The sequence below is a fragment of the Luethyella okanaganae genome (assembly GCF_042660285.1).
In the GTDB taxonomy this organism is placed as follows: domain Bacteria; phylum Actinomycetota; class Actinomycetes; order Actinomycetales; family Microbacteriaceae; genus Luethyella; species Luethyella okanaganae.
The window spans coordinates 577,509-690,117 of sequence record NZ_JBHSTP010000002.1 but is presented as its reverse complement, the minus strand read 5'-3'; the positions used below and the strand labels follow the sequence as shown (position 1 = coordinate 690,117).

General features: G+C 64.1%; 113 protein-coding genes, 3 tRNA genes and 2 pseudogenes (2 of these 118 only partly in view). 40 read left to right on the top strand and 78 right to left on the bottom strand.

The genetic code is table 11. The features are described from left to right. From ACFQB0_RS10925 to ACFQB0_RS10910, 4 genes and pseudogenes are all read left to right on the top strand, one after another. On the top strand, positions 1-215 hold the 3' portion of the coding sequence (locus ACFQB0_RS10925) for a hypothetical protein (RefSeq protein WP_386731291.1). The gene continues 76 nt to the left of window position 1, outside the view; 215 of the gene's 291 nt are visible here — the last part of the coding sequence; the start codon falls outside the window, past its left edge; the stop codon is at positions 213-215. Between the two features lie 61 nt (positions 216-276). Continuing rightward, positions 277-417: pseudogene (locus ACFQB0_RS10920) on the top strand (ATP-binding protein); the annotation flags it as partial. Positions 418-444: 27 nt separating this feature from the next. After that, the gene (locus ACFQB0_RS10915) at positions 445-1,995 is read left to right on the top strand and encodes a hypothetical protein (protein ID WP_386731569.1); all 1,551 of its coding nucleotides are present in this window, start codon (positions 445-447) and stop codon (positions 1,993-1,995) included. Further along, positions 1,992-3,599 carry a UvrD-helicase domain-containing protein gene (locus ACFQB0_RS10910; protein WP_386731288.1) on the top strand — a complete coding sequence of 536 codons (1,608 nt, stop codon included), beginning with the start codon at positions 1,992-1,994 and terminating at the stop codon, positions 3,597-3,599. The genes ACFQB0_RS10915 and ACFQB0_RS10910 overlap by 4 nt, the downstream gene beginning before the upstream one ends. A gap of 161 nt (positions 3,600-3,760) precedes the next feature. On the opposite strand, the gene ACFQB0_RS10905 is transcribed toward ACFQB0_RS10910, so the two are convergent. The 12 genes from ACFQB0_RS10905 to ACFQB0_RS10850 all read right to left on the bottom strand — a co-directional run bounded on the left by ACFQB0_RS10905 (position 3,761) and on the right by ACFQB0_RS10850 (position 18,726). Further along, positions 3,761-4,930, bottom strand: a complete 1,170-nt coding sequence (locus ACFQB0_RS10905) for a Wadjet anti-phage system protein JetD domain-containing protein (RefSeq protein ID WP_386731285.1) — start codon at positions 4,928-4,930, stop codon at positions 3,761-3,763. Next, on the bottom strand, positions 4,927-8,247 hold the full coding sequence (locus tag ACFQB0_RS10900; protein WP_386731283.1) for an ATP-binding protein: 3,321 nt from the start codon (positions 8,245-8,247) through the stop codon (positions 4,927-4,929). The genes ACFQB0_RS10905 and ACFQB0_RS10900 overlap by 4 nt, the downstream gene beginning before the upstream one ends. After that, positions 8,244-8,918: a DUF4194 domain-containing protein gene (locus tag ACFQB0_RS10895; RefSeq protein WP_386731282.1), complete on the bottom strand. Its 675-nt coding sequence runs from the start codon at positions 8,916-8,918 to the stop codon at positions 8,244-8,246. The genes ACFQB0_RS10900 and ACFQB0_RS10895 overlap by 4 nt, the downstream gene beginning before the upstream one ends. Continuing rightward, positions 8,915-10,390, bottom strand: a complete 1,476-nt coding sequence (locus ACFQB0_RS10890; RefSeq protein ID WP_386731279.1) for a DUF3375 domain-containing protein — start codon at positions 10,388-10,390, stop codon at positions 8,915-8,917. Before ACFQB0_RS10890 ends, ACFQB0_RS10895 begins: the two co-directional genes overlap by 4 nt. A 554-nt stretch (positions 10,391-10,944) precedes the next feature. Next, positions 10,945-11,277 carry a hypothetical protein gene (locus ACFQB0_RS10885; protein WP_386731276.1) on the bottom strand — a complete coding sequence of 111 codons (333 nt, stop codon included), beginning with the start codon at positions 11,275-11,277 and terminating at the stop codon, positions 10,945-10,947. A gap of 250 nt (positions 11,278-11,527) precedes the next feature. Next, on the bottom strand, positions 11,528-12,181 hold the full coding sequence (locus ACFQB0_RS10880; protein ID WP_386731274.1) for a hypothetical protein: 654 nt from the start codon (positions 12,179-12,181) through the stop codon (positions 11,528-11,530). Next, positions 12,178-12,363 (bottom strand): hypothetical protein, encoded by a 186-nt coding sequence (locus ACFQB0_RS10875; RefSeq protein WP_386731271.1) that lies wholly within the window; start codon positions 12,361-12,363, stop codon positions 12,178-12,180. The genes ACFQB0_RS10880 and ACFQB0_RS10875 overlap by 4 nt, the downstream gene beginning before the upstream one ends. 50 nt (positions 12,364-12,413) lie before the next feature. After that, a complete protein-coding gene (locus ACFQB0_RS10870; protein ID WP_386731269.1) occupies positions 12,414-13,289 on the bottom strand; it encodes a hypothetical protein in 876 nt (291 codons plus the stop codon). A gap of 586 nt (positions 13,290-13,875) precedes the next feature. Next, positions 13,876-14,493 carry a hypothetical protein gene (locus ACFQB0_RS10865; RefSeq protein ID WP_386731266.1) on the bottom strand — a complete coding sequence of 206 codons (618 nt, stop codon included), beginning with the start codon at positions 14,491-14,493 and terminating at the stop codon, positions 13,876-13,878. A 440-nt stretch (positions 14,494-14,933) separates the two neighbouring features. Beyond that, positions 14,934-15,803, bottom strand: coding sequence for a TniB family NTP-binding protein (locus tag ACFQB0_RS10860; RefSeq protein WP_386731263.1), 870 nt, complete (start codon positions 15,801-15,803; stop codon positions 14,934-14,936). A gap of 161 nt (positions 15,804-15,964) precedes the next feature. Continuing rightward, complete coding sequence (locus tag ACFQB0_RS10855) at positions 15,965-17,863, bottom strand: hypothetical protein (protein WP_386731260.1); 1,899 nt, start codon at positions 17,861-17,863, stop codon at positions 15,965-15,967. Between the two features lie 101 nt (positions 17,864-17,964). After that, positions 17,965-18,726, bottom strand: coding sequence for a TnsA-like heteromeric transposase endonuclease subunit (locus tag ACFQB0_RS10850; RefSeq protein WP_386731258.1), 762 nt, complete (start codon positions 18,724-18,726; stop codon positions 17,965-17,967). A gap of 480 nt (positions 18,727-19,206) precedes the next feature. On the opposite strand from ACFQB0_RS10850, the gene ACFQB0_RS10845 reads away from it, so the two are divergent. After that, positions 19,207-19,644, top strand: coding sequence for a MarR family winged helix-turn-helix transcriptional regulator (locus ACFQB0_RS10845; RefSeq protein WP_386731256.1), 438 nt, complete (start codon positions 19,207-19,209; stop codon positions 19,642-19,644). A 101-nt stretch (positions 19,645-19,745) separates the two neighbouring features. Here the strand turns inward: ACFQB0_RS10845 and ACFQB0_RS10840 are convergent, their stop codons facing one another. The 14 genes from ACFQB0_RS10840 to ACFQB0_RS10775 form a co-directional block, all read right to left on the bottom strand. After that, positions 19,746-20,630, bottom strand: a complete 885-nt coding sequence (locus tag ACFQB0_RS10840; RefSeq protein WP_386731254.1) for a hypothetical protein — start codon at positions 20,628-20,630, stop codon at positions 19,746-19,748. Between the two features lie 479 nt (positions 20,631-21,109). Next, positions 21,110-21,424, bottom strand: coding sequence for a GNAT family N-acetyltransferase (locus tag ACFQB0_RS10835; RefSeq protein WP_386731251.1), 315 nt, complete (start codon positions 21,422-21,424; stop codon positions 21,110-21,112). Between the two features lie 216 nt (positions 21,425-21,640). Further along, positions 21,641-22,105: an Hsp20/alpha crystallin family protein gene (locus ACFQB0_RS10830; protein ID WP_386731249.1), complete on the bottom strand. Its 465-nt coding sequence runs from the start codon at positions 22,103-22,105 to the stop codon at positions 21,641-21,643. Between the two features lie 129 nt (positions 22,106-22,234). Then, on the bottom strand, positions 22,235-22,957 hold the full coding sequence (locus ACFQB0_RS10825; RefSeq protein WP_386731247.1) for a flavodoxin family protein: 723 nt from the start codon (positions 22,955-22,957) through the stop codon (positions 22,235-22,237). An 89-nt stretch (positions 22,958-23,046) separates the two neighbouring features. Beyond that, entirely contained in the window at positions 23,047-23,400 is a 354-nt protein-coding gene (locus ACFQB0_RS10820; protein ID WP_386731244.1) for an A1S_2505 family phage non-structural protein, read from the bottom strand. Between the two features lie 143 nt (positions 23,401-23,543). Beyond that, positions 23,544-24,329 carry an SDR family NAD(P)-dependent oxidoreductase gene (locus ACFQB0_RS10815; protein ID WP_386731241.1) on the bottom strand — a complete coding sequence of 262 codons (786 nt, stop codon included), beginning with the start codon at positions 24,327-24,329 and terminating at the stop codon, positions 23,544-23,546. Next, positions 24,326-25,504: an amidase gene (locus tag ACFQB0_RS10810; protein WP_386731238.1), complete on the bottom strand. Its 1,179-nt coding sequence runs from the start codon at positions 25,502-25,504 to the stop codon at positions 24,326-24,328. The genes ACFQB0_RS10815 and ACFQB0_RS10810 overlap by 4 nt, the downstream gene beginning before the upstream one ends. Before the next feature lie 15 nt (positions 25,505-25,519). Continuing rightward, a complete protein-coding gene (locus tag ACFQB0_RS10805; protein WP_386731236.1) occupies positions 25,520-26,488 on the bottom strand; it encodes a cyclase family protein in 969 nt (322 codons plus the stop codon). Positions 26,489-26,512: 24 nt separating this feature from the next. Beyond that, the gene (locus ACFQB0_RS10800) at positions 26,513-27,472 is read right to left on the bottom strand and encodes an ABC transporter permease (RefSeq protein WP_386731233.1); all 960 of its coding nucleotides are present in this window, start codon (positions 27,470-27,472) and stop codon (positions 26,513-26,515) included. Further along, positions 27,469-28,452 (bottom strand): ABC transporter permease, encoded by a 984-nt coding sequence (locus ACFQB0_RS10795; RefSeq protein WP_386731544.1) that lies wholly within the window; start codon positions 28,450-28,452, stop codon positions 27,469-27,471. Before ACFQB0_RS10795 ends, ACFQB0_RS10800 begins: the two co-directional genes overlap by 4 nt. 2 nt (positions 28,453-28,454) lie before the next feature. Next, complete coding sequence (locus ACFQB0_RS10790; protein ID WP_386731231.1) at positions 28,455-30,014, bottom strand: sugar ABC transporter ATP-binding protein; 1,560 nt, start codon at positions 30,012-30,014, stop codon at positions 28,455-28,457. 7 nt (positions 30,015-30,021) lie between these two features. Then, complete coding sequence (locus ACFQB0_RS10785; protein ID WP_386731229.1) at positions 30,022-31,068, bottom strand: substrate-binding domain-containing protein; 1,047 nt, start codon at positions 31,066-31,068, stop codon at positions 30,022-30,024. Between the two features lie 51 nt (positions 31,069-31,119). Continuing rightward, positions 31,120-31,860, bottom strand: a complete 741-nt coding sequence (locus tag ACFQB0_RS10780) for an SDR family NAD(P)-dependent oxidoreductase (protein ID WP_386731227.1) — start codon at positions 31,858-31,860, stop codon at positions 31,120-31,122. A 211-nt stretch (positions 31,861-32,071) separates the two neighbouring features. Beyond that, positions 32,072-32,998, bottom strand: a complete 927-nt coding sequence (locus ACFQB0_RS10775) for an AEC family transporter (RefSeq protein ID WP_386731224.1) — start codon at positions 32,996-32,998, stop codon at positions 32,072-32,074. 123 nt (positions 32,999-33,121) lie between these two features. Here ACFQB0_RS10775 and ACFQB0_RS10770 point away from each other — a divergent pair, with 123 nt between their 5' ends. The 7 genes from ACFQB0_RS10770 (at position 33,122) to ACFQB0_RS10740 (ending at position 37,555) form a co-directional block, all read left to right on the top strand. Then, entirely contained in the window at positions 33,122-33,787 is a 666-nt protein-coding gene (locus ACFQB0_RS10770; protein WP_386731221.1) for a GntR family transcriptional regulator, read from the top strand. Between the two features lie 184 nt (positions 33,788-33,971). Next, the gene (locus ACFQB0_RS10765) at positions 33,972-34,226 is read left to right on the top strand and encodes a hypothetical protein (protein ID WP_386731218.1); all 255 of its coding nucleotides are present in this window, start codon (positions 33,972-33,974) and stop codon (positions 34,224-34,226) included. A gap of 1,088 nt (positions 34,227-35,314) precedes the next feature. After that, on the top strand, positions 35,315-35,545 hold the full coding sequence (locus ACFQB0_RS10760) for a hypothetical protein (RefSeq protein WP_386731216.1): 231 nt from the start codon (positions 35,315-35,317) through the stop codon (positions 35,543-35,545). Further along, positions 35,542-35,880 (top strand): hypothetical protein, encoded by a 339-nt coding sequence (locus tag ACFQB0_RS10755; RefSeq protein WP_386731214.1) that lies wholly within the window; start codon positions 35,542-35,544, stop codon positions 35,878-35,880. The genes ACFQB0_RS10760 and ACFQB0_RS10755 overlap by 4 nt, the downstream gene beginning before the upstream one ends. A gap of 179 nt (positions 35,881-36,059) precedes the next feature. After that, positions 36,060-36,683 (top strand): hypothetical protein, encoded by a 624-nt coding sequence (locus ACFQB0_RS10750; RefSeq protein ID WP_386731211.1) that lies wholly within the window; start codon positions 36,060-36,062, stop codon positions 36,681-36,683. A gap of 32 nt (positions 36,684-36,715) precedes the next feature. Next, on the top strand, positions 36,716-36,880 hold the full coding sequence (locus tag ACFQB0_RS10745) for a hypothetical protein (RefSeq protein WP_386731208.1): 165 nt from the start codon (positions 36,716-36,718) through the stop codon (positions 36,878-36,880). A 180-nt stretch (positions 36,881-37,060) separates the two neighbouring features. After that, entirely contained in the window at positions 37,061-37,555 is a 495-nt protein-coding gene (locus ACFQB0_RS10740; protein WP_386731205.1) for a hypothetical protein, read from the top strand. An 83-nt stretch (positions 37,556-37,638) separates the two neighbouring features. Here the strand turns inward: ACFQB0_RS10740 and ACFQB0_RS10735 are convergent. The 3 genes from ACFQB0_RS10735 to ACFQB0_RS10725 form a co-directional block, all read right to left on the bottom strand. Then, a tRNA-Arg gene (locus ACFQB0_RS10735) sits at positions 37,639-37,711 on the bottom strand. 57 nt (positions 37,712-37,768) lie between these two features. Next, positions 37,769-38,155 (bottom strand): MmcQ/YjbR family DNA-binding protein, encoded by a 387-nt coding sequence (locus tag ACFQB0_RS10730; RefSeq protein ID WP_386731203.1) that lies wholly within the window; start codon positions 38,153-38,155, stop codon positions 37,769-37,771. Between the two features lie 64 nt (positions 38,156-38,219). After that, entirely contained in the window at positions 38,220-38,363 is a 144-nt protein-coding gene (locus ACFQB0_RS10725) for a hypothetical protein (RefSeq protein WP_386731200.1), read from the bottom strand. 196 nt (positions 38,364-38,559) lie between these two features. On the opposite strand from ACFQB0_RS10725, the gene ACFQB0_RS10720 reads away from it, so the two are divergent. After that, positions 38,560-38,856, top strand: coding sequence for a DUF6412 domain-containing protein (locus ACFQB0_RS10720; RefSeq protein ID WP_386731197.1), 297 nt, complete (start codon positions 38,560-38,562; stop codon positions 38,854-38,856). A 92-nt stretch (positions 38,857-38,948) separates the two neighbouring features. Then, entirely contained in the window at positions 38,949-39,701 is a 753-nt protein-coding gene (locus ACFQB0_RS10715; RefSeq protein WP_386731194.1) for a YidC/Oxa1 family membrane protein insertase, read from the top strand. 67 nt (positions 39,702-39,768) lie between these two features. On the opposite strand, the gene ACFQB0_RS10710 is transcribed toward ACFQB0_RS10715, so the two are convergent. The 16 genes from ACFQB0_RS10710 to ACFQB0_RS10635 all read right to left on the bottom strand — a co-directional run bounded on the left by ACFQB0_RS10710 (position 39,769) and on the right by ACFQB0_RS10635 (position 52,244). Next, positions 39,769-40,191, bottom strand: a complete 423-nt coding sequence (locus ACFQB0_RS10710) for an NUDIX hydrolase (protein ID WP_386731191.1) — start codon at positions 40,189-40,191, stop codon at positions 39,769-39,771. Between the two features lie 63 nt (positions 40,192-40,254). After that, the gene (locus ACFQB0_RS10705; protein WP_386731188.1) at positions 40,255-40,893 is read right to left on the bottom strand and encodes a ScbR family autoregulator-binding transcription factor; all 639 of its coding nucleotides are present in this window, start codon (positions 40,891-40,893) and stop codon (positions 40,255-40,257) included. A gap of 508 nt (positions 40,894-41,401) precedes the next feature. Further along, complete coding sequence (locus ACFQB0_RS10700; protein WP_386731185.1) at positions 41,402-41,713, bottom strand: hypothetical protein; 312 nt, start codon at positions 41,711-41,713, stop codon at positions 41,402-41,404. Positions 41,714-41,814: 101 nt separating this feature from the next. Further along, positions 41,815-42,759, bottom strand: a complete 945-nt coding sequence (locus ACFQB0_RS10695; protein ID WP_386731182.1) for a sensor histidine kinase — start codon at positions 42,757-42,759, stop codon at positions 41,815-41,817. After that, positions 42,756-43,436, bottom strand: coding sequence for a response regulator transcription factor (locus ACFQB0_RS10690; RefSeq protein WP_386731179.1), 681 nt, complete (start codon positions 43,434-43,436; stop codon positions 42,756-42,758). The genes ACFQB0_RS10695 and ACFQB0_RS10690 overlap by 4 nt, the downstream gene beginning before the upstream one ends. A gap of 27 nt (positions 43,437-43,463) precedes the next feature. After that, positions 43,464-44,036, bottom strand: coding sequence for a hypothetical protein (locus ACFQB0_RS10685; RefSeq protein ID WP_386731176.1), 573 nt, complete (start codon positions 44,034-44,036; stop codon positions 43,464-43,466). Then, on the bottom strand, positions 44,033-45,004 hold the full coding sequence (locus ACFQB0_RS10680) for an ABC transporter permease (RefSeq protein ID WP_386731173.1): 972 nt from the start codon (positions 45,002-45,004) through the stop codon (positions 44,033-44,035). Before ACFQB0_RS10680 ends, ACFQB0_RS10685 begins: the two co-directional genes overlap by 4 nt. Further along, positions 44,997-45,896 (bottom strand): ABC transporter permease, encoded by a 900-nt coding sequence (locus tag ACFQB0_RS10675; protein WP_386731171.1) that lies wholly within the window; start codon positions 45,894-45,896, stop codon positions 44,997-44,999. The genes ACFQB0_RS10680 and ACFQB0_RS10675 overlap by 8 nt, the downstream gene beginning before the upstream one ends. Further along, the gene (locus tag ACFQB0_RS10670) at positions 45,893-46,630 is read right to left on the bottom strand and encodes an ABC transporter ATP-binding protein (RefSeq protein WP_386731168.1); all 738 of its coding nucleotides are present in this window, start codon (positions 46,628-46,630) and stop codon (positions 45,893-45,895) included. The genes ACFQB0_RS10675 and ACFQB0_RS10670 overlap by 4 nt, the downstream gene beginning before the upstream one ends. A 324-nt stretch (positions 46,631-46,954) precedes the next feature. Next, positions 46,955-47,200, bottom strand: a complete 246-nt coding sequence (locus ACFQB0_RS10665) for a PfkB family carbohydrate kinase (RefSeq protein WP_386731166.1) — start codon at positions 47,198-47,200, stop codon at positions 46,955-46,957. Positions 47,201-47,272: 72 nt separating this feature from the next. Continuing rightward, the gene (locus ACFQB0_RS10660) at positions 47,273-47,581 is read right to left on the bottom strand and encodes a PfkB family carbohydrate kinase (protein ID WP_386731163.1); all 309 of its coding nucleotides are present in this window, start codon (positions 47,579-47,581) and stop codon (positions 47,273-47,275) included. A gap of 79 nt (positions 47,582-47,660) precedes the next feature. Further along, a complete protein-coding gene (locus ACFQB0_RS10655) occupies positions 47,661-48,413 on the bottom strand; it encodes a glutamine amidotransferase (protein ID WP_386731160.1) in 753 nt (250 codons plus the stop codon). A gap of 16 nt (positions 48,414-48,429) precedes the next feature. Then, a complete protein-coding gene (locus ACFQB0_RS10650) occupies positions 48,430-49,458 on the bottom strand; it encodes a phosphotriesterase family protein (protein ID WP_386731158.1) in 1,029 nt (342 codons plus the stop codon). Continuing rightward, positions 49,455-50,474, bottom strand: coding sequence for an ABC transporter permease (locus ACFQB0_RS10645; protein WP_386731155.1), 1,020 nt, complete (start codon positions 50,472-50,474; stop codon positions 49,455-49,457). Before ACFQB0_RS10645 ends, ACFQB0_RS10650 begins: the two co-directional genes overlap by 4 nt. Beyond that, positions 50,471-51,226, bottom strand: a complete 756-nt coding sequence (locus ACFQB0_RS10640) for an ATP-binding cassette domain-containing protein (protein WP_386731153.1) — start codon at positions 51,224-51,226, stop codon at positions 50,471-50,473. Before ACFQB0_RS10640 ends, ACFQB0_RS10645 begins: the two co-directional genes overlap by 4 nt. Before the next feature lie 4 nt (positions 51,227-51,230). Next, positions 51,231-52,244 carry a substrate-binding domain-containing protein gene (locus ACFQB0_RS10635; protein WP_386731150.1) on the bottom strand — a complete coding sequence of 338 codons (1,014 nt, stop codon included), beginning with the start codon at positions 52,242-52,244 and terminating at the stop codon, positions 51,231-51,233. 407 nt (positions 52,245-52,651) lie between these two features. Here ACFQB0_RS10635 and ACFQB0_RS10630 point away from each other — a divergent pair, with 407 nt between their 5' ends. Together ACFQB0_RS10630 and ACFQB0_RS10625 are read left to right on the top strand one after the other, a co-directional pair. After that, positions 52,652-53,677 carry a LacI family DNA-binding transcriptional regulator gene (locus tag ACFQB0_RS10630; RefSeq protein WP_386731148.1) on the top strand — a complete coding sequence of 342 codons (1,026 nt, stop codon included), beginning with the start codon at positions 52,652-52,654 and terminating at the stop codon, positions 53,675-53,677. Further along, positions 53,674-54,750 (top strand): M20 family metallopeptidase, encoded by a 1,077-nt coding sequence (locus ACFQB0_RS10625; RefSeq protein ID WP_386731146.1) that lies wholly within the window; start codon positions 53,674-53,676, stop codon positions 54,748-54,750. Before ACFQB0_RS10630 ends, ACFQB0_RS10625 begins: the two co-directional genes overlap by 4 nt. 1,366 nt (positions 54,751-56,116) lie before the next feature. Here the strand turns inward: ACFQB0_RS10625 and ACFQB0_RS10620 are convergent. From ACFQB0_RS10620 to ACFQB0_RS10600, 5 genes are all read right to left on the bottom strand, one after another. Further along, on the bottom strand, positions 56,117-56,731 hold the full coding sequence (locus tag ACFQB0_RS10620; protein ID WP_386731144.1) for a Crp/Fnr family transcriptional regulator: 615 nt from the start codon (positions 56,729-56,731) through the stop codon (positions 56,117-56,119). A 62-nt stretch (positions 56,732-56,793) separates the two neighbouring features. Beyond that, positions 56,794-58,686 (bottom strand): hypothetical protein, encoded by a 1,893-nt coding sequence (locus ACFQB0_RS10615; protein WP_386731141.1) that lies wholly within the window; start codon positions 58,684-58,686, stop codon positions 56,794-56,796. A gap of 187 nt (positions 58,687-58,873) precedes the next feature. Further along, positions 58,874-59,167, bottom strand: a complete 294-nt coding sequence (locus ACFQB0_RS10610) for a hypothetical protein (RefSeq protein WP_386731138.1) — start codon at positions 59,165-59,167, stop codon at positions 58,874-58,876. Further along, positions 59,164-59,334, bottom strand: coding sequence for a hypothetical protein (locus tag ACFQB0_RS10605; RefSeq protein WP_386731137.1), 171 nt, complete (start codon positions 59,332-59,334; stop codon positions 59,164-59,166). The genes ACFQB0_RS10610 and ACFQB0_RS10605 overlap by 4 nt, the downstream gene beginning before the upstream one ends. A gap of 322 nt (positions 59,335-59,656) precedes the next feature. Further along, on the bottom strand, positions 59,657-60,376 hold the full coding sequence (locus ACFQB0_RS10600) for an aquaporin (protein ID WP_386731134.1): 720 nt from the start codon (positions 60,374-60,376) through the stop codon (positions 59,657-59,659). Between the two features lie 54 nt (positions 60,377-60,430). Here ACFQB0_RS10600 and ACFQB0_RS10595 point away from each other — a divergent pair, with 54 nt between their 5' ends. Beyond that, positions 60,431-61,105 carry an arsenate reductase/protein-tyrosine-phosphatase family protein gene (locus tag ACFQB0_RS10595; protein WP_386731132.1) on the top strand — a complete coding sequence of 225 codons (675 nt, stop codon included), beginning with the start codon at positions 60,431-60,433 and terminating at the stop codon, positions 61,103-61,105. Positions 61,106-61,160: 55 nt separating this feature from the next. Here the strand turns inward: ACFQB0_RS10595 and ACFQB0_RS10590 are convergent, their stop codons facing one another. Further along, on the bottom strand, positions 61,161-61,763 hold the full coding sequence (locus ACFQB0_RS10590; protein WP_386731129.1) for a cation transporter: 603 nt from the start codon (positions 61,761-61,763) through the stop codon (positions 61,161-61,163). A 1,025-nt stretch (positions 61,764-62,788) separates the two neighbouring features. On the opposite strand from ACFQB0_RS10590, the gene ACFQB0_RS10585 reads away from it, so the two are divergent. From ACFQB0_RS10585 to ACFQB0_RS10570, 4 genes are all read left to right on the top strand, one after another. Then, positions 62,789-63,211, top strand: a complete 423-nt coding sequence (locus ACFQB0_RS10585; protein WP_386731127.1) for a hypothetical protein — start codon at positions 62,789-62,791, stop codon at positions 63,209-63,211. A gap of 476 nt (positions 63,212-63,687) precedes the next feature. Next, a complete protein-coding gene (locus ACFQB0_RS10580; RefSeq protein WP_386731124.1) occupies positions 63,688-64,581 on the top strand; it encodes a hypothetical protein in 894 nt (297 codons plus the stop codon). Positions 64,582-64,589: 8 nt separating this feature from the next. Further along, a complete protein-coding gene (locus ACFQB0_RS10575; RefSeq protein ID WP_386731121.1) occupies positions 64,590-65,342 on the top strand; it encodes an ATP-binding cassette domain-containing protein in 753 nt (250 codons plus the stop codon). Beyond that, on the top strand, positions 65,339-65,920 hold the full coding sequence (locus ACFQB0_RS10570; protein WP_386731118.1) for a hypothetical protein: 582 nt from the start codon (positions 65,339-65,341) through the stop codon (positions 65,918-65,920). Before ACFQB0_RS10575 ends, ACFQB0_RS10570 begins: the two co-directional genes overlap by 4 nt. Before the next feature lie 599 nt (positions 65,921-66,519). Here ACFQB0_RS10570 and ACFQB0_RS10565 read toward each other — a convergent pair. Continuing rightward, entirely contained in the window at positions 66,520-67,095 is a 576-nt protein-coding gene (locus ACFQB0_RS10565; protein ID WP_386731115.1) for a helix-turn-helix domain-containing protein, read from the bottom strand. 657 nt (positions 67,096-67,752) lie between these two features. Between ACFQB0_RS10565 and ACFQB0_RS10560 the strand changes: the two genes are divergently transcribed. From ACFQB0_RS10560 to ACFQB0_RS10535, 6 genes and pseudogenes are all read left to right on the top strand, one after another. Next, on the top strand, positions 67,753-68,868 hold the full coding sequence (locus ACFQB0_RS10560) for a sensor histidine kinase (protein WP_386731112.1): 1,116 nt from the start codon (positions 67,753-67,755) through the stop codon (positions 68,866-68,868). Positions 68,869-68,888: 20 nt separating this feature from the next. Continuing rightward, positions 68,889-69,554 carry a response regulator transcription factor gene (locus tag ACFQB0_RS10555; RefSeq protein ID WP_386731109.1) on the top strand — a complete coding sequence of 222 codons (666 nt, stop codon included), beginning with the start codon at positions 68,889-68,891 and terminating at the stop codon, positions 69,552-69,554. Between the two features lie 117 nt (positions 69,555-69,671). After that, entirely contained in the window at positions 69,672-70,718 is a 1,047-nt protein-coding gene (locus ACFQB0_RS10550; RefSeq protein ID WP_386731107.1) for an ABC transporter substrate-binding protein, read from the top strand. Positions 70,719-70,733: 15 nt separating this feature from the next. Next, positions 70,734-72,485, top strand: coding sequence for an ABC transporter permease (locus ACFQB0_RS10545; RefSeq protein WP_386731105.1), 1,752 nt, complete (start codon positions 70,734-70,736; stop codon positions 72,483-72,485). Then, a complete protein-coding gene (locus ACFQB0_RS10540) occupies positions 72,463-73,635 on the top strand; it encodes an ABC transporter ATP-binding protein (protein ID WP_386731102.1) in 1,173 nt (390 codons plus the stop codon). Before ACFQB0_RS10545 ends, ACFQB0_RS10540 begins: the two co-directional genes overlap by 23 nt. A gap of 184 nt (positions 73,636-73,819) precedes the next feature. Continuing rightward, positions 73,820-73,972 (top strand): annotated as a pseudogene (locus ACFQB0_RS10535) (transposase); the annotation flags it as partial. 209 nt (positions 73,973-74,181) lie between these two features. On the opposite strand, the gene ACFQB0_RS10530 reads toward ACFQB0_RS10535, so the two are convergent. Beyond that, positions 74,182-74,478, bottom strand: a complete 297-nt coding sequence (locus ACFQB0_RS10530; RefSeq protein ID WP_386731567.1) for a hypothetical protein — start codon at positions 74,476-74,478, stop codon at positions 74,182-74,184. Between the two features lie 60 nt (positions 74,479-74,538). Next, a complete protein-coding gene (locus tag ACFQB0_RS10525; RefSeq protein WP_386731100.1) occupies positions 74,539-75,723 on the bottom strand; it encodes a sensor histidine kinase in 1,185 nt (394 codons plus the stop codon). Positions 75,724-75,979: 256 nt separating this feature from the next. Here ACFQB0_RS10525 and ACFQB0_RS10520 point away from each other — a divergent pair, with 256 nt between their 5' ends. The 7 genes from ACFQB0_RS10520 to ACFQB0_RS10490 all read left to right on the top strand — a co-directional run bounded on the left by ACFQB0_RS10520 (position 75,980) and on the right by ACFQB0_RS10490 (position 81,000). Next, positions 75,980-76,660, top strand: a complete 681-nt coding sequence (locus tag ACFQB0_RS10520) for a response regulator (protein WP_386731098.1) — start codon at positions 75,980-75,982, stop codon at positions 76,658-76,660. Positions 76,661-76,811: 151 nt separating this feature from the next. Beyond that, positions 76,812-76,982 carry a hypothetical protein gene (locus tag ACFQB0_RS10515; RefSeq protein ID WP_386731095.1) on the top strand — a complete coding sequence of 57 codons (171 nt, stop codon included), beginning with the start codon at positions 76,812-76,814 and terminating at the stop codon, positions 76,980-76,982. A gap of 102 nt (positions 76,983-77,084) precedes the next feature. Continuing rightward, the gene (locus tag ACFQB0_RS10510; RefSeq protein ID WP_386731093.1) at positions 77,085-77,594 is read left to right on the top strand and encodes a PH domain-containing protein; all 510 of its coding nucleotides are present in this window, start codon (positions 77,085-77,087) and stop codon (positions 77,592-77,594) included. Then, entirely contained in the window at positions 77,591-79,054 is a 1,464-nt protein-coding gene (locus ACFQB0_RS10505) for a PH domain-containing protein (protein WP_386731091.1), read from the top strand. The genes ACFQB0_RS10510 and ACFQB0_RS10505 overlap by 4 nt, the downstream gene beginning before the upstream one ends. Before the next feature lie 40 nt (positions 79,055-79,094). After that, positions 79,095-79,991 (top strand): ABC transporter ATP-binding protein, encoded by an 897-nt coding sequence (locus ACFQB0_RS10500; RefSeq protein WP_386731088.1) that lies wholly within the window; start codon positions 79,095-79,097, stop codon positions 79,989-79,991. Continuing rightward, positions 79,988-80,770: a hypothetical protein gene (locus ACFQB0_RS10495; protein ID WP_386731085.1), complete on the top strand. Its 783-nt coding sequence runs from the start codon at positions 79,988-79,990 to the stop codon at positions 80,768-80,770. The genes ACFQB0_RS10500 and ACFQB0_RS10495 overlap by 4 nt, the downstream gene beginning before the upstream one ends. A 2-nt stretch (positions 80,771-80,772) precedes the next feature. Next, on the top strand, positions 80,773-81,000 hold the full coding sequence (locus tag ACFQB0_RS10490) for a hypothetical protein (RefSeq protein ID WP_386731083.1): 228 nt from the start codon (positions 80,773-80,775) through the stop codon (positions 80,998-81,000). A gap of 207 nt (positions 81,001-81,207) precedes the next feature. Here the strand turns inward: ACFQB0_RS10490 and ACFQB0_RS10485 are convergent, their stop codons facing one another. Next, complete coding sequence (locus tag ACFQB0_RS10485; RefSeq protein WP_386731080.1) at positions 81,208-81,915, bottom strand: hypothetical protein; 708 nt, start codon at positions 81,913-81,915, stop codon at positions 81,208-81,210. Between the two features lie 110 nt (positions 81,916-82,025). Between ACFQB0_RS10485 and ACFQB0_RS10480 the strand changes: the two genes are divergently transcribed. Continuing rightward, positions 82,026-82,316: a hypothetical protein gene (locus tag ACFQB0_RS10480; RefSeq protein WP_386731077.1), complete on the top strand. Its 291-nt coding sequence runs from the start codon at positions 82,026-82,028 to the stop codon at positions 82,314-82,316. Positions 82,317-82,477: 161 nt separating this feature from the next. Here the strand turns inward: ACFQB0_RS10480 and ACFQB0_RS10475 are convergent, their stop codons facing one another. The 15 genes from ACFQB0_RS10475 to serS form a co-directional block, all read right to left on the bottom strand. Beyond that, entirely contained in the window at positions 82,478-83,869 is a 1,392-nt protein-coding gene (locus ACFQB0_RS10475) for a ThiF family adenylyltransferase (protein ID WP_386731074.1), read from the bottom strand. 125 nt (positions 83,870-83,994) lie between these two features. Next, positions 83,995-84,522: a hypothetical protein gene (locus ACFQB0_RS10470; RefSeq protein WP_386731071.1), complete on the bottom strand. Its 528-nt coding sequence runs from the start codon at positions 84,520-84,522 to the stop codon at positions 83,995-83,997. Further along, on the bottom strand, positions 84,506-85,054 hold the full coding sequence (locus ACFQB0_RS10465; protein ID WP_386731069.1) for a hypothetical protein: 549 nt from the start codon (positions 85,052-85,054) through the stop codon (positions 84,506-84,508). The genes ACFQB0_RS10470 and ACFQB0_RS10465 overlap by 17 nt, the downstream gene beginning before the upstream one ends. Beyond that, positions 85,051-85,419, bottom strand: a complete 369-nt coding sequence (locus ACFQB0_RS10460) for a hypothetical protein (protein ID WP_386731067.1) — start codon at positions 85,417-85,419, stop codon at positions 85,051-85,053. The genes ACFQB0_RS10465 and ACFQB0_RS10460 overlap by 4 nt, the downstream gene beginning before the upstream one ends. A gap of 83 nt (positions 85,420-85,502) precedes the next feature. Then, positions 85,503-86,300: an ImmA/IrrE family metallo-endopeptidase gene (locus tag ACFQB0_RS10455; RefSeq protein WP_386731065.1), complete on the bottom strand. Its 798-nt coding sequence runs from the start codon at positions 86,298-86,300 to the stop codon at positions 85,503-85,505. Between the two features lie 154 nt (positions 86,301-86,454). Continuing rightward, on the bottom strand, positions 86,455-87,363 hold the full coding sequence (locus tag ACFQB0_RS10450; protein WP_386731063.1) for a hypothetical protein: 909 nt from the start codon (positions 87,361-87,363) through the stop codon (positions 86,455-86,457). Positions 87,364-87,383: 20 nt separating this feature from the next. Further along, the gene (locus tag ACFQB0_RS10445) at positions 87,384-88,307 is read right to left on the bottom strand and encodes a hypothetical protein (RefSeq protein ID WP_386731060.1); all 924 of its coding nucleotides are present in this window, start codon (positions 88,305-88,307) and stop codon (positions 87,384-87,386) included. A gap of 11 nt (positions 88,308-88,318) precedes the next feature. Next, positions 88,319-90,700: a S8 family peptidase gene (locus tag ACFQB0_RS10440; protein ID WP_386731057.1), complete on the bottom strand. Its 2,382-nt coding sequence runs from the start codon at positions 90,698-90,700 to the stop codon at positions 88,319-88,321. Further along, positions 90,697-91,824, bottom strand: a complete 1,128-nt coding sequence (locus tag ACFQB0_RS10435; protein WP_386731056.1) for an AAA family ATPase — start codon at positions 91,822-91,824, stop codon at positions 90,697-90,699. The genes ACFQB0_RS10440 and ACFQB0_RS10435 overlap by 4 nt, the downstream gene beginning before the upstream one ends. A 467-nt stretch (positions 91,825-92,291) precedes the next feature. Next, positions 92,292-92,380, bottom strand: a tRNA-Ser gene (locus ACFQB0_RS10430). Between the two features lie 71 nt (positions 92,381-92,451). Continuing rightward, complete coding sequence (locus ACFQB0_RS10425) at positions 92,452-93,681, bottom strand: LCP family protein (protein ID WP_386731054.1); 1,230 nt, start codon at positions 93,679-93,681, stop codon at positions 92,452-92,454. A gap of 75 nt (positions 93,682-93,756) precedes the next feature. Next, positions 93,757-93,841, bottom strand: a tRNA-Ser gene (locus ACFQB0_RS10420). Between the two features lie 131 nt (positions 93,842-93,972). Continuing rightward, positions 93,973-95,094, bottom strand: a complete 1,122-nt coding sequence (locus tag ACFQB0_RS10415; protein WP_386731052.1) for an LCP family protein — start codon at positions 95,092-95,094, stop codon at positions 93,973-93,975. A gap of 89 nt (positions 95,095-95,183) precedes the next feature. Then, a complete protein-coding gene (locus ACFQB0_RS10410; RefSeq protein WP_386731049.1) occupies positions 95,184-96,110 on the bottom strand; it encodes an HAD family hydrolase in 927 nt (308 codons plus the stop codon). Further along, positions 96,110-97,375 carry a serine--tRNA ligase gene (gene serS / locus ACFQB0_RS10405; RefSeq protein ID WP_386731047.1) on the bottom strand — a complete coding sequence of 422 codons (1,266 nt, stop codon included), beginning with the start codon at positions 97,373-97,375 and terminating at the stop codon, positions 96,110-96,112. The genes ACFQB0_RS10410 and serS overlap by 1 nt, the downstream gene beginning before the upstream one ends. A gap of 71 nt (positions 97,376-97,446) precedes the next feature. On the opposite strand from serS, the gene ACFQB0_RS10400 reads away from it, so the two are divergent. Further along, a complete protein-coding gene (locus ACFQB0_RS10400; RefSeq protein ID WP_386731044.1) occupies positions 97,447-98,457 on the top strand; it encodes a diacylglycerol/lipid kinase family protein in 1,011 nt (336 codons plus the stop codon). Between the two features lie 236 nt (positions 98,458-98,693). Here the strand turns inward: ACFQB0_RS10400 and pheA are convergent, their stop codons facing one another. Beyond that, positions 98,694-99,653, bottom strand: a complete 960-nt coding sequence (pheA, locus tag ACFQB0_RS10395; RefSeq protein ID WP_386731042.1) for a prephenate dehydratase — start codon at positions 99,651-99,653, stop codon at positions 98,694-98,696. 87 nt (positions 99,654-99,740) lie between these two features. On the opposite strand from pheA, the gene pgm reads away from it, so the two are divergent. Further along, positions 99,741-101,366 (top strand): phosphoglucomutase (alpha-D-glucose-1,6-bisphosphate-dependent), encoded by a 1,626-nt coding sequence (gene pgm, locus ACFQB0_RS10390; protein WP_386731039.1) that lies wholly within the window; start codon positions 99,741-99,743, stop codon positions 101,364-101,366. Positions 101,367-101,571: 205 nt separating this feature from the next. Here pgm and ACFQB0_RS10385 read toward each other — a convergent pair whose 3' ends face one another. From ACFQB0_RS10385 to ACFQB0_RS10375, 3 genes are all read right to left on the bottom strand, one after another. Then, the gene (locus tag ACFQB0_RS10385) at positions 101,572-102,660 is read right to left on the bottom strand and encodes an amidase domain-containing protein (protein WP_386731037.1); all 1,089 of its coding nucleotides are present in this window, start codon (positions 102,658-102,660) and stop codon (positions 101,572-101,574) included. Positions 102,661-102,790: 130 nt separating this feature from the next. Next, complete coding sequence (locus tag ACFQB0_RS10380) at positions 102,791-104,140, bottom strand: MFS transporter (protein WP_386731034.1); 1,350 nt, start codon at positions 104,138-104,140, stop codon at positions 102,791-102,793. A 3-nt stretch (positions 104,141-104,143) separates the two neighbouring features. Then, the gene (locus ACFQB0_RS10375) at positions 104,144-104,989 is read right to left on the bottom strand and encodes a M15 family metallopeptidase (RefSeq protein WP_386731032.1); all 846 of its coding nucleotides are present in this window, start codon (positions 104,987-104,989) and stop codon (positions 104,144-104,146) included. A 154-nt stretch (positions 104,990-105,143) separates the two neighbouring features. Between ACFQB0_RS10375 and ACFQB0_RS10370 the strand changes: the two genes are divergently transcribed. The 3 genes from ACFQB0_RS10370 to ACFQB0_RS10360 all read left to right on the top strand — a co-directional run bounded on the left by ACFQB0_RS10370 (position 105,144) and on the right by ACFQB0_RS10360 (position 109,597). Further along, positions 105,144-106,937 (top strand): MDR family MFS transporter, encoded by a 1,794-nt coding sequence (locus tag ACFQB0_RS10370; protein WP_386731029.1) that lies wholly within the window; start codon positions 105,144-105,146, stop codon positions 106,935-106,937. A gap of 137 nt (positions 106,938-107,074) precedes the next feature. Continuing rightward, the gene (locus tag ACFQB0_RS10365) at positions 107,075-108,484 is read left to right on the top strand and encodes a GH1 family beta-glucosidase (protein ID WP_386731027.1); all 1,410 of its coding nucleotides are present in this window, start codon (positions 107,075-107,077) and stop codon (positions 108,482-108,484) included. Between the two features lie 84 nt (positions 108,485-108,568). Beyond that, entirely contained in the window at positions 108,569-109,597 is a 1,029-nt protein-coding gene (locus ACFQB0_RS10360; protein WP_386731024.1) for a LacI family DNA-binding transcriptional regulator, read from the top strand. Positions 109,598-109,631: 34 nt separating this feature from the next. Here ACFQB0_RS10360 and ACFQB0_RS10355 read toward each other — a convergent pair whose 3' ends face one another. The 4 genes from ACFQB0_RS10355 to ACFQB0_RS10340 all read right to left on the bottom strand — a co-directional run. After that, on the bottom strand, positions 109,632-110,429 hold the full coding sequence (locus ACFQB0_RS10355) for a DNA-methyltransferase (RefSeq protein WP_386731541.1): 798 nt from the start codon (positions 110,427-110,429) through the stop codon (positions 109,632-109,634). Between the two features lie 154 nt (positions 110,430-110,583). Further along, positions 110,584-110,871 carry a hypothetical protein gene (locus ACFQB0_RS10350; RefSeq protein ID WP_386731022.1) on the bottom strand — a complete coding sequence of 96 codons (288 nt, stop codon included), beginning with the start codon at positions 110,869-110,871 and terminating at the stop codon, positions 110,584-110,586. A 97-nt stretch (positions 110,872-110,968) separates the two neighbouring features. Next, entirely contained in the window at positions 110,969-112,018 is a 1,050-nt protein-coding gene (locus tag ACFQB0_RS10345) for a lipoate--protein ligase family protein (protein ID WP_386731020.1), read from the bottom strand. A 26-nt stretch (positions 112,019-112,044) separates the two neighbouring features. Then, positions 112,045-112,609, bottom strand: partial view of an alpha/beta fold hydrolase gene (locus ACFQB0_RS10340; protein WP_386731017.1) — the 3' portion only. Its footprint extends 326 nt past the window's final position; only the last 565 of its 891 coding nucleotides appear in the window; the start codon falls outside the window, past its right edge; its stop codon occupies positions 112,045-112,047.

The window sequence follows — 112,609 nt, the reverse complement described above, 5'->3', positions numbered from 1 at the left end:
TCCGCCGCGAAGGCATCGCCGCCGAACCGCTTGTGTTCGGCGCCCACCGCAAGCCCGAGGCGGTGATCATCCCGTTCGAGCTTTACGCCTCGCTGCTGCCCCTCATCGAGGACCTTGAGATCGCACAGATCGCGCGCAGCCGGGCCGCCACTGGCCCGGGCACCCCACTCCAGGAGACGGCAGCGAAGATCGGTGTCGACCTTGATTCGATCTAGCTTGCCGGGCCGACCTCAGTGCAATCGATTCAGCGCGAACCGTCAGAGCATTGGCGCTTGAATGCGTATTGCGAGGATTGAGCTCCACCGCTTTCGCGGTTTCGAGTCGTTAGAACTTCACCCAAGCCGGCATGCGCTACTCGTCGGCGAACCCCGGGCGGGTCGATCTACGATCCTCGATGCACTCCGTCGAGTTCTCGATTCAGCTTCTACTCGCGCGCGTCCTTCGTTGTGGGACATCCAGCATCCGCTGGCCGAAGTGAGCGAGGGAGACGAGTACCCGCTCACTTGGGTCGAAGTAGCCCTGATTGATCTTGATGACGATATTCAGCAAGAGTTAGACGACAAGCTCGAGCTGCTCGATCCTGTCGATGGCGCGGTGTCGAGCGACCCACTGACGGCCGAGTTGGGTGCCCGAATCCGATACTGCGTGCAGTACCGTCCTGCCGACGACTCACTTGAGCACTGGGTCGAATACGTGCGAACTGGGGTGCGAGTGCCTCGAGTGCACCGCGAAATGCTGCAAGCGATCATCATCGATCGTGCCGATCCCCTGCAGCTTCGCGTGGAAGGCGCTTTTCGCGCGCTGGCGGCGAGCCAGGATGCGGATCGTCTGATCGACGCGATTGGAAGCTTCGGCGAAGACATCGGCGAAGCGACGGACACTCTCGCGCAAGGTGAGGCCGTCCGATCCGCACTCGAAGCGATGAGCAAGAATGGCGCGACGTTCGCCCTCGGCGTCGATCAGAAGCGGTTCGTTGAAGGAGTAGGTTTCGTTGCGGAGGACGGCTCCATCAGTGGGCTGCTTCGCGCGATTCGGCCAACGCTGGACATTGATGATGCCGGCGCCCTTCCGCTGACATCACACGGCTCAACAACTCCCGCGGTGCTGGCGATCGTCGAAGCCCTGGCGGCCTCTCGCATGGATCACCGCATCGTCATCATCGATGACTTTGGGGACTCGCTCGACAGCGCCTCTACCGATTTCATGGCGCGACTCTTGAGTCGCTCCCGCAATCAGATATGGCTTTCGAGCCGCCGAGCGGAAGCCCTAGGCGCGTTCGAGCCTGAGCATCTCATTCGACTCACGCGACACTCGGGCGCTCTCGCTGTTCACCAACTAGCTCCGACCAACGACAGACGAGAGCGTGTCAGCCGGCGGTACCTTCCGCCAATTCTGTCTGGCGCGATGTCGTCTCGCACTCTGATCCTGGTAGAGGGCCCACATGATCTCGAGGGCTATGCGGCGCTCGACCGCAAGCGGTTGGCCGACGACTCCAAGGTGCCGCTGTCGGCGAGGGGTGCTCAGATTGTGGCCGCGTCCACGACCGGGGGCGACGGAGGCAAGTCTCGGTTGCCAATCTTGGCGCGCTTGGGCGTTTCGCTTGGTTTCGAAGTCCGGGTTGTTGTGGATAGCGACAAGCCCGGTGAGGACGAGGACTTGATCAACGAACTGGTCGATGTGTGCGATCTGGTCATCGTCCTGCCGATGCGCACCGCCGTCGAGCGCGCACTCGTCCGCGGACTTCCGGCTGAGACCCTCCGATCCGTGCTTGATCAGCTCAACGAGGAACACGACCTTGGGCTCGATCTTGAGTCGGTCGATGATGGCGATCTCGAGAAGGTCCTCGTCAAAGCGCTCAAGCAAAAGGGCGGGCTACACCGGCTGTATGTCCCCCTGCTACCCAAGGGTGAGCACCCACCGATCGCCCTCGACGTTCTCAACGCCCTGAAGGCGCCACTTCCGACCACCACGCGGATCGACATCAGCGAGCCGTGATCCTCACAGCGAGCCAACGCGCAATCCTCGACTCCACGGCTCCGGCCCTGGTGGTTCTCGGGGGTGCCGGAACTGGCAAGACGACCACCGCAGCTCACCTGGTGCGTCAAACACTCGAGAGCGCGTCTCGGGACGGCCGCCGAGAGCGGGCGTTGTTTCTGTCGTTCTCTCGAGCCGCGGCAGCGCAAATCATGTCGCGCTCGGGCGACATCCTCGGGCCCTTCGCAGATCGCGTTGAGGTCACCACGTTCCACGCGCTCGCCTGGCGCCTGATTACTCGATGGGGTGGGGTGCTCGGAGTGGACGATCCAGTCCTCTTTAGCCCTGCAGAACGGAAGGTATTCGGGACCTCTGAGGGGCTCGGCTATAGCGACCTGATCCCGCTCGCCCTTCGTCTGCTAGACGTGCCAGCTATCAAGGAGCATGTCGCGGCACGGTGGTCACTCGTGGTCGTCGACGAGTTCCAGGACACCAACGATGAACATTGGGCCCTCGTTCGCGCTCTGAGCGCGAATGCTCGCTTGGTGCTGCTTGGCGACCTCGATCAGTGCATCTACAAAGTGCTCCCTGACAATCCCGGCGTGGGCCCTCAACGGGTTGCCGCGGCGATGAAGCTGAAAGGCGCGATCAAGATCACGTTGCCTGATGTGTCTCATCGTGATCCGTCCTACATCATCCCGGCGGCTGCTAATGCAATCCGAGATCGTGACTTCACATCGCCAGCTATTCGGACGGCGTTAGAGGCCAACATGCTCGAGGTAGTACACGAGAGCGCCGTCTCTGGAGAAGCAGCTGCGGTTGTCTCCCAGGTGAACCAGCTCGTGGAACAAGGCCTGAGCGTGGGCGTCTTTAGCCACCACATCGATTCGACTGCGCAGCTCTCGGATGACCTCAATGCCGCCGGCGTTGCCCACGAGATCGTTGGGCTCCCGGACGCAGTCGATGCGGCGCTGCGTGCCCAATACGCGATGCTGCAGCTCGCCTGCGAGGAAGCCGAGGCGAACGATGTTCTCCGCGCCGTCGCGATATTCGTCGCCAGCGCCGAGCGCGGCGCAGACCCGCCAGCACGCGCGCTCATGATCGCGGGGCTTGCTCCACGCCCCGAGAGCTTGACCAAACGGCTCGACAAGTTGGCTCGAGTTCTTCACCGCGCTACCAGCCTGAAAGCGGCATTCGAGATCGCTTCAGACGCATATGACGCGATCGGTCTGCAGCGCGGCGCCTCGGCTTGGCGCAGTGCAGGTCGCTTGCTCTCCAATGTCCTTGGCCCTCGCGTCCTCGGAGCTGAGGGGCTGCCGCCCGGCGGGCTGAGTCATGCCCGCGAAGCGATCGACCAGCAACACATCGCCCTTCTGACGAACGTCGCGGCTGGGCAGCAGGCTCCAGTACAACTGATGGGGCTCTACCAGACCAAGGGGCGTGAGGTTGATGCGGCCATCGTGCTGTTGCGGTCGAGTGACTGGTACGGTCGCGAGTCCGAACCGATGCCGGACGGATCCAAACTTCTGTACGTGCTGATGACCCGGGCGCGAAAGAAGACGGTAGTGCTGACCATCGGTCGGCCGATGAAGCCGCTCGTAGCTCCGCTTGCCGCGCTGGCATGATTCTGCCCGGTTGAGCAGCCGCTCGAGTAGAGGCCACGGCGTGTAGGGGCAGTCGCCGAACGTCCCGAGGGGGTGCCATGGCGGACAACCCGAACGCGCATGCGGCAAAGCCTTCTCGCGGAGTCCGAATTCGCGCCATCACGTGCGGTGATTCTGGTGCGCTAATGGGGCTCGAGCGCGCCTTTTAGGCGATCGATAGCCCACGCCCAGTCAATCCGTTCTTGCTCGAGTCTGACGTTCCCCTCTCGCCGGAGCAGCGCAAGGGTCTGGGCTTCAGGCGCTGACAAATATGGGTAGTCGCGTTCCGCTGGAATTGGTTCCGCGACCCACAGATCTCGATGCCCGAACAGGGTCTCTTCGTCCATGAGCACGCTGGTGACATCCGGCACAGCAGCTCGCAGCTCGTTGAGGATGGCGAATCCGTGCGAGTCGAGGTCGCCCCAGTACAAGATGCGGGCGCCTTCGATCCATGAGAGTGCCGAGAGTCTGGCACCGACTCCGAAGCCCTTGCCATGAATAGCGACTGTGCCTTGGTAGTCGGGCATCGCCAGCAGCGTTTCGAGATTCTCCACCACGAGCACGCGACTCGGACGAACCTGCAGTTGCGCCAGCTCTCCTACCGGGGCCGCCAGGTCGCCAAGGCCGCCGGGGCGTAGTTCGCGATCGAGGAAGCGGAGCCGGATCAGCTCGGGGGCGGTGGCGAGCCCTAAGGAGTCCTGGCCGGTGACCGCGCGGTGGAAATGCTCGATGAGACCACGGTGGCGTTCGAGCCATTTGGTATCAACTCCGAGGATCGGCAATTGTCGCGCGCGATAACCGAACGCGGGATGGTCGATCAACCATGCAATAACGTCCACTGCGCGCAGGAGTTCCGATTCGGGAAGCTGCAGCAGGTCGTTGCCCCGCGATCGAACCGCTGCAGAGATGTGCTCTGGGCCCTGTCCGGGGAACCGCGCGGCAAGTTGGGTGAGCGCATCCAGCACCGTGGCGGCTCGTGACGCCAGCGTTTTCCAGTCACGGGCGACTGAGCCTCCGACAAAGGAGGCGATGTTGTCGGCTCCCCGCAGCTTCAAGCGCTGGGGTACCCGCTGGGTGCCAACGCGGGGCCATTGCTTGGTGCCCCATTCGACACCCTCGAGGCCTTCCCACCCCTTCACCCAGGCGATCGCTTCTGCCTGATCGGCGAGCACGGCGCGCTCGGTCGGTGGGTGGAGGGCTAGCTGGAATTGCGCGGCGTCGGGAGCGACGGCCCAGGCGCGGAGTTCGCGTTGGAGTCGACTTCGGGCGCGGTCGCGCGCTTGTGAGACGGTGACCGGGGATGGCGGTGTCACGGCTCCCCGTCATCCGACAGGCCGACCTCGTAGTTGACGTTGGCGATCGTGGATTGCTTGCGATCCTCATTGCTGATTGCAGTGACTGCTCCGACATAGGGTTCGATCGTCGCGAGCAGCTTCTGCGGTGTAGCGAGGATCATGTGGAAGCCGAACTCGACGAAGACGTCCATGGCCATCCGGGTGTAGGCGCTGTCTGCTTTGTCGAATGCCTCGTCGAGGATGACGGTGGCATAGCTGGGTAGTTCTCGTTCGTCAGGTGCAAGTTGATATCGAAGTGCCGCGGCTAAGCAAAAGATGACGAGCTTCTGTCTTTGTCCGCCGGAGAGGCCTTCGCTGGAGTCGTGGACTCCTAGGACAGAGCCTGCCGCGTCGATTTCGCGCCCCTGGAAGGTGACGTGTTCGCGGGTGTCGAGGCAGCGATCGCGCCACAGCCGGTCTTTGTGCTCGCTCGAGCCCAGTCTGGCGATGACGCGCGCGAGCACGGCGAATCGTTCCTCGGCGGAGGTGATGTCTTCGTCGGCCCAGGATCCTTCAACGATCCGCTTGAGGTCTTCGAGCAGTTCCCTGACTTCGAGGCCGCGCTGTTCTCTCACGTGGATTTGGAGCCACCGTTCGCGGTCGAATGGTGAGCGGCGGAGGGAGTCGTTGACCGGTTCGATCCGCTCCCGTACCAAGCGGGGCGCATCGAGGAGCTCGGAACGGAGGAAGGCGATGAGCTCCCGCGAGCGGTCTCGTAGGAGGTTGAGGAAGGCCTGCTCGTGGGCGGGGAGTCCGCGAGATTCGATCTCAGCCCGCAATTGTCGATAGCCTCCTCGGTCGGCGATTGACGAGGTCAGGTCCGCGGTGATGGCCGGCCATCGGCGTCGGACATCTCCAACGGCTTCCGTGTATCGCGCGAAAGCTCGATTTGAGCGTTCGGCCGCGGCCGTGTTCAGCTTCAGCAGGTCGTCACGAACATCGTCGCTGACGTCGATGATCGTATGCCGGTCTAGCTTGCGACGGTTGGCGCGGAATCGCTTGGTAAGCGCCTGAGCCGTGCCTTCGTCGACTTCCTGATCCCCGAGTTCCTCGCGAACGCGTGCCGCCTCGGTTTCCAACTGTTCGCGTCGAGACGCGACCTCCGCGAGCTTGATACGCACTTGCGCAGCGGACTCGTTGGCTGTGTGCAACTCCGCCTCAGCCATTCGTGCAAGTTCTCCAGCGTCGGTGAGGTCCGCATTGCCCTGGGTGAGGTCGAGTAAGCGTTGCTGCTGCTTCTGAACGCGGCGCTCTGCCCCCGCTTGGTCGATGGTGGCCCATTCGCGTCGCACGAGTGCCTCGAGCACGGCGAGCCGAGCGGCCTCAGCCTGCCTCCGCTGCTCGTCATCCCGAAGCCGGCCGTCTGCCGAGGAGAGACGCTCCTCGGTGTCGAGCAGTCGTGCACGAAGGAGATCGACCTTGCTGGCGTTGTCGGAGCCGAGAATCCAGCTGCGACGATCCGAGACTGACGTCAGATCGTTCTTCTCGTAGCGTCGGATGGATTTCTTGATGAGACCGTTGATCGTGAGTCCACGATCAACTCCTTGCAGTTCTGTCGCCGAATCGACGCACTCGATGTCGAATTCCCTGGCGAGTCGGCCTTGCAACCAGTCGCGGAACTCGCTGGGAGCAACACGAATCCGATGTAGGAGGGACCGCGCTGTGCGAACTGGCTTGGGTGCTTCGACGGCGGTGCCGACCGTCTCGATTACGAGCCGCGTTTGCAGGTCGTGACTATCAACGAATTGAAGAACGTCCTGCTGGTATCGGTCACGAACCAAGAGGGTCATCGCGAAGGATCGGAGGACTCTCTCGATTGCTCCGGTCCAGTCGACAAACTCGCTCTCCACATCGATGAGCTCTCCGGCGAAGGGCAGAGCGTCGATCGGGATGTTGAGCGCCTCTGAGATCTGCCGCCGGGCGAACAACAGCTTCGGCGGGAGGTTGCTGCGGCGTTGGTTGAGCTCGTTCAGCTCGTCTCGGAGTTGCTGCGCATCGTTGCGGGCGGTGAAGTATCGTTGCGCGTCCTCGTGTTCGTGCGCAGCTGGCCTTGTGCTGCTAGCGGCGCGAGCCGTCGCGATCTCTCCGGCGGCTCGGCTCACGAGAGCTTCAAAGTCCTCACGTGACTGCGGCGTCTCCAGCCCAAGACGGGCGAGTTCCGCTGTGAAGGTGTCCCACGCGTTGGTGACCGCAGTCCGTTCGCGTTCAGCATGCTCGAGTGCCAGCTGGATGAGTTCGACCTCCGAGCCGCCGAGTTCGCGCTCCAGCCGACGTGCCTCGTCTCGTTCGTGCTCAGCGAGCGTCACCGCGGCCTGGGCTTCTCGTAGGGCGGATGTTGCCTGAGCTAGATCGATCGAGAGTGTCTGCTGCTCGTTTTCGATCAGATCGAGAGTGAGGGCCGCGCGGAAGGGTCGGATGCCTTCCATCAGCCGTTGCGAGTCGTCTTGGTCCCGTCCGGCCTCCTCATATGCGGCGATCGCAGGTTCCAGTGCGGAGAGGGCAGTGATCTGCTCCCGCGCCTCCACGACGAGCGCGTGGGCCTGGTTGAGTTCACCGAAGTTCTCCACGGCGGTGTCGGCGGCGGCGAAGGTCGCGGGTTCGTCGAGCATGAAATTGCGGAACAGCTGGTCAAGAGATCCGAGGTTTTTCGCGGACTGCGTGCGGTGCAGAAGGTGGAGGGCGCTCTCGCTGGGCATGCCGAAGACGGTGGCGATACGCGCCCAGTACTGGCCGTGCTTCCCGGTTCCAGTTACCAGCGCTGAGGGGTAGGCGGCCTTGACTCGACGAACATCGATGCCTCCCGCCACGTAGGGCTTGAGGTCCAACAAGTCGATGTCGCCGCGGTCGAGAAAGGCGAGGTCGTGAAGTGCGGAGGTGTCCGAGCTGGTGCCCTTGAGATGGAAGGCACGGACGAGCGTGACTGGGGGGTCAGTCTGGTTCTCGTACCGGAGGAGCACCGCGCTCCATGTCGTGTTGCTCCTTAGATAGCTGTGCCTGGCTCGATCGAACTCTTCGTCGGCTTCCTTTCCCCAGGCACCCCGCACGTAGCTGATGAAGCTCCGGTCGTGTTTGCGGGAACCAGCCTCTTGGGCGGCCGCGTTGAAGCGCAGCCACCGCGGTTGTGTGAGGGCAGTCGCGATTGCGTCGAGCAGGGACGACTTGCCGGAGCCGGACGCTCCGGTGAAGAGATGGCCTCGACGCGCGACGTCGATTCGGGTGTGGCCGTGGAAGGTGCCCCAGTTCACCACCTCGATCCGGGCGAGCCGCCATTGACCGCCCCAGGGCGCCCCAGTCATGCGACACCCGTGCCGTCTTCGCTGGTGTCTTCGTCGTCTTCGACCGCATCGACGATCTCGCTACCGGTGTCGATGATGTGCTGATAGACCTTCGCGATGGCATTGACTTGGTCGGCGTCGACGATGAGTCGCAGCACGGGTGATATCTCCACGCGGTCTTCTTCGTCCATCCGGCCAGCGGAATGGACCACGCGGAGTACGTTGCGCATCTTTACCCACGAGGCGTTGAGCCGCCTGTCGAACTCGTGCTCGTCTCGATCGCTTGTTCGGTAAACCCGGAGTTGGTCGAAGACGTCGTCGCGGCCAACGATGACACGTTCGCCGCTATCGCCCGCGAGGAGCATTTGTCGTAGTGCTAGCAGCATCACCGTGTCGAGGTAGGTGAGGTTGTGCGTGCGAACTGTTGCTGGGGCGTCTAGTTCGCCGGTGTCCGCGTTTCGCACAAATGCAAATCCAGCGATGCGGTCCACCACGAGTTCGAGAAACAGTTCATGTAGTCGGGAAGTGATCGCGGACTCGTCGGCGAGCAGGGCGGACCAGAGTTGAGCGCTCTTCAATGCCGACAGGTACGGTCCTTTGACGAGCTCCAGGAGCGCTCGGCGGGATATCTCCGACAGCTCGCCTCGATCGCCGTCCCACAGCGCGCGGTCTCGTGTGTCGTTGTCGCTCATGCTGCCCGCGCGGAAATCGGGGCTTGGAAGCGATGGACAAGAACGTTGGCCGAGCGACGGACTCCGTCGGTTCCTCTCCAGGCGATCGCCTCGATAGCGTCGTGTTCAACGACTCCATGGCTGGCGGCGAGGGCCAGGAGTCCGATGACACTCGCCACACCCTGGGTGGCAGGGTGAAGTTCCAGTACGTCGGCCACCGTGCAGGGGCCGCGCTCCAGCACGGCGCGGTCGACTGCGTCGACGAGTTCCGCGAAGTCGATCTCGGTTTCCCGCGCCAGCAGCCGCAGCGCCGCGAGGTCAACAACTGTCGGCGCGTTGCTCAGGACCTCTTCGCTTGCATCGAACTCGGAAGGGTCGTGAAGTCGAAGGTTTCCGACGCTATTGATCCCGACTGCAGAGAGCTGGAGGTGAAGACCAGTCTCCGTGTAGGGCTTGACCTTGTCTTTAACGTCCAGAGCCTCTGCGAGTGCGTCCCGCAGCAATTGCCTCAATGCACGGTCCCGCTGGAACTCCTGCGTCTGAACGTATCGACGCAGCCCGCGAGCGAAGTTCGTCATCACCGTGTGGATCTCCACAGCGTGGTCCTTGAGCATGGGGATGAAGCGGCGCAGGAATTGCCGGTCGCCGGCAGAGAGCTGTGCGGAAAACGCCCGGCTGAGAAGTTGGCTCAGGCTGTCGTCGAAGTCGTCGCCCAGGTGCGGATCAAGCACGAGAGCGCTGAATGCCGCGAAGGTGCGGCCCTCGTCGCTTTCCGCAATCAAATCCACTCCTCGGAAAACGTCCTCAAGCACCGGCCGGTGGCTCGCTTCGGAGTCGAGAATCCACTCCCTCAGGCGACGATTGAGGTCATCGAACTCGGCACGCACGCGAGCGAAGTCGCTCGGCATTTCCTGCGCTTGAGCCAGGATGTCCCGGACCCGCTCGAGCGCGCGCTGATCGTCGAGCACGTCGATGTCGCCGGCGCGGACCCGCTCGATCTCCGCTTCGATCCGCGAGCGTTCCAGCTCGAGCTGTGAGAGCCTGCGGCCGAAGTCCGGGTCAGTATCGATAGCCAACCGGCTCAGTTGAGCGGAGACGTTCTGAAGGCGAGATTCGGTGACTGACAGCCGTGGGGCAACCAGCTGTCGCAGAGTGACAATAGCGCTCAGCGCGCCGGGCGACAGCTCCAACGACTCACCTCGCGCGCCCGGCAAAGGCCGACGCACCAGGTACCCAGATGCACGCCAGTCCGCACAATAACCCTGTGCGGTTTTGGGAAGGTCAAGTCCGGTGTCGCGGAGTGCGTCGAGGTCAGCGTCGAGCAGTTCGTAGAGTTCGACGTCCGGCAACCGGCGCCGCTCGTCACCTAGGTGGGTTCCAAGTAGCCCTGCGATCAGCGCGGAGTTGTCTGCCCGGAAGAGGGCCCATCCAATGTCGTCGGCGCGAACGCGCAGCAGTTCTCGAACCGCTCTCGCTCCGCCTATGCTCGCCATGAGTCCGCCTGTCTCGTGACTCAATCATGGCGGTGTCCGCCGACAATTAGTGACTCATCTTCGGGGAGCCTTGCCGGCATGTCCCAGTACTGCGCGCATCTCAAACTTGGTTAGGCAGTCGGCGTGCACCCGTTGCTGGCTCATCCTGCGCCAACGAGGCTTCGTGCGGCGGTGAGTATCGTCGGGCCCGACTGCGATGGTGCCGCCGTCGCGGATTTCCTTTGCGGGCGACTCGGTCCGACGGGACGCCCTGGAGCCATGCTTGGGTGACGGCCCGGCCCTCGCGGTGTTCGCGCCACGCGGTAGGCGAGCCGTAGACGCTCGACAGTCTCAGCCGACGGTCGACGAGTTCCCTCGTCCCATTGGCAAATGGCATTGGTCTCGCGGACGTTGCCGAGGTAGCCGACCAGTTGGGCACCGAGGATTCCGCGGAGGCCTCCGGTGAGCTCGCTTGCGTCACGCCGGGTGGCGTCGTGAAGATGACGAGTTCGAGCTCGCAGCGCAGTTGTCATGACCTCATTGTGGGACACCACCCCCTGCCCGCGTCCTAGGACTCAGGCTGTTGGCTCGGTGTGATCGCGCGCTTCGATTTCCCCGAGTGCAATGCGGACGGCCGACTCGACGGTTTCAGCCCCCGTGGCGGCCAGCAGATGCTGTCGGCCGATGCGCGGGGCTTCCTCGCCGCGCGCGATGGTGCCCTTGATAGTGGGCAGACCGCCTGCTTCTGTCAGGTCGGCGAGGCGCGCGTAGTATTCCTCCTCGCCTTCGCTGAGCATGGCGGCGAGCAACGCTCGGGAGGTTCCCCCCTCGAGGACCTGGGTGTCTGGGCCGAACTCGGGCATCTCCTCGGCCCACTCGCTGCGGGCATCACGATCATTGGCATTCATGGTCGTCCTCGCTTTCCTCGACCATGGGGGCCGAACAGGCGAGCCTAGCCCGGCAACGTCACTTCGGCATACGACCTTCAGTTGCTTGATGCGCTTGCATTCGAGTTGCCTGGGCCCCGTCGACCAGCGGGACACCTGCGCTGCCACCGCCCGCCTTCGGAGGATCAGCTAGCACTGGTCGGGAGAATCGCACTAGCCTGCAGCGGAGGTTCACAAGAGTGCTCCCAACGCAGAGAACACAACGAGTGAGCTACGGCCCGACTGTCCCCATGGGATACCCCTTGTCATGCTCCCTCGGCGTACCGAGTTCCGTTCGCCATAGCACTCGATCGCGGACGTAGTGATAGTTGAAGGCTGGAACGGAAAGGTTCGGAATATCGATCGCTCCTAGCAGCCCGCTGCTCCGGGGCATCGGCCGACGGCGCTCCTCCTCGTCACGATGCTCGGCCTCCCAGATCAGCTTCGACTTGGGCATCTCCAGTAGCACCGTTTGGCCTCCTTCGACGACGTCGAGACTCGCCTCTTCGATCTCGTTGCCTACGGTGATCTGGATCCAGACCTTGTATGCCGATTGCTTGCCTTCATTTCGGACGGCGTACATGCCGGGAGACTTCCAGTCGCAATCCCATGTCACGTCGTGCTGCTCGGTGGCCCGCACTTCACTCGCCCGCGCGATGTCGTTCGCTTCACGTGCGATCGTGTTGGCCTCGGTCGAGAGCGTGTTCGCACCCTTCGCGATGCTGTTAGCGTCCTTTGCGATGAAGTTCGCGCCCGCAGCTGCTTCCTTCGCCTTGTTCGCGTGGTGGAGCCCAACCACCCCCACGACGAACCCGGAGATGCCGAAGAGCGCCGCGACGATGACCCCGGCGACTGTCGCGACGGCCACTACCTCGTCCGGGGTCACTCGAGCATCCGAGACTCGGCGTACGTCAGATCGCGGCGATGGTCATTGGAGCAAACCCATTCATCGAAGGCATAGGGAATCATCGTCGGTCGCTCGTTCTTCGGCAGCGGCGTCCAGCGCTCACGAGGCTTCACAGCCAGCGTCATCGCCTCCCCGCAGACGTTGCAGTCGACCGACATCATGGTCCGTACCTCCCCCAGTTCACACTACCGACGGGCGCCGACACCACGGCTCAGCCGTCGACGACAACTCCATCGACCTTGCTGTCGTAGTCGATGTCCATCGGGATGAAGCTGCCGTGGAAGAACAGGCCGGACTTGCGAGGTTCGGTGGTGCCATCGGGCGGGAGGGTCACTGCTTCCCGGTACCCGAGGGGTCGTCCGCCAATCACCTGCTCGGGGAGTCGTCCGATGGCGAGCGTGGGATACGGGGCTACACCTTCCGGCATCTCATCACCGAAGTGGCGCTTCGCCCGAGCGTGGAACATCGCGGCGTAGACGTTCGCGATCATCCAAGCCTCGGCGAGTACTACTGGCACATCGACCCGCAGTGAGATGGCCTCCAGCCCCTGCTTGGGCCTCACATGCGGGCGACTGAGATACGTCAGCATGGGGCGATCGAAGATCGGCACCGACTTCCCTTCTCCGAACGCACTCACGGGGATCTGCCCAAGTTCGTCCGGCGGCGTGGTTATGAATTCGATGCGGACGTCTCCGCGGGTGCTCACCGCGAGGCCGTGCTTCACCTTGTTGTGCGCCGCGTTTACAGACAACTCGTCGCCGGTCAACAGCGAACTCGCATGGTTCACCCATGCCACGGCGGTCTCTGCTGCGGCGGCCACATTCTCGTCGACGCGCGTCCCAGGCGTGAAGAGGCACCGCAGGAACAGCCCTTGGTCGGCACCCAGGGCCGCGACGGTCTTCTGGACTACGTCAATGAGTGCGTTGGGGCTATCGGCAATCGCCAGCCACGTGCTTGGTGCGTCACCTTCCTTCGGCTTCGCCGCCGTCACGGCGTACATGAACCGGAGCAGCGCCTCGGCAGCCTGGTGGCGCAGACTGAGCGCCTCGACCGCTACCTGGAGCCGACGATCCTGCTCCTCGAACACCAGCAGCTGGTCCGTCTTGGTCAGTCCGAGCGCGTTGAAGAACTCTGGGCTCGTCGGCCGGCGTCGGGACCGCCACACTGCGCTCTGCGGCAAGTAGCGATGAGATCCGCGAGGCGAAGTACGCCGCCGGATGCGAAAGGAAGAACTCGTCATCGAGGGCCTCAGCGTGGCCCTCGCTCAGATGGATGCTATCGGCGTGTAAGTGAAGGTGCATTGGGTTCCCTCCAAGGGCTCCTCACTATTCTGGCCGCGTCGGGCGACACTTCATCGAACGTGCGCACGCTTGCCATTCCGCATCTTGAGCGCATAGCGAAGCCCGATCCCGCTTCTCGCCCGCCCCGGCGTCTCGATCGTTCTCGACGGGGCTCGCCGTCTCTAGCTCGGTCCTTCTACTCAGGCTCGGCGAGGTTTTCAGCTCGACGGTCGATGCCGAGGGTGGCTACGAGGTCTTCGTGGAGTTGGAACCAGACGCGGTGGCACGAATCGAAATTGCAGGCCGGGCGCTGCACCGTTACACCTTGCTTGTGGGGCGCTGCATCGTTACACCTTGCTTGTCGGCCGCGCGGCGGTTTCCGCACCACGGCGGTCACCGCGACGACTCGAGGCTAGGCGCTGGGGAGGGGTCTGCCTCGTACTCAACCGCCGCGAAGGTCTTGGTCCGGGGAGCGGGTCGGCCACGCGGCACCGCGACGACGCTTGGCAAAGCTCGAGTGTCGAGGTGCCGGAGCAGGCAGGCTCGGTGGGTGCGCGCCGCCGCGACAAGGGCACGGTCGAGGGTGGCTGCTCGCGATGTGCGGCGGGTCCCAGTCATCCCGTACGCAGCTGCGACAGCGTCGCGCCCGTGCACGATAACGGTGCGCGCTAGCTTCACGACTTCGAACGGTGCCTCCATTTGCGCGATGCCCGCGGCGGTCGAGAGCAGGAGCTTCGTCTGGTCGATTGACCCCCGCTGTGGGCTCAGGAGGTAGGTGACGAAGTCTGGATTGGTGAGCACCTCGGTAAGTTGGACGATCTCCGGAAACAGAGCGGGGAAGCTGCTTGCCGAGACTTGGGCGGGGAGGACAGGCTCTCGCTCAGCGAAGCTCGCCAATGGACTGCAGGAGGCCCACGTGCTCAGTAGCCGGTAGCTGAGGTCGAGTTCTCCGGTGTGCAGGCCGATCCCTTTCGGGATGAGTCCGCTTCTGAGTGATCGTTCCGCCTTCAAGTACGCGGGTAAGTCCGTGAGGTCGAGATCGAGGTTCTCGCTGCGCCACCGCTTGTGCGACAGACAGATTGGGCCGGCAGCGATCCGAACGGTGGTCTGCGCACCGTCTGCGCATCGACGGCACCCCGTGGACTCCCCTGGTAGGCGGCAGCATTCGACGCATCGCCCATATTTCCAACGGTTGTGAGGGCAGCGGCGTGGGAGAAGGTTCCGGTCTCTGTCGCGTCTGAACCAGCCATGCTCTAGTTGGCCGAGGAGCTCGAGCGGCCCGCGTGCTCGCTCGGGGGCGGGTTTGTATGGCAATGACGGGTCGATTCGACGTGCAAGGGACCAAAGGGCCGAGTCGGAAACGGAGTTGGCACGTGCCAGTCGAGTTAGGTAGCTGTCGGCAGTTTCTCCGTTGACCGCGCGCAGGCCGATGGGAAGATGCCGGATCAGCATCAGGCGGCGCCGACCGTTGTGGCGGATGGGGCACGTACGGCCTTTGGCGGAAGCACCCCTCGGCTTCGGAGGATGTCTTTGCTCAGTCTCTCCTGGCCCGAGGTCATTGCTTCGAGGGAGCACGAGCGGAGAGTGTCTGCGAGCTTGCCGATCGATCCACCAGCGTGGGCGAAGAACTGACCGCTGAATTCAAGAATCGTTCCTGGCGTCTGTTCGATCAGTCCGAGCGTGTCTTCGAAGTCCACGAGGAGGCTCTCCCAGTCGGAGCGCCCCGCAGCCGTCGCGTTGGTGAAGCGGGTGACGTGATGGGTGTCGAATCGGCCCGCGATCTGCTGGCCCCGCAGGCCGGTAAAGAGGCCACTCTGATCAACGTTGATGCCGGCGTAGACGAAGGTGGCCGCGCACTGTTCAGAGAGTTGCTTTAGCGCGTCAGAGGTTTCCATGGATTGCTGACGGCTGAGGTTCAGATTGTGGATTTCGTCGACGATCACGAGTTCGGTTCTGACGGTGCGCATCACCGCTGCAACCGAGCTCATCATCTCGGTACGAGAGATGCGATGCCCATGGGGTAGGCCCAGAAAGTCGGCGAACTGCACCAGCATGTCCTTCGGGCCGCACGCAGGCGGGACCGTCACGTAGATCACGGGGAGCATTCCCGCGGCGCCGGATGGGTGACCTTGGAGTCTGCGGCGCCGCTCGTGCTCGCGCCCGATCCGGATCACGGTTGTTGTCTTGCCCAGCATTGGTTCGCCGCTGACGATGAGGCCGTTGCGGGCGTATCTCTTGAATTCGTTGAGGTAGAGCTTGTCGCGGGCTGCCTTCATGATTGACATCAACTGGGGGGTGGCGATGACGGCAATGTCGGTCATGTACCTGAGTCGATCGTGGATGTATCCACGCCGTTCGTCGTCGGAGAGGGCCGACAACTGCTTTGGTGCAAGGCGGATTGGTTTCGAAGGAGTCGATTCGACCAGGCGGGCCCACCCTTCCTTGGTTGACGGCCCCCAGAACAGCTCATCTCTCGCGTCGGTCATAACGAGTCCCAGTCGGTGTCGTCGTCCATGAGCCCGAACCGTGATGGGGTGATGGGCGTCACCGGCGCCACCCGATCCGGTTGGGGAAGCGGGCGTTCCTCGGCATTGGATGGTTCGGAGAGCCGCATCTGATCGGTCTCGACTGCAGCGCTTCGAGCGAGCACGCGGGCCTGCTTCCGATCGGGCTGCGCGCCGCGACTCAAGATGTCGCGCACGTACTCAACCCTTCGGGCCTCTGCCGCGGGCTCACGATGCAGGAAGCCGGTTTTCCTGGTCATCGCCCACACATCTCCGGACATCGGCCCGGTGACATGCGCATTCACCCACTGCAGCGGAAGCCACTCACCGTCAACGGGCAGCCACACGGTTTGGACGTTGTAGGGGTCGTAGTGGATCGGCCACTTCCCGCCCTGCCCGCTGTGCGGGGACTTCATCCGCCGCAAGGAGCTGATCGCGACCGAGTCATAGGTGCGGTTGTCGATCGTGATCCCGTACTGCTGGATCGTCCGCCATTGCACGGGCATCAGGCTCAGGTAGGTCTCAGTGTCGAACGGAACCTCGAGCTCGGGTACGACCTTGCGGTACGCGCGAGCCATCTCGTTCGGCGAGAGCACGACGGAAGGGAACAGCGGATCTCGCAGCCCGTCGTGCGGGCGGTTCTGCCACTCGACAACGATCCATTCGTCCAAGAGTTCCTGCAGTTGCGGCAAGGACAGCAGAGCTCCAGTGTCCACATCTTCACCGCGGAACTCGACCCCGCGGCCGGTGTAGCCGGCGAGGTGCTGGGCGAAGCCAGTGTTAATCGACTGAAACATGCGCTCGACCTTCGCCTTGTCGGTCGGCGTGTAGGGCGCGGACAGGTTCAACGAGATCCCAAGCCGTTGGCAGACGGCACGGAAATGCTCGGAGATGAAGATCCGGCCGCGGTCGGTCGTGATCGTGTCCGGGAAGATGTAGGGCAATCGTCGCCGATAGTCAGCCAGTTCCTCCTCGTCCATCAAAGGTTTGCCCTCGAGCGAGCCGGACACGAGTGCGCGGGTCTCGACTCGACCACCTGGACGGCGGTCATACGGTACGAGCGTCCGGGCCAGCAGGACGACGAGGTCGATGCTCTTGGTGGCGACCGGTCGAACGACCGCGCCAATCACAGACCTGGTCGCGACATCGAGCATGATCGTCAGTTCGGGGCGAGCCCGCACTCCGTCGGGCAGCTGCACGAACACGTCGAGCTTGGTGCTATCGATCTGCACCTGCTCGCCGGGACGGGAGACACCCATCGCCGCGAACGGTCGGTCCGGGCGGTTCGCCAACGATCGTCGAGTTCGGGCTGATCCCGTTACGAACCGGCCGCGATCCATCTCTGCGATCACCCGAAACAGTGTTGCCCGACTTGGCAGCGGAACGACTCCTGTCCCAAACCGTTCATCGAGGAGTTTCCGAACCCCGTCAACGATTCGAGTCCGAGTCCCCGTCGACATGCTCGCTTGGGTCTCCATCACCTCGGCGATGGCAGCCAGGGCGCGCTGGTCGGTTCGACGAGTGGTCTCGTTCGAATCCGTCGCGATCCGCCGATCGATCAGGCCGGCCGCTCCGTGAACTCGGAACGCGGCGAGCTTGCGGCGGAGCGTTCGGGCCTCGACCTGCCTGCCTTGAGCGCGGAGTTCGACCGCGCATTGCCCATAAACCGCACTACGCGGGGTGCCTGCGAGTTCCGCCATGCTGATCGCACGCTCGAGTTCCTCCATACACGTTGCCCAGAACCAGACTTCAGAGCGCTGCGACTCGTCGAGGTGCTGTAAGGCGACCATGTCGTCGCCAGCGGAACTGAGCTCGGCATCGGCGGGGAACCGCAGCGTCGGGATCCTCGTCAACTCTTCGATCAGGATCTCGCGCACCGAATCAACCTCGCGATCCCGTAATGTCACGCTCGTATCCGAAACGGCCACGACTCGAAGCCGCCGATCATCTAGCTGGATGTCCTCGCCAACGCGAACTCTCACTGCCCTATCTCCCTCACTATGCGACCGAGCACCTCGAGCGACAGCGGTTCACCAAGATCGACATCGATCTCGCCGAACCAGATCAGCCGATACGCCCTCGCAAGCCCGACACCGAGCTCGCCTGCACCCAAGACCAGGGCGATCTCTCGGAGGCTCCGAGTCGATGGCGCTCCCATCCGAAGCCACTCGAGGTCAGACGATGCCGAGGCAAAGACGTCGTCGCGGAAGCGCGAGACGAAAAGGAGATTCCGGGTGAGCACCGTGGGCAATGCCGAGATCACCCGATAGCCGAGCCCGATCTCCTCGCACAGCAGGCGCGTCGCCTCGAAGACTCCCGCCGCGTGATCGTCGACCAAGTGCTCCGGGCGGACATCGATCACCACCCCCTCTCCAGACTCCTCCCGCACAAAGAAGTCCGGAGCATGCGAACCACGCCCCGCTTCCTTCGGCCACGTGATCCACATCGGCTGACTCGAGATCCCGACAACACGGGCGTCCCGATCAAGCAGCATCAAGGCTGTCTTCTCAGCGAGCGACTCGAATCCGATGTGACTTCTCGTGGTAGAGGACCAGTAGAGGCCCGAGTAGTTCCGCTTGCCTGGCCAAGCCGGAAAGTTGCGCACCGGCGCGCAGCTCTCGAAAGGTACGGTCGCGGCGTCGCGAGCATCGAGTCTCTGGATCGAGCCATCCCGCTCGAAGGCGATCTGGGCGAAGAAGGCGAGGGAGCCCTCGCGCAATTCAGCGAGTCGCAGCGTCATCGTCAAGCCCACACTGATGCCGAGAACGGAACGCTTGCATGTGCGCTCCTCTCATCCGGTGATCAGTAGACCTGACAATGCAGTCACCATTGCATGAGCCTTCCGCGGAGGCCAGGAGCACACGCCGCTCGCTGGCCAACTCGAGTGAGATTTGGCCTCTCGAATGAGACGCTGGCCAAGTCGGATGAGATTTGGCCAGATCGAATGAGACGGGACAGGACAAACAGAAAACTCGCAGCAAAAATAACGGATTGATAACTAGCGTTCGTTACCTCTTCGTTATATATTCGAAGAGCGTCAGTTGTTTGCTGTGGCGACTGGCGCGAATGTGATTGCAGGACACTCTTGGTGCAAGGGGGAGGGCCGGCCGTTAGCCTCAACGGTCGGCCCTCAATCACGCCTGCCGCACCCATGACCTCGCCCAGTTTGCACGTCCGCCCGGAATACTCCCTATTCTTGGAATCCATGGGGATGAAAGCGATGAGCAATCGTGCCGTAGCCGTTGCCGCCTGGGAATCACTGTTCCGCGCCCAGGTCGCTGTGATGCGTACCCTCGCGAGCGAGTTCCCTTCGCGGGAGATCTCATTGAACGAGTACGACGTGATGTTCAACCTCAGCATTCAGCCGGGTCGCCGGTTGCGCCTGCGCGATCTCAACCAGCACGTGCTTTTGACTCAGCCGAGCGTGAGCCGTCTCGTCGACCGGCTCTGCAGCCGCGGCTACCTGGAGAAGGCCGACGATCCTGACGACGGACGTGGGTCGATCGTGGGTCTGACCGAGGCGGGCTTCGCCCTGTTCCGCAGCGTCGCGATCGAGCACATGGCGTCGATCACTCGGCGGGTCGGCACCGCACTCGACGCCGATGAGCTCGCCCAGCTGATGGCGCTCTGCGACAAACTGCGCCACAACACCGCCTAGTCTCTGCTACGCGCACGCGGGCATGCGCGATCGTCGCAGGTCCGGCGTGGAACTGGTACGCGAGCCACCGGTCGCCCTCAACGAACGAGGAATCGCGTCGGCTACGCAGTCGGGCACAGCGACCAGAGCGAATGGGGGTCGTCTTCGGCGGCCCACTCCATGCCCCGAGGGTCCGATGCGTCGCCGTCGCGCACGCGATCACGGGCCGACGAGAGGTTACGGTATGCACCGAGAAGCTTGCGCAGGCCACCAGGACCGCCCACGAATCGCCTGCGGGTGCGCAGCGCGAGCCGCATTCGTCCACCCCGCGGGCTCTCGGCGACGGCAAGCAGCCACCGGGTCGGAATGTCGGTCTGGTCGAGCTTGAGACGCCAGCGCGCATAACTCTCGGCCGGCAACTGCAACTCCGGGGCATCGCGTTCGAGCGCCACCATGAGCGGGCGAAGCGAGGCGGTGCCGCCGATGCTCACGGCGCGCTCCAGAAGCGACTCGACATCGCCATCCGCCATCGTGCGCACCTGTGCGGTGATCACGTCGAGCGCCCCGGAGACGTCGGACACCCCCGAGAAACGGCCGAGCCCGAACTGCATCGCGACGAGCAGCGAGAACTGCCTATCAAACGCGGGAACGACCACACCGTTCATCGTGATCTCGCACCGACGCTCCCAGATCGCGTCGAAGGCCTGTTCCGGATCGGCGAAGAACCCCGGGATCAGGTAGTGCAGATCGAGCCCGCACCGTCTGGCGGGATGGCGCATCGTGGCCCGGGTGCGCGGCAGCATGCCCGACCGCTGGGACTCCCATTCGACTGACCAGCCTTCGATGAGCAGCATCCGCACGAGATGCGTCGCCGAGGCGGGATCGACGAGGATGGTCGCATTCGGCAGTACGATCGACGGCTTGATGCCGTGGTGCTCGAGCACCGCTCCGCCGCCGGCGAGCACCCGGATATGGGGAGTGGAGGCCAGGGCGGCCACATCGGCCATTACAGAAACCTTGTCGGCGCGTAGTCGTTCCACGTTCGACCTCGACGAGTTGTAACGGTGGGACAGGGGCCCTACCCCCCGCCCCACCGCGGCATTCCCTCGCAGGACTGCCTTTCTCATCCAGGCGACCCGAACATTGCCCGGCGAGACGAAGACACCGCACCATAGGCAGGGAACGGTGTGCGACCACGAGGGCGCAGGCGGCAGCTTGCGCGATCACGCAGGGGACGCCGGTGATCGGGCTGCAGGAGTTCGGGCTCCATAGCCGTTGTGCCTTTCGGGTCGGCGACAAATGGCGACGGTCGCGCGACGGGGAGCGCGACTCGTCTGTTATGAGTGCGGTGAACGGTATCCTGGGTAGGGATAGACGTCATGACAGTCGGGATAGATGTCATGACAATGGTACTGACATACGGACAGCGAGAGACAGCGCCCAAAATGGGGGCTCCGATGCGTCGGGACCCGCGACACGCCCGGAGTCAGGCCGCCCCTCCCGGCCATCGCACGGCAGCCTGGTACTCGGGGCGCTTGCGCAGATAGGCCGCGATGAAGGGGCAGACGGGGACGATCGTCTTTCCTCTGTCGACGACATCATCGAGGGCATCGCGCGCGAGGGCCTGTGCCAGTCCGCGACCGGAGAAGGCCGGGTAGACCTGAGTGTGCGTGAACGTCACTGTCGACGGCGACTCACGGTACTCGGCGAAACCGGCGAGCACGTCACCCAGCCACACCTCGTAGCGATCGGCATCGGAATTGCGCACGATGCGGATCTCGTCGTCGAGGGACTCTTCCACGGGTTCTCCTGACATCCTTGAGATCTGTCTCTGCCAGTAGACACCCGATAGGGCGCCGAGTCCAGCAGGGCGCACCACCCCGACCACGTGGTCGGCGGCCGGACGCGACGAACGGCCCACCGTATCGGCGGGCCGTCGTCGCGACGGGCCGGTTCAGTCGCCACGCGGCCGGCCAAGCCTGTCGCATGGCGCACCGGCTACGCGTGGCGCACCCGGCTAGGAGGCGCCTTTGGCGGGCTGCTCGACCGCCATGACGGTCTCATCAGCGGTGGTATCCCCGCCGATCACCTGGATCTTACGAGGCTTGGCCTTCTCGCTCACCGGTATGGTGACACTGAGCACGCCGTTGAAGTAGCTCGCCGAGATGTCCTCGGTGTCGACGCCCTGGCCGAGGTTGAGCTGGCGCAGGAACGAGGCCGCCTCGCGCTCGCGGGTGATCCACTTGACACCCTCGCGATCGCCGAGGGTGCGCTCGGCGCGGATGGTGAGCAGCTGGCCGTCCACGTCGATGTCGACCGAGCCGGGATCGATGCCCGGCAGGTCGGCGGTCAGCACGTAGTGATCGCCGTCGCGATAGAGATCCATCGGCATACGACGCGGTCCACGTCGCGTGTCCAGCAGCGCCGACGCCATTCGGTCGAGGTCGCGGAATGGGTCGAAGTTCGATGCCACAATCATCATCTCCTTAAGGTTTCTTGCCAGTTTTAAGTAGTTGAGTCGACTTGACTCAACTAAGGCAAATTTAACACTCTTACCCCAGGAGCGCTAGAGAAATGAGTATGCCGCCAGCGAACAGCCACTTAGAAGTGATCAGCGGTACTCAAGGTTCGGCGCGAAAGCTGAGTGGTCGCCGGCGCGCCACTGCGCGATGACGTTGCCGCTCGCCGGAATGCCACCGGACCGCTTGAGCATGCGAGCCGTGTGCAGTAGGTTCCAGGTCATGAACGTCGTGTTGCGATTGGTGAAGTCCGACTCCGGACCACCTGAGCCCGGGTCAAGATAGCTCGGGCCGGGGCCGATAGCGCCGATCCATCCGGCATCCGCGTTGGGGGGAACCGTGTAGCCGATGTGCTGCAGGCTGTAGAGGATGTTCGAGGTGCAGTGCTTGACGCCGTCCTCATTGCCGGTGACGATCGCACCACCGACGCGGCCGTAGTAGACGTACTGCCCGGCATCGTTGGTGAGCCCGCTCATCGCGTAGAGCCGTTCGATGACGCGTTTCGTGACGGAGGAGTTGTCGCCGAGCCAGATCGGCCCAGCTACGACGAGGATGTCGGACTCGATGACGCGCGGCCAGAGCTCAGGCCATTCGTCGCTCGTCCAACCGTGCTCGGTCATGTCGGGGTAGACGCCCGTGGCGATGTCGTGATCGATCGCACGCACGAGATCGGTCGTTACGCCGTGCTCTCCCATGATTCGCCGGCTCAGGTCGATGATGCCCTGGGTGTGGCTCAGTTCCGGCGAGCGTTTGAGAGTGCAGTTGATGAAGAGAGCGCGAAGCTCGGAGAAATCCGTGTCGACGTTGTCAGCCATGAACCCAGTACACACCCGTCAGCGTTCCGAGGGAATGACCGAATCGGCGAGCACGGTCTCGGAGGGCATCCGAGCCGCGATCTGCGGGGTCAGCCGAGCTCGGCGACGAAGCGCTCGGGCAGCACGACGTTCGGCGGAACCTCGACGAAGAGCGGCGCGACCTCGGAGGGCAGGTACCCGGCGATGCCGCATCCGATCGCCGTGACCAAAAAGCGCAGCTCCGGATGCCCCGCCGCGAACCGTAGGAACGCCGCGACCTGTTCGGCCATGGTTGCGAAGCCGCTCATGGTGTCGATGCCGTACGACCGCCCCTGAAGCCCACTCCCCTGGCCCCAGATAGCACCGAAGTTGTCGAAGGCGAAGCGGGCGGCACCTGCGCCGTGCAGTCCATCGGCGTTCGACCCGAAAACGAACACCTCGGCCGGCGCGAGTTCGGTGATCATGGTCGCTCCTCCCACGTACGGCCAGACTACGCCGCAGCTGTGGTGCCGTCGACCGGGCGCCGGACGAACGAGAGCACACGGCGAGGATCGCCCGATCCTCACAACGGGATGCAGGCCAGAGGGAGCATCCGAAGAAGCCGTCGCTAGAAGAAGGTCATTTCGCCACCGGTGAGATTCAGCGCAGCACCTGTCATGAAAGAGGACTCGTCCGATGCCAGCCAGGCGGCGAGCGCTCCGACATCGGCTGCCGTCCCCATGCGCCCGACAGGAATGGAACTGGACTCGTATTCGCCTATCACCTGACGAAGTTCGCGATGACTCGACTCCGCTCGTGCCGTGAATCCCGCGACCATCATGTCAGAGACCATCGTTCCCGGGCAGATCGCATTGGCGGTGATGCCGTCCGCCGCGTGTTCTTTGGCAAGCGCCTGGGTCACTGCGATGACGAACGCCTTCGTGCCCGAGTACACCCCCCAGCCCGCCCAAGCATCCTTCCCCGTCTGCGAAGACATGGTGATCACACGCCCTCCCGCACGCGCTCTGATAGCGGGGATCGCCGCGCGTATGGTGTTCAGGGTTCCGACGATGTTGACGCCGATGATCCGGTTGATGTCGTCGGGATCGGCGTCGACGACCGATGTCGCCGGAATCGCGATGCCCGCGTTCGCCACCAGGATATCGATACCGCCGAACACGGTGACGATCGAGGCGACCGCGTCGGCAACGGCTTCGGCGTTCGTGATATCGACCCGCAGCAGCTGAGGCAGGGGCGTCCCGCTCGCCAGAGGTTCCGTGAACATGAACCCGGGTGCGTCCCTGATGTCGGTTGCTATCACGGTCGCGCCTTCGATCGCGAGACGGTCGACGATGCCGCGTCCCAGCCCCCGCGCGCCTCCGGTCACGAACGCGACCTTGCCCGCGAGACTCATACGCGCGCATTCGGTTGAGCTGCCGCCCACGATTGCTCCAGTGAGCGGGCGATGGCGAGGAGTCTCGCGTCGGAGCCCTGACGCCCGACCAACTGCATGCCGACGGGAAGCCCGCTTGTCGGCGCCGGGAGAACGACGACCGGATGGCCCGTTACTCCGAACGGGCGGGTGAAGACCGTCAGAGCGTCCCGAAAGAGGATGGGGTCGCTTCCCAGAAGCGGGGCCGTCGTGGCGGTGGCGGGCAGCAGTATCGCATCGACGGTTTCCAGCTGCCTTTCGAGGATCTCCTGCAGACGCAAACGTTCGCGCATTGCGCCGAGGTAGTCGACGGCCAGTGTGGTTCGGCCGCGCTGTAGGAGTTCGCGCACATCTTTTCCGATCGTGCCGGCACGATTGAGAAGTTGGTCCTCGTTGCTGGTCGCCGCTTCGGCATAGAGAACCGTCAGGCCTACGTCGATGAATCTATCCATGGGAGGGAGCTCGATGACGGGCAAAGACGAGCCGACGCGGTTCCATGATCTTTCGACTTCCGCTTCCATGTCCACGCCGGCGATCCAGGAATGCGGCGCGGCGAGGGAGAAGGCGCCTGCATCGTGGGTCGCTTCCGTCCCGAGTAGCCCGATGTCGACCATCGCTTCCGCAATGGTGCGCACATCTCTCGCCATAGGCCCGACTGTGTCGAGCGTCGGGCTGAGCGGCCAGACGCCATCAAGGCCGACTGTTCCTCCCGTTGGCCGCCACCCGGCAACGCCGCAGAGGGAGGCCGGAATGCGAATGGAGCCTCCGGTGTCGGTTCCGATTGCAATGTCGCACATGCCCATCCCGACGGCAGCAGCCGAGCCGCCGGAGGATCCCCCGGCGATACGTGTGAAATCGACGGGGTTGCCCACGGCTCCGAAGTGAGGGTTGCCGCTTGTCGGGCCGAGCGCAAGTTCATGGAGGTTCGTCTTGCCGACGACGCCCCACCCCGCTGTTCGGAACGCGGCGACGATGGACGCGTCGGTCTGCGCGACTCGGGGACGCGGTTGCAGCGTCCCGTTCGTCGTCACCATGCCTACGACGTCGACAAGGTCTTTGACAGCGAGAATCGGTCCATCATGCTGGCTCTCCGTGTCGACGGAGATGAAGGCGTTGAGGGCGGCGTGGGCGGAGATCGCCGCTCTGGCCCGGTCCATCGTCGTCATCGTGATCTAGCCCAGACGCAGTGCGAGTGGGCGGATGGGGCTGCCTGTCGCCCCGCGGATCTTCAACGCCGCGCCGATGAAGGCGAACTCGAAGACCTGGTCGGCGGACAACGCCTCGAGATCGGCGATCTCCAGCAGGGGAATCCCCGCTTCGGCGAGCAAGTACGAATGCACGTCGTGGAAGTTGTCGGGATTAGATGACGGACGCACCTCGATGGCCGCGTTGTCTGCACCGATCATTGCGGCGCCCTTCTTGGCGAGGAACACCGCGCCATCCCTGTCGATTCCAGGTTCATCGACGATGTACGATTCCGAATCCGGCCACAACCTCATCCGCCCTGTGCGGATCATCGGGATGTCACCCGGTCGAAGATCGACCCCCTGGTGGGCGAGGGTGCGTTCGAGGAGAGACGCGGTGATGATGTGGCTCGGCGGGAGCACATCGACTCCTTCGAACGCGGCGACGTCGATCAGAACTCCGCGGCTGATGATCGGGGGGTGTTTGTCCGCGCCGCCCTTGGTCCAATATCTGCTGCCGAGATGCTCGTCTTGGCTGAAGTTGTTCCAGATCCGGTGGTTGTAGCCGAAATGGTTGAGCGCGTCCACGTGCGTGCCCGTGTGGGTGTACATGGAGATGCTGTCGCTCGAGTAACCGACCAGAGAGTTCTGCGCCTCACCGACGCCGATGACGTCGTCCACGACATTCCCCTTGGGCGTATGGGTCATCCAGATCTGAAAAGCGGGATCTCCGAATGCCTGCCAGCTCGGCATGCCGATGAAGTAGTCGACGGACAGGTCGTAGGGCACACCGACCACGCGTCGCAACAACTCGTCGCTCGCAACGTCGTCGAGCAGATTGAGCATCCCGATCTCGTCGTCAGGCCCGAAGGGACTCTCGGTCACTTTCTGATAGCTGGCGATTTCGGCGGCGATCTTGTCGCCGAGCGCATGATGGATGGTTGCATCTCCGCACACGGTTCTCTTCTTTCTGTGGGTTGGTCAGCTCGTCGTCCGAAGGCGACGTTCACGACCGTAGAGGACGAGGATCAGAAGGATGGCGATTCCTTGCACGATTTGCCGACCGGCGATGGGCACCGCTGCGGCGCTCAGCACGTCGTCGAGCACGACGAGGGTGATCACTCCGGCGATGGTCCCTGCGTACGAGCCTCGACCGCCGAGAATCGAGGCACCGCCGATCACCACGGCGGCGACGGACATGAGGGTGTACTGCTCGCCGATGCCGTAGGCGCCGGTTCCGGTGTACCCGGCGAGAACGACACCGGCGATGGCGGCAAAGCCACCGGAGATCGCATAGACGCGAACGAGCGTCGTGCCACGTCGGAGTCCGGCGATCTCGGCCGCTTTGGCGTTGGAGCCGAATGCGTAGATGTTCCGTCCGAGTTCCGTGTATCGCAGCAGGACCACGGTGGCCGCCGCGACCGCGATCCACACATAGACGGTGCCGGGAAGCCCGAGGAATCGAGTGGTCATGGCGTCTGATACGAGCGGATGCGGGCTGCCTCCCGATTGGCCATTCGTCACCACGAGGGCAAGGCCGCCGACCACCGCGGCCATCCCTAGGGTCATCACCATGGGGTTGATTCCGAGAAGAGAGATGCCAAGGCCGTTGAGGGCACCGGCGGCGGCGCCCAGAAACACGATGAGGAGTACGACGAGGATCGGCACGTCGTTTCCTCCCGTCCACTGAACGGTCAGGACGTCCGCTGCAGAGATGATCGCTCCAACCGAGAGGTCGATGCCTGCTGCGAGAACCACCACGGTCTGTGCGGCTCCCGCGATTCCCAGTACCGCAGCGATGCCCAAAATGACGCCGACGTGGGGCACGCTGAGGAATCCGGAACTACGCGACTGGGCGATGAGCACAAGTCCGGCGAGGGCGACGAAGGACAGCACGACCGGGGAGGACAGCACGGGCGCTTTTGCGATGAGGGTCTTCATGAGGGAGAGTCCTTCTTGCTTGCGGTCCGGCCGAGCGGAATCCAGCGACCGGTCACGATCCGGGAGAGGGAGAGCGCCAGGATCAGCAGGCTTCCGTCGACGATGCCCTGATAGAAGGATGAGACGCCGGCGAGTTGAACGACGTTGGTGATGAGCGTCAGCGCGAGCGCACCCCCAAGCGCTCCGTGAATGAGACCACGGCCTCCGGCAAAGCTGATTCCGCCCAGGACGGCCGCCGTGATGGCTTTCAGTGTGTACGGCTGGCCCGAAAGCGGATCCCCCGCTGAGGTGATCCCGCTGAGTGCTACACCCGCCACGCCGAGCAGCAACCCGGAGAGGAGGAACACCAGGATCTTGGTGCGAACGAGGGGGATGCCAGACAAGAACGCGCCGAGTTCGTCAGAGCCGAGGCCGTACACCCGTCGCCCAGCAGGGGATCGAGAGAACCATGCGGCGCCCGCTCCGAGCAGTAGGGTCGCGATCATAGGAAGAGAGCTGTTCATCCATTCCCCGAACTCGGCGGGAACGGCGCCCCCAGGGCGCGGAAGGATGAACAAAGCGATGCCGCCCCAAACCGTCGACAGCGCAAGGGTGACGATAATCGACGGCAGACGAACCACCGCGACAAGAGATCCTGAGACGAGTCCGCACCCTACGCCCACGGCTGCCGCGACGACGATCGCCAGGAGAGCGTCTCCTGGCGCCACCGTCGCGATAGTGACGTTGACGAGCGTGAGCACCGCCCCGATGCTCAGATCGATCTCGGCGATCAACATGAGATAGCCGGCTGCGGCTGCAGCGAAAAGGAGCACGAGCGACGTTCCGAAGATGAACTGCAGGTTTGCCAGCTCGAAGAACGACGGCTGCAGTGCGAAGTTGATGGCAACGAGCCCGGCGAGAATCAGCCAGATGAGCAGGTCGCTCAGTTCGATATGCCGAGCTGAAGGCCGGGCCGCCACGGGTGCCGAGACGATGGTCATGGTCACGCTCCGAGCATCGAGGTCAGAATGGCGGCTTCGGTGATCTGGTCTCCGATCAGCTCACGGGCCACGTGGTTGTCGTGAAAGACGAGAACCCGATCGCACAGGCCGACCACTTCGGGAAGCTCGGTTGAGTTGAAGATCACGCCGATGCCTTGAGCCGCGAGCGCCCGAAGAGTCTCATAGATGTCTGCTTTGGCTCCCGGGTCGATCCCGCGCGTCGGATCGTCGAGAAGGATGACGATGGGCCGCACCATGAGGGCACGACCGATGAGCACCTTCTGCTGGTTACCACCGGAGAGCGTGTCGACAGCCACGTTCTGGGAGCGAGCCCGTACAGAGAGCATGTTGATGATCTCGGCCGTCGATGACCGCTCACTGGCAGCGCTGAGAAAGCCCCAGCGCTTCAGGCGGTGGAGGGAGCTCAAGGTGGCGTTCGTACGGACGCTGTGGCCGAGCAGCAGCCCTTCGGTTCCGCGGTCCTCTGGCACATAGCTGACCCCACGACGCACGAGGTTGTGCGTCGACGGATGAGACACGCGTCTTCCTTGAACCGAGATACGCACACCGCGGGTGTGGCCGATCCCGGCGAGGATGCGCATCGCCTCCTTCTGTCCGTGGCCCTGGAGCCCTGCGAACCCGACGATCTCGCCAGCACGGACGGAGACGCCCAGCGCTTTCGCCCCCGCGCCGAGGCCGGGGACGGTGGCATCCAGCACCACTTCCCTCGTGGCTGTGGTCACCGCCGCGGCCAGGCGTTGGAGCGGTTGAAGAGACTTGCCGGCAAGCTGCTCGAGCAGGATGCTCCGCGTCGTCTCGGATGCAGCCCCACTAGCGACGAGCGTGCCGTCCGTGAGCACGCTGATGGTGTCCGCGACGGCGAAAACCTCGTCCATTCGATGTGAGACGAATAGCACGGACCGGCCGGCGCCCGCGATCTCCCGGCTGATCCGGAGAAGATTGTCGGCGTCCGGCTTGTCGAGGGAGGACGTCGCTTCATCGAGGATGAGCAACTTCGGACTCGTGGAGAGTGCCCGAGCGATCTCCACGAGTTGCAGTTCGCTCAGGCTGAGGGTGCGACACGGCGCTGAAAGTGGAAGGACGATGTTGAACCGCTCGAGAACGGCAGCGGCGCGCTTGTGGAGTTCGCCGCGACGAATCGTTCCTAACATCGACGTCGGATAGTTTCCCAGCAGGATGTTCTCGGCAACGGTCAGAGAAGGGAGTATGGACAGTTCTTGGAACACGGTCACGATGCCTGCGCCGCGTGACGCGCGCACGTCGCCACGTTTGATCGCTTCGCCGTTGGCCGAGACGCGTCCGGCCGTCGGAGGGGTTGTGCCCGAAATGATCTTGACCATGCTGCTCTTGCCCGAGCCGTTCTGGCCGAGCAGAGCGTGAACCTCGCCCGGCCGCAGCGAGAGAGTGACCGCCTTGAGGGCGGCTACCGGGCCGTAGCTCTTGGTGACGCCGTCGACGACGAAGGTGACCGGGGCGGTGTCCTGCCGGAAGTGTGAGCTTCCGGCAGGACGCTGCAGCGCGGCCGTATTGTGCGCTGTCATTGTGTCGCTACTTCTCGGTCATGTATTCGGTGTAGAGCTTGTCCTCAGCGACGATCGGAACGTCCACATGAGATCCATCCGGTGTGTTGAGTTCGAGATAGCTGCCGAGAGTGTCGTTCGTGATGAGGTCATGGCTCAGAATCGGCTCACGATCGATCATCTTCCAGCCTTCGCGGATCTTCACCCCTGCCCAGAGCGCGTCCAACACGATCGCGGGTGAGACGACGATTCCAACCGTTTCGTAACCGCGGGCATCTCGTTCGGCAGCCCAGGTCTTGAGGAAGCCGCCGAGTCCGTCACCGACGATCGGGGGAATGGGGACGCCTTCGTCTGTGAACGCACTCGCGATGCTCGGCGCCATGCTCCCTTGCGTCCACACCGCGGCGACGTCAGGAGTATTGGCGAGCACTGTCGCCATCTTCTGCTTTGCGGTCGCTCCATTCCAGTCCGCGTACTCCTTGATGACCTTGATGTCGGGGAACTGCGAGAAGATCCCTTCGGCCAGCTTCTCGCGGGCGTCGCTCAGTGGGGCCCCAGCAGTACCGTTCATCATGACGACGGTGCCTTTTCCGCCGATGAGCTCGGCGAGTTTCTTCGCGGTGTCCGCGGAGATCTTCTGCTCGTCCTGGTACATGTTGATGGATTTCTTGCTGGTGATGGCGTTGTCGAAGGAGACGACCGTCACGCCTTGGTCGATGGCTCGGTCGACTACTCCGTTCAGCGCCGTCGCAGAGGCCGCATCGATGAGGATGAGGTTCGCTCCTTGGTTCACCATGGTTTGGATCTGCTGAGATTGCGTTGGCGCCGTGCCATCGGCGTTCTGGATGATGTACTTGTCGATTTTGCCTGCGGCCTCGAGTTTCTGAGCCTCCGCTTCGAAGTCCTTGAGCATCTGCGGACGCCAGACGGAGTCGACGTTGGAGTTGCTGAGTCCGACGATGATCGGGTCTTTCGCAGACACCTTCGCGCTTCCGGAGGTCGAGCTGCAGCCGGAGAGTATGAGTGCGGCGGCCATACTCAATGCGGCAAGTGTGGTCAGTCCTGATTTCTTCACGATTCGTCGTTCCTATTCTGTGCGTGGTTGAAAGTGACGGTGCGGTGGGAGTCAGTACATGACGTCCCCGCCGGTGACGTTGAGAGTCGATCCGGTGTAATAGCCGCCTGCGGCTGAAGCAAGCAGGACGGCCGTCGGCGCGATCTCGCCGACCTGGCCGAAGCGGCCAAGCGGAATGTCGGCCAGCTTTCGGTCCAGAATCTCGTCTGGAAGCGAGCGCAGCAGATCGGTGTCCACCGGCCCCGGCGCGATGGTGTTCGCGGTTATTCCGTGGGGTGCGAGCTCGCGCGCAACAGCGCGCATGAGTCCGTGGACACCGGCCTTCACCGCGCAGTAGTGAGGCATGCCGATCGAGCCGATGATGCCGAGATTCGAGCCGATACTGATGATCCTGCCGTAGCGTTGTCCGATCATTGTCGGGGTGACGGCACGCGTGCAGTAGAAGACACCGGTCAGGTTGACGTTGACCATTCGGTCCCACTGTTCATCGGTGATCGCGGTGATCGCTCCGGTGTCGTCGATACCGGCATTGTTGACGAGGATGTCGATCCGGCCGAATTCTTCGAGTGCCGCAGCAACCATCGAGTCCACCGACGTGTGGCTGCCGACGTCAACGCCGACGGCGACCGACCCGGCGACTTGCGCACTCGCAGCGATCGCGGCCTGGAGGTCGCGATCGGCGATGAGGACCCGCGCTCCCTCATCGGAGAACGCCTCCGCAATCGCATATCCGATTCCCCGAGCGGCTCCGGTCACGATGGCGACCCGACCGACCAAGCTACCGGGACGCATCAAGGGAGGGGATGCGCTAACTGCGATATCGCTCATGTGCTTCGGACCTATCTGGTGACGTGGCGTCGTTTCGGCCACTTCTCGGCCAAGCCGGATACGTAGCATGTTACCCATCACCCGGTGGGGGTCGGCAACGGATTCAGCCAACGTTTACAACGAAGAAACAAACATGTAACATGCCACGTAAGAAAGCAGGGAATCCCTCGTCGACCTATGGCCATACGGCGGGAATGACCCAGGTGAGCAAAAGAAGCATGGGGATCGACGCGACAGTCGTCAGCAGGACGACACGATGCGCAAGTCCGCTCGCACCCTCGTAGCGACTCGCATAGATGAAGACGTTCTGGGCAGTGGGAAAAGACGAGCACAATACCGCCGCCATCAAGGTAAGACCGCTGAGACCGAGTGTCAACGAGATCGCCAGTGCGATAGCCGGTTGAACGAGAGACTTCAGAACGACCGCCAGGGCGACCGGAGCAGTGTCGGCTCGCTCTCCTCCGCGGATCGACCCGTGCAGGCTCATACCGAATGCCAGGAGCATGACCGGCACCGTCGCCTGCCCGAGCAACGTGAAAGGCTGGATGACGACCTCGGGAAGGGCGGTTCCGGAGAGACCTACGCCCAGCCCTGCCATGCTCGCCAGGGTGATGGGATTTGTGAGCGGCTTGCTGAGACGCCTCCAAAACGAGGTGGTCGACCCGGTCGCGACGTCCAAGATCGACAGCGCGACGGGTGCAAGAACGATCAATTGAAACAACATCACCGGCGCGATCGGAGTGATGGTTCCCAAGACATACGCAGCGATCGGGATGCCCAGATTGCCAGCGTTGACGTAGCTGCTCCCTAATGCGCCGATCACACCACGCGGAAGGCCCCAGCGCCAAATGACAGCACAGGTTCCGAAGAAGAAAGCGCAGGACAAGGAACTGATCACGACGACCAGCAGGCCCGGTGTGAAGACATCGAGAATGTCCGACTTCGCGAGAAGAGAGAACATCAGGGCGGGGGTGCCGAAATTGAAGGCGAGCTTCGAGAGCACCGGCTGCGCTCCGGCTCCCAGAATGGCAAACCGCCCCGCGACGTAGCCGAGCACGATGATGAATCCCACGACGCCAAATCCGATGAGCACACCCGACATCGAGATTCACGCTCCTTAGATAGACGACAGGAGTTACATGCTACATACTTGAAACGCAGTGCGAACTGCAGGTCCTCAGCCGCCTCGACGCCCAACACGCCGATCTGATGAAGGAGATGATCTGTGCCTCCGAAGCTCCAGCGAGTTCGCGCCCAGCAATCACTGACCGAGCAGGCGCACAGTGCTCTCCGAAACGCGATCGCCTCCGGTCAGATGCGTCCTGGCGAAATGCACTCGGTCGCCGAGTTGGCGCTACAGCTCGGAGTATCGCGAACCCCCGTGCGGGAAGCGGTTCTTCAGCTTGCCCGGATTGGAATGGTGGAAGTCCGCCGTAACCAGGGTGTCGTTGTGTTGGCCCGGACGGAGGAAGACGTCGCACGCATCTATCAGTTGCGGCTCTGGCTCGAAGTCCCCGCGGTCGAGATCGCGGCGTCGACGGCATCACCTGCGCAAAAGGAACAGATCCGAAAGGCCTATTCTCAGATGCTCAGCGCCGCCGAGATCGGCGATCAGTCTCGGCTGGAACACGCCGATACGCAATTCCACTCGCTCATCCTCAATGTCACGGACAATCCTCGGCTCGTGTCCGTCGTCCGCGAGCTACGGGATTTGCTGATGTCTCGCAACCAGACGACCACAGGGAAGTCCCAATCGCTGTTGGAGGTCGCACACGACCACGATGACATTCTCGCCGCGATCGAAAACGGCGATGGCCCAGCCGCCGCCGCCTGCATGCGCGTTCATCTCGAGACGACGTGCGACCGGGTCATCACTCTCTTCAGAGATTGAGAGACAACCCCGTTCCACGGGGCGTTTCGGGGTCCGACACCGGGGCTCGTCCGGATCGCCGCTCGACAGCCGGCGATGCCGAAAACCACCACCGCCCGTAGACATCCCGCTGTGTGGCCGAACATCTGATCGCGGAGCCAGAGGCTGTGAGCCCGTACACATCTTCAAGGCGTAGCGTCCGGGGATGACGCACACGATCAGACCACCGAGCACCGAGACCGTTCGGCAGGGCATCCGCGATGAGCGGACCAGGCAGACACTCGCGCGCCTGATGGCGAGCACCTCGCCGTTCTGGCAGGAGTTCAGCTACTCGCCGACCCGGCGGCGCGCGACCATCCGTCTCACGAACCGACGGCTGAACAGGCGCCGTCTCCTCGCATCGACAGAACTGGCCTCCTGGGAGAATGAGGGCGGCGCCCTGCGTGCCTCCGGCGAGTAGCCGACTCGTTCTTCGGCCGCGGCTCGGCCTTCCTGCTCGCGAGCGAGCGAGGACGCTCGCAGTCAGCGGAACCCGACAACCGTCCCACTTGTCCGCGCCTGCTCGGCGGCCCAGACCACCTCATGCGAACGGAGACTCACGCGCGCATCCGACTCGATCGACGTCGGATCGTTCGTGCGGATAGCGGTCAGGAACGCCGCGACGAGTTCGCCATCCGCTCCACCGTGCCCATCCGCCGCGCTGGCGCCGCCTGCGACGTCGCTCTCGAGAACCGACTTCGAGTCGGTCGAGAAGTCGTGAACGATGATGCTGCGTCCGTCGCCCTCGATGCTCCCCTGTGTGCCGAATACCTTGTCTTTCGGAAATCGAGCTCTGTGAACGCCGTAACGGTGACGGCGGCAGTGGCGCCGTCGACGTATTCGAGGTTGACCACCTGATGGTCGGCGACGTCATTGTCGCCGTTGAACACGCAGGCACCATAGGGACCGGTGCGGATGGCTTCACGAACGGTGTCGGGCGATTTCTGCTCCGGGCGGTGGCTTGACGTGGCATGCGAAGGCCCCTGGGACAACCCCAACCCCAACAGGGGACACCAAGCCAAACAAAGACGGTTGACCCCGCGAAACCGGGGGTTCAACCGTTCACAACGTCCTGAGACATCACGGTGTGCGCCCGGAGGGATTCGAACCCCCAACCTTCTGGTCCGTAGTCAGATGCGGGGTGTCCATGGCCGTCCGCAGTGTGCCAACCGCCCGTGGCCAACTCACGTGTACCCTCGCCCGAACGACTCTGGACGGCTCCGCGTTGCTGTCGCGGTTGCTGTCACACATCGGCGGTGGTCCAGATGAGAATGCCGAAGTGGCACTACATTCGCTTGCGTCGCAGCCGCGCCAATCGCGCGCGGGCAGCCCTGCAACGCGGTCCTCTGATCGGGGAGGTCGAAAAGTGACTGTGGGAGCCGACGCAGGTCTACATAATTCGCATCCACGACGAAGAGCTCTACAAGGTCGGAGTGACGAGGTTCGACACGCGACGCGTCAAGAACCTGACGGCATGCGGTCGAGGCGGGCTCGTCGACACCCGTCGAGATGGCCAACCGGTTCAGCGCTGAGATCCTGGAGGCAGCAGCCCTCGAGCTGACAGAGAGCCATCGGACGATGCCGATAGACGTGCACCGATACGGCAACGGCTCAAAGGAGTTCTGGTCCGCAGCTTTGTCCCCTCCACCTCTGGAAGCGCTCCGTGACGAGACGGCCGCGCTCGAAGAGCTGCCGTTCTGGAGCGTCTCTGCGCACTTGTCCGACGGGAGCGGGATATGAGCTACTCGCCCAGAGAGGACGCCGAACTGGTTCGCTTGTGGCTCGGCGCGAAACTGGCGGCTCATGTAGCGGGCATCTATTGGACCTCGGAGCTTGGGCAGTGGATCGAAGAAGAGGTCCCGATTCCCGAATTTGCTGCAACCAGGCTGCGACTCGCTGTGGAGGTGATCGAGATGCTCGCCCGTCACATCAAAAAAGAAGAGATCGCCTCCTGGTTCCAAGGCCAATCGGTTGGCCAAGAATCAGCAGCGTTCGTGATCCGACGCGGGAAACCTGCGAGCATCCGGCCCGCGGTCCTCCGGGCTGCGCGAGAGTTCTTAGCGGACATCCGCTAGCTGTATCGAGCGGCCAGCCAGAGAACTGGTCGTTGGTCACACCGAACAAAACTGAGCCCAATCTGTAAGGAAACCGGCACTGCCGGAAATAGACCTATTGAAGCCGACTGTTCGTGGCGACTTCAAGAGTGCGACCGAACTCGGCGCATGGACGAAAGGCAATGATGCATCAACAGACCATGCCCACACGACCCAAGGCTCAAGGCCGCAACCTCTCGGTGGTGTTTGCCGCCCTCCTTACGGCAGGCCTTCTCGCCGCGGCCACACCCGCTCATGCTGTGACGAGCACATCCACACAAGACGCCACGAGCGATTTCGAGAGTCTTGCTGGGGCCATCACCGGCTCTGCAGGCGACGTCACCTTCGATGGCGCCCAGGCGCTCGCGCTCGGGAACGCCCCCGATATTGTCGCTGACTTCGCTGTCGGCATCGAGGCAGGAGGTGGCACCGTTATCGGGCTCGACGTCGACCAAGCAGCAGTCGACGAGGTGACATCCGCATTGGTCCAAGCGCGTGCCGGATGCCAGGGCCAGAACAACGGCACGACGCAATGGTACGGCTGGCAACTCAAGATCGATTCCTGCAAGGCCGCTCAATTGGTCGCCTCGGTCTCCGCGGGTGCAGGTGTCGCCACGGTGGCGGGACTTCTGACTTCGTGGACGGGTATTGGCGGCATCAGTGCTGGCGCAATCGCCGCCGTGCTTGCCGCGGGCGCTGGCTTCCTTGCTGTGTGTGCTGCGCCCGGGAAGGGCATGATCCTCAACCTGGCATGGACCGGTATCCCTTGGTGCGCGAGCCAGTGACCGCCGGGGTACGTGGCAAGCGCCTCGCAGGGGTGACGCTCGCCGTCGTCGGGCTCGTGTTCGCGGTGCTGGTCATTGTGAACCCGAGTAGCCCATCGGCGATGCTCTTCGTGCCGCTGATGATCCTCTTTGTCGTTCTCAGTGCACTGCTGCTCATCGATATCGAGCGATCGCGCCGGCGCAACGGATCTCGCTGAGTCCGGCTGCCCGAATTCACCCGGCCAGATGAGTTCCACCAGAAGCTGGAGCTCATCTGGCTGTCCTTATGTTGGGACGTTCGGAAACTCACCACTGCAGCAGGCTCATTCGAAGGAGCGACCGAACGACGTCGGCGTCAGTTCAAGCCGTTCCTTTCGACAAAGAACAGAGGAGTGTGCATGCGTTTGGCAACAAATCTCGGCAAGACTATCGGTGTGGCTGGCGTCGCCGCGGCTCTCATCGTTGCGACGTGTCAACCCGCTGCGGCTAGTCCAGGTGACAGTGGTGGTGACAAAAGCACCTCGAGCCTGATTGCGCGAGTCGCGCCCGATCAAGGCAACGTCATCCGAAGTGAGACTGTCGCAGCCGCGCCGGTGAGCCCGTCCGACCCGATCTCAGTACCAGGAGAGAACGGGTCAAGCCTCGCCGTTCGCCTACCGACCGAAGCAACCGTCGGAGATGCCGCGGTCGCACCCGATGGCACCGTCGTGTACGACGGAACGAGCGAATCCGCCGTTGATGTTGCCGTGCAAGCCCTAGACAGCGGCGCGGTCCGAATCCAGACGATCATCCCTGGTAGCCCACGGTTGCTGTCACGGTTGCTATCACCGCTCTACGGCAATCGTGCAACTACCCATTGCACCACATCGCCCAACAAGCTGCTGGACAATTGACGAAAGGAAGAAACCCTGATGAACCGCCAGAATACGAAAACGGCCCGCCGAAGCGAGCCGTTCTCTTACTGTCTCAACCAGTGTGCGCCCGGAGGGATTCGAACCCCCAACCTTCTGATCCGTAGTCAGATGCTCTATCCGTTGAGCTACGGGCGCATAAGGCAATTTCTTTCGAGCTGACCGCTCAGAACCAACCTAGTGACTATATCCCAGCTACCGTGGTCGTGCCAATTCGAGCAGCGCGAGCTGGCGCTTCAAGGCCACCTGCCGATACGAGGTCTCGATGAGCTCGGCGAGCTCCTGCCAGTCGACATCCGGCCCGTCGAAATCGATCGCGAGCCAGTGCGCGCGGTCGTAGTAGGGCGGATGGAAGAATCGCGGGTCCTGCTCGAGAGCCCGATGCTCCTCGGTATCCGTCTTGAACACGATCGAGTACGGCCGATTCATCGACGACCCGGTGTGCACGAAGATCGGCTTGCCCGCACGGAAGGTCGGCCGCCCCCAGGCCTCGACCTCGACCGCCTCGGGCAGTGCCAGGCACACCTCACGCAAGCGCTGCACGAGCGGGTCGCCCGGCACGAACAGCTTCGGATGCTCCATTCCCCGAGACTAGCGACCTCCGCCGACAGCGACGAGCACGCAGGCCGCCGTCGCCGGATGGGGTCTAGGAGCGCTTCTTGACGTTGGAGACGGCGTCGCTCTCGTGCGATGCCGCATCGCTCTTGCTCTTCTTGTCGGCGCGCTTCTCCTTCAACGAGCGGACCGCCTTCTTAGCGGTGCTGGATTTCTTCGGGGATTTGTCTGCCATTGTCGTGCCTCCGTCGAGAGCCGCGGTGGCCCTGTAGTGCTGAGGCTACGCTCTTCGGACGCGGCTCCCCACCACTTCGGCTGAATCATCGCCGTGAATCGACCCGTGCCCCGTCGCCGAGCGAATGCCCGCCCGCCCGAACGCTCGTCGTGACGACGCCCGCCATGTTAGCGTCATGGTTGACGGGAGGAGCATCATGATCGACATGATCGTCGGCGTTCTGCGGCTCCTCATTTCTGCGCTCGAGATCCTGTGGGTCGGACACGGTCCCGTCGCCGCCATCGCGATCATCGGCGCCATCGGACTCGCCACGGTCGCGATCGGTCTCTGCGCCGGGCTGCTTGCCGTCGCCCTCGCGAGGATCGGAGCGGCATCGGCTCCGGCACGATGCCGACACGCGGCCGATGTAGGTGCTCTGCTCTCTCAGAGCGATCCCAATGCCGCGGGCCGGCCCCGCCCTCGAGCCCCCGGGCGCGACCTCTCGGCCGCGTAGCCCAGCTCGTTCCCCGCGTCGCCCGACGCCTCTGCACGCTGTGCCCTGCACGGCCATACGGTTCCCATCCGCATGACCCCAAGGACACCATCATGGATATCTACAGCTTCGCCCCGATCGCCGCCGCTCTCGATGCGGCGTACACCGTCATCACCGGACTCTCCGAGGGACTCGTCCCCGTGTTCGGCGTGGCAGCCTCTGCCACCGCGATCGTGCTCGTCACGCTCGCCGTGCGCGCGCTCCTGATTCCGGTCGGGCTATCGCAGGCACGCAGTGAACGCGCCCGTCGCAGGCTCGCACCACGGCTAGCCGAACTCCGGCGTCGCTACGGCAAGAGTCGTGAACTGCTCCAACGCAAGACGATGGAGCTGTACACCTCCGAAAATGTCTCGCCGTTCGCTGGATGCCTTCCACTGCTCGCGCAGGCCCCGATCGTCTCACTCATCTACGCGCTTTTCATCCTCCCCGCGATCAACGGGCACGCCAACGCCTTGCTGAGCGACGAACTCTTGGGGGTCTCGCTCGGTTCGAGTCTCTCGCAGTTGCTCGCGAGCGGGGGCATCGCCTTGTCGTCCGCCGCCGTGTTCGCCGGACTCGTCGTCGTCATCGCGCTCGTCGCACAGCTTTCCCGCATAGTGCTGAGGCCCGCCACGAACCCCGTGGCTCCGGCATCCACCGTCGAGTCCGAGTCCTCGAGAAGAATCGCCCGTGTGCTCGGCTACGCTCCGTTCGCGACCGTCTTCGTCGCCGCGTTCGTTCCGCTCGCGGCTGGTCTCTACCTCCTCGTCACCGTCACGTGGACGCTCTGCGAACGGCTCGTGCTTCGGCGCATTCTCGGACCATGAACGGCCTCGCCCGGAACCCCGTGGGCCCTGGCTACTCCTGAAGGAGTCGGGGCGACCGAACCCGCGGCTAGAAAGCGTCGAGCAGCACCTCGGGAAAAAGCGGACACTCGGTCGCGGTCAAAGATCGCGGACGCCACACCCCGTGTCCGCGCCCACGCTCGATATCGGGAACGAGATCGAGCGCGTAGACCCCCGGATCGTCGAAGTGCGCGCGGTGGACGAGCATGATCTCGTGGCCGGCGCGTCCATCGTACTCGAAGAGATTCTCTACGACATGGATCCTCTCGCAGACCGTGACGCACGCCCCGAACTCCTCGAGGAACTCTCGTTCGAGGGCCTCGGCCGCCGTCTCTCCGAACTCGACGCCCCCGCCAGGCGGTCGATGAAAGCGCTCACACTTGATGCGATCGTAAAGATCGCTCACGAAGAGATCGCCGCGTTTCGGGTGCACGATGAGAGCGAGCGCAATCACTCGGGGTCCGCCGGTCATCTCGCGATGCTATAACGAGCACATCCTTTTTGACACACCATCCGCCCGCCACCTCGAGACGTGTCACTCGCGGGCGAAGACCTCGTCGATGAGCGCAGCCGCCCGTTCCTGCCGGTCGGGGGGCACGACGGCGGGGTTGAGAATCATCCACATCTCCTGCACGCGTTGCGACAGATCCTCCCGGTGCGCGAAGACGTCGGAGACCAGTTGAACGCCGGTGAAGGCTGGGACGACGAACCGCGCGAGAGTCGCGGGATCGAGCTCGAGACGGATATCTCCCTGCACGATCGCCTCGGCGGCGAGACGCTCGAAAGTGAGGAGCCAGTCGCGATAGGGCTCGATAGGAGGCTTCTCGAAGATCGACGCCTCAGTCGTGAGACGGATGCACGCACGCACGATCGGATCGGTGACGAGCCTCTTCGCGAGGTCGGCGCAGAGACTCACCATCGATTCGAGCGCACTGCCCGTGCTGGCAATGATCTCGATCGCAGCCGCGGTGGCGATGCGGTGCTCGGCTTCGATGATCGCCCTGGCGACCTCTTCCTTCGACTGGAAGTGGAAGTAGAGCGCACCCTTCGTCACCCCGGCCGCTGCGGTGATGTCGGCGAGCGACGCGCTCGCGTAGCCGAGGCGGCAGAACACTTCTGCGGCCCCGACAACGACGCGTTCGCGCGTTGCACGGGCTCGATCTTGCTGGATCATCGCCCTCCTCGCTCGCGCTCAAGCCATCGTACCCGCGTGCGCGGCCTCGAAGCACCGGGACATCGCCGGCCTAACCAGCGAAGATCGTACCCGCGCGCACGGCCGGGAAGAACCCGAAAACGCCGACTCGTGGACTCGCAAAAGCAACAAACCGCTTGACCGGTTTCTTTTTGGAGTGATTTCGGTTAGTCTGTTCGTGGTGGGGGGCTACCGGAGCGGCCCCGGGGGGTGCCGCTCCGGTAGTAGGCTCCGGCGGGGGGAATGCCGGATTACCCTGTTGTGCGCCACGACGGTCATGCGGTCCGCCGACGGCGAATCGCGACACCCTCACCCACCGCCTGTCACCACGGCTCTGCCGTTCGACATTCGACATGAGCCGAGTTCCAGAAACAGGGAACAACCGGTGAACCGGCAGTAGATGCCCGATTCCGCGATGGATTCGGGCATTTACTGCCGGTTGGCTAAGGACGAGTCGGGAGGTGAGGTCGCAGACGCCCCACGGGAGGGGCTAGTCCCGAGTGCCGTCTTCGACCACGACTCCGTCGACATCGTCACCCGGGCTCTCCGTGGTGCCGTGGTCGGCGGTCTCGCCGTCTCTCTCGCCCTCGGACGCGGTGCCGCTCTCGGCGACTTCACCGTCGGCGGTCCCGTCCTCGACCTCGTTCTGCACGTTGTCGGTGTCGGTCGGCTCCGTGGTCGACGTCACAGGTGCCATCGTCGATGCCTGTGCGGGGATCGCAAGTGCGGCACCGCCGGCGATCAGGATCGCGAGCACAGCTGCGGAACCTGCCGCGACCTTCATCTTCTTCTGCATGGTCATGTGTCCTTCCGTGTGGCTACGCCATGCGGCGCATGACGGTGGTTACAGGCTAGGAACCCGACCGTGAGACGAGCGTGAGAGCGAGGATTGCCGTCTCAGTCTCACGGTTGGTACGCAGGAAGGCTCAGGACGACGGTCGTGCCGACGCCGACGGCCGACGAGATGGTCACCTTGCCGTGGTGAGCCGCACAGACCTGCCGCACCAGCGGCAGGCCGAGGCCGAATCCGGGGGTGTTCCTCGACTCCTGCGCGCGCCAGAAGCGGTCGAATGCGTGACCCACCTCCGCCTCCGTCATCCCGCCCCCGTTGTCTCGAACGATGACCTGGGCGGACTTCCCCGACGACAAGACGGAGACTTCGATGCGGTCGGCTGGCGAGGTGAACTTGACGGCGTTGTCGACGATGTTGGCCACGGCCCGTGCGAGCAGTTCGCGCGATCCGAAGACCATGACAGACTGAGACGTTACGACGGCGATCCTCGCCGTCCCCGTATCCTGAAGCCCGACCACACGCCGCACCAGCTCGTCGAGCGATACCGGCTCGAAGCTCGCCTCCAGCTCCCCCGGACTCTCGCGGGTGAGCAGGAGAAGATCGTCGGTCAGCCGAATGAGACCACCCGCCGCCTCTAACGCGCGGCTCATGGCCGCTCGATACTGCGCAGGCGTGCGGGATCTCGTGAGAGCCAGCTCGAGCTCGCCCTGGACCACGCTGAGCGGGCTGCGGAGCTCGTGGGAGGCGCCGTCGACGAATCGTTGTTGCAACTCGTAGCTTCGGCGAATCGGCGCGAGGGCCGCCCTCGCCATCAGATAGCTTGAGAGGGGCAGGAGCACGAGCAGGATGGCGTAGCCCACGACGAGTCCCGTGCGCAGATTCGCAAATCCCTGCTCCGCAGCGTTGACTGACGCCTCGCCGTCGTGTTGCGCGGCGTCGAAGTCGAAGGTGCCTGTGACGAAGGCGTAGACGCCGATCGCGAAGATCCCGAACAGGATCAGCTGCATGAGCGTGTAGGTCAGCGTGAGACGAAAGAGCGCACGTCTGAACATCATTCGTCTGCCGCGATCACATACCCGGCCCCACGTCTGGTCTCGATGATCTCCCGCTCCCCGGCGAGGGTCAGCTTCTGTCGCAGGTAGCGGATGTAGCTTTGCACGACGTTGCTGAACCCCTCGTAATTGCTATCCCATGCGTGATCGATGAGCTCGGTCGTGCTGATGATGTGCCCGGCATTGCGCATGAGGTACTCCAGCACGGCGAACTCCTTGGCGGTCAGGACGATCGTCCGCCCCGCCCTGGTCGCGGTGCGGGTCGCGGGATCGAGGGCCACACCCTGCGCGCGGAGTATGGGGGCGAGGGCGCGCGGTGCGCGGCGAAGAAGTGCTCGCACGCGGGCGAGAAGCTCCGCAAGATGGAAGGGCTTGACGAGATAGTCGTCGGCACCGGCATCGAGACCCTCGACACGCTTGCGTGCCGAGTCCAGCGCGGTGAGCATGAGCACGGGGATGTCACGGTTCAGCTCGCGAATACGGGCACAGACATCCATCCCGCCTTTTGGCAGTCCGGGAAGCATCAGGTCGAGAACCACGAGGTCGTAGCTCTCGATCTCGAATGCCTCGACGCCGTCGGGCGCCGTGTAGGCCACATCCACGGCGTATCCGGCCTCGGTGAGCGTACGCCGGACGATGTCCGCGATACGCACATCGTCCTCGACGACCAGCAGCTTCATGATCGGCCGCGGGTGTCGAGACGGACCCTAGTCGACTTTCTCACCGGTGCCTGCTCCCTTGCTCGCGGTGGCCCGGGCGAGCTGCACGCCATCCGCACTGACCTCGATCGCGAAGTCGACCTGGTTGACCGAGCTGCGATAGAGACTGAAAACGTTCTCGGGGAAATGCCCAGGGCCTGTTTCGTTGTCGAAGAAGATCGTAGTCTCCGCCCCTGCAGGAAGGGTGAGTCCTGAGAGCGACTGGTAATAGCCCTCTGTCTGTCCCGTCGTGACATCGGTCATCAGGTAGTAGATCTCTACGGCGGAGAGATCCTTCGTCGTGCTGTTCTTGAGGGTCACCTGAAGCCGGTCGCCGAGCGCCGCCTTCGTGACGGGATCGACGTTGTCCTCGACAGCGGCGGCCACGATCGAGAGCCCGGGAGCCGTGCTCGTGTTGTTGATCGGGTTCGAGTCGACGGGCAGCACGCCACTCGCGGTGCTGCCGGATCCTACCGAGGTCTGCGAGCTGACGGAGGCAGGCGCCGCGGCTTGGCAGCCGACGAGCCCGAGCAGGGAGAGCGACGCCACCAGGGCGAGAGGGACGATAAATCGCGATTTCATGAGATCTTCCTTTGCAGAGTGCGTCGGGTGGTGACCCCGACGGCGAAGGTCACGGAGGCGGCGACCGCCGCCGCGAGTGTGACGGCATAAGGCCACATGGCTGCCCAGACCAGCGCAAGGGGCTGCTGGTTGTAGGTGTCCTTGATACCGAGGAAGGCGAACGAGAGTCTCTCGAAGTTCTTGGTGATGGAGGAGACTTCGAGACCGTTGCGGATCCCGTCGAAGCCGGCGAAGTTGGCGAGCACCGCGAGCTCGTCGGTCTTCTGGATCTGGAGGGTGGCGAACAGCCCGCCGGGAACCTGGTTGTCCGGATCCATCGTGTCGCCGATCTGGGGAATGACCAGCACGAATGCCAGCCAGATCGTGATTGCGACGATCAACCCGGTGCTGAGCCGCGGTGATAATGAGGTGATCCCGATCGACAGCGCACTCCAGAAGACCAGGTAGAGCCAGGCAGCCAGTGCGGCGATCACGATGCGGGCGATCTCGATGGCGGGCAACGGCGCGTTCCCGATGACAGCGATCGCGGTCGCGGTCGTGATCGTCAGGAATGCGACGACGACGAACCATACGACGGCAAGTCCGAGGATCTTGCCCCCGGGGATCGAGAAGCGACCGAGCGGGCGGCTCAGGAGAAGTTGCAGCGTGCCCCGGTGCTTCTCCTTCGCCACCGCACCGTAACCGAGAACGATCGCGAACAGTGCCCCCAGAATCTCCAGGTATTCGACGCCACCTCGCAGCAGTTGGAGGGGAAAGAGCCGTGGTGCCGCGGGAACGGTTCGGCTCCCGCTTGCTGCCAGTTGTTGGACGTACAGGTTGTATGCGTCGAGCTGGGTTCGGAAGTTCGCGGCGGCAACGGCAACCGATATCAGCGTGGCGATGGCGAGGAACGCGACGAGCACCGTGAAGAGCCGGTCCCGGCGAAGGTCGAGCAGTTCTTTTCGTGCGACGACCCATGAACTATTCATTGAGGCCCTCCCTCAACCGCGCGCGCGGCGTTGCGACCACGATGGCGGTCATCACGATCAGGAAGGCCACCAGGATGAGGACGCTCGTGGTCGCGTCTCCCGTGACCGTCGTGTCGTGAAGGATGGCACCCGACGCCCGTTTGAACTGCTCGGTGACCGACAGCGGACCGGTGACGGCCGCGACGACGTCGAAATAGCCGCCGCCGGGGTTCGCCACTGGCACCGGATTGAGCAACGACACGGGTCGTGCTGCCGTGCCGATCTGAGGAAGCACGAAGGCAACCGCACTCCAGACGACGAAGGGCACAAGCAGGGCCGTGGTCTCGCGTCTGCTGCGGATGCCCGTGAGCATCCCCAACAACGCGAAGCTTGCCAGGAGCACCCATGACACGAGTGCGAAGGCGATCATCCGCGCTGTGTCGTCCCACCCGAGCGGTGCCCCGCTGATCACGCTGATGATCACCCAGCTGATGGAGAAGCTGACCCCGATGACGGCGGCGAGCACCACCCCGAGCCCGGCGAGTTGCCCGAGCAGGCGGCTCGTCGATCCGACGGGACGGCTCAGCACCAGGTCGACGGTGGCGGCCTTCCTGTCGCGCAGGGTGGCCTGGACGCCCAGGACGATCGCCATGAGCGAGCCGATCAGCAGCACGTAGATCACCGAGTTGCGCGCGTAGTACAGGGGTGAGACGCCGAGGAATGGATTGGGCGCCGACGTGAAGCCGTCGGCACGGATCTTCTCGTAGACGCTCGTGACGGTCTGATTGGTGATCCATCCGATGACGGATGACACGACCACCATCCCGCTGAAGACGAACAGCAGCAGGTGTGCTGTTCGGGCGCGCCTGGCGTTGAGCAACTCGTTCCGCGCGCTCACGATGAAGGTGTTCATGAGACCGGCTTCGACTCGAGGTGGAAGTAGATCTCTTCGAGCGAGTCCTCGCCCGGGAAGGCGGACAGGGTGCGATCGAGGGTGTCGTGATGAACCAGTCGGCCGCCCCGCAGGATTCCGATGCTCGTACAGGTCTTCGTGACCTCCGAGAGCAGGTGAGTGTTCATGAAGATCGTCATCCCGAACTCGGAGTTCAGGCGCACGATCGTCTCGCGGAGAGTGCGGACCCCCTCAGGGTCGAGACCCGAGGTGGGCTCGTCGAGAAAGAGAACGGTCGGCGAGTGGAGGATGGCCTGAGCGATTCCCACGCGTTGGCGCATCCCCTTGCTGAACGTGCCGAGTCGCTGGCGGTCGTGACCTTCGAAGTCGAGGATCCCGAGCACGTCCCGAATGCGCTGATCGGGTCGCCGAAGGCCCGAAAGCCGGGCGAAGAATCGCAAGTTCTCGAAGAGGGTGAGGTTGTCGTAGAACTGCACGTTCTCCGGAAGGTATCCGATCGCCTGACGCACGCCCTTGGCGTCGGCGATGATGCTGCGACCGCCGACCTCCGCGGTGCCGCTCGTCGGCCCGAGCAGAGTCGTGAGCATGTTGACGGTCGTGGTCTTGCCTGCACCGTTGTGACCGAGCAAGCCGAAGACCTCGCCAGAGGGAACGTCCAGCGTCAGTGCATCGAGCGCACGCGTGGAACCGTAGGACTTCGAGAGTCCGTCGGTTTTGATTGCCGAGTTCGTCATAGAGGCGACCGTATCCAGCGCATCGTGAGACCACGATGAGAGAGTTCGCGCTCACCCCACTCCACGATCTCCGGCCCCCGAGGCGGCTTGGCGCCGTCGACGGAGCGCCAGGCAACGCTTGGTGCTCTCACGGTTTCGGCGCGGCGATCGGGCGTCCTGAACGAGGGCGCTGCGCCGCCCCAATCCCGCGTCATCGGCCAGGAGAAGGCGATGGCGGACGCTTCACGAGGTGCACCGAATCTACTGAACGAGCCTGGTGGTCTGTAGCAGAAACGAACGATTTCGGCATGATGCTTCGGGTGCGGGCGTGTATCCGGCATCTTCTCAGGCTGGAAGCCTTTCGGTGGTTGTGGGGTAGGAAGTCTGCGACCCATGTCCGCACACAGAAAATGCTGCAACACGGACTGCGTGACGGCAAGCGTCAGGCAGTTCAATGCCCTGGGCGAGCGAGAACGCCAGTGCACCTACGAAGGCGTCGCCGGCTCCGGTGGTGTCGAGGGGCTGCACCGTCGGCGACTTCACCAGGATCACACCGTTGATGGTGGCGGCGGCGGCCCCGGCGGCCTCCACGGTGACAATCGCTGACTTGACACCTGTTTTACGAGTGCGGCCGCGAGTTTCAGGCCATGGCCTGTGGGGACGTCAATAAATGGCGACGGCCATGATGGCCAGCCCTGTCGGACCGGGGACTATGGCTACGTGGCTGAGGTCGACGCCGGCCTGCCGGAGCAACCGGGTGGCCACATCGGAGTTGGCGTCTGCACCGGTGGCTCCGATCACGATGGTTTCTGCCCCTTGGCGTGCTGCGGCGAGTGCCTGGTTGCCGCCCTTGCCACCGGGTGATAACTGCCCGCCGGTGCCTAGGATGGTTTCTCCTGGGTGGGGGTGGCGCTCGACGCCGACTGAGGGGTCGGCATTGATGGACCCGATTATTCCCACGCGTGGGCTCATGGTTTGTCCTTCCGTGTGGAATGGATGAGTGTGGTAGTCCGGCAGGGCCCGCAGCGATGCGCGGGCCATGCCATCGGGGCTAGATCTTTTTGGTCACCCAGTCGATAATGCCGCTGAAGATCTGCTGGTAGCCGGACCAGTCCTCGCAGAATTCTCTGGGGGCCCAGTGGGGGGAGCAGTCAGAGGTGAACACTGCACTGCGGCCGTTGCCGGTCTCCGCCAGGGCAATGAGCGGGTCGCCGTTGATGGAGGCGACGAGTTCGGCACCAGGCTTGAGGATCGTCCTGTTGTATCCGAGGAGCGGCGGCCATTCGGTTCCTGCGGTGCCGATGGCTTTGTGCTGGGGCTGTTCCACCTGGGCGGTGAGCCCGGCGGGCAGTTCCCACCTGTCGTCTTCTGGGAGCATTTCCACTGGAAGGACTTCGGCGATTGCGGTGTTCCGGAAGGCTGCGCGGGCCTGGAACCCGGAGAATGACAGATATCCGCCGATCATCGCCAAGGCCCCTCCGTCCTTGGTCCACTTCGCCAGGGCCGCGAGACGGTCCTGGCCGGGGATGAAGCGTTCGAAAACGTCAGGTGCGAGCTGGATGGAGTTTGCACCGATGTCGGACAGAACGATGGCGTCGTATTCGTCCAGCTGTTCTTCCGTGCCGGGGAAAGCCGTGGGGACGACGTGGGCGGGCATGTGCACGACAAGGTGGCCCTGGGCTTCGAGGGCATTCTTCAGGGGTCCGACCCCTTCGACGTAGGAGTGGACGGAGAATTCGTCGACGCCCTTGATGTGGGTGGATGTGGTCATCCAGCTCTCGCCGGCGATCAGGACCTTTGCCATTGGTGTTACCTGTTTCTTATTCGGTGGTGGAGTTTGTGAAGAGGCCGGCCGGGTTCGATGTCAGCATGGCTGTGACCTCTTTCGGGCTGATGCCGCGTTCGTGCAGCCGGAACGGGAACGCGAACGGGACGTAGTTGAATCCGTTGCCGCCATGTTTTGTCAGCATGGATTTGAGGAACAGGTCGTGGCTGAGCAGAATCTGCTTCCCGAATCCCGCACGGACCAGCCGGGCGATGGCATCGGCGCTTTCGCCAGGGCCAGGGCTTTCGCCCTCGGACGGGAAAGTAAACGGCATGCCGATCATGTCGAAGCCGAGCATGACACCCCGTTCGGCCATGTCCATCTGATACTTAGCGTCATCATGTGAGGGGTCCATGTGGCAGAGGACCACCGCACCGGGATCGACGCCGCCTTCGTCGATGACAAGGTCCAGGATCCTGGCACCCATCCTCTTCCACGCCGGGGTGTGGATGAACAGCGGCACGCCGAGTTCCTTCTGCACCATGGCCGCCGCCCGGAGTGCCCGCTGCTCAGCCGCGGAGAAGACCGGCGAAACCCCTATCTCGCCGATGACCCCTGGGCGGGCCCCCGGCCGGTCGAAGTCAGCCAACAAGGAATCGGCCAGGGCGTCGACCGTCGCTGCGCGCGTTGCCTCGTCCTGGAAGTGCTCCAGGTACCAGCCCGAGCCCATGATGATGTTGACGCCGGATTGCCGAGAAAGCTGCTCCAGGGCTTCCGGGTGACGCCCGAGCCCGGGAGGCGTGAGATCGATGACGGTCCCGCCCCCCAGTCTCCGGAACGCCGTGAGATCCTCGGCCATGCCCTGAAGGTCATCGAGCCGGCAATTGTCGACGCTGTTATAGGGGTGTTCCTTCAATAACCAGGCCAGATCCGCCGAGACCGGGGCGTCCAGCAGGTCGCGGACCCGCTGGTCCGAGGCCGGGCTGTACGCGGCGCTGAGGTCGTTGACCAGGTGTTCGTGCGGGAGCACTATCCCGAGCTCGCTGGTGCTGACCGGTCCGGTGACGGTCTGGACGGTGGTCATTTTCCGAGCAGCTTCGCGATCAGGTCCGAGAACTGCTTGCCGCGCAGATTGATCCAGATTGCCACCAGCAGCACCAGACCGGTGATGATCGGAGTCAGGAACGGGCTCATGCCCACTAGCGTGAGTCCATTGGCGATGACACCGGTCAAGATCGCCCCAATCAGGGTCCCGGTGATAGTGCCACGGCCTCCGAAGAGATCGGTTCCGCCGATGACGACGGCCGCGATCACGGTCAGTTCTAGACCGGTGGCGGAGTTCGCAGACCCGGAGCCGAGACGCGCGGCGATCAGGACACCTGCGATGCCGGCGGCCACGCCGGAGAAAGCCATGGTCCACATCTTGACGGCCTTCGTATTCACACCAGCACGGCGCACGGACTCTTCGGAGGAACCGATGCCGGTGGTGTACTGGCCGAATTTCATGGAGTGCATCAGGACCAGACCGGCGAAGAACACGATGATCGCTATCCAGGCCATGAAGGTAATACCGAGGAATTCACCGTTTCCGACCGTCCGGAAAATGGTGTAGTCCGGAATCGGAATGGAGAAACCCCCGGTGCCCAGCAATGCCAGCCCCCTGATCACGGACAGCGTCGCAAGGGTGACGATGAACGAGGGGATTTTCTGGTACGAGGTCAGGATGCCGTTGACGAACCCCCAGCCGAGCCCCATGAGGGCTCCGACCACCATGACGGCCGCAGAGTTAAGCCCGGTCTGCACGAGCTGAGCGCAGGTCGCGGCCACGAACGCGGCTATCGCACCAACTGACAAGTCGATCTGCCCTGCCGTGATGACGAAGGTCATGGCGACACCGATGATCAGCACGGGGGCGATCTGGGTGGCCATGTTCGCGACATTGACGAAGGACAGGAACGCCGGGCTGGCCGCGGCGAAGACCACGATCATGGCCAGGGTTACGCCGACCATGAGCAGTGTTGACTTGTTGGCCCGTTCGAAGAGCGAGGGTGGTTTGACTTTCACCGGTGCGGCACCGGTGGGACTGGTCTGCAGAATCACGATGCCTCCGGATACTGATGGTCTGAACGGGTGATCATGGCCACCAGGCGTTCAATGTTGAGTTCTGAAATAGGTTTGTCGTCCACGCTCTCGCCTTCATACATGGCTGTCACGCGGTCGCAGACACGGAAGATGTCCTGGAGCCTGTGGGTGATGAGGATGACGCCGACGCCTTCGGCTGCGACCTTTTTGATCAGCCGCAGCACCGATTCGACCTCGGCCACGGCCAGGGCAGCGGTCGGTTCGTCCAGAATCAGCACATCGGGTTTGAAGGACACGGCGCGGGCGATGGCGACCGACTGCCGCTGGCCGCCGGAAAGGGTCCCGATTTCCTGGTACGTGGACTTGACGCGGACATGCAACTCGTTCAGGACTTCTGCGGCACGGGAATGCATGGCCTTGCGGTCCAGGAACCTGCCCTGGAGGGGTTCCCTGCCCAGGAAGAGGTTGCCGGCCACGTCCAGGGTGTTGCACAGGGCGAGGTCCTGGTAGACGATGCCGATGTTCTCTTTGCGTGCATCGCTGGGGTTGGCGAAGCAGACAGAGTTGCCGCGGATCAGGATTTCTCCTTCATCGTGCTGTTCGGCGCCGGCAAGGACCTTCATCAGGGTTGACTTCCCGGCACCGTTGTCGCCGACAAGTCCTACGACTTCGCCGCGGCGCAGTGTGAAGTCCACTCCTCGGAGGGATTCCACCGGCCCGTATGACTTCTTGATTCCGCGAAGCTCTACGAGCATTTCGTTGGTGGTCATGATGCTACTTCTTCAGGTAGTAGGCGAAACTGTCGACGTTCTCCGGGGTGACGATCTGCGTCGGGACCGGGATCGTCTTCTCGACGCTTTGGCCGCAGCTTAGCTTGATGGCCGCACCCATCGCTTCGTAGCCGAACTTGAAGGTGTTCTGCTGCACGACGCCTTTCACGAAGCCGGACTTCAGGCCATTCACGGCGGACTCGGACAGGTCCCACCCGACGACGGTGACCCGTGACTGGGCTTTCTGGTTCGTGACACCGGCGACCAGGCCGATCAGGGCCGGCTCTCCGGTGGCGTAGACGTATTTCAGGTCCGGGCTTCCGGTCAGCAGGTTTTCAGCGGCGGACTGGGCCGATTCCTGGACGTTCTTGCCATCCGCGACCGTGCCTTCAGTCATGCCCTTGGACTTGATCTCGTCAATGAATCCCTTCTGGCGCTCCAGCTGGATTGTGGAGTTCAGGGCGCCCACCACGCCGACCTTGCCGGTGTTGGAGGCCAGCTTGGCCAGGAAATCACCCATCTGCTTTCCGGATTCGGCGTTGGATGTGCCTACCTGTACGGAGATGGCCGGATCATGGACAATTCCGTCTACGGCCACGATCTTCACGCCGGCCTGCGCTGCCCGCTGAATGGCCGGCTTGATGCCCTCGGTGTCGATGGCAGCGACGATGATTGCCTGGACCTTCTTGGCTACCAGGTTGTCCACGGCGCTGCTCTGCTGGATCGCGTCGTCGTTGGCGCTGACGATCTGCAGGTCCACGCCCGCCTTATCGGCCACCGTCTTGGCGCCGGTGTTGATCTGGTTGAAGAACAGCGCCTGCAGGTTCGGTGTGACCAGCCCGATCTGCAGCTTGCCTCCGCCGGCGGCCGGGCAGGCCGAGGGAACGTTCTCGGGCCCGGGAATTTCCGCGGAGACGGCGGACCCCGACGGCGTCGAGGCCGTGGGCCGCGCTTCGCAGGCGGTAACTCCGGTCAGGACGACCGCGGCGGCAAGGACAGCACCGATTCTTTTGTACATGAACTTCTCCAGTTGGGTAGGGCCCAGACCACCGGACGCCGGCGGGCGGGCTGGAAGAGTAAGGCGCACAGTCCGCCGGCCAGCTCGGGGCCAGTGTCGGATGTGCCTTCAAATGTGTGCAGGGGGCTCGGAACCGGGCCTCCGGGGTTAGCTGAACCGTGATGTAATCGATTACTTATAACTGTGGAAGAGACGTTACTTCCGTCACCCCTAACTGTCAAGAGTTGCGGAGTAACAAACGGACAGAGGCCGGCATCTGGTCCAAAGTTCGTTGCAGAATAAGGGTTCTCCGAGTTCTTTGGGCGACAAGGGAAATGATGGCTTTCATTCCCGAAGTCATCGTGAAATGATGAATACGATTACATTGAGGGCTGGAGGCGTGGATTGGTCCTGGACGAGGGGAACGTATGTCGAAGGTGACAATCAAGACCGTGGCAGAGCATGCCGGAGTCTCCACTGCAACAGTTTCCCGTGCCCTCAGCGGCACGGGCCTGGTTTCACCGGAACTGCGTCTGGCAGTAACGAAGGCCGCTGAGAAGCTGGGCTACTCGGGGAACACAGTGGCCAGGGCTCTGCGCAGTTCGCGCACCAACGCCGTCGGCATGGTCGTTCCCGAAATCGCCAACCCGTTCATGACGGACCTGGTCCAGGAAGTTGAACAAAGCCTCCACCTTCACGGCATCCAGCTGTTGCTGTGCAATTCCCGCCAGGATCCGTCGCGGGAACGCGCCGCACTCACGTCCCTCATCGGGCGCAGAGTCGACGGGCTGATCATCTGCCCGGTTGACGCTACGTCCAGTTTCGCCGGCGTCGAAGCCGCTGTCCAATCCCTGCCCGTGGTCCAGGTCGACCAACGAATCGAAGGGCTGAACGCCGACTGGGTGGGCGTCGACGACGAAACGGCGATGCGCCTCATCGTCGAGCATCTCTCCTCTCAGGGTGTCACCTCTGCCGCCTTTGCCGGGTCCAAGGAGAACGATTCATCTTCCAAGGCCCGCCTGGACGCCTTTCTCCGCCATGCCGGCGCGCTGGGAATCTCCGTCGCCAAGGACAACATCTTTCTGGACAGGTACAGCGTTGACTGCGGCCGCGAATCCATGGAGCGACTGATCCGCTCCGGCTCCCTTCCTAACGCCTTGGTCTGCGCCGCGGACATCATCGCTATCGGAGCACTCCAGACCTGCCATGCCCAAAAGATCACCGTTCCGGACGACCTTCTGATCACCGGATTTGACGACATCGAATTCGCCAACCTCTGTACACCCCGGCTCACCACCGTCCGGCAGCCACTCAAGGCCATAGCCAACCACGCCGTCGACATCCTCCGGTCAGTGCACGCCGAGGATGACCATGCCGCCGTACGTCTGGCCCTAGCTCCGACGCTCGTGATCCGAGAAAGCAGCAGCGCACGAACCCACGAGTCCGCTTCATGAATCAGGCCGACCGCATTGCCCTTCTCCTCGAGCTGATCGCCGTCGACACAACCTCCGGCCGCACCGAAGCCCAAAGGCACCTGCAAGGCCATGTCGCGGCCGAACTCACCCAACGAGAGCGCCGACTGAACGTGACGACGGCGCCTCCGAACGAGTACCCCTGGACGCTGATCACGACCCGTTCCAACGGACCAAATCTGGTCTTCGCCTGCCACGTCGACACCGTCCCGGTAGGGGACGAAAGTCAGTGGACAAACCCGCCGTTCTCTCCCATCGCCGTGGACGGAAACGTCCATGGCCGCGGCGCCGTCGATATGAAAGGGGGACTCGTCGCCGCCGCCATCGCCCTCCTTGAAGCCGCCGCCCTCGGTCGCGCCGTTGCCCTGCTGCTGACCAGCGACGAGGAAATCGGATCTCTGGGCGCCTCCGACGCCTCTAGATCCCTTCAAGATCTGGATGTCGGCGCAGTGATCATCCCGGAGGCGACAGAAAACCAGGTGATCACCGGGCATCGAGGGGCCCTTTGGATCGAAGCCACTGCCGCCGGACGCGCCGCCCACGGGAGCGCCCCCGGCCTCGGTGAAAACGCCGCACTCAAGCTAATGGCCACCCTCGGTCGGGCCACGACTGGACTGCCGATCCAAATCGATGGATTCCTCGGCGCCGAAACCTGGAACCTCGGAATCATTCAAGCAGGAACAGCTCCGAACATCGTCCCCGACGCAGCGTCCGCAATCATAGACATGCGGACGATTGATGCCGGCGGCCAGCTCCTAGCATGGTGGCAAAGCCAGCCAGAACTGGAGTCCGTTGACGTTGTTTTGCGCCTGCCAGCCCTTCGCACGGACCGCTCAGGCGAATGGGTCCGATCACTACCTGCGCCGGTCGCGGACACACCAGCCACATACTTCACCGACGGCTCCGTCCTCTCCCAAATGCTCCCGGGAATACCGATCGTGGTCTGGGGCCCCGGATCGCCATCCCAAATGCATTCACTCAACGAGCACATTTCCGTGACCTCCCTGGAAACAGCCACGGCAAATTTCCGTCAGACGGTAAGGGCATGGCTCTAGACTCGGCCTCTGACCGCGTTACAACAGCCCGGTAGTGATCAGATGGTCCAAGTCCCGCCACCCTGCCCTATCAGGGTCTGACTTAAAAAGTACGCAGGTCCTGCTGGATGAACTCGAGAGGCTGTCGTCCGGGGTGAACCCAGTAGATTTGCTACTGACAGCACCAGCGAGCCCGCCCCGGCAACGCCTACTTGGCCCTAAAGAAACGGCTGAGGTTGTTGCTCTCTACCAAGCCGGCCGTACAGCCAAGGAGGTAGCTGACAAGTTCGGCATCCATCGATTGACGGTTAGCCGAGCCGTCCGCGGGGCTGGTGGCCGGGTCGGGCGTGAACCACTGACTGAACGAGACGTCGAGAAGGCAGCCAACCTATATAGGTCGGGCTTGTCTATCGCGGCCGCGGCGAAGGAACTGTCACTCCCCCGCGAGAGCATCCGACGCCAACTCATCCAGGCTGGGGTTGTCATGAGGGCCAGGGGTCGACCTGCTCAACGCTGATCCGTATGTTCTTCGTCCACTCGGCGTTCGCGGATGGCGATCCGCATGAAATCAATGATCTTCGGGGGTAGCGTCCGCGCTCGCCTACATCCCGATACGTGCGAAGACGTACTCGGTGCCCCCTCGCTTGCCCCATGAGCGGTGTTTGCGGATCGTTGGCCGTGTACCTCAAGCGCGTGGGACAGGTCCTGCTTGATTCCCGCGGCCGACGAGGTCCACGGGGTCGGTTGCGGTGGAGGCAGTGGAGGCAGTGGAGGCGTGCCGGGACGGTGGTGTGTCGGTAAGGAGAAGACGGGCAGCGAACTCTGCGTTGTGGGCGAAGCGCCCCGGGTTCGGAGCCTCCAAGACCCGGGGCGTTTCTTGTGACTTCTCTACTTGCCCTGGCGATGATCCCTGTGCCATCGACGATCACGAACGACAACGTCAACGAGCAACGCCAAGACCGGTACTACAGAGGCGATACCGAGCCACTCATTGTGGGCTCCAGTGCCGATGAAGACCGCGTTGAGGCCGATCAACCACAGGATTCCGCCGATCAGCCATGCGATTCTCCACCAAGGAGAGAAGAGATAGCGAACCCTTGTTAACGCAGTCATAGACTCCTCGGTTCTCACCGGCAGTAACCACCGGAATAGGTATCGAACCACGGTATCGGTGAGGTGATTATGGTGAACGTTACCGTGAGTTGCAGGCATCTCTTGGGATTCGAGTTCTGGGCGACGCCCGCGGTGTACACGGCCGAGCCACGCCCCCCACGATCACGGGAGACCCACGGGCCACGGGCCACGGGCCACGGGCCACGGGCCACGGGCCACGGGCCACGGGCCACGGGCCACGGGCCACGGGCCACGGGCCACGGGCCACGGGAGCCTAGTCTATGTTCAGCAATCGTATACGGCGCTTCTCGATGGCGAGCAGCCGATCATCCTGCATGCGCCGAAGCTCTCGCAACAAGGCCTTCGAGTTCACGCAGAGATAATCGGCCCACTCCTGACGGTTGAAGGGCAGGTGGATCGCGCCGTCCTGTTGGGGTGGCAATATGCCCAGGTGCAGGAGGATACGGGTGCGCATCCGCGGCTCGCTCAGGAGGTTCAGCCTGAAACTCAAGTGGACGAGCTTCTTCGACATCTCATGCATCAGATTCGCGTTCAGCTGTGCTGCCCAGGGGTGCTTGCTTGACGCGATCCGCTGCGCGGGGAGCTGGAGGATGGTGCTGTCGGTCAACGCGCTGACATCGACCGGTGATCGACTCCCTGCGACCACAATGGCCTCGGCGAAGGACTCCCCACAGCCGAAGCGTGCGACGATCTGATTGTGCACGCCGCGGGGAGCCGCCGCCTGGATGGTGCCCGAGAGCACGATCGGAAAGAAGTTGGAGGTGTCCCCGACCCGAAGCAGGATGTCGCCTCGACGATAGTTCTGGACGAACGCGCGCACGGCCTCCAGGAGCGTATCGTGCGCGTCTGAGGGGATGCCTGCGAACACGGGAGATCGCCTCATGATCGATGACAGCGAGACGGCGCCTGTCAAGCTGTCGTTCCGTCTGATCACACGTGGCCGTCCTTCAGTGTGGACTGTGCGACATAGTCCCCCGCGTCGGTCGCGGAGGGGGCGATGCTCAGAACGTGACCTTCGCGCTCGGTCAGGCCGATCTGTGTGGTGCCGTCATACACGAGACCCTCTGCGGCGTTTGGCTTCTCGATCAACGTCGGGGCCTCGTGAACCACCACGACGTAGGCGATCTCGGTGTCTTCGGTCTGCTCGGTGTCGATGTCGTTGCTCTTGCCCGTCGCCGCGTTCCACAACGCGCGCTGGGGCATGGACCCTGTGGCCAGGGTGTTCTCGTCTCTGTTGACCAAGTCGAAGGCGGCCGTAGTGCCGTTGTTCGCCTCGTCGAGCTTCACCGCGACCGTGATCCCTTCGCCCACCGTCCCGCTCACGAGGTACACGGAATCATCCGAGCTCCCCACCGGCACCGTGCCGGACAAGCTGTTCTTCCCGTTCCCGAGAGGGAGCATAAACGAGCGGCGTTTCGCGGTGGTCGCGTGCGGCAGGTTCTCGAGGCTCATGTCGAGCCCGAAGGTGTACAGGTGGACTTCCGGATCCGTGTAATCGCCGTCGTCCCTCAAGGCCGCGATCGTCTCCGCCTCCCGCTGGGTCGATGACTCCTCACCGAGGAACGAGGAGAACAGACCGAGGGCGTCGAGGGTGTCGTAGCCCATTCTGAGGCTCGACGCTTCGAGCTTGCCGGTAGTCCAGTAGCTCATCGTGGTCCCGACATCGCTGGCGAACGTCTTCGTGTGCTGCCATGCCGTTCCGGAATCGCCGTCGATGACGACGATCGTGCCTAGTTTTCGGGTCTCGAAAGCAACTTCGCCCTGCTCGACCGTGGTGACCCGCAGTTGTTCGCGGGTTCCGTCTGAGAGAAGGTACGCCAGCGGGTTTGCGTGGTCGGTGGGAGGCGACACCGAGGCGAGCGCCTGCCCGGCAAGATCGACTGTCTGGAAACCGGGGATCTGGTTGATGCTCCATACTTCGAAGACCTGTATCGTCACGAACGAAGGCACGAACGCCGCTGTGGCGAGCTCGTATTCATCGCCGGTCGTCGACCGCGAGGCGTCAAGCCTAGCCCTCTGGAGCGAGGCGATCAGCGAGACGATCAGCGAGACGATCAGCGAGGCGATCAGCGAGACGCCCAGCAATGCGCCCACTTCTGCAGAGACCGTGGCTGAGACACCTGGGGGGACATAGGGGTTAGCGGTGATCGTGTAAGTGCCTGGAGCCGGCGTCGCCGACGACGCCAGCGCGCTTGGGGAGGTGATGCGCTTTCCGTTGACGACGTCGGGCGCGGTGGCGGAGACACCCCGAGCGCCGTCCGTGAGCGCGGCGCCATCCGAGTCCGATGTCTCCACTTCTTGGGGGGAATTCCCGACTCCCGTAGGAGCCGACGCGTCCACGTCCATGGATGCTGGGGCGGTAGCTGACGCATCCGGCGCATCAGTATTAGAGCCGTCCGGCACCTCGGCGGTCACAGGCGTAACAGTCAGTGTCGCTGCCTCACTCGTAACGGCTCCCCCGTCGTTGACGACCGACGCGCGGAACTGAGCGCCCGAGTCGTCGGTGGTCACCCCGGTCAACGCGAGGGTGTCCGTCGTTGCGGTGTCGTTGTTCGCGCCTTGGATGGCCTCCCATGTCGCGCCTTCGTCGTCCGATCGCTCCCACTGGACTGTTGGCTCCGGACCACCGATGAAGGCGATCGTGAAACCCGCATCCTCTGCTTCAACCGCAGTTGCCGACGCCGGCTGAGTCGTGACGCTTGGCGCAAGGAGCGCCGGGCCTGCGTTCGCAGCGTATGCGCCGGTGGGCATCCCGATCGTCAGCCCGGTGATGAGCGCGGCGGCGGTGAGCGAGGAAGAAAGCGTGCGTCGGGTTCTGGGCATTACCGGGTTCTCTGTTGGCTCGTGCTGTGGGCGCTGTCGATTCTGACCGCTCCTGCGCGTGCGGGATCCGGCTTGTCCGGCCCACACGCCGGAGCGGTCAGGTGCTCAAGGGATCTATTTCATCGAGCACGACATCCGCACGGAGGCGTTTCTGCTCACCTGAGTGGAGCGCGGAGGGCGTGTCAGTTCATTCGGATGGAGTCGCGTCGGAGTCAGGTGGCGCTGTCGTAGTCGACAACGAGATGCGGTCCCGGCCCTTGTCGCCCGCGTAGAGCAGGAAGTTGGCGTATTCCGAGCTGGGGCTGAACGTAGCAACGCTTGTGCCCCCGCTGAAGTCGGTCACATCAAAGGTCACGGAGGAGATGCGCTGCTTCGTCCCGCCCCACGTCGTCGACCATGGCACGAAGCTCTTGTCCGTAACGGAGACGGCGCTGTCGGTGGATGCGCTCGCGATGGAGAGCACTCCGAATGACTCGTTCACGATGGGAACAGTGAGAAGCCCGGTCCCATCGCTGAGCACCTCAAGCGTGGAGCATCCGCCAACGCGGCCGTGCCCGCCTGCAGCCCGATCACGGATACGCCGACGATCAGCAGCGCCACGGCAAAGATCATCGACGTTGATCTGTTCAGCGCGGGGTTGGCTTTCATATTCTTCTCCTGTCTGTCTTCTTCTCCTGTCTGTCGTATCGCATGCAGACGATGCTCGACTGTCGGAGCGATCAACGGCCCTGGTCGGCAGCTGCCGATCCGCTTATATCAGGCACTCTGCCAGGTGAAAAGCGATTCGCCGGTTGCCATGGTTACCTTTAGGTAATCCTTAGCTAAGGAAAAATTCGGGTAGGCGTCGGCAACCACGACGGTGACGTCGGTTGCAGGGTTGAGTTCGCGGGCGCGGAGGGCGGCGGAGATGCCGGCGTCGCCTTCGCGATCGCAAAGAGACGCATGAGGGTGCGTGCCCTTTGGTGGTGTCTCAGGCCAGCCGCGGTGCGGCTGGAGGACGGGTGGTGGGAAAGAACAGGACGACGAGAAGGATGCCGACCAGGCCGCCGGCCAGTTGCATTCCGATGAACGGCAGCACGGAGGCTGGGGCGATGCCGGCAAAGGTGTCGGAGAAGATCCGGCCGATCGTGACGGCGGGGTTAGCGAACGAGGTGGAGCTTGTGAACCAGTATGCGGCCCCGATGTAGGCTCCGACCGCGGGTGCGACAATGTGGCCGCGGCGGGTGCGGGCCAGGGCGAAGATCACCAGCACCAGCCCGGCGGTGGCGACGACCTCGCCGACCAGGTGCCCACCGGCGACCCGCTCGGTCGTCGAGAACGAGGTCGCGGTCTCGAACATCGTGTTCGCCAGGGCCGCACCGCCGAGGCCGCCGAGGATCTGCGCCACGACGTAGCCGGCCACGTCGACCAGGGGGAGGTGTCCGGTGCGGCGGCCGAGCCACCAGTCCGCCAGGGTCACGACCGGGTTGAAGTGCGCCCCCGAGACGGGTGCGAGCACCAGGATCAGCACGGTCAGCCCGAGGGCGGTGGCGACGCTGTTCTCCAGCAGCTGCAGCCCAATGTCGTACGGGGAAAGGCAGGATGCGGCGATACCGGAGCCGATCACGATCGCCACCAACAGCCCGGTGCCGAGAAACTCGGCGGCCAGGCGACGCCAGAGGTGCGGGCGGGCGGCAGTAGCGATTGTCATGTTCATGTCGGTGTCATCTTGACTCAAAGAGATTGCTCAGTCAAGATTGAGGCAATGAAAGTTGATGGAACTCGTCAGTTGGAGCGGCGGGCCGCGCGGCACGCCGCGCTGGCGGACCCTGCCCGGTTGCGGGTAGTGGATCTGCTCAGCCTCGGCGACCTGACGCCGACCGAGTTGCAGCAGAGCCTCGGAATGCCGTCGAATCTGTTGGCGCATCACTTGAACGTGCTCGAGGGCGAGGGGATAGTCGCCCGGTCCCGGTCGGAGGCCGATCGGCGTCGCAGCTACGTCCGCCTCCTTCCGGCCGCCTTCGACGGGCTCACACCGGGCGCGATCGGCAGCGCCCGCCGGGTGGTGTTCGTCTGCACCGCCAACTCCGCCCGCTCCCAGCTCGCCGCCGCACTCTGGAGACGCCACAGCCCGATTCCCGTCGCCTCAGCCGGCACCCACCCGGCCGACCGGATCGAACCCGGCGCGATCGCCGCCGCCCACCGCCACGACATGCCCCTGCGAATCGCCAAACCCCGGCTGCTGTCCGACGTGCTCATCAGTGACGATTTCGTGGTCACCGTCTGCGACAAGGCCCACGAGGAGCTCGGCAACCTCGGCGGCCTGCACTGGTCGATCCCCGATCCCGTCCGTATCGCCACCGATCAGGCGTTCGACGCCGCGTTCGAGAACCTCGCCCAGCGCGTCGGCGACCTCGCCCAACGCCTCACCGCAGCATGACCACGAAAGAGACACCACGGCCCACCCGCCCGTTGGCAGTCGACCACCGGCCTGCCTAAGGGGTCGCGGATCGTGCGGTGAGGTGCTCGGACCGGGCGGTACGCCACACCGCGCGCGCTGCATCAGCGTTGAGGAGCCCGATCGCCAAGCCGATGACGATGTCGAACCATCCGCTCTGAATCCAGATCGTGACTATGCCCACGGCGATGATGGCGAGGTTGGCGAAGGCGTCGTTACGTGCGGAAAGCCATGCGGCCTTGGCCATGCTGCCGTGAGTACTGCGATGACGAACGAGGAGGAACGCGCAGAGCACGTTGACGACTAGCGCCCCGACCGCGGCGGCGGTGAGCGGAAGCGGTTCAGGGGCGACAGGGTCGAGGATCTTGAGGATCGCGATCCAGATGGTTGCCAATGCCGGGACGAGGATGACGAAGGCCAGAATGCTGCCGACCCACGCCTGCCGGCGAAGAGACCAAGCGGCGGCGAAGAAGATCAATAGATTGATACTGGAGTCCTCGAGGAAGTCGACGCTGTCGGCAAAAAGTGAGACCGACCCGATGAAGGTCGCGACGGTGAACTCCACACCGAAATACCCGAGATTGAGAGCAGCGACAAGCAGAACCGTCCGTCGCAAGGTCGGCGCATTGGATCTGCTCATCACGTGTCTATCTTCTCGTGTCGGCGTGCCCCAGTGCCGACCGCCCGGCCAGGTGGCATCGACTCCGATCATCGACACGGCGGGTGGTCGAGGCAGTCACGACCGATCTGGAGTTGCTCTCCGAAGAAATTCCAGTCCGTTCGCGCCGAACGTTGAATAGGTGATACGAGTGTTGGATTCTGAGAACGCGAGGTGATTCGGGGAGATTCGTTGCTGTTCGCGTTGTAGCCGGTGAACAGATTCGGGCCTCTTTGCGTGAAGACGATCGCCGGCCCCCTGAGATGCGCCAGCGTCAGTCCATCGGACGTGGGTGCGATGCTGATGAGCTCTCGCAGCTCCTCGCACCAGTACTCTCCCTCTGCTAGCCAGGTCTGGGGAAACGATTGCGAGATTCTCCACCACTGGTGCGGGCGTCGAGTGGGATCGTTGCTCACTGCGATCTCGCCCTTTGCGTCGTTTACCTGAATGAGTGTTCCGTCGTCGCCCTCGTAGCAGTCGGGGCGGAGCCTGCTAAGTCGCGCGAGCCCGAATCGCGTGTCGATCTCTACTCCCCCTTCGACCGCTGTGATCTGACTCACCATGCGAGTCCGTCTAGGCGAGCAGCAGACGATCGAGAGCCTTCGCCGTCCCAACGAGCTGGCCTCGTCTTCGTCGGGGCCGGAACCCTCGCGGCCGGACTCCTGACCCTCGGAGCCGGCCTGCTGAATTCATCTCGAGTTCAGTGACTCCGCCATGTTCCGTGCTCCACAGCCAGTGAAGGTGGCATGACATGAGCATCGCAACGTCCATCCAGGGGAGTCGGGCGCGATGTGAACGTTATGCCACTAGATCCCGGTCCCGGCACGCCCCGGCGGGACACTCTAGACCGAGCCATTACCATATAAGAAGGTAAACAAACGATTCTTCTTCGGCGTGTCGTCAAAAAACTACCGACAAATGCTTAACATCGGCGTTAGCTGTGCTCGAGTGAATCGATTAATCGCGACCACGACGGTCACGCCGGGGTCGATCCGGAAAGCAAGATAATGTTCGGGATCAAGAAGAAGACTGGCCTGACCGCGGCGCTCATCGCCCTGTTCGTGCTTGCTGGTGGTGCTATCAGCGCCAACGCGACGCAAGTCACGACCTACATGGATCAATGGTGGTCCGGGACCGTGGGCAGTTACCGCACGAGTACCGGAGTGTCGCAAACGATCCAGCTCTACGGGTGCGCGGGCGGAGTTGCTGGCTCGCCAGCCGTGACCGATGTGCAGATGCAGTTGCAGCGATACAACGGCTTGCTCGCCCCCATTTCTGAGGGAAACATCCAGCAAGCCTGCGGCACGACGCTGAACTGGGGCACTCGCCCATCCAGTGTGCAGTACCGCTATCAGCTCAACGGCTACGTGCAAGGCGGCCCGTGGCAGACCGGGCCGTTCTCGGCCGACCCTGTGTACATTAACTACTAGGTACGGTCGAACTCATAGCCGGGCAGGCCGGACTGCCCGGCTTGTGAGTTTAAAGCCAATGAATAGACGAGGGGGTCATCATCTTTAGGCCGATCGTTCCGCCGCGCGCTTCGCCGGCATTCTGGTTCGCCCCGATTGTCGTTGTCGCAATGATCTTCGCGTGGTGGTCCATTTTGTGGCCCGTCACCCCTCCGCCCTACTGGAACGCATATCTTGCTCGCGCGAGTGATGGGCTCCAGTACGGGCTTCCCCTCGCAGCAGCGGCCGCCGCCTGGACGTCTCGCCGAGCGAGATCACTGCGAGAGGACTGGCGCCACGGGTCGAGAACATCGTTGAGAATACTTTGGGCGCACCTCTGGCCCTTATACGTGGCTGTTGGAATTGGTGTTATTTTAACATTTCTTTGCGACCTAGTTGTGAATGGCATTCCTACACCAGGTTGGCCAAATTTGCTGCTGGTACTTACGTTCGGCGCGATGACCACGGTCGCGGTGGGCGCGGGGTGGTTGCTCGGAAACCTGCTACCTGTGCCGATCGCCATTCCAGTGGCCATATTCGGCCTTCTCCAGTGGGTTACCTATCCGTTGATCGACGCCGTAAACCTTTCCTGGCGCAATATCGCAGGTTACGCCGTCTTTGCCTGCTGCGATCTGGTGAACTTCGAGCCGGATCTAAGGGCCGTTCTCGCGCCACTCGTAATCGCTGCCGCAATTGCAATACTCGTCATCTTGTCCATACGCCGCCGCCTCCTCTACTGGGCGATTCCCGCCGTTCCTCTTATCGCTCTGGCCGTGATCGCTGCCAACGCGATTGTGGTCGGCACCGGTCCGACGGGGGGCGAGCTGCGCCCTGCCGCGGACTTGCGGTGCACACAGGAACAGGAGCCCACTGTATGTCTCTTCCCCGAAACGATCGCCGCCGGCGGAGGGCCGATCATTGCCACGCTGACGGACGGGTACCGTAGCGCTCAAGATCATGGGGTCTCCCTACCAGAGCGAGTGAGCGCCACCAGTTCAGAGGCCGTCGATTCCTCTGCTACAACCGTGGCTGACTTTTCTGTCGAAATGGATCGCGATCAGATCTTGTCCGTGTACGCCACCGCGGTTTTCCGCACACTGACGTGCCGGACCCCTGAAGTTTCTTCGGACGCGCCTCCTGAGCTTGTCGTCTCTTATGCGCTGGCTCGGGTAATGGGTGGAGATGAGACTGGAGTACTTCCGTCAGTCTCCATCGGCTTGGGCGAAGAAGGCAGCAACTCGGGAGAGACGCCGCTCACGGCAGACGAGGTGATCGACGCCTTGAACGTTCGGTCGATGAGCGACGCTGAAGCTGTTGTGACAGCTTGGTACGAGCAACAAGAGAACTGTTAGGGGCCAGCATGGCGATTCAGATACGAGACGTTACGTTTGGCTACTCACTCAAGCATCCGGTATTCGAGCGGTTAAGCATTGACCTCGAATCTTTTCCTGCTGTCGTCCTTGGTCCCAATGGCGCCGGGAAGTCCACTTTGCTCGGATTGATCGTCGGGCACCTAAAGCCAAAATTGGGGTCGATCAGTGTCGGCGGGCACGCCCGCGGCAAAGACCCACGACGATCGCGGCGGACTACTGGGTGGCTACCGCAGGATGTGAAACCACTGTCGGGCTTCACAGCACGGCAGCAAGTGGCATACGCCGGATGGCTCAAGGGCCTCAAGTACTCCGCCGCATGGACCAGCGCCGCAGAAGCGCTCGAAAGTGTGAGCCTGAGTGACCATGCGGCCCAATCGGCATCGAAGCTATCTGGTGGCCAGCGAAGGCGGCTCGGCGTTGCTCAGGCTCTAGTCCACGACCCTTCTTTCCTCATCCTGGACGAGCCGTACGCGGGCCTCGATCCCGAGCAGCGTTCGTCCGTGCGTGACACACTGCTGGCCGTGTCGGCCAAGACTTCCTTGGTGGTTTCGACACATCAAACTGAGGATCTCGAGGACGTGTACGCACACGTACTGGTAATTGAAGGTGGCCGAGTTATCTTCTCGGGCTCGACGGCGAAGTTCTATGAGGGCGTTCCGGAGTCCGTCGCTCCAGCGGGCCGAGCCGAGGCGGCGTATCGGCAGATTCTTGAACGAAGCCGCAGTTCCGAGCCAAGTTGAGGCTCTGGTCCAAATCAAGGGGTGTTCTCTGGTATGCCCTCGCGTGTTTCTCCATAGCAATCACGGTGGCGCTCGTCGGAACGACCGAGCTCTTCATTCCCAACCTTGTGACCGGCGGTCTGAACCACTTCGCTATCGCTTACGCTTTACCGGTCCTACCGATTCTTGTCTGGTGCGTGCTATCCGAGAGATCACAGTACGACATCGAGAGGGTGACTCTTCGACGGTGGAACGTGGCATTCTTAGATCTGAGCGCCATAGTGTTTCCTCCGCTGATCGTCTCGATCTGGATGCTCAACGCCCTTGAGCCGATCACAATCGCCGCTGGGAGAAACCTCGTTTTCTACGTTTGCATGGGCCTTGCCGCTCTAGGCTTTACGCGGCGATACTTCGCGTTCGTGCCGACCGTCCTATACCTTCTGGTCTGTTCAACCGCGGGATTCGGCTACTCGGCTGTCGTGCCTTTTGGTTGGGCATTCGTTTTAGGGGAGTGGGACCCCGCCCGCAACATACCGACCTTGTGGATTGCGCTCGGTGTGTCCGTCATCTGGTTCCTCTCACGGCGCGTTCCCGGTTGATCGTCACTTCGAAGCGATCCAAGGTCTGAATGGAGTCCGATCGCGCAATCTCAGCGCGCGGCTCTCGACAAACCACCACGATGCGGCCGCGATACTCAAGGACACACCGACAACAATGACCAAGTTGCTCCACATTGGTAGCCGCCCGGCGGCGTCGATCACGATTTGCTGAAGGACATAACCCCAAAGGTAGGTGCCATAGGAGAGATCTCCCCACCGTGCCGCAGCGCGCACCACCGGCGTGCTCGCAGTCCCCACGGCTATAACGCAGTATGGGAGAGCGAGCCACGAGATCGGAAGCGCAAGATCCTCCCAGGCGAGAGACGTGATCACCCACGCAGCAAGGACGAGAGCCGCCACCTGGGGGCAGGACGAACCCCCGCGGCAAAGCGCGTATCGTCGCTGCCGCAAAGAAGTAGACCATCACCGATGCCGTCGTCTCGAAGGAACCGAGTGCAAGAATCCCTCCCTGCGAGAGATAGGTCAGCGCTGCGGTCGCGGCGGCAAGCGTCGCGAACTCCGCTCGGCCGCGCGAAGCTCGGCGATGAGCTCGCGCAGGCCGGTGATGATGTCGTCGCGGTCCAAAGCGGTGGGCATTCTCAGACGCTCGCGAAGGTGTCACGCCAGGCGAGAACGCCCCGCTTGGCGAACTCGGCGGGCACCTCAGAAGGCGGTGGCACCGGGTCGGCGGGATCCACCTCGAGCGTGCGTGGCTCGGCGAGGAAGCGCCCCTGCCGGTCGACCCAGGCCGGCAGCGGGACTCCCTCTTCGCTCAACCGCCACGCCACAAGCGCTGCGATCGCAGCATCCCACACCGGGTCCTTGGTCGACTCGGGCTCAGCGAGCCCAAGGATTCCGCGAACAAGGCCATGCTCGGCGAGGAGGTTGTCATTGAGCTGCAGCAGCGCGCGCAAAGCGCGATCCTTATCCCTCCCCCGAAGCCGCTCACGGATCTCCGCAGCCGCCGTCGCGGCATCGTCTCGGCGGGTGGGGGCCGAGTAGAGCCGGTGGCCCGCGCCAGCCAGCAACCGGTCGATGGTGTTGAAACCCGCGTCGCGGCCTCGTTCAGAGCGGGAGACGCTTCCCTGGTCGATCTGAGCACGATCAGCGAGTTGTTCCTGGGTAAGTTGGCGACTCCTACGGGCGGCGCGAACCAGCGTCGATGCGTTTGTCACGCCGATCACCTCCACAACGATACGAGAAAGAATGGTTTGTACGCCATAATTCTAACAGGTGCCCATGGTGTCGGAACATCTAGGAACCGGCCGAAGGCTACGCACCTACCCTCGATCAGGTTCGACGGGCCTGAGAATACGCCGCGGACAAGGGAGTGTCCTGGCAATCTCGGTCACACCGGACGCCACGGCCTCGGGCGCTGTAATCGGAGAGATCGAAGCCTTCTACGTCACCGACATCGCTCGCCCCATCGACGACGTCGCGGGCGAGCTGACGACCATCCTTGGAGCAACCGGAGGAGACCACACATCCACCCCGGCGTCACCGTTGATGACTTCTACCTGCTGTTCGGCAACGCACCCACCGATAAGCCTCCCGCAACCCGTGCCCGCTGGCCCACCCTCGTTCTGCCCGGGGCTCACCGCCAACGCTCGCCCAGAGACACCCAGGGCACACGACGCGACGGCACTGTTGGCGGGTGGATGCTGATGCGCGTGGTGATCTCGGATGAGGGCTCGGATGCCGCCGGGTTGGGCGTGTGGATGTCGTTGACGGTCAATGTGGCGGCAGAGTCGCGATCGGCACGATGATTGACGTGACGATCGCCATGGCGATGACGTTTCCGATGAGTGGGTGGAAGTCCTGCGGGAGTCGTGATGAGATTGGTCGAGCTACCCGCGGGCAGAGCACCGCTCCGGCGATCGCTCCGAAGACGCGCCAATCGGGACTTGAGCCGTCGAGCTTCTTCCGATGGAGGTATTACTGTGACCAGGCGAGGTCGGCGAAGACGAAAGCCCCCTGCGCGCATACTTGATTTCGCGAATAATGGCGCCGCAGAGGCTGCCCTCCTCGCCGGTTCCGCGGCAGGGGCGACCACCGCCGCGATATTTCTGCTTCTGGGTCGCCCGAACTGGGGCTTCGGATGCGCTTCGTTATCTCTCACGCTCGCGTGGAGCGCCTGCGGGCTCGTCCTCCGCGCGCGCCGGCTGGATCACCGTCGTCTTGTCGAGCTTGACGAGCGCCGAGCCGACCAGGCAGCGTTGCTGAGTCACGAAATTCGCACGCCGCTCGCGATCATCCAGGGAGCCGCGGAACTGCTCGCCGAGGAAAGTGCCGGGCCCCTCACACCCACCCAGGCGAAGTTCATCAAACGCATTTCCGACAACGCGGTTCGGGTTTACACCTTCGCCGAACAGATGCTGATCAGGGCACGTCTTGAGGCCGGACTCTTCACAATCGATCGCACTGATGTCGACCTGCGCGTGTTATTCCGCAACGTCGTCGAGGAACTTTCGCAAATCTCCGACGCTACGATCATGCTCGTGGCTCCGGGGGCACCCGTGAGCGTCTCAGTTGACGGGCAGCTTATCCGTCAGGTTTTGATCAACCTGATCAATAACGCGGCGAGCAGCGTCGCAGCGAGCGGACTCGTCGAGGTGCGGATCGCGCCCGGGGAGGACGAGGTGATGATCTCGGTAAGCGATGCCGGCTCCGGAATGACCGAGTCGCAGCGCGAACAGCTCTTCCACCGCTTCACAAGCGGACGCCCACTGGGCAACGGCACTGGCATAGGCCTGTTTCTCTCTCAACAGTTCGTAGGAGTGCACGGCGGACGCATTTACGTCGACACAATCACGGGAAACGGGACGACGATGATGTTCACTCTTCCGCTGCGCACAACACAGCCGAACCCACCGCCCCTCCCGAACGACCATGCCCGAAAGGATGATCGTCGCTCCCGACGACTCAAGGCAAGAGGGAACGTGCGATGATCGAACCTCCGCTGGCCTATGTGATCGACGACGAGCCGGCGATGCTCGACATCGCGACATTTGCACTTGAGACACAGGGATTTCGTACCGACGCGTTCCTTTCCGCGGAGGCGGCGTGGCCCGCTCTCGCGAAGGTACGCCCAGACCTCGTGCTCCTCGACATCATGCTCCCCGGGGCCTCGGGAATCGCGCTATGCCGGCGCATCAAAGCGCTCTGGAGCATCCCCGTGATTCTGGTCACGGCCAAGGGTGAAGCCGCCGACCGCATCGCCGGCCTCGAGGCCGACGCTGACGACTACATTGCGAAGCCCTACCACCCGCGCGAGCTGGCGCTACGCGCGCAACGCCTCGTACGCCGCACGCCAACCGTACTCACCGCCCAAACGGTGGCCGGAACATTAACCCTCGACGCGATCAACCACGGCGCCTCGATCGCGGGGCACAGCATCGCCCTAACAATCAACGAATTCAAGCTGCTATACGCGTTAATGTCGCGACCGGATGTCGTGCTGAACTTCGGTCAGCTGCTGCTACTCGGCTGGGGCGAGTCGGATCGGCTCGGAGCGCGCGAAATGATCAAGGCCGCCATCTACCGGCTGCGCCACAAACTCGACGCACCAATGCCAGGCAGCTCCGCCGTGATCGAAAGCGTGCGCGGCACCGGATACTTGCTCCGCACCACCTGAACCTGGCAGCAACGGTCATCGGTGACGAATCCGTCACCGATCGTCACCACACCGTCACGGCACCGGGCATTGCCCCCGCCTAGAGTGAATCCGTCCCGACACAAAGGAGTCTCCAGGATGGGCAAGAGAATCGTCATAATCGCGGCTGCCGCGGCCAGCGTATTGATCTTCACCGGCTGTTCCGCTGGCGCGGGTGAAACAACGAGCGACGCGAAGGACCCTGTCACCTTCATCTGCAGCCCGCAAGAAGATTGGTGCCAGGTGATCGCCGCCGAGTTCACCGCAGCGAGCGGATACCCCGCCAACTACGTCCGCCTGAGCGGTGGCGAGGCTGTCGCTCGGCTCAGCGCCACCGGCGACACTCCCGAGTTCGACGCCTGGTTTGGTGGCGGGGCCGAAGGCCATCTCGCCGCGGAAAGCCAGGGCTATATCGAGCCGTACTCATCGCCCAACGCCGATGTTATTCCTGACGAGTACAAGGACGCGGACGGCCTGTGGACCGGCGTCTACATCGGCGCCCTGAGCTTCTGCTCGAACACCGACATCCTTTCGGAGATCGGCGCGGAGGCGCCGGAGTCGTGGTCCGATCTGCTCGACCCGAAGTTCAAGAGCAACGTCGCGATGGCGCACCCCGGAACCTCGGGAACCGCGTACGCCGCGCTGTGGACGCAGGTCGTTCTGAACGACGGTGACCAGGATGCCGCGCTCGATTACTTCCACGAGCTGCACTCGAACATCCTGCAGTACTCCAAGAGCGGCAGTGCGCCGGGCCAGATGGCCGGGCGGGGCGAGGTCGCGACCGGCATCATCTTCGCTCAGGACTGCCAGAAGCTCATCAACGAGGGCTTCACCAACCTCACCACCACGTTCCCCAAGGAAGGCGTGGGACACGAGGTGGGCGCGGTGTCGCTGATCAAGAATGCGAAGAACCCCGAAGGAGCGAAGGCGTTCATCGACTGGTCGTTGACTGCCGAGGCGCAGGATCTCGCCGCCGAGGTGGGAAGCTACAGCGTCCCAACCAATCCCGATGCCACAATCACCGATGACATGGTCGATTTCGACAAGCTCACGCTCATCCCTGCCGATATCGCCGCCGCCGGCAAGGCCCGGAACACACTGACCCAGCGTTTCGACACGGAGGTGGCTCCTGCTCCGAAGGAGTAGACGCCCGACACTGCTATGACGATCACACTCAAAGCCGCGGTGAGTGGGCAGACCCCGCCCACCGCGGCGCCTCCCCTCTCCCGCCGCCCTGTCCGAGGGCGTGTCGACCGCACGGTGGTCATACTCGCTAGCGCGGTCGCTGCGATCCTGGCTCTGCTTATCTGCTATCCGGTGGGCACCCTCGTCTCCGCCGCGTTCGGCGACAAAGGACTCGCCGTTTTGGGCCGGCTCGCCACCGACCCGGTGAACCAGCGCATCGTAGGCAACACGGTCGTGCTCGGTCTCATTGTCGGGGTGGTCGGCACCGCAATCGGATTCCTGTTCGCGTACGCGCAGGTGCGCCTCTCGTTCCGAGGCAAGCGCCTCCTGCACATTCTCGCCATGGTGCCGATCGTCGCTCCGCCGTTCGCTGTGGCGACCGCCGTCATCACGCTCTTCGGGCGCAACGGGGCAATCAGCAGCGGACTGTTCGGAATCAAGGGCGACATCTATGGTCTGCCTGGGCTGGTCCTGGTGCTGTCGCTCTCCTTCTTCCCCGTGGCGTACATGAACTTCCGCGGCATGTTGGAGAGTCTCGACCCGAGCCTCGATGAGGCCGCGGCAGGTCTTGGCGCGAGCAAACTGCGGGTCTTCTTCTCGGTGACGATCCCGATGCTCGCCCCCGGGTTCGCCGGCTCGTTCTTGCTCCTGTTCGTCGAGGGGATCGCCGATCTCGCCAACCCCCTCGTCCTCGGGGGCGACTACACCGTACTCTCGACCCGCGCCTACCTGGCCGTCACGGGCGACTACGACACCGGCGCAGGAGCGGCCTACGCGCTGACGATCCTGGTACCCGCCCTCCTGGTGTTCCTCGTCCAGAGGTACTGGACGTCTAAGCGGAGCGTGGTCACCGTCACCGGAAAGCCGACCGGGCACACCGAGTTGATCACCTCGGCGAGCGTGCGGCTTCCCGTTCTCGCGGTGGTGTGCGCGATCAGCGCGCTGATCGTGACGATCTACCTGACCGTGCTCGTCGGCGGCTTCCTCAAGGTGCCCGGAGTGAACAACGAGTTCACGCTCGACCACTTCCGTTTCGTGCTCACGGGGCTCGGGTCCAAGGCCATGACCGACACAGCCACGCTCGCGCTCATCGCGGCCCCGATTGCGGGCGTGCTGGGCATGCTCATCGCGTGGCTCGTGGTGCGGAAGCTGAAGCGCACAGCGGGTCTACTCGACTTCGTCGGGATGCTCGGACTAGCCGTGCCCGGCACCGTCCTCGGCATCGGATACGCGCTCTGCTATCTGACACCGACATCGGTGTTCGGTGTGCAGATTCTTCCGGCCCTCGCCGGCGGCAGCGCGGCGTTCGCCGGTGGAGTCGCGATCGTGATGGTCTACATCGTTCGTTCTCTGCCGTCCGGTCAGCGCGCGGGAGTCTCTGCGCTGAGCCAGATCGATCCAGCGATCGAAGAGGCGTCCACGTCACTCGGCGCAGGTTCCGGGACCACGTTCCGCAAGGTGACGCTGCCGCTGATCCAGTCTGCCCTGCTCGCGGGGCTGACCTTCGCCTTCGCCCGCTCGATGACCACGCTCTCACCGATCGTGTTCCTCACGACACCGGGCATCAAGATCATGACCTCGCAGATCCTCGCAGAAGTCGACTCCGGCCGATTCGGCAACGCCTTCGCCTACTGCACGGTGCTGATCGTGATCGTGCTCGCCCTGATCCTCCTCATCAACTTCCTCGTCCGAAAGGTGATCTTCCGTGGTCGCACACACAGTCGTTGACGACACCGACGCCCTTGCCGAAGCCGTCGGGCTCGATCAGACAGCATCCGGTCGGATCGTCTTGACCGACCTCACCAAACGCTACGGCGCAAAGACCGACGAGCCACCGGCGGTCGACGCCGTCAGTCTCGAGATCGAGCGCGGCGAACTCATCACGCTTCTGGGACCGTCCGGATGCGGAAAGACATCGACGCTCCGCATGATCGCCGGCTTCGAAGAACCCACCTCGGGTTCGCTCGAGCTCGACGGCGCCGACATGATCCGCGTGGCGCCGAACCACCGTCCGATGTCGATGGTCTTCCAGTCGTACGCCCTGTTTCCGCACCTCACCGTGCGCGAGAACGTGGCGTACGGCCTGAAGCTGAAATGCATTCCCTCCGCTCGACTCCGAGAGGAAGTCGACACCGTCCTCACGATCATGAACCTGATGAACTACGCCGATCGCGCACCGCATCAGCTGTCGGGTGGCCAGCAGCAGCGGGTCGCGCTCGCCCGCGCACTGGTCATGCGGCCCAAGGTTCTGCTGTTCGACGAACCGCTGTCGAATCTCGATGCGAAGCTTCGTGTCCTGATGCGCAACGAAATCCGCCGCCTCCAACGGCGTCTGGGGATCACGAGCATCTTCGTGACCCACGACCAAGACGAAGCCATGACGCTCTCCGACCGGATTGTCGTAATGAACCGCGGCCGCATCGAACAGGTCGATGTGCCCGACGTCGTCTACCGCCGGCCGGCCTCGGTGTTCGTCGCCGACTTCATCGGTCGCGCGACCTTCCTCGACGCGACCATCCTGAGCGCACCCGCAGATGGCCGCGCCCGTGTCGCGGCGATCGGTCAGGAGCTCGACACCGCCTGCCACTCCGATGTCACACTCGACAGCGACGTGCTCCTAATGATCCGTCCCGAGTCGGTGCGACTGTCGGCGAGGACCGACACCGACGAGGTGCACGGAGACATCGGACGCGTGCTCAACACGATCTTCCACGGCGACAGTGTCGAGTACGAGATCGAAACCGAGTCCGGAAGCATCGTCGCCTCCGTCTCCGACCCCGCCGTCGACGAGATCCTACGACCGATGGATTGCGTACGCGTGAGCATCGCGACCGACCGCGGCTGGCTACTCCCGAAAGCGCGCACCAGCACAGCATGACCTCCAGATGAGCCACCGCGGCGGGCGCTCACCGGATCCTGCCGAACAGCGGTACGGATCTCCGGCAGGTGGGACGCAGACTCGGCACAGCTACGCAAACCAGGGCGTGTTGATAAAGGTGCGATGAACCCGGTCTTGTGGACACCTGATCTGAGCGGCGAGAGTCGTTCTGATAGGAGTCATCATGCCTGCAGCTCACCCTCGGGAGTTCCGTCGTAGGGCCGTCGCGCTCGCGCGTTCGAAGGAGAAGCCGATCGCGCAGCTCGCGTCGGATCTCGGGATCAGCGAGTCCCGCCTCCGGAGGTGGATGAAGGTCGCCAATGTTGATGAAGGCGTCCGGGAGGGCGTCACGTCTGATGAGCGGGCCGGGCTGGTTCGGTTGCGGCGCGAGAACCGGATCCAGGCTGCGGAGATCGAGATTCTGCGGCAGGCGTCGGCATATTTCGCTCTAACCAGGGATTTTGGCGGAGACGGAGAGATTTTAAGCGACGAACAGCAGAGCAACGTTCCATGTCATGTCGCGGGGCCGCTTCGCGGTTCTCGATGTCAGCGCTTGAGCTTCTGGATCTTTGTGATGATCTTGTTCCGAGCACGGTGCAGTCGCCACCAGCTTCCCGTGTGCTCGAGCTGGATCCTGCCGAGTTCTTCGAGTGCCGGCAGACCAGAGGCGGCGAGTGCATGGGTGAGGTCGGCATCTGACTTGTCGCCGCGGTTCTCGACGATCCGGTGTGCTTTCTTGACCTTCTCGGATGCGATCGGATGTCTTGCGATGTCCGCGTCGATTTCTTCGAGCTTCGCTTCGAGTTCGGGGACGCTTTCACGCCGGAAGATCGACGGCATCATCTGTCTTGCTCCTTTGGGGTCGCATTTGTATTGCCTGCTGATACGAATGGGTACTGTTGATCAGCGGGCGGGCAGGCGTGCTGTCAGTGTCCAGGTTGTGCCCGTGGTGTGGGTGCTCAGGTGCCCGCCAAGCAGGGATACGCGCTCGCGGAGCCGATCGAGTCCGTAGCCGGACGAGGGGACGTGCGGGGTGTGCGGTGTCTCCGTGGTCGAGTTCGTCAGCTCCAAGTGGATCTCGTCATCGACGGATTCGAGCACGATCGTCACGGACGGGTGTTCGGGCGCGTGTTTGGCGATGTTCGTCGCGCCCTCTCTCATCAGGTGGACCAGCGCTTGCTCGATGGCAGTCGACACGGAGATGTCAGAGCTGGCGTGAACGGTGACCTCGGCACCGAGTCTTGCGAGGGAGTCGCGGGCTTCTTCCAGCGCGCTGGTCGCGCTGGCCTGTTGTTCATCGGGAGCAGTTACGCCCGTTACGTGATCGTCGCGCACGATTCGCAGTACCCGCCGGATGTCTGCCAACGCCTGATCCGCGCTGGTGCGGATGGCCTGGATCGACTGATTGCGCAAGGCGGGATCGTCCACACGTTCGAGGACGCGGGCGTGCATGGAGACGAGCGTCACGTCGTGCGCGATGATGTCGTGCAGTTCGTCCGCGATCCGTTCCCTCTCGGCGTCGATCGCGGCTGTGCGCGCGTACTCCAGTTGCGCGATGTCCAGGGCGAAGCGGCGCTCCCGCCCATGTGCCGTGCGCAATGCCCAGCCGATAGAGGCAGAGACCGCGAGTACGAGTGCGAGGGCAGGGAGAGCGGTGCTTACGAAGACGCCAGGAGTGGCCGTTGCCAGGATCGCGAGACCGGCCGCCACGACGACATAGATTGCGATGAACCAGGCCGGGCTGGTGTAGACGACCAGGCCGGCGACCGCCGTGAGATAAAGGAACTGGCTCCCGTCTTGGCCTGCTGTCGTCTGCACCAGCCCGGTGAGCAGCAGGCTCATCGCTGCGGCGGCAGGCCACCAGGCGAACAACGCTGTCGCGAACGTCGCGGAGAGGCCGAGCAGCATGCTCCGCCATGTGGTCTCTGGGTCGCTGAGATACAGGCCGACGTCGACCAGCAAGATCACGCCAAGCAAGACAAGGAGCGCGACCCGGCCTCGGCGTGGGAGCCCGTTGAAGCCGGGAGCCCCCACGCCGCCGAGCACGGGCAGTCGGTTGCCTCGCGCGAGGTTCTGTGTGTTCTTCACCCTCCTATGATGGCCGGTCAGCGACTCAGGTCACTTGCAGATGCGCAGCATGCGACACAACTCCAACATGATCGGCCCAGCAGGGACGATCCGTGGACCGAACAGTGCGAAAACCCCGAACATACATCCTCCTTGCGACGACTTCCGCAAGGAAGACTCGCGATGCAAGGGGGTGCTGCACTGCGTCCAAAAGTATCCAGAATCAGGGACTTTCGTATCGACTGGATCGAAGCTCCACCTCGGTAAAATGGCCGGAGTGGAACCGATACGAGTGCTGATCGCCGACGACGAGGCGCTGGTTCGCCACGCGCTGCGGGTCTTCGTGAACACGGGCGGCGACATGACCGTGGTGGGAGAAGCCGTGGACGGCGAAGAGGCGGTCAGTGCTGCCGAGCGCTTGCTACCGGACGTCGTTCTCATGGATCTGCAAATGCCGCACGTATCCGGCATCGAGGCCACTCGTCGCATCGCGACCGCTCTCCCGGACGTTCGAGTGCTCGCCGTAACGACCTTCTCGACAGAGCGTCACGTGGTGCCTGCGCTGCGTGCCGGAGCATCCGGCTATCTCGTCAAGGACACTGACCCCGACGACATCCTCGAAGCCATCCGGGAGGTTCGCGCCGGGCGCTCCGTCATCTCTCCGCGCGTGACCCGCGATCTGATTCTCTCGTTGCAGGCCGACCCAGGCGTCACTCGAGGCGCTATGCCGGCGCCCGAAGCTCTGACACCGCGCGAGCTGTCCATCGTCCAAGCCATCGCTCAGGGGCGGTCCAACGCGGAGATCGCGCGCGAGCTTCACCTTGCTGAGCCGACGATCAAGGCGAACCTCGGCCGTGTCATGTCTAAGTGGGGTGTCCGAGACCGGGTGCAGGTGCTCATCTACGCGATCACGAAGAACGTCATTGACCTCGAATCGCTCGACATCGGCTCGCTCTGATGAGTTTCGTCAGGCGACTCGACGTCGTCGCTACGAAGGTGTCGAAGGTCGATACGTTGGTATCTGGCAGGCGCATCCAGCGTCCATGAGGCTGTGGTCGGACGACCCGGATGGTCCGGAACAAGCCCGTCTCACAGCAAAGGAACACACTATGTGGGCTGTCATTAGGAGGATCCTCGACCTGGCGTGGAAGTACGGCGTCAACGCGGTCAACGCCGTTGTTGCCTGGGTGCAGCGCAACTGGGTGACGGTGGAGAGGTGGCTGCGCACCCTCACCATCGAGCAGATCATCGAGCGGATCCTCAACATCCTCGGGCTCTGAGAGCCTGAGAGGCGTGTCGTGACCCTGCGGCGCGAACCGGCGCGGTGGGGTCACGACATGCATCGGCGGCGCGGCAGCACAAGCGGATGAGACAGTGGAGGCATGACGGAAGATGGTTTGATGGATGCACAGCGCGATCGATCGACGATGGCGAGCGGCGAGGCGCTCCCGCGCGCGGCCCTGAGGTACGAGAATCTCCGGACCCTCTCGGCAGCCGTAACTTTCGCTGTGCTGCTCATCGCGGCGGCTCTGTTCGTGAAGATCGACTGGGTCGAGTTCGTCGCGCTGTGGATTCTGCTTCCGCTGTGCGTCTTGGGCACGCTCATCGACATCGCCGTCGTGAATCGACTTCAGTACCGGGCCTATCGGTACACGGTCGATCGCTCAACAGTCGAGATCTGGCACGGGCTCCTCATGAGATCCAGGACCACGATCTCCACCGTTCAGATCCTGAGCGTCGACATCGTGCGGGGCCCTCTGCTCAGAAGCTGCGGGCTTGCCTCGATCGTCTTCCGCACGGTTGGCGGCACGATCAAGCTCGGGCCTGTCACGCCTACGGCGGCAGAAGGCGTTCGCACCCGGGTGATGCGCACTCTGGAAGTTGCGCCTTGACGAAGACAACCTGGAAACGAGCGTCCGGACGTCTCCTCATCGTCGAGGCGGCGCAGTTCCTCGCCTCCTTCGCGTTCCTGGTCATCGCGCTCACCTTCTGGGCCAGCCACGGGAGTGAGATCGCCTCGGTTCTGCTCCCGCTAGCGTCGTTTCTCTACGGGCCGCTCCGCGTGGCCTGGATCATCGTCAGATGGAGCGTCGAGACGTACCGGATCGCCCCCGAAATGCTTGCCGTTCGCACCGGGGTCTTTCACCGGCAGGAACGTCACCTCGGGTGGGCTTCTGTCGTCGCCGTCGATGAACAGGCCGGTCTCTTCTTCCGTGTTCTCGGAATCCGTCGACTGCAGCTCACCCAATCAGACTCCGCCGGGGGCGCGGTCGTCTTCCGTGCACTCGATCCGGTGGCCGCGGCAGACATACGAACGCTCGTGCGCAAGCACAACGGCGCGGCCACCGACTCCAACGCCACCCTGCAGATCGGCGAGATCTATCGAGCCACGTGGCGCGAACTTGCCCTGATGAGTCTCGTCAACGGGCGGTTTGCGCTTCTTGCGCCTCCCGTCTTGTTCGCGTCCTGGGGCCTCCTGGAAGACATCGGCGTGAGCACGTGGGCATTCGAACTGTTCAGGACCCTCCCGCCGGCTCTCCTGATTGCCATCTCGATAGTCGGGTTCATCCTGATCGGGACGCTGGCCACGATCTCGCGATACCAGGGCTTCTCGGCGCGTATGACGGCCGCACGCACGCTGGTCCTTAGCTACGGCCTCGTCGAAAAGCGGGAACGGCACATCGATCTGAAATCCATCGAGGGCATCACGGTGCGCCGCTCACTCGTCGAACAGTTGCTTCGGCGCTCGCGTCTCGCGGTCCTGACGTTCAAGGGTGCCGATGAGGTGGGCGCGAGCCTTGTGCTTCCGTCGCTCCCCGACACGATTGTGCGGCAGATCACGCGATCGCACTTCCACGAGTTCGTGCAGGATTCCGCGATTCTATCCGACCGCCCTGCTGCGGTGTTCCGCCAGTTCTTCCGTGCGGCTTTGGTCTTCTCGATCCCGGCCGCGCTGGTGGCCAGCTTGCTGGACACCGGGATGAGCATCGCGGGTGCAGTTGCGATCGGACTGATCGCGCTGGCAATCTCCACGTCGATTGGCCGGTTGCTCGTCTTGGGGATGAACGTCGACTCACACGACATCCTGAAGATCGAGCGTCATCTCGTGACCGAGGTGGAAACCTACGTCCGGGCGCGTTCCTGCCATTGGGTTGGGAGCGTTCATCTGAGAGGGGCCGATCGACCGCTGTTCTTCTCGGCTCATCTGTATGCGGGTGGTGCCCGAAATTTCGTCGGTACCCACTGTTCCGCGGAGAGCCTGGCACGGTTGCGCGAGGTGATCATCACGGTCGACGAGCCCGCGGCGCGGCGACAGAGGTTGCTGATCAAGTCGAACGGGGCGACGCCGTGAACGCGTCCGCTCCGGCATCTGTCCCGATGGAGTTGACGTCATGATCACGTTCGAGAACGTCTCAAAGGCAATCGGTGGCCGTGCGATCATCGAGGACGTTTCTTTCGTTGTTCCCGACGGGAGCATCACCGGGTTCGTCGGCCCCAACGGTGCGGGGAAGTCCACTTCGATGCGAGTCGCGCTTGGGCTGACAGCCGCCCAGCGTGGACAGGCACGCTTCGACGGTCGCCATTACCGTGACCTGCGTGCTCCGCTCCGCGAGGTCGGGAGCTTGCTGGATGCCCGGTGGCTGATGCCGAATCTGCGGGCCCGGGACGTTCTCGACTACTGCGCGCGCACCCAGGGCGTCTCCCCGCGAAGCACGTCTCTCCTCGCCCTTGTTGGGCTTGCCGATGCAGCGGAACGTCGTGTCGGGCAGCTTTCGTTGGGTATGAGGCAGCGCCTGGGGATTGCCGTCGCGCTGATCGGCTCACCCCGTCACCTCATCCTGGATGAGCCGTTGAACGGGCTCGATCCTACCGGCATCGCGTGGCTTCGCGATCTCCTTCGGCAGCTCCGCGGAGAGGGTGTCGGCATCCTGCTCTCGTCGCACATCGTGAGCGAGCTGGCTCTGATCGCGGACAACATCGTGGTCATCAGCAAGGGGCGCATCGTGCTCGACGGCACGCTCGAGGCCCTCGCCGCTCAAGGTCGACCGCATGTGCTCGTGCGCACAGACCGACCCGACGATCTCGCGGCAGCCACTCACGCTCGCGGGGCAACAGCCGCGCAGGGCGCCGATGGTCGGGTCGTCATCTCGGGGCTGACGGCACGCGAAGTGTTCCAGGTCGCGGCGCACCAGGGGATCGCTCTCGATGAGCTGACAACGAGACAACGATCCCTTGACGACATCTACCGTGACGCGATCGGTGAGATGCCCCTCCAGGAGGACGAATGAATAGGACCGCGACGACTCTCGACGACCCGGCAGTGGAGGAGCAGACCGTTCACAGGACGTCTGCGCTGACGCTGATCCGCGCAGAGTTCGGACGTGCGGTGCGCACGCGATCAACGATCGTGTTCCTTTCGGTTGCCGCAACCGTCACCCTGGCTATCTTCGCCGTGCGTGTGTTCATCTCAGGTAGGTCCGAGGAGCCGTTGACCAGCGACGTGATCGCCCTGAGTTCGGATGTCGTCGGGTTCGTCGTGATGTTCAGCACCGCGCTGGCGGTCGCTCGCGATCACCAGTCCGGCGCAATCGAGCTCGTACGGGTTCTCATCCCAGCGAGAGCGAAGCACCTCCTCGCCCTCGCCGCCGCTCACGCGACTCTCGCGATCGTGGTTGTCCTCATCGTGACGATCATCGGTACGGTGACCATCCTCGTGGTGGAGCCGAGCGCATATGAGAACGGATTCCCCGCTGACGGTCTCAGTCGCCTCCTTCTGACGACGGCGCTGCTCGCCTTCGCAGGGGCAGGCATCGGTGCGGTCTGTCGCTCGTCCGCGGCGACGACATTCGTCGTGCTGGCGCTTTATCTGCTCCTGCCCGTCACGTTGATGGTCGCCGGGTTCACTGGCCAGGCCTGGGCCAGCGCTGTCTCAGACAAGACACTGGGGCTGCTCGCATCCGCTGCCATCTCCAACACAAGCGACGCATGGGCGGCGGCCGCAGGTGTCGCACTCTGGGCGGCCGGACTGACGTTGCTCGGAATCCTCCGTGAGGTGAAAGGAAAGTGACAATGTCGGAACGTGACAAGAGCGCACTCTGGTTCCTTCTGCCCGCCCTCGCAGCAGCGATCGCGTTGGTCGCGATCTCTCTCCCCAGCCTGGGCGATGCGGTGAACGACACCTCACCCGCCGAGGCGATCATCGCCTTGGTGCTCTTCGCCCTGGTCGGGGGTGCGGTCGTTGGGGGCGTGACATACGCCATCCGGAGGTTGTCTGTGCGTCGCAAGCGCCGTGACTGAGGCGGCTCCAGCGCAGTTCCGCATGCGCGCGGAGAAGTGCTAACTCAGGTGCTAAGCAAGGCGTAGTCGCGTGCACGTCGATGTAGTTATCCACAGGCGACGCGCTCCAGATCGTTGATTTTCCGGGCCTCAACGCCGATCCGTGAGCCTGCGCGCGAGGGGGTCGAGGTCAGTTCAACTCCCCTTCCATACCGGCGATGCGGACGATTACCCTGCTCGCCCGCGTCGTCCAGGAGGTAGCAGGCCGCGAGCACGAGCCTTGGCAACCCAGCCCTGGGTAGTGGTGAGTGCGACACCGTTGATGTCGGCCATCGTCGCGCTCGGGTTCTTGTCGCCCTGCTGAGTGAGGCGGCCGTGCTGGAGGGCGACGCGCTGGTAGAAGTCTGGGTCCTGCTTTGCGGTGCCGCCGAGCGGCTTGAGGAGGTCACGCTCGGCGATCTTGCGCCCGCTAGGCAACACGATTTTGCCGCCAGTGATCCTCTGCTCGCGCTTCATCGCGAACAGACGCTTGTTGATCGCGGCCTCAATCTGCGCGGTCGACAGTTCCCGCAAGAGGCGGCTCGTTATCGGGTCGCCGGGGCGCCACGGGAGGTAGACGACGCCGGTGATACGCACCTCCTCCGGCACCGCGAAGATCTGGCGTTGCAAGCGGATGAACACGCGCGTGTGCGTCTTGGCGTGCTCGATGTAGCGCCACCGGCCGTCCACCGTCTCGTTCTGCTCGGCGTCGTCGTGCTCACCGTCGTGAGCAGGAGCCGCGTCGTCGTACCCGAGGATCGCGTCGATCTGTTCGCTGGCGTCGTCGCTCCGCTCGCCGGGGAACCGGGTGGGCAGGTGCCACCCATCGGGCAGGTCATCCTGCTGGATCAGCCCGTCCGCGTCCTGGAGCGCATGCGGCGACGAGGATTCACTCACGCCTCCGAGTGTATCGAGAAACGCGAGAAACATGTGCTCTTGCACAAACACGCGATCTATGATCTAATCGCGTGTAGTGGCACAATCATGCGTAGGGTGTGGAGGCGATCATGAGCGATCACACGACGGAGTCCGTCGAGCAAGCGCGGCTGTTCTACACGGAGGCGGAAGCTGCCGCCGCGTTGCGCGTCCATCCCTCCACACTCGGGCGACTGGCGAAGAAGGGCCGCTCCCCCGTCGAGCCCGTCATGACGGGAAGCCGCCGCCTCTACGAACTGGCGTCGGGACCCCCACGGGACCCTCGGGACATTCCTGAGAACGCGAGCGGCGGCCCAGAACGCAACGAGCCGCGAAGAAAAACTGTTGCTGACCAGCAGAAAATTGGCGGAGGAGGGGTTTGAACCCTCGGTTCCCGTGAGGGAACTCCACCTTAGCAGGGTCGCCGATTCCCAATCAGGGCCAACATTGCAAGCCTTGGAGCTCCAGAAAACACGTCATACACGGCCTCATCTGGTTCACGGGTACACGCCGGGGACACACGAGGTCTAGCGCTTTGACTCTTTCACGACTTCCCGGATGCTTTCGACGTCCATCTGTCGTAGCGACTCGCCCAGATCTCATGAGACGGCGCGGCAGGATCGCATTTCGGACACACGGCATCCCGTGGGTACACACGACGACCGTTGATCGAGGACTCCGGGCGACGAAACTGAAAGGTCACCCGCTTGCTATCGGGGATCCCGTCCGGTTCATCGTGGATCATCAAACGAAGCGTCTCCCCAGCGAGAAGGACTCCCGCCATCGCGCTGGTGAATCCGACGGCGAATCTGGCGGGGACGGTATCATCGCCGTATTCGGCGCGTAGCTGGGCGAGGAGGCGATCGCTGATTGCGTCGCACCCGGGCGCCTCGAGTCGATTCGCCAACTCTTCGTTGGATATGCCGAGCCCTCGAGCGAGTTCGTCGAGGACCCCTGCGCCCTCTTGCTCGACGCGGGCACGGAGTTGCGCATCGGACACTTCCGCCTCGAGCGGGTTGTAACAGCGCAAGCAGGCGCCGTCACCGGGTCGACCCCCGACCATGGTTTCGGCACGCAGATCGCGGGTGCTGCCGGACAGGGTTCTGGCCGGGTACCTCGACTGGATGGCGTCGCGCGCCGTGTTGGTGTCCACGGCACTGACCAGTAGTGACGGGCGGATATCGCTGCTCTCGAATCGCCCGTTGATCGGACGCCAGTCGATGGTTCCTTTCGCGGCCGTCGCCGCCACCTCGGCCTTTTGCAGACCGATGTCCCTGCGGCGAAACAGCAGCCCCCTGTTGAGGTTGCTGGAGGAGACGCCCTTCGCGTCCGAGTCAACGATCGCGATACTCCCGGACAGTCCCGATGTCGCCCAGAGGGTAGCCATCCAGGCAGTTCCGACAGCTCCGACGCCGGCGAGGGCGATGCCACTGAGGTCGAGCCCGAGTGGGACCGTGCCGGACGTGTCGGATCCGACTTCGGACGTGCAGGTCCAGGCGTTCCAACCGTAGGCTCGGCTGCCCGTCACTGCCCTGGGATCGCGAATCTGCAGATAGACATCCGCAACGGCCAGCGTTGCAGCGATGTAGGGCCCGATGGGCAGGGGGTTGTGAAGGTCGACTTGCGTCCAGGCGGCTGGCGGCTGAGTGGCGAAGGCTGCACCACCCCACCATCCAGCGCCGATGATCATTATGGAGCTTCGGGGCATCGATTCAGGGATCGTGTTGATGAAGATCTCGCAGTCCGGAACCGCATTGTCATCGGCTAACTCGATCGGGACGATGTCGATCTCACGGATGGCGTCGACGAGCCGTGTGCGCAGGTCGGTGGCGTGGCCGAACGGGACAACGTTGGGCAGGATGGCGATTCCCTCGGGGCAGTTGAGTTGGATCCGCGACACGACGCCCTCGGCCCGGCATAGCAGAGACAAAGTCATCCACACTGCGTGTTGGGTGGCCGGGCAAGGACCGGTCGCGGCAGTCACCGTGACGCGGACCACGACTGCTTCGTTCGGGTCGAACTTTCGAAGGGTTCCTCCGAGGTTGCCCTGGTGGCGATCGCTTACTTCTTCCACGGCAGGTTCCCCCAGTTCCAGCGTCGGCGACCGGTGCGAAAATCAATATCGCTCGGCACGATGCGAAGGATCTCTGCGGCGTCCCCGGCAGGCAGCCGACGCCACCCGTGCGAGTCGCGGATATGCACGCCACCATCGAGTGGCCCAGGTTGGTTTCGCGCGTGATCCGGCAGCACGATGCTGATGGCACCTGGTCGACGGGTGTACGCCTTCTGATCGTCCGTCCTGGAGTGATCCACCCACCCGTTGCCGTGGGTGTGGATCTGAACGAGCCGGACGAGGCCGAAGTCCGGCAGGTGTCGGCCGGCCTGTGCGATTCTCTCCGCGCTGACTCGGTAGTTCCCTTCGGTGAGAGTGGCGTTGGGGATCGTGACGGTGGTGACGACACCGTGTTCCTTCCCGGCCGCGTCACTCCATCGCATCCCGTCGAGGTAGGCGACGCGCTCCACCTCTCGGGGGTGTTGCCCGAACTGATGGAGCAGGTGCTGCCAGAGCTTTTCAGGTATCGAGATCACCGAGTGGTCCTTTGTAGGCGGGTGGTTGAAGGGCTTCCTGCACGCGAGTCAGCAGGGCGACGATGGTCTGCTTGCCTTGACGCCAGCGTTGCCCCTCGGTCGGCGTGTGGTTGCTGAGGTAGTAATCGAGGCTTTTCGAGCAGCAGATCAGTTGGGCTGGGTGGCCGTCCGGGTACGGGTAGCGGGTGTGGTACGCGAAGCGGGAATCGGCCCAGATGTTCTCGATGTGCGGCAACCATTTGCTGGTGAGCTCGGGTTCTCGCCAAGCCCCGTTCGGGGTCTTGGGCGGGGCGACGAAGATCGCCTGTGGGGGCCACTCGTCGTAGAAGTGGGCACGGACACGTAGGTGGTACTCGTCGACTGTGCCGTCTTCGCGCGTGGCGTGCATGTGCACAATCGACTCGAGAGAGTCGACGCGGGTCACGGCCCACCCCCGCCTCTGTCCAAGCTCGCTCGTGATGGCTTGGTTGAGATGGGCCGTGAATGTCGCGGCGGCGATCTCGGGATCCGAGGGTACCGGCGCGGAACTCATCGTGCGGCGCCGCCGGTGTCGCCCGAGAACTCCCAGTGGATGCGGGCCTTGCCGCCGTGCTCCAGGATGTACTTGCGGACGGTGAGGTGCGCTTCGGCGAAGACGTCCTTCTGGTCGTCTCGGCGAACCAGGCGGTCACCCGGCTGGCGTTCGAGGTCGAAACGCTTGTAGACCCGATTGATGACACGCTCGATCTTCAGGTCGAACGCCGCCCAGAAGCGGATCGTCTCTCCGTCATCGAGGTTGTCGACGACAACGAGGGCGCGCGGCTTCTCCTTCTTCGACTCGATCTCGATTTGTTCCTCAGGGATCTCGATGTCGACGAACTCGACTTCGATCTCCTCGTTTTCCTGCGTTGGGCTCACTGGGAGCTCCCGTCTGTCTTGGCGGTGAGGGATTTCCTCATCCAAGGGTTAGAGACGGGACACTTGCCGGATCGTCCAGAGGGTTAGGAAGCCGCCGGGCAGGAGCAGTGACCTTTCGGGCAATGAGGGTGGCGGCACACGCGGCACACCGTGGTGACCTCAAACTCTGCCCCGCAGTGCTCGCATCGTTGAAGAAGCGCGGGGGGCCTTTCGATGGTCTTGCCCTGGGGGAGGGAGATCGATTTCCATGGAGCGCTGTATTCGACCATGACGATGAAGAGCCGATCACCCGCCCATGCAGCTTGACCGTAGAGCTGGTCCGACGGGACACCGGATCGGTACCAGATCACTGCGTTGTCGCGTGCGATCACCCGAGCGATGTCGGTCTCCTCGAATACGGCCCGCACGAGTGGGTTGGCGTACTGATTGGATCCGCGCGCGGGTGGGAACGTCGAGCCGTGGCGTGCTGCGAAGGTAACATTCGCGTCCGGGTCGAGCACTGCGACCACGCCGGCGGACTTGAGCTGGCCGGCGAGGCGAACGCAGATGGCGGCGCGGGATGCGTTCGATTCTTTGAAGAGTTCGACGGCGTTCCGCGCTGTGACTCCCTCCCATCGGAGCCGCGACTCGATGAGGTCGTCGGGGAGCAGTACTTGAGCGGCGAACTCGTCACAACAGGCTTCCTCGAACGCCTCCGGATCTCGATGGCCAACGATGGCGGTTCCGAGGTCGATGTCGGTCCGCTGGAGATGGTGGCCGAGTTCGTGAAGCAAGGTGAACTGCTGCCGGCGCCACGACATCGACTCGGTGACAACCAAGGTTGGAGGGCTCGGTCGGTACCCACCGGCGACCGAGCACCCAAGTTGCGAGTCGGCGGGCACGAACTCCGGGACCCGGAGTACCGCGACATCCGTCCGGTCCTCAAGAGCTCGGAACGCGTTCGAGGTGAGCTCCTCGAGGGAACCACCGCGTTGCTCCCAGGCGAGACGTATTCGCTCGACGTGGTCGGGCGCAGCGTCAAATGGAATCCGCAACCTAGCTCCCCTTGACAGTGAGCGCGGCCTCGATCCTTTGACGCCATTTCTCACGGCCGTCGCCGGCTCCTTGGCGGGCGGCCAGTTGAAAAGCGTCGTAGCCAAGTTGAGACCGAGCTGCAACCTCGTCTCCCCCGACGGCCCGGTTGCGGATCGCTCGGCGCCAACGTGGTTCTTGAAGCTCGCGGTCGAGGTCCGACGGCAGAGGACTCACCGACCCCCAAACCTCATCGACGGAAAGGGTCGCGCGGCGCGCTATCGTCTGAGCCTGTTCAGCGCTCAGAGGTTGCTTGCCGAGCAGGATAGACATGCCATGCGCCTGCGGAATGTCTAGCCAGACAATCAGGTCGGATAGCGCCACCGGCAGTTTCTGCGCTGTCCCCGTTGCTGGCGAGGGTCGGTACTGCGGTACCGCCTCGAGCACGTCCATCGTGTCAAACAGCTCGTCGATCGCAGCTTCGACGCCCGACCCAAACTCCGGCTCCGACTCGCCCAGCCGGATGCCCTCGATGTCTCGGGTTCTAACTCCGGATGAGATGGCCCGGAATACGGTCTTCGGAAACACCGCCACCGTTTGATCGAGTGCTGCGAAAGGGATCGTTGCTGGCTTTGTGGGCCAGAGACTGACGCCGGCATGAAGAGGACTCGCGCTCTCTTCGACAACGATCGCGGCCTCGTTCTCAACCCCGGGTTCGAGAGTTGCGGGCCAAACATCAGCCGTGGCGTCGGTGTCGTCGACGGCTACGACCAAGACGATCGCAGTTCGATCGCCCCAATATGCGCGCCGTAGTTGGCCCTCGGAGACCTGCTCATCTGAGTGGCTGCTTCGAAGTGCAGCCACCGACCGTTTGGGAGTGACCGGGAACTGGGCTGCGAGTTCTAGCCAGCGCTCGGAAGCGTCAGCAGACACTGGTTTTCCTCCATGCTCTCTTAAGACGGGACATTGGACGTTTCTCCCATCAGTAGATCGATTAATGCGCCGCGCACTTCATCACTTCGAGAAGCGCTCCCCGCTAACTCGATGACTCGCGCACGTGTCTTCTTGATCAGACCGTAGGCAGTTGACCGTCCCACTCCCAATGTGGTCGACAGGCTTTCGGCGTCCCCGGCGTTTCGCAAAATGGTGTGCTCTTCCTCGGAGAGGGCAGTGTAGATCTCCATTGCGACCGTTTCGCTGTCCAGCTTCGCAGCCGTGTTTGCGACTAGGTCATCAGCTGTGTCCTCGTTCTCTTCCCACTTGGCTTCTTTGAGATGGTTCATCGCATCGCCTACTGCCACGAGGGATGGGAACCGCTCGGCGCAGATCGAGGCCATCTGACCGATGTGCAATCGGCCCGCGAGAAGCAGCAGTTCTCTGAGTAGCGATTCAAGCTGTCCGGAGCGGCCGAGTTGAACCTGACCGGAGGCTGAGACCTGGAGTTCAACCTCGACCGCGGCTGCCGCACTCCTCAGGTCATCGGTAGACACCGTCTTATCCAAGTCGGCGTCCTCGGTCAGGTACCAGTAGTGCGCTACCTCGGAGACCCGGAATAGCTCGGAGCGTTGGAGTCGCTTTTCCAGACGGTTCCTCAGGGCACCCATCGGGAGCTTGCGGTCCTGATCCACCAGCCAGTTCTTGACCCACGCATGGGTCAGCCGGGTTGCTGCGGCGTCATCCGATTCGGCAACGAGGGCGACGACGTACCCTGCGCCCTTCTGCTCGAAAAAGCTATTGAGGAAATCTTCCGCTGGTGTCTGAGCGGCGAGACGGGGGAATCGCTTCACCTCCCAACCGAACACGGCGAGCATCATCCTGTAGGCGGCGGGCCCAATAGTTCCACGCGCTGAGGCCTCGTCGCGGATGCTTGTCGTCATCGGTTATCTGCTCAATACCAGCTCGTGCCGCTTCCGCCCCGGAGGCGAACACGGCCTGCAACTCGCTGCGCCGGTCGAAGGGCTGCGAACTGTGCGCGAGCGGCGTCATGAAGTGTGCCCGCCGAATGGGGATCTACGAGGCTCAGGAGTATCGCGAACGGCACCTCGGTGGGGCTGCCGTCGAGCCCTCCGGCCCTGCGGGCGACATATCTCAACTCAAGCCGTGGGTCATCGGCTTCGCCGGCCGCTAGGTTAACGCGGTAGTGACGGAGAGTTTCCCATTTTCCCGGGTCGCGAAGGTCGGCCTCGTTCTGACTTGAAGTCGAACTCAGTGTCTTGGTGACAGGCTCCTGGCTGGTAGCCCAGCCTGCAGCAATGAGATCCCGGGCAGCAACCGAGCGGAGATCCAAGACCTGCGCGGGATCGTCTGAACCAGGGGGTGAGGTGAATCGGAACATGTTGCGGTTCGGCCGCATTGTCAGTTCGAGCGAGGCTGTCGTGTACTCCGTCGGCTGAGTGGACTCAACAGGCGACGCGTACGCGAGCGTTACGGAAACCCGGACTGCACCCCGGAAGGCCGCGGGCAACGGAACCTGGTAGCCGAGGATGTCGCCGCGAGCGATTTGATCAACGTAGAGCACGTGAACGTCATCCGCGGTTGAGTCAAACGAACTGGCGAAGGTGAGCGGCAGGCGACCGTGTCCAAGTTCCTCCTGTAGAGCCCGGAACGAGCGATGCCGTTCAGCAAAGTGCACCGAGAACGCCCGCAACACGCTGCTGTTTACTCGCGGTAGGCGGGTCGTCAGATCGGCGAGAGCGTGAGTCACGACGGGTGCGGAAAAGCTCGTGCCGCTGGCTTCGAGGAAGGTGCCGTCGGCCTGCAGCACGTCGAACAGCCGGTCGTCGACGCCTCCAAATTGAACACCGAGGGGCTGAACTCGATTGCCGGGACGCCCGGGACCCATCGAAGAGTACGGAGCCCGGGCCCATGGCCTGCCGGGTGCTGGAGAGTCGCACGCTCCGATTGAGATGCCGTTTGCCATGTCTGCCGGTACCTGCACACGATGCAGCCCCAGCGCCCTGTCAGCGTCACCGTCGTTGCCCGCCGCGACCACGAAGACGATGTCGCTCTCCCACGCGAGTTGGTCAAGCTCAGCGGTCCACCGGTTGGGTTCCATGTCGTCCTCAACTGCGAGAGTTGGGCCAAGACTAAGGTTGACGATCTTGTGTTGCCCGTCGATCAGGGTGCTCTTGATCTGATCGAGGATCCAATAGCCGTCGAGGTCGTTGGGATCGTGGGGTGCCGGCAAGACTCGGTAGCTCTCGACTGGTAGCGGAGGCTGGGACGCCTGCTCTCCCGGCCCCAGCAGACCGTACATCACTGCGCCCGTTACGCCAGTGCCGTGCTCCGTTTCATCGGGCTCGGGCGGCTCGGTGGTCAAGTCGATCAGCGGGATGGGGAACAGACCGGCGTTTGTCGGATCATTGACACCCCCGTCGAAGACGGCCACGGTCGTGGCGTTGCCCACCGTCCCGGCCACCGACGGGGGCGTTACTCGAGTGCCCGACCGCAGACCGAATCGTGGTCGCGGACGGATGGCAGGCATCGGACGCAAGACACGAAGAGGGTTGAAACGCACGAGTTCAGTAGCCGCCGCCGTGGCAATGCGCACGGGCATGAAAGTGAGGCCCCCGATCTGCCGGACATAATCCCGCCGAACATCTCCTCCGTTGGCTTCAACCCAGGTGACCCATCGCTCGAACGCGTCGTCATCGATAGGCACAGCTTCGCCTGTCCGCATCGCACGAGGATGCAAGACGGCTTCCCATAGGGTGTCCGTTCTTCCCGCCAGGGTCGCGTCCTGCAGATCCGCTTTGAGCACGCTCGACTGGGACGGCGAGGCAATCTCTTCGATGCGGCGGATCTGCGCGAACGCTTGCTGCCCAGTTCGACCTTGCCCTCTGCCTTCGATCAGGTCCTCGAGCGCTCCCAGAGATGCGTCGTCCACAGCCAAGATCAGACGCCGGGTGCCACTGACCTGTTGCCGGGAAGCGGTCCTGAGAGTGCCCACATCCGCTCGCGAGCCAACAGGGACTGCACCCACGATTGAAAGTAGGGCGTCGGGAAAGTAGCTCGGCGCGATGTAGTTCGGTAGCAACTTGGCCTCGACATACACTCGATCAGCTGCCCGCAACTCATCAGGCAAGGCATCGAGCGCCTGGCGGGCTGATCGCACTTGAGGAAGCAACCACTCCCTGGCTTCCTCCGGAGAGAACGGCTCATACTTGGGGCCGCCCCCAGTCGGAGCGAACTCGACGTCTAGCCTCAGAGCCTCTCCGTTGAGAAACAGGCGCCGGGCCACAGCGCTCTGAGTTGCCGAAACGTCGGTCATGCCGCTCCTTTCGCCCTACGAATCCCAGTTGAGACAGTTGGGTGGCTCAATCCCGCTGCCGAAGCGATCTTCCGATTTGAGAAGCCGTATTCTTCATTCGCAAGACGCCAGAGGTCGTGACGAAGCTCGTCAGAGCCCGGTCGTTCCAACAGTGCGTGCAAGACAACATCCTCCAGTGGCAACTCGCGAACGATTGCTCGCCGCCGGCACGTCTCCCAAAATCGCACTACGTCAGAAAAGCTGCCGCCGTCCCAAAAGGCAGCTGTCATCGCCAGAAGATCGGTATCAATGCTGTCATTGCTGATCTTCCGCAGCACCGACTCGCGCTCAGCTTGACCCGGCATTGGGAACTCTATTACCCGGTCGAAACGCCGATCGATCGCCGAGTCCAAGAGCTGGGGATGATTTGTAGCGGCGACTAGCAGGCTCGTATCTGGCCACCGATCTAGCTCGACCAAAATGACGTTGACGATGCGCTTTAACTCGCCGATGTCAGATTCGTCGTCCCGCCTCTTTGCCACTGCGTCGAACTCATCCAGCAGAAGCACGCATGGACCGCTCTTGGCGTAATCCAAGACCGACTTGATGTTGCGACCTGAGCTGCCGAGGTAGCTCGACACAACCGCGGCCAGGTCAAGAACGACCAGCGGCAAACCAAGTCGCCAAGCCAACCACCGGCCAGTCAGAGTCTTGCCCACGCCCGGCGCGCCCGAAAACAAGACGGTCCGCGTCAGGGGGACGCCCGCGATCGTGAGCTCGTTCGCCCGTTCCCGCTCGATCACGATCTCCTCGAGCTCGCTCGCGATCCGACCGTCAAGCACCAGCTCGTCAGCCTGCGGCAGCGGATCCACGAACGCGAGGGGATGGCTCCCTTCTGCATCAGCGGGTATGGCTCCACCATCAAACCGAAGGCCGGTGTCCGGGCGGGCAACGCTGAGCGCGTGGTGGACAGCGTGGCGGAATTCGTCAGCGTCTTTGACGCTTGCAGGCACGGCCCGCATCAGCCGGCTTGCGAGCTGACGGACTCCTGCGGCATGGCCTTCGGCGCCCACACGGACCAGGTCGATGACGGCTCTTTCGAGACCATCGTCGCCCTGGTAAATCGGTGTCCTTGTGGCTGCCATGTTTACCAGCGTAGCGCCCGGCACTGACGCGGGTGCTGAGGCTCGTCGCTGCTGTCCGCATTCGATCCGCTCAGCAAGTTGGTCAATGCTGGGTGGTGAACGCCGTGGATCTCACTCCCGACTAGCGACATCCATGGACGAGCGCTCTGATCGAAGCGCGCTGCAGGTACGCCGGCGCGCGCCCTGGTACTTCGCGCGCAGAGCTTCAGACACATGGCTCGGTTGCTTCAACGAACCTCGATGCCACCGCTCCACCAGAAAAGTCCTCCACTCTTCCAAGGTGGAGCAATTCTTGCGACGCTGCTCCTCTGACCAGGCCTTTTCTGGTTTGGGTGCCCGGCTCCCCGGTTCCCGTGTCCCATAAGTGTCCCCCAGGGACACACTGGGGACACTCAACGACAACGTTCGAATGAGCTCGAGCTCGGACGACGCGCGGAGAATATGGTCGCTGACCGGGAAAAAATATGCGGAGACGGAGGGATTTGAACCCTCGGTTCCCGTGAGGGAACTCCACCTTAGCAGGGTGGTGCACTAGGCCGAACTATGCGACGTCTCCCTGTGCCTGCAGAGCAAACACACGACAGCCATCATAACCGTTTCGAGAAGCGGTCGACGACCACGACCCCCCTATTGGTTCTGGAGGGTCCGACCGTTCGAGCAGGTGTACTGGCCGGCGGTCTGTCCCTTCACCGTCTCGGGGAGCACCGTCGTTGTGGGCGGCACGGCGGTCGCATTCGGGTCAGGCGTCGCATTGGGGTCCACAACCGCGTCGACGGGGGACACAACGGCGTTCGGATCCGCGGTGGAACCGCCCCCGGTGTCTCCGCTCAGCCGGATCGGCTGGTCGGCGGAGAGCGCCGTGAAGAGCGCCCTGGCGTCGGCCTCGCGCGGCAGGACGCCACCCTCGGTCGACCCTGTCGGATACTGCACGAAGACGACCTGCTCAAGCGGGATGCCCTTGAGCGCCATGGCGATCGAGACCATGTTGTCGATGTTCTGCAGGCTGTTGGAGAGCGTCATGTTGCTGAGCGCCGCCTTGGCCAGGGAGTAGAGCTTGCCCGGGTTCGAGAGCGTGTCGGCGCTCTTGATCGTGCGCACGAGGGATGAAAGGAACACCTGTTGGTTGCTGATACGGGTGAGGTCGCTGCCGTCGCCGACGCCGTGCCTGGTACGAAGGAACTGCAGAGCATCGACGCCCTGGAGCGTGTGCTCTCCGGCCGAGAGGAAGGTGTTCGTGTATTCGTCCTCGATAGGCTCGGCGACGCAGACGGGAACTCCGCCGACGGCGTTCGACATCGCGATGACGCCACTGAACTGGACCTCGGCCGCATAGGGGATGTCGATCCCGGTCAGCTTCTCGACCGTGAGCACAGTGCAGGCGAGGCCGCCGTAGGTCAGCGTGGTGTTGATCTTCTGTCTGCTCATCGCGTTGAATGTGCCGCCAGCGGGGTCGGGACACTCGGGGATGGACACGAACATATCGCGCGGAAAGCTGACGACGGTCGCACTCGTGTGATCCTTCGAGATGTGCAGAAGCATCGTGACGTCGTTGAGGTCGCCGGTTTCGTCTTCCGCGCCGAACGCGGGATCCTGCCCCTTGCGGCTGTCGCTGCCTACGAGCAGCAGGTTCACACCGCCGTCGATCGCGCCGATCTGCGGCATCGGGCCGTCGGTCTTTTCACCGACCAGGGTTACGCCGGGCTTCACGCTGGAGGCGAGGTCGTAGGCGGCGATGGCGGCGACGGATGCGCCGCTCGCAAGGACGACGGCAAGCGCGGCAGCCAGCACCTTCGCAACGGTCGTGAACGCATTCGACTTCTTGAGCCGGCCGTGCCGGGCAATCGTCGGATTCTTCATCGACCGCCGGGAGCGGGGACGCAACTCTTCGCTCACTGTGATCCCTTCATTCCGTGCCCTGCCTGGCGCTCAGTGCGGAGGGCGTGGGATTCGAACCCACGAGACATTTCTGTCCACCAGTTTTCAAGACTGGCTCCATCGGCCACTCGGACAGCCCTCCCCGTTCGTTCCGGCCATATCTCCGCACGTGCGGACACCGTCGACAGGCATCGAACATCGCCCGATTCTAGCCTATGTAAAGGCCTCTAGCGTGACACGGGTTTCTGCGAAGGCGCTGGACGCCCCTGCCGCCTACTGCTGCTCGTCGAGCGGTCGGCCCGCCGTGCAGGTGACCTGATCGGCGCGCTGACCGGTGACATCGTCGGGCAGAACGACCGGCCCGGGGCTCGCAGGAACACCCGCACTCGGGTCGACCGGTTCCGCCGTCGGCGGCTCCGTCGGCGGAACCGGTTCGTCGCCGACAGTCGCGGCAGCACGACCGGCCACGACGATCTCCTCGTCGTCGGCGAGCGCCGCCATGAGCACGCCGGAGACATTCGTGTCCGCCATGAGGTCGGTCCCGCTGGAGACGGTCGGATACCGCACGAAGACCACCTTGTCGAGATCGATGCCCTTGAGCGCGCCGGCGATGGATACCAAGACGTCGACATTGCTGAGCGTCTCGGAGAGGCGCATGTTGCGCGCGGCCGCCTTGGCGAGACCGTAGACCTTCGTCGGGTCGCTCAAGGTCGCGGAACTCTTGATGGTGCGCGCGAGCGACGCGAGAAATGACTGCTGGTTACCGATGCGTGCGAGATCGCTGCCGTCTTTCAGGCCGTAACGGGTTCGCAGGAACTGGAGCGCGTCCCATCCTTGCAGGGTGTACTCCCCCGGTTCACGGAAGAAGCCGGTGCGCTCGTCCTCGATGGTCTCGGTGATGCACACCGGGACGCCGCCGACCGCGTTCGACATCTGGATCACGCCGTTGAACTCGATCGAGGCCGCGAACGGGATCTCGAGCCCGGTGAGCTGGCTCACCGCAGCAGTCGTGCACGCCAGACCGCCATAGGAGTATGCGCTGTTGAGCTTGTCGGTGAAACCTCCGTCGGTGCCGACGGCCCACTCCTCGGCAGCCGAAGCCGCACAGGCGGGAACCTCGACGAGCAGGTCGCGTGGAAAGCTCACAACGGTGGCGCTCGAGTGATCCTGCGCGATATGGAGAAGCATCGTCACATCGCCCAGGTGCTCGCCGCGATCCCCGAACCTCGGATCGCCCTCTCCGCTGTCGCTGCCGACGACGAGCAGGTTCACTCCGCCGTCGATCGCGCCGATGACGGGAACGGACTGGCCGGACCGGCCGCCCAGATCGATGCCGGGCTTGATGCTATTGGCGACGTCCCACAACGCGATGCCGACCACCGCCGTTGCGCTCACCGCGAGAACCGCCATGCTCGCCACAACCGCCCTGACGACGGTCAGAACAGGCCTGGACCTCTTCTGACGCCCGTGGCGCGCGGCGGGGATCAGCGGCCTGTCTCCCCGAATCCGGCGAGCACGCGGGCGAGCCCGTCATCGCCGACGGTCTCGGTGACCTCGGTCGCCGCATCCTTGACCTCGGTGGGAGCCTGCCCCATTGCGACGGCGCGGCCCCGCGCTCCCGCCCAGCGGAACATGTCGATGTCGTTGCGTCCGTCGCCGATGGCGATGACCCGCGACAACGGGATGCCGTGCCAGGCGCGCACCCGCTCGAGCGCGGTCGCCTTGTTGACCCCGTCTGGCGCGATGTCGAGCCAAGCCGTCCAGCCGATCGAATAGGTCACCTGGTGCAGGCCCATCCGTTCGACGATCGTGAGGAACTCCTCGAGATCATGATCGGGCGACACCACGACGACGCGTGTCGCCTGGGTCGCGCCGAGCTCGTCGAACTCCACCTTGCGCGCGTTCTCGAGGTTCCAATCGAGCATGCCGTCGGTGTACAGCCGGAACCCGTCGGGGGCCTCCACCATGAACCGGCCTTCCGGGAGGTGCGAGCGGATGCGCTCCAGCACCGGGCGCGGATCGAAGGTCTCGGTGAACTCGCGTCGATACCCGTCTGGCGATGTCACATCGCGTCGCATGATGAGCGCGCCGTTCGCGCACACGACGAACTCCGGTGTGAGCCCCAGCCTTTCGAGCACGGGAAGCGATGTCGACCAGCTGCGGCCCGTCGCAAGGGTCACCTCGTGGCCGAGCGCCTGCACTCGCGCAACCTCCTCGCGCACGGCTTCGGTGACGGTCTCGTCCTCGTGCAGGATCGTGCCGTCGACGTCGAGGGCGACGAGCCAGCGCTCGGCATCGGCTCGCCGCATGACTTCGACGGGCTCGATCAGCGGGGTCGGCCCGATCGAGGAGACAGGGCTGGACGGAGGCGTGATTTCGACAGGCTCGATCAGCGGAGTCGGCTCAGCCACTAGGCGACCGGCTCGATCACATCGAGGCCACCGAGGTATGGGCGCAACGGCTCCGGCACACGCACCGAGCCGTCGGCCTGCTGATGGGTCTCGAGCAGGGCGACGAGCCAGCGCGTTGTGGCGAGCGTTCCGTTGAGCGTCGCGACCGGAGTCGTCTTGCCGGACTCCGTGCGGTAGCGTGTGTCAAGACGCCGCGCCTGGAAGGTCGTGCAGTTGCTCGTGCTGGTGAGCTCCCGATAGGCACCCTGGGTCGGCACCCATGCCTCGACATCGTACTTGCGCGCGGCGCTCGAACCGAGATCGCCCGCGGCGACATCGATCACACGGTAGCTCAGCCCGAGGGATTGCAGCATCGCCTCCTGCCAGCCGAGCAAGCGCTCGTGCTCCTCTTCGGCATCCTCCGGCAGGGTGTAGACGAACATCTCGAGCTTGTTGAACTGGTGCACGCGGATGATGCCGCGGGTGTCCTTGCCGTGACTGCCTGCCTCGCGCCGGTAGCACGTCGACCAGCCCGCGTACCGGATCGGCCCGTTCGAGAGATCGAGGATCTCGTCGGCGTGGTAACCGGCGAGTGCGACCTCACTCGTTCCCGTGAGGTAGAGGTTGTCGGCCGGGAGGTAGTAGACCTCGTCGGAGTGGGCTCCGAGAAAGCCGGTGCCCTGCATGATCTCCGGCTTCACGAGCGTCGGGGTGATGAGCGGGATGAACCCGGCTGCGAGCGCGCGATCGAGCGCCATGTTCATGAGGGCGAGTTCCAGACGCGCCCCTATGCCGCGCAGATAGTAGAAGCGGGCCCCGCTGACCTTGGCCCCACGCCCCGTGTCGATCGCCGCGAGCAGTTCGCCCAGTTCGAGGTGGTCGCGGGGCTCGAAGTCGAACTCTGGCTTGCCACCGACCTCGCGCAGCGTGACGAAGTTCTCCTCGCCGCCAGCCGGAACCCCGTCGATCACCGGGTTGCCGATCGAGCGGATGAGGTCGCCGAAGCGCGCTTCCGCGTCGCCGGCCGCCTGGCTCGCCGCTTTCACCCTGGCCGCAAGCTCTTGCACCTGCGCGACGAGCGCCTTCTTCTCATCGGAGGTCGCCGTCGCCACCCGCTTGCCGAAAACGTTCTGCTCGGCCCGGAGCTGCTCGAAGGCGGAGATCGTCGTACGCCGCTCCGCGTCGGCCGCGAGAGCGGCGTCCACCACCTCGACGGAGTCGCCGCGCGCCGCCTGCGATGCCTTGACGAGCTTGGGGTTTTCGCGCAGGAGGAGGGGATCGATCACGCTGACCAGTCTAACAATCGCCCGTCGGCCTCGAAGCGGGTGAGCGTCTCTGCATGCCGTAGTTTGGAGTCGTGGCAGCGAGCATCGGTCGTGAGAAGGCGAACACCGCTCCCCGTGCCGCCGTCGTGTTCAATCCGACCAAGAGCGGGATCGCGGAACTGCGGGCAGCGATGAGAGCCGCGGAGCGAAAGCTCGGCTGGGCGGCATCCGAATGGTTCGAGACCACCGTCGACGACCCCGGCAAGGGCATGGCGAGGCAGGCCGTCACCGACGGCTTCGACCTGGTGCTCGCTGCGGGCGGCGACGGCACCGTGCGTTCCGTGGCGGCGGCGCTGCGCGGGAGCGGGGTGCCGTTGGGCATCGTTCCGGCCGGAACCGGAAACCTCTTCGCCCGCAACCTCGGAATCCCGGTCAACGATGCCGACTCGGCCGCGGCGGTCGCTCTCGGCGGCATCGATCGCGCCGTCGACCTGTCGACGGTCGAGCTGACCCGCCCGGACGGTTCGATCGAGGATCACGTTTCACTCGTGATGTCAGGCGTCGGCATCGACGCGGCGATGATCTCGAACACGAATCCGGAGCTGAAGAAACGCGTCGGCTGGCTCGCCTACGTCGATGCCGGCCTGCGCTCCCTGCCCACCTCGAAACCGTTCCGCATCCACTATCGCATGGACGACCACGGCACCCACGGCGCGCATGTGAGCTCGATCCTGGTGGCAAACCTCGGCTACCTTCCCGGCAACATCGAGCTCATCCCCGATGCCGAGGTCGATGACGGCAAGCTCGATGTCGTGGTACTGCAGCCCAAGGGGGTGTGGGGGTGGCTCACGATCTGGCGACGGGTCACCTGGGAGAACCGGGTGCTGCGCAAGTCCGCGATCGGTCAGCAGTGGATCGACCTCACGGGAGGCGACAAGCGGAGTGCGATCACCTACCTGCGCGGGACATCCGTGTCGATCAGGATCGAGGGAGACCCTGAGGAGTTCGAACTCGACGGCGACGAGTTCGGCGTGGTGACGGCCGTGGAGTTCACGACGGATGCCGCGAGCCTGCTCGTGCGCGTGCCGCCCCAGGACGGCTAGAGCGGCGCACCGCACGCCTTTCGCCCGCACGCCCTCCCACGCCTCAGGCCTCACACCTCACGCCTCGCCTCACGCCTTTACACCTCACGCCTTCTCGCCCGCGCGGAGTGAGGAGAGCGCGGAGCGAGGAACTCACGCGGCGAACCCTCGGCTCTACTCTCTACTCGGAGCGTTCGGCGCTATTCGGAGCATTCGGCGCTACTCGGAGGGCTCGGCGCTACTCGGAGCGTTCGGCGCTATTCGGAGGGCTCGGCGCTCAGCAGGCCGCGCAGCCAGTCCCGCGCCTCGATGAAGATCTCGTCGTCATAGCGGGAGGTGAACTCGATCGGCTGCTTGTCGGCTCGCGGATAGGAACCGAGGAAGACCACCTGCGGGCTGAAGCGGCGCAGGCCGAGGAGCGCGTCGGCGACCCGCTCGTCGTGGATGTGACCGTCGGCATCGATGACGAAACGGTAGCGACCGAGGGCATCGCCGATCGGCCGCGACTCGAGCAGGCTGAGGTTGACCCCGCGGGTCGAGAACTGCTCGAGCATCTCGAGCAGGGCGCCGGAGCGGTCCTCGGGCAGCTCGACGATGAGGCTCGTCTTGTCTGCTCCCGTGCGAGCGGGCAGCTCGCGCGTGCGGCTCACGAGCACGAACCGTGTGACGGCGTTCGGGTTGTCACCGATGTTCTCGGCGAGAAGCTCGAGATCGTGGTGTTCGACGATGCCTGGCGGGGCGATCGCCGCGTCCGCCTGACTGCCGTCGAGCAGGCTCGCGGCTGCGGCCACGTTGCTCGTCGCGGGGATGTGCCCGTGCTCCGGCAACGTCCGCTCCAGCCAAGCGTGGCACTGCGCGTAGGCGACGGGATGCGCGTTCACGACCTTGACGTCGGCGAGCGTCGTTCCCGGTCGCGCGACGAGAACGAAGCTCACCGGCACCAGATACTCGCCGACGATGCGCAGACCGGGCACGCTCGCGAGTGCATCCTGCGTGGCGGACACGCCACCCTCGATCGAGTTCTCGATCGCGATCATGGCGGCGATGCTGCGACCGGCGACGACGTCGGCGAGCGCCTCGCCTACGTTGTTGACGGCCCGCCATGGCTTGCCGGCCGCCTCGGGCACCTGCGCGAGGGCGGACTCGGTGAAGGTGCCGGACGGCCCGAGGAAGCTGTAGCTCTTCGGGGTACTGCTCGAGGCATCCGTGTCAGGCATGGCCTTTAGCCTAAGCCAACCGCGGCGCACGGTGGCACGGCGAAAACCCCCTCGTCCCGCAAGGGCGACGAGTGTCAGACTGGTGGCATGAACGAGCGAGCGGGAACCCCGGCCCAGCAGTCCGACCTGATCGACGTCGAAGCGCTCATCCGCGCGTATCACGAGCTGAGACCAGACGTCGCGATCCCCGAGCAGCGCGTCGTGTTCGGCACCTCGGGACACCGCGGCAGCTCCCTCAAGACCTCGTTCAACGAGCACCACATCGCCGCGACGACGCAGGCCATCGTCGAGTATCGCGCGAGCCAGGGCATCACGGGGCCGCTCTTCATCGGTGCCGACACCCACGCGCTGAGCGCGCCTGCGATGACGACCGCGCTCGAGGTGCTCGTCGGCAATGAGGTGCGCGTGCTCGTCGACGAGTTCAGCGACTTCGTGCCGACGCCGGCCCTCTCGCACGCGATCCTGCGCTGGAACAACTCCCCCGAGCGTCGTGCAGAGGGCGAGGCCGACGGCATCGTCGTCACGCCGAGCCACAATCCACCGTCCGATGGCGGCTTCAAATACAACCCGCCGCACGGCGGCCCAGCCGACTCCGACGCGACGAGCTGGATCGCCGCACGCGCGAACGAGCTCATCGCGGGCGGGCTGCGCGAGGTGCGCCTCAATGAGGCGAGCGCTGTCGAGACCTACGACTTCCGGGGCGCCTACGTCGCCGATCTCGAGAACATCGTCGACATCGAGGCGATTCGGCGCAGCAGCATCCGCATCGGAGCCGATCCGCTCGGCGGCGCGTCCGTCGGCTATTGGGGTGCGATCCGCGACCACTACGGTCTCGACCTCACCGTGGTGAATCAGGAGGTCGATCCGCGCTGGGCCTTCATGACGCTCGACTGGGACGGCAAGATTCGCATGGACCCGTCGAGTCCATCGGCCATGGCGTCGGTGCTCGCACACCGCGACGACTTCGACATCCTCACCGGCAACGACGCCGACGCCGACCGGCACGGCATCGTCACGCCCGACGCCGGCCTCATGAACCCCAACCACTTTCTCGTCGTCGCGATCGACTACCTCTTCAGGCACCGCCCCGGCTGGCGAGTGGATGCCGCGATCGGCAAGACCCTCGTCTCCTCGAGCATGATCGACCGGGTGGCCGAGGCACTGGGGCGCCGGCTCTGGGAGGTGCCGGTCGGCTTCAAGTGGTTCGTGCCCGGCCTGATCGACGGCTCGGTCGGCTTCGGCGGCGAGGAGAGTGCCGGCGCGAGCTTCTTGCGCTTCGACGGCACGGTCTGGACGACCGACAAAGACGGCATCCTGCTCTGCCTACTCGCCTCGGAGATCCGCGCTGTGACGGGCAAATCGCCGTCGCGGCTCTACGCGGCCCTCGTCGAGAAGTACGGCGATCCCGTCTACGAACGGGTGGATGCCGTAGCGACGCCTGCGCAGAAGGCCGCGCTCGGCAGACTCGATGGCGAGGCCATCGCCGCCGCCGAGCTCGCGGGCGAGCCCATAACGGCCACACTCTCCCGGGCGCCGGGCAACGACGCCCCGATCGGCGGTGTGAAGGTCGTGACCGAGCACGCCTGGTTCGCGGCACGGCCGAGCGGCACGGAGGACGTGTACAAGATCTACGCCGAGTCCTTCCTCGGTGAGGACCATCTGCGTCATGTGCAGGCAGAGGCCCGCCGCATCGTGGACGAGGCGCTCGGCTGAGTCCCTTCCATAGGCCGGAGCCGCCGAGCGCTGCGAGGGGAGGGCTCCTGTCGTCTCCCAACTCGGTGCCGAAAGCGAGCGGAGCGGACTCCGGTGGGATGCAAGACGGAAAAGGGGGCGATAGCGAAGCTAATCGACCCAGATGACAACGCCGCAGACCACCGGAGTCCACCCAGCACAGCCGGTGTCAAGTTGGAGACACACCCTAGCTGAGGCTCCAGTAGTAGACCGATCCGCCGCCGTTCGCGAGGGCCTCGTCGACGTCCCAAAAGTCGGAGTCCTTGGTGTGGCCACCGACGTAGACCTTGATTCCAGCATCCGTCCTGTCGATCCTGGTCACGGTCGCGGTGTGGTCACGGTCTCCCGAGTCGTCCCAGTCGAACTGCACGATGTCGCCCACCTTGAGAAGCGCGCGCTCGCCGCCACTGAGGGCGGTCCCGCGCTCGGGGTGCGCCGCCACGTAGTCTCGGAAAGCGGTAGAACTGACCCAGGCCGAGCTCGACTGCCCGGTCGAGGGGTCGTACCACCACTCGCCGTCCATGACCCAGCCGCGCGCTGCGAGGGCCTGACTCATGAAGTTGACGCAGTCGTTGTCGTCGATCACGCTGTACTCATCCGAGTTGTAGTCCGACCAGTGGCTCAGCACGTAGTCGGTCTGCGAGGTGATGCGCTCGTCGGGCAGGTAGCGGAACGTGAGCGCCGAGGCGAGGGGCGCGGATGCGTGGAGCTCCGCCAGCGTGGTCGACGGGTTGAGGTCGACGGGAACCTCCTCCCCCTTCTCATCGAAGAGCGCGACGCCGACCGCGCCCTCCGCATACTCGTTCGCGGCCGGCACCGTGACGGTCAGCCTGGTGTCGGAGACCTCGACGAGCTCGGCCGGCCGGCCCCCGACATCCACGCGAGACACCCCTGTGAGGTTCTCACCGGCGACGGTCATCGCCGTTCCGCCGGTGACCGGGCCGGATGCAACGGACGGCGCGGTCTCGACGACGGGCTTCTCGGACGGCGCGATAGACGGCGCGGGCGTGACCGTGTTCGGTGGCCTCGCGGGCTCGGCGACGGTCGAGTCGCCCGTGGACAGTGCACCCTCGTCCGAGCCGAAGCCGACGCCGACGGTCGCAACGGCGCAGCTGAGCGCGACGGCTCCACAGGCGAGCAGAGTGCACGCTTCGAAAACGCTCCGTCTGAGGTGTCTGCCCCGTCGAGACGGACGGAACGGTCGGCGGCTCGGCGAGGTTGCCGGGCTTTCGAGAACAGCGGGAACGGGGGGCTTCTGCGGGGGACGGTGACGCAAGAGTTCGTTTCTTTTCGCTTCGGGGGACCCGTTAGAAGAACAAGAGCGCATGGCAGAGCCCTGAGCGACACCTCCGAAACCCATGTGAAATCAGGGGTTTTGCCCCCCGAAATGGGGCATTATCGAATCGTTATACCCGCTCGCCGGCCGAATCAACCGAATCGACGGGAACCCGCCGGCCGAGCATCATGACACGCACACCCGCGAGCACCACCGGCACGAGCACGACCGCGGCGACGGCGTTGACAGCGGGGAATCCGCCCCAGCCGAGCACGACGCCGGAGACGGCGGCCGATCCCGCAGCGGCGATGTTCATGACGGCATCCGTCGCACCCTGCAACGGCACGCGGATGTGCGAACCGACGGTCTGGGTGAGCAACGTCGAACCGCCGATCATGCCGGCCGACCAGCCGAGCCCGAGCAGCCCCAAGGCCACCGGAACAGCGAGCATGTCGCTCGACGAGAAGATCATACCCATCGCCGCGGCCACGAGCAGGGTGCCGACGCCGATGAGGATCACCCGCGAAGCGCCGACGCGGTCGGCGAGCCAGCCCATCACCGGACTCGCCCCGTACATGCCCACGATGTGGATGCTGATGACGAGGCCGACGAGACCCAAGGAGAGCCCATGATCGTGCATCGTCACGGGGGTCATCACCATGACACCCACCATCACGGTCTGCGAACAGACGATCGCCACCATCGCGAAGACGGCGCGCGGGCTACGCAGGGCGATGCGCAGCGCGGCCAAGGTCCCGACCCGGGCAGGTCGCCCAACGCCCGAGGAGGGGCTCGCCAGAGTCGGTGCGGCGAAGGCCTCCCCGTCGCCGCCGTCCACGCTACCGTCGCCGATGGGCGGAACCGTCCCCAGCGCGTCAGCCGCAAGCACTCCGGCCGGCGGAGTGCGCAGCAGGAACGCCGCGAGCAGGCTCGACGCCGCGAAGGCGGACGCCGAGAAGAGGAAGGGACCGGCGAGCGGCTCCATGCCGATCGCGCTGCCGAGGTCGCTTCCCACTTGCGAGAGATTCGGGCCGGCGACGGCGCCGAGCGTCGTCGCCCAGAGCACGAGCGACATCGACCGCGCCTCGTAGCCGACGGAGGCGACCTCTGTCGCGGCAAACCGTGCCTGCAGGCCGGCCGCGCTCGCCGCGCCGAACGCGCCGAGGCCGAGGAACAGGAGCGGGAGCGCACCGGTTCCAGCGGCGGCGAGCACGAGGAGCGCGCCGACGAGGGCGAGCAGGTATCCGCTCGCAAGCGCCCAGTGCCGGCCGATGCGCGTCGCGAGCCGCGCGAGCGGGATCGCGACGAGTCCGGCACCGAGCACACTCGAGGTCTGCGCGAGCCCCGCGAGCGTGACCTGCCCCGTGAGCTCTTCGGCGAGCACCCCGCCGACGGCGATGCCCGATGCGACGCCGACCCCCGCGAGCAACTGGTTGACGATGAGGATGACGATCGGCACCCATCCGCTCCGCCGCGTCATCGCTCAGCCATAGTTCGGAGCCGCAGGAAGCCCGAAGAACTCCTCGAGCGTGGCCACGCCGGTCTCGTGCATCTCGGTCGAAAGGTCGACGCCGATGTAACGGAAGTGCCAGGGTTCGTAGGCGAACCCGGTGATCTCGGTCTTGTCGGCGGGGTAGCGCAAGATGAAGCCGAACCGCCAGGCGTTCGCGGCCAGCCACTGACCATGCGGGGTCTCCCCGAAGCATGCGGCGAGCGAACAACTGCTCGGCTTCGCACTGATGTCGATCACGAGCCCGGTCTGATGCTCGCTGCTGCCGGGGCGCGCCGTGCTCGTGTCGGCGAACTCCTGGCCATTCGTCGCGACATCCTGGTCGTACACCTCGACCTGTGTGCTGTAGCTGCGATACGCGCTCTGCGACTGCAGCTCGAGCCCGGTCTCCTGAGTGAAGGTGTCGAACATCGTGACCACGGCCGCGGATGCCTCCTGCCGCAGTTGAGGTTGCCACACGTAGGGCACAGGCACCTCGACGAGGTCGTCGGGAGCGTAGTCGACGGGATTCAGCGGGCGCAACTTGTTCACCACGACCCAGATGCTCGCCGGGTCGTCGATGGAATGCGCGTTCTTGTCGAAGGTGGGCACGATCGACGGATCGGGCGACTGGCTTGGCGTCGGCCGCGGAGCGGCGGCGGCCGGGGAGATCGACGGGATCGGTGTCGACGTGGCTTCCTGCGACCGGTCTCCTACGGAAAGGATGCCGGCGAGCACGACCCCGACGACGACGAGCGCGACCACGGCACCCGCCGCGACAACGGCGCGACGGCGGCGCACCTGACGCGATGGGCCGCGGGAACGACGGGATTCGGACACGGACTCCAGCGTAACCCTGCAGCCGTTCGCCCGTCGCGAACGAGCCGAGACGCGCTCCGACTGGATTGCAGCGTGTCCGGCGCAGGGTGTAAATTTGCGCACGATGCAAACTTCTTCCGGTCCTGACGACCACAACTCGGCTCCCGCTCCCCTCATGAGCCACAGGCAGATCCTCTTCGTGATATTCGGCCTGATGGCCGGCATGTTCCTCTCCGCCCTCGACCAGACGATCGTCGGCACCTCGATGCGCACGATCGCCGACGACCTCGACGGCATGGCGTTGCAGGCCTGGGTGACCACCGCCTACCTGATCTGCTCGACGATCGCGACGCCGATCTACGGCAAGCTCAGCGACATCTTCGGCCGTCGTCCGCTCTTCATCATCGCCATCGCGATCTTTCTCGTCGGCTCCCTGCTCGCCGGCATGGCCAACTCGATGTACGAGCTCGCCGTCTTCCGCGCATTACAGGGCCTGGGAGCCGGTGGCCTGATGGCTCTGCCACTCGCGATCATGGGCGATATCCTCGCCCCGCGCGAACGCGCGAAGTACCAGGGCTACTTCCTCGCCGTCTTCGGAGTCTCGAGCGTGATCGGCCCACTGATCGGCGGCGTGCTCGCCGGCACCCAGTCCATCGTCGGCATCACCGGATGGCGCTGGGTCTTCCTGATCAACCTCCCGATCGGCATCATCGCGCTCGCGATCGTGCTCAGGTTCCTGCACATCCCCCGCTTCGCCAGGCACTCGGTGCGCATCGACTGGTGGGGAGCGGCGCTCGTCGTCGTCGCCGCCGTTCCGCTCCTCCTCGTCGCCGAGCAGGGCCGGATCTGGGGGTGGGGCTCCCCCGAGTCCATCACCTGCTACGTGATCGGCGCTCTCGGCGTCGTCGGATTCGTCGTCGCGCAGAAGCTCATGGGGGACGACGCGCTCATCCCACTCAAGCTGTTCACGAGCCCGACCTTCTCGATGGCGACCGTACTCGGCGTCCTCGTCGGTTTCGGCATGTTCGGTGCGATGATGACCGTGCCGCTCTACCTGCAGCTCGTCGACGGGGCGACACCCACCCAGAGCGGCTTCCTCATGCTGCCGATGATCCTCGGGCTCATGATCTCGTCCATCGTGAGCGGCCAGCTCATCGCGCGCACCGGCCGATACAAGATCTTCCCGACCATCGGCACGGCGTTCATGGCCGCGGGATTCTTCTGGTTCACCTTCGCGACCGCCGACAGGCCCGCCTGGTTCATGATGGTCGGCATGCTGCTCGTCGGCCTCGGCCTCGGCCAGCTCATGCAGACGCTCACGATCGCGTCGCAGAACGCGGTGGCAGCGCGCGACATGGGGGTCGCGACCTCCTCGTCGACGTTCTTCCGCCAGATCGGCGGAACTCTCGGAACGGCGGTGCTGTTCTCGGTGCTGTTCACGCGCATCCCCGAGACGCTCGCGGCGGCCTTCGGCGACTCCCACCTGCTGAAGAGCCTGCAGACCGCTGCGGCCGATCCGGCCGTCCAGGCCGATCCAGCGAACAAGCAGATCCTCGGCCTGCTCTCGGAGGGCGCCAAGGACCCCTCGGCCATCGGCGGCGCGCTTGACGGCGACACCTCGTTCCTCACGAACTCGGACCCGCGTCTCGCCGAGCCGTTCCTCGTCGGCTTCAACAATGCCGCTCTGAGCGTGTTCTGGGTGAGCCTCGCCGTCGTTCTCGTCGCCTTCGTGCTGAGCTTCTTCCTCAAGGCGCCCGCCCTGCGCACGACCTCGGGTCTGCAGGAGGCCGCGAACGACGCCCGCGCGGCCGAGGACATCGAGACGTCGCTGCTCGCGCAGAACGCGGCCGATCTCACGGGGGCGCTCATAGAGCCGGGGGCGGCGACCGGCGGCATTCCCACGCGTCGGTCGGAGGCCGGCACCGACGCCGCCGAGGGCGAAGCGCCTCCGAGCCGCGGCTCGCTGTAGCTCCCTTTGCGAGAGTGGCCGTTTCCGACGAGAGTTCCCCGTTTACTGGACCGTCTCGTCGGAAACGGCCACTCTCGCGGAGGTTGAAGCGCACGCAACGGTATACGAATCAGCCAACTCTGGCGAAGAATGAGAACATGAGCACGACGCGCCTCTTTCCCCCCGGTTTCCTGTTCGGCGCGGCAACTGCCGCCTACCAGATCGAAGGGGCCGCACACGAAGACGGGCGCACCGACTCGATCTGGGACGCGTTCAGCCGGGTTCCCGGGGCGGTGGTCAACGCCGACAACGGCGACGTCGCGTGCGACCACTACCATCGCTACCGCGACGACGTCGCCCTCATGAAGGACCTCGGTCTGCAGAGCTATCGTTTCTCGACGTCCTGGTCGCGCGTGCGCCCCGACGGAGGGCCGATCAATCCTCGTGGCGTCGACTTCTACTCGCGACTCGTCGACGAACTGCTCGAGGCCGGCATCAAGCCCTGGCTGACCCTCTACCACTGGGATCTGCCCCAAGCACTCGAAGAGAAGGGCGGATGGACGAACCGCGACACGAGCCTCCTGTTCCGCGATTACGCGCTGAGCGTCCACGACGCGCTCGGTGATCGCGTCGGGGTATGGACGACCCTCAACGAGCCCTGGTGCTCCTCGTTCCTCAGCTACACTGCCGGAGCCCACGCGCCCGGACGGATGAGCAAGCGCGACGGCCTCGTCGCGGGGCACCACCTTTTGCTCGGCCATGGTCTCGCAATCGAGGCACTGCGGGAACGTGATCCGGCACTCGAGCTCGGCATCACGCTCAACCTCACCGTCGCGAAGCCGGTCGACCCGGCGAGCGCCGGCGATCTCGACGCAGCCCGGCGTATCGACGGCCAGTTCAACCGTTTCTTCCTCGACCCCGTCTTCCACGGTTCCTATCCACAGGACCTGCTCGAGGACGTCGTCGGACTCGGTCTGGACGAGGCGGTGCACGACGGCGACCTCGGGCTGATCAGGCAGCCGATCGACGTACTCGGCGTCAACTACTACCACGGCGAGTTCGTGAGCGACCGGCCGGCCGAGCATCCGCTGCTCGCCCAGGCGCCTACCGACCGCGCGACGAGTTCGCCGTTCCCGGCGGCGGACGGCGTCTACAACCACCCTCAAGGCCTCCCGCTCACGGCGATGGGGTGGGAGGTGCAGCCCGACGGACTGCGCGAACTGCTGCGGCGCGTCGAGGGCGAGTACACCGGACCGGCGGGCGTGGCGCTCTACATCACCGAGAACGGCGCCGCCTACGACGACGTGGTCATGGCCGACGGACGGGTGCCAGATGCCGAACGCGCCGAGTTCCTGAGACTGCACCTCGGCGCCGTCCTCGACGCCATCGCGGAGGGGGTCGACGTCAAGGGCTACTTCTACTGGTCGCTCATGGACAACTTCGAATGGGCCTGGGGCTACGAGAAGCGCTTCGGCATCGTGCGTGTCGACTACGGCACGCTGAAGCGCACGGTGAAAGACAGCGGGCTCGCCTACGCCGAGATCATCCGCAATCGCGCGTTGAGCTGAGTCCGCAATCGCGCGCTGAGCTGAGTCCGCGAGCGCGACGCGGCCCACCGGGCAGACACTGAGGCCCGCAAATATACTGACGCCATGACCCACGGCGCGCGACAGGAACGTCCGACGCCACCGACCCTCGAAGCGGTGGCCGAGGCGGCCGGCGTCTCCCGGGCGACGGTCAGTCGCGTCGTCAACGCGTCTCCCACGGTGCGACCCGAGGTCGTTGACATCGTCAACGCCGCCATCGGAAAGCTCAACTACGTTCCCAACCGAGCCGCGCGCTCACTCGCGAGCCGGCAGACACAGGCCATCGCCCTCGTCGTCCCCGAGGATCCGACGAGATTCTTCGGCGACCCGTACTTCGCCGCGATCGTGCAGGGCATCACGCGCCGGCTGGACGAGAGCGAATACATCCTCAACCTGCTCGTCGCTTCGGACGACCCGGCGCACAAGGCCATGCGCTATCTGCGATCGGGCAACGTCGACGGCGCGCTCATCGTGTCGCATCACGACGACGACGAGTACGTGACCGACATCGCCACGGTGATGCCGTCGGTGTTCGGCGGACGGCCGCCGAACGATGCGGACCCCGGGTCGCACTACGTCGACATCGACAACATCGCGGGGGCGCAGCTCGCCGCCCGCCATCTGATCGACATCGGCCGCACGCGGATCGGAACGATCACGGGCCCCGTCGACATGCCGGCCGGAATCGACCGGCTGAACGGCTTTCTGCGCACCCTCGAAGCGGCCGGCGTGGCGACGGATGCCATCGAGAACGCCGATTTCACAGCCTCTGGCGCTGCGACCGCCACGCGGCGCCTGCTCGACCGGATTCCGGACGCCGACGCGCTCTTCGTCGCGAGCGACCTCATGGCGACGGGCGCGCTCACCGTGCTGCGCGAACGCGGCCTGAGCATTCCCGGCGACATCGCTGTCGTCGGATTCGACGACAGCCCCCTCGCGGCGAGCGCCGATGTACCGCTCACGACCGTGAGCCAGCCATCGACGGGCATGGGCTTCGCCATGGCCGACATGCTGCTGCGGTTGCTCTCCGGCGACGAAACCGTGCCGCATCGCACCATCATGCCGACGAGGCTCGTGCTGCGCGCTTCAGCCTGAAGAGCCCCTGGCCCGGTTCTCGGCCTGCTGCGGCTCAGACGAACACGACCCCCGGAGTGCACGCGAAGCGCTCCCGCATGATCTCGATCGCGGCGGGATTCCGATCGACGAGCACGAAGCGACGGCCGAGGGATGCGGCGACCGCTCCGGTCGTGCCGCTGCCGGCGAAGAAGTCAAGAATCGCGTCGCCCTCGCGCGACGAGGCCTGCACCATGCGACGCAGAATGCCCTCGGGCTTCTGAGTGGGATATCCGGTCTTCTCCTTGCCCGTCGGAGACACGATCGTGTGCCACCAGACGTCCGTGGGCAACTTGCCGAGCTCGGCCTTCTCGGGCGTGACGAGTCCCGGCGCCATATAGGGCTCGCGGTCGACGGTCGCCGAGTCGAAGTAGTAGTTCGCCGGATCCTTGACGTAGACGAGGATCGTGTCGTGCTTGGTCGGCCAGCGGTTCTTGGACTTCGCCCCGTAGTCGTAAGCCCAGATGATCTCGTTCAGAAAGCACTCCCGCCCGAACAGGGCGTCGAGCAGCACCTTGGCGTAGTGCGCCTCACGATAGTCGAGGTGCAGGTAGAGCGTGCCGTCGTCGGCGAGCAGGCGCCAGGCCTCGATGAGCCGCGGCTCGAGAAAGCCCCAGTAGTCCTCGAAGCGGTCGTCGTACTGCAACAGGTCGCCGCGGATGCGTTCGTAGCGCTGGCCTTTGAATCCGCTCACCGTTCCCGTCTCGGAGCGCACACCTGTCGTCGACTGCCGCGTCTGCCTCCGCCCCGTGTTGAACGGCGGGTCAAGGTAGATGAGGGTGAACTCGCCGTCGGCGAGCGTCGGCAGCACCATCAGGTTGTCGGCGTGGATGACCCGGCCGACCGGCAAGCTCGCGCGCTCGCCCTCGACGGGCGCCCCCTCGCCGCGAGTCGTCTGGGCGGTGGCGTCGGGCATCCCCTCATTCTGCCAGTCGCGCCTCGACCCGCCGCAACAGGGCCGTAACAGGTCAGACGTCGATGCGGATACGGCCGTCGTACTTCGAGCCGGGCTCCGCAGGGCCCGCGATGCCTTTGTCGCCTGCGAGAGGCGCGGGGGCGGGGAGCACGGTCTGACGATCGAGCTCGATAGCGGCCTCATGGCGCGACGGCGCGAAGACCTCGTCGCCGATGTGCACGAGAGCGCCGGACGAGCCGCCGCGGCGGTTCTTGTTGGAGAGATCGATCCAGCCGAGGCGATTCGCCGTATAGCCGAGCGCGACGGCCAACGCTATGCCGAGCAGGATCCACCAGTTCACCCGGCCATTGTACGCAGAGCGGCTGAGTCGTCGCCTGCCGCAACTTCTTGCGGCGGCTGTGACCGGACGAGACCGCTTGACCGATCCGGCCGAGGGCTCAGGGAACCCGCTGCAGCCACTCCTCGGTCGAGAACTTCGTGTCGACGAGCCGCTGCGCCGCCGCGTATTCGGCGTCGGTGATGTCCCCAGGGGTGGCGCCGTAGAGCGATACGAAGGTCTGCTTCATCCGATCGATGATCTCGTCGCGGCTGAGTCCCGTCTGACTGCGCAGGGGGTCGACCCGCTTGGCCGCACTCGCGATGCCCTTGTCGCTGAGCTTCTCGCGTCCGACGCGCAGCACTCGGGTCATGAGCTCGCCGTCCATGTCGTAGCTCATCGTCACATGGTGCAGCACACCGCCGGAGCCGAGGCGTTTCTGCGCTGCGCCGCCGATCTTGCCCGTGGGGCTCGTGATGTCGTTGAGCGGCTGATAGCTCGCCTCGATGCCGAGCGACCTCAGCGCGCGGATGGCCCAATCGTCGAGAAAGGCGTAGCTGTCTTCGAAGCTCATCCCCTGCACGAGCGCCGCCGGAACGTAGAGCGAGTAGGTGATGATGGAACCCTTCTCCATCATCATCGCACCGCCGCCCGAGATGCGCCGCACGACGTCGAAGCCGTACTTCACGGCGTTCTCGAGATCGACCTCGTTCTTGACGGACTGGAAGCTGCCGATCACGACGGCCGACTCGTCCCACTCCCAGATGCGCAGGGTCGGCTTACGACGCCCCTCTCCCACCTCGGTGGCGAGAACCTCGTCGAGTGCGAGATGCATCGCCGGCGGAACGGCCTTGGCGTGCACGAGCTCCCACTCGTAGTCCCGCCAGCCGGCCGCCTGGGCGAGCGAACGGCGAACGGCGACGGCGACGGCCTCGGGCGAGAAACCGAGCAGCACGGCGCCCCTCGGGAGGGCGTCACTCACCGCCCGCGCGAACGTCGCGGCGTCGGAGCCGGCCGGCAGGCCGTCGACCGCAGCGTTGATCGCCTCGACGGCGTCGTCTGGCTCGAGGAAGAAGTCGCCCGCGAGTCGGAAACCCGAGATCAGCCCGTCGACGACGTCGAGGTCGACGACGACGAGCTTTCCGCCAGGAACCTTGTATTCACCGTGCATGCCCTCAGCCTAGGGCCGCATTTCGGTCAGCCGCCGTGGCGCTGCGGCAGGTGCTCGTCGAGCCAGGCGATCACGTCGGCCATGACCTCGGCCCGGTTCGTCTCATTGAAGACCTCGTGACGGGCCCCCGGATAGACGATGAGGCGGATGTCGCGCAGTCCCGAGCGTCGACGGTAGGCGTCGACGAGCTTGAGGGCGCTGCGCTCTCCGCCGAGGGTGTCGTCGCCGCCGACCTGGACGAGCAGCGGCAACGCCGGTGGCAGGCCACGCGCCGGCCGCCCCAGGAGCCTCATCGCGTCGACGATGCCGAAGAGTTTGCGCAGCGGCACCATGGTCGTGAGCGGATCGGCGGCGAACGCGGCATGCACGGCGGGATCGCGGCTGAGCCACTCGGCGCCGGTGGAGCCGAGATGCTTGTGCTTGCGGTTGAGATCCCCGCCGTCCATGTATCCAAGTCGACGCAGGGCGGTTCCGGTCAGGATGACGGCGTCGTAGTCGCGCGCGTGCTCGTTCACGATGATCTGAGCCATGAGCGAACCCCAGGAGTGGCCAAGGAGCACGAGCGGCACGCCGCCGTTCTCGGCCTTGACG

What these genes read in the sequence shown, in the direction of transcription:
- ACFQB0_RS10900 (WP_386731283.1), bottom strand. Translation starts at nt 8,247, where the DNA reads ATGACTGGGGCGCCCTGGGGCGGTCAATGGCGGCTCGCCCGGATCGAG.
- ACFQB0_RS10895 (WP_386731282.1), bottom strand. Translation starts at nt 8,918, where the DNA reads ATGAGCGACAACGACACACGAGACCGCGCGCTGTGGGACGGCGATCGA.
- ACFQB0_RS10890 (WP_386731279.1), bottom strand. Translation starts at nt 10,390, where the DNA reads ATGGCGAGCATAGGCGGAGCGAGAGCGGTTCGAGAACTGCTGCGCGTT.
- ACFQB0_RS10885 (WP_386731276.1), bottom strand. Translation starts at nt 11,277, where the DNA reads ATGAATGCCAATGATCGTGATGCCCGCAGCGAGTGGGCCGAGGAGATG.
- ACFQB0_RS10875 (WP_386731271.1), bottom strand. Translation starts at nt 12,363, where the DNA reads ATGATGTCGGTCGACTGCAACGTCTGCGGGGAGGCGATGACGCTGGCT.
- ACFQB0_RS10860 (WP_386731263.1), bottom strand. Translation starts at nt 15,803, where the DNA reads ATGACCGACATTGCCGTCATCGCCACCCCCCAGTTGATGTCAATCATG.
- ACFQB0_RS10850 (WP_386731258.1), bottom strand. Translation starts at nt 18,726, where the DNA reads ATGACGCTGCGACTCGCTGAATTGCGCGAGGGCTCCCTCGCCTTCTTC.
- ACFQB0_RS10845 (WP_386731256.1), top strand. Translation starts at nt 19,207, where the DNA reads ATGAGCAATCGTGCCGTAGCCGTTGCCGCCTGGGAATCACTGTTCCGC.
- ACFQB0_RS10840 (WP_386731254.1), bottom strand. Translation starts at nt 20,630, where the DNA reads ATGGCCGATGTGGCCGCCCTGGCCTCCACTCCCCATATCCGGGTGCTC.
- ACFQB0_RS10830 (WP_386731249.1), bottom strand. Translation starts at nt 22,105, where the DNA reads ATGATGATTGTGGCATCGAACTTCGACCCATTCCGCGACCTCGACCGA.
- ACFQB0_RS10825 (WP_386731247.1), bottom strand. Translation starts at nt 22,957, where the DNA reads ATGGCTGACAACGTCGACACGGATTTCTCCGAGCTTCGCGCTCTCTTC.
- ACFQB0_RS10820 (WP_386731244.1), bottom strand. Translation starts at nt 23,400, where the DNA reads ATGATCACCGAACTCGCGCCGGCCGAGGTGTTCGTTTTCGGGTCGAAC.
- ACFQB0_RS10815 (WP_386731241.1), bottom strand. Translation starts at nt 24,329, where the DNA reads ATGAGTCTCGCGGGCAAGGTCGCGTTCGTGACCGGAGGCGCGCGGGGG.
- ACFQB0_RS10810 (WP_386731238.1), bottom strand. Translation starts at nt 25,504, where the DNA reads ATGGACCGGGCCAGAGCGGCGATCTCCGCCCACGCCGCCCTCAACGCC.
- ACFQB0_RS10800 (WP_386731233.1), bottom strand. Translation starts at nt 27,472, where the DNA reads ATGAAGACCCTCATCGCAAAAGCGCCCGTGCTGTCCTCCCCGGTCGTG.
- ACFQB0_RS10795 (WP_386731544.1), bottom strand. Translation starts at nt 28,452, where the DNA reads ATGACCATCGTCTCGGCACCCGTGGCGGCCCGGCCTTCAGCTCGGCAT.
- ACFQB0_RS10790 (WP_386731231.1), bottom strand. Translation starts at nt 30,014, where the DNA reads ATGACAGCGCACAATACGGCCGCGCTGCAGCGTCCTGCCGGAAGCTCA.
- ACFQB0_RS10780 (WP_386731227.1), bottom strand. Translation starts at nt 31,860, where the DNA reads ATGCGTCCCGGTAGCTTGGTCGGTCGGGTCGCCATCGTGACCGGAGCC.
- ACFQB0_RS10775 (WP_386731224.1), bottom strand. Translation starts at nt 32,998, where the DNA reads ATGTCGGGTGTGCTCATCGGATTTGGCGTCGTGGGATTCATCATCGTG.
- ACFQB0_RS10765 (WP_386731218.1), top strand. Translation starts at nt 33,972, where the DNA reads ATGACGCACACGATCAGACCACCGAGCACCGAGACCGTTCGGCAGGGC.
- ACFQB0_RS10760 (WP_386731216.1), top strand. Translation starts at nt 35,315, where the DNA reads ATGGCCAACCGGTTCAGCGCTGAGATCCTGGAGGCAGCAGCCCTCGAG.
- ACFQB0_RS10755 (WP_386731214.1), top strand. Translation starts at nt 35,542, where the DNA reads ATGAGCTACTCGCCCAGAGAGGACGCCGAACTGGTTCGCTTGTGGCTC.
- ACFQB0_RS10750 (WP_386731211.1), top strand. Translation starts at nt 36,060, where the DNA reads ATGCCCACACGACCCAAGGCTCAAGGCCGCAACCTCTCGGTGGTGTTT.
- ACFQB0_RS10740 (WP_386731205.1), top strand. Translation starts at nt 37,061, where the DNA reads ATGCGTTTGGCAACAAATCTCGGCAAGACTATCGGTGTGGCTGGCGTC.
- ACFQB0_RS10730 (WP_386731203.1), bottom strand. Translation starts at nt 38,155, where the DNA reads ATGGAGCATCCGAAGCTGTTCGTGCCGGGCGACCCGCTCGTGCAGCGC.
- ACFQB0_RS10725 (WP_386731200.1), bottom strand. Translation starts at nt 38,363, where the DNA reads ATGGCAGACAAATCCCCGAAGAAATCCAGCACCGCTAAGAAGGCGGTC.
- ACFQB0_RS10720 (WP_386731197.1), top strand. Translation starts at nt 38,560, where the DNA reads ATGATCGACATGATCGTCGGCGTTCTGCGGCTCCTCATTTCTGCGCTC.
- ACFQB0_RS10715 (WP_386731194.1), top strand. Translation starts at nt 38,949, where the DNA reads ATGGATATCTACAGCTTCGCCCCGATCGCCGCCGCTCTCGATGCGGCG.
- ACFQB0_RS10710 (WP_386731191.1), bottom strand. Translation starts at nt 40,191, where the DNA reads ATGACCGGCGGACCCCGAGTGATTGCGCTCGCTCTCATCGTGCACCCG.
- ACFQB0_RS10705 (WP_386731188.1), bottom strand. Translation starts at nt 40,893, where the DNA reads ATGATCCAGCAAGATCGAGCCCGTGCAACGCGCGAACGCGTCGTTGTC.
- ACFQB0_RS10700 (WP_386731185.1), bottom strand. Translation starts at nt 41,713, where the DNA reads ATGACCATGCAGAAGAAGATGAAGGTCGCGGCAGGTTCCGCAGCTGTG.
- ACFQB0_RS10695 (WP_386731182.1), bottom strand. Translation starts at nt 42,759, where the DNA reads ATGATGTTCAGACGTGCGCTCTTTCGTCTCACGCTGACCTACACGCTC.
- ACFQB0_RS10690 (WP_386731179.1), bottom strand. Translation starts at nt 43,436, where the DNA reads ATGAAGCTGCTGGTCGTCGAGGACGATGTGCGTATCGCGGACATCGTC.
- ACFQB0_RS10685 (WP_386731176.1), bottom strand. Translation starts at nt 44,036, where the DNA reads ATGAAATCGCGATTTATCGTCCCTCTCGCCCTGGTGGCGTCGCTCTCC.
- ACFQB0_RS10680 (WP_386731173.1), bottom strand. Translation starts at nt 45,004, where the DNA reads ATGAATAGTTCATGGGTCGTCGCACGAAAAGAACTGCTCGACCTTCGC.
- ACFQB0_RS10675 (WP_386731171.1), bottom strand. Translation starts at nt 45,896, where the DNA reads ATGAACACCTTCATCGTGAGCGCGCGGAACGAGTTGCTCAACGCCAGG.
- ACFQB0_RS10670 (WP_386731168.1), bottom strand. Translation starts at nt 46,630, where the DNA reads ATGACGAACTCGGCAATCAAAACCGACGGACTCTCGAAGTCCTACGGT.
- ACFQB0_RS10660 (WP_386731163.1), bottom strand. Translation starts at nt 47,581, where the DNA reads ATGAGCCCACGCGTGGGAATAATCGGGTCCATCAATGCCGACCCCTCA.
- ACFQB0_RS10655 (WP_386731160.1), bottom strand. Translation starts at nt 48,413, where the DNA reads ATGGCAAAGGTCCTGATCGCCGGCGAGAGCTGGATGACCACATCCACC.
- ACFQB0_RS10650 (WP_386731158.1), bottom strand. Translation starts at nt 49,458, where the DNA reads ATGACCACCGTCCAGACCGTCACCGGACCGGTCAGCACCAGCGAGCTC.
- ACFQB0_RS10640 (WP_386731153.1), bottom strand. Translation starts at nt 51,226, where the DNA reads ATGACCACCAACGAAATGCTCGTAGAGCTTCGCGGAATCAAGAAGTCA.
- ACFQB0_RS10635 (WP_386731150.1), bottom strand. Translation starts at nt 52,244, where the DNA reads ATGTACAAAAGAATCGGTGCTGTCCTTGCCGCCGCGGTCGTCCTGACC.
- ACFQB0_RS10630 (WP_386731148.1), top strand. Translation starts at nt 52,652, where the DNA reads ATGTCGAAGGTGACAATCAAGACCGTGGCAGAGCATGCCGGAGTCTCC.
- ACFQB0_RS10625 (WP_386731146.1), top strand. Translation starts at nt 53,674, where the DNA reads ATGAATCAGGCCGACCGCATTGCCCTTCTCCTCGAGCTGATCGCCGTC.
- ACFQB0_RS10615 (WP_386731141.1), bottom strand. Translation starts at nt 58,686, where the DNA reads ATGCCCAGAACCCGACGCACGCTTTCTTCCTCGCTCACCGCCGCCGCG.
- ACFQB0_RS10605 (WP_386731137.1), bottom strand. Translation starts at nt 59,334, where the DNA reads ATGAAAGCCAACCCCGCGCTGAACAGATCAACGTCGATGATCTTTGCC.
- ACFQB0_RS10600 (WP_386731134.1), bottom strand. Translation starts at nt 60,376, where the DNA reads ATGACAATCGCTACTGCCGCCCGCCCGCACCTCTGGCGTCGCCTGGCC.
- ACFQB0_RS10595 (WP_386731132.1), top strand. Translation starts at nt 60,431, where the DNA reads ATGAAAGTTGATGGAACTCGTCAGTTGGAGCGGCGGGCCGCGCGGCAC.
- ACFQB0_RS10590 (WP_386731129.1), bottom strand. Translation starts at nt 61,763, where the DNA reads ATGAGCAGATCCAATGCGCCGACCTTGCGACGGACGGTTCTGCTTGTC.
- ACFQB0_RS10585 (WP_386731127.1), top strand. Translation starts at nt 62,789, where the DNA reads ATGTTCGGGATCAAGAAGAAGACTGGCCTGACCGCGGCGCTCATCGCC.
- ACFQB0_RS10580 (WP_386731124.1), top strand. Translation starts at nt 63,688, where the DNA reads ATGACCACGGTCGCGGTGGGCGCGGGGTGGTTGCTCGGAAACCTGCTA.
- ACFQB0_RS10575 (WP_386731121.1), top strand. Translation starts at nt 64,590, where the DNA reads ATGGCGATTCAGATACGAGACGTTACGTTTGGCTACTCACTCAAGCAT.
- ACFQB0_RS10560 (WP_386731112.1), top strand. Translation starts at nt 67,753, where the DNA reads ATGAGATTGGTCGAGCTACCCGCGGGCAGAGCACCGCTCCGGCGATCG.
- ACFQB0_RS10550 (WP_386731107.1), top strand. Translation starts at nt 69,672, where the DNA reads ATGGGCAAGAGAATCGTCATAATCGCGGCTGCCGCGGCCAGCGTATTG.
- ACFQB0_RS10545 (WP_386731105.1), top strand. Translation starts at nt 70,734, where the DNA reads ATGACGATCACACTCAAAGCCGCGGTGAGTGGGCAGACCCCGCCCACC.
- ACFQB0_RS10530 (WP_386731567.1), bottom strand. Translation starts at nt 74,478, where the DNA reads ATGATGCCGTCGATCTTCCGGCGTGAAAGCGTCCCCGAACTCGAAGCG.
- ACFQB0_RS10515 (WP_386731095.1), top strand. Translation starts at nt 76,812, where the DNA reads ATGTGGGCTGTCATTAGGAGGATCCTCGACCTGGCGTGGAAGTACGGC.
- ACFQB0_RS10510 (WP_386731093.1), top strand. Translation starts at nt 77,085, where the DNA reads ATGACGGAAGATGGTTTGATGGATGCACAGCGCGATCGATCGACGATG.
- ACFQB0_RS10500 (WP_386731088.1), top strand. Translation starts at nt 79,095, where the DNA reads ATGATCACGTTCGAGAACGTCTCAAAGGCAATCGGTGGCCGTGCGATC.
- ACFQB0_RS10495 (WP_386731085.1), top strand. Translation starts at nt 79,988, where the DNA reads ATGAATAGGACCGCGACGACTCTCGACGACCCGGCAGTGGAGGAGCAG.
- ACFQB0_RS10490 (WP_386731083.1), top strand. Translation starts at nt 80,773, where the DNA reads ATGTCGGAACGTGACAAGAGCGCACTCTGGTTCCTTCTGCCCGCCCTC.
- ACFQB0_RS10480 (WP_386731077.1), top strand. Translation starts at nt 82,026, where the DNA reads ATGAGCGATCACACGACGGAGTCCGTCGAGCAAGCGCGGCTGTTCTAC.
- ACFQB0_RS10475 (WP_386731074.1), bottom strand. Translation starts at nt 83,869, where the DNA reads ATGACTTTGTCTCTGCTATGCCGGGCCGAGGGCGTCGTGTCGCGGATC.
- ACFQB0_RS10465 (WP_386731069.1), bottom strand. Translation starts at nt 85,054, where the DNA reads ATGAGTTCCGCGCCGGTACCCTCGGATCCCGAGATCGCCGCCGCGACA.
- ACFQB0_RS10445 (WP_386731060.1), bottom strand. Translation starts at nt 88,307, where the DNA reads ATGACGACAAGCATCCGCGACGAGGCCTCAGCGCGTGGAACTATTGGG.
- ACFQB0_RS10440 (WP_386731057.1), bottom strand. Translation starts at nt 90,700, where the DNA reads ATGACCGACGTTTCGGCAACTCAGAGCGCTGTGGCCCGGCGCCTGTTT.
- ACFQB0_RS10435 (WP_386731056.1), bottom strand. Translation starts at nt 91,824, where the DNA reads ATGGCAGCCACAAGGACACCGATTTACCAGGGCGACGATGGTCTCGAA.
- ACFQB0_RS10425 (WP_386731054.1), bottom strand. Translation starts at nt 93,681, where the DNA reads ATGAAGAATCCGACGATTGCCCGGCACGGCCGGCTCAAGAAGTCGAAT.
- pheA (WP_386731042.1), bottom strand. Translation starts at nt 99,653, where the DNA reads ATGCCTGACACGGATGCCTCGAGCAGTACCCCGAAGAGCTACAGCTTC.
- pgm (WP_386731039.1), top strand. Translation starts at nt 99,741, where the DNA reads ATGAACGAGCGAGCGGGAACCCCGGCCCAGCAGTCCGACCTGATCGAC.
- ACFQB0_RS10380 (WP_386731034.1), bottom strand. Translation starts at nt 104,140, where the DNA reads ATGACGCGGCGGAGCGGATGGGTGCCGATCGTCATCCTCATCGTCAAC.
- ACFQB0_RS10370 (WP_386731029.1), top strand. Translation starts at nt 105,144, where the DNA reads ATGAGCCACAGGCAGATCCTCTTCGTGATATTCGGCCTGATGGCCGGC.
- ACFQB0_RS10365 (WP_386731027.1), top strand. Translation starts at nt 107,075, where the DNA reads ATGAGCACGACGCGCCTCTTTCCCCCCGGTTTCCTGTTCGGCGCGGCA.
- ACFQB0_RS10360 (WP_386731024.1), top strand. Translation starts at nt 108,569, where the DNA reads ATGACCCACGGCGCGCGACAGGAACGTCCGACGCCACCGACCCTCGAA.
- ACFQB0_RS10355 (WP_386731541.1), bottom strand. Translation starts at nt 110,429, where the DNA reads ATGGTGCTGCCGACGCTCGCCGACGGCGAGTTCACCCTCATCTACCTT.
- ACFQB0_RS10345 (WP_386731020.1), bottom strand. Translation starts at nt 112,018, where the DNA reads ATGCACGGTGAATACAAGGTTCCTGGCGGAAAGCTCGTCGTCGTCGAC.